We start from the raw sequence: 115,343 nt of genomic DNA, 5'->3' as shown, positions 1-115,343 counted from the left end.
TGAGCAAAATTATGGATTGACATGACACGAAGCAGTTTCCTATAATCATTGTGTCACTAAATGGTGTCCAATTAGAATGTGCTTAGACATACCACTTCTCCACTTAGAATTACAAAACAGGTTGCGTTTGAACCAAGATCGGAAGGATGTTAGCCATGAGCGAAACGAATCAGGAATATATCGTAATCTCGGCTGCGAGGGAAAACAATCTTAAAAACGTAACCTTGCGCATTCCCAAGCGGAAGATCACGATATTCACCGGGGTATCCGGATCCGGCAAGTCATCAATCGTCTTCGATACAATTGCCGCAGAATCTACGCGTTTGCTGAATGAGAACTTCAGTATGTTCGTGCGTAACTTTCTTCCTCGCTATCCGCAGCCAGATGCGGACGCGATCGAGAATCTGAGCATGGCTGTAATCGTTGATCAGAAGCGGCTAGGCGGCGGTTCCCATTCCACGATGGGCACGATTACCGATATTTCTCCCATTCTCCGTCTTCTCTTCTCCCGAGTGGGACAGCCCTATGTCGGACAAGCGAACATGTTCTCGTTTAACGATCCGCAAGGCATGTGTCCAGAATGTAACGGGATTGGTCGCAAATTAGGAGTCGATATGAGCAAGGCGCTGGATATGTCAAAGTCGCTCAACGAAGGGGCTATTATGCTGCCGGACTATTCAGTGAACGGCTGGGAGTGGAACATGATTGTTCAGACCGGGGACTTTGATCCCGATAAGAAGCTGAACGACTATTCGGATGATGAACTGGATCAGCTGCTGTACGCCAAGGCAAGGAAAGTAAAGATGGACTTCGCCGGCAAGGCAACGAATATTACAGTAGAAGGCGTCATTGAGAAATTCACGAACAAATACATCAAGCAGGATGTGAAGACGAAGTCCGAGCGCACACAAAAAGCTGTTGCACCATACATTTCCGAAGGCCCGTGTTCCAGCTGCCGCGGTGCCAGACTAAGTCAGGCAGCCCTTAGCTGCAGGATCAATGGACTCAATATAGCGGAAATGTCTTCCATGGAGGTTGGTCAGCTCATTCGAGTTATCCGGGAGATTGACAACGCGATCGCAGCGCCGATGGTGAAGTCACTAACGGAGAGACTGCAGCATCTGGTGGATATCGGGCTCGACTACCTGACGCTGGATCGCGAAACGGACACTTTGTCCGGCGGCGAGTCGCAGCGCGTCAAGATGGTGAAGCACCTGAGCGGAAGCCTGGTAGATGTCACCTATATCTTCGATGAGCCCAGCGTTGGCCTACACCCCCGTGATGTACACCGGTTAAATGAATTGCTTCAGAAGCTGCGCGACAAGGGCAATACCGTGATTGTTGTCGAGCATGACCCCGATGTGATCAAGGTGGCGGATCATATCGTTGACGTAGGACCTCACGCCGGCAGCCGCGGCGGCACGATCGTATATGAAGGAAGCTACGAAGGCTTATTGGAGGCTGGTACGCTGACAGGCACTCATATGAAGCGGCCGCTGCAGCTGAAAAGCGTTTGCAGGCAACCCTCCGGCAAGCTATTTATCCAGGATGCCACGCTTCACAACCTTCAGAACGTGAGTTTAGATATTCCAACCGGCGTACTGACCGTCGTAACTGGAGTCGCCGGCTCGGGCAAGAGTACGCTGATTAACGAAATATTCCTCAGCCATCATCCGGATGCGATTGTCATCGACCAATCGGCGGTAGGTGTGTCAACACGCTCGAATCCCGCAACCTACACGGGCATAATGGACGATGTTCGCAAAGCGTTTGCTTCTGCAAACAAGGTCAGTCAAGGCTTGTTCAGCTTCAACTCTAAAGGGGCTTGCGATAACTGCCAAGGGCTGGGTGTAGTGTATACAGATCTTGCTTTCCTCGAGAACGTGAAGCTGCCATGCGAAATATGCGGAGGCAGACGGTTCAAGGAAGAAGTGCTAGAGTACAAATTAAACGGCAAATCCATTGCAGAAGTGCTGGCGATGACGGTGGAGCAGGCATTGGAATTTTTTGAACTGAAAGAGGTTGTGCGCAAGCTGCAAGCAATGAGTGATGTAGGGCTGAACTATATTACACTCGGCCAGCCGCTCAGCACGCTCTCAGGCGGGGAATGCCAGCGGATCAAGCTGGCAAGCGAGCTGCATAAGAAGGGGAGCATCTACGTGATGGATGAGCCGACGACGGGCCTACATATGTCAGATATCGGTGACCTGCTTGGGATCATGAACCGTCTCGTGGATGCAGGCAATACGGTGATCGTCATCGAGCATAACCTCGACGTGATCAGTCAAGCGGATTGGATTATCGATATGGGACCGGACGGAGGGAGCCGGGGAGGCCAAGTGGTATTCGAGGGCACACCTTCGAAGATCATCCATGCGGAGCAGTCGATCACGGGAAGATATTTGATGTAATCAAAACCCGCTTGTGTAATGCATGGGTTTCTTGATATGCAGCTTGTCATGTATTTGTTCATACAAGAAGGAGGGGGAATTATGACGAAACCATTGATTGTCGGAGATGCCATGCATGAATTGGCTCAAACACGCCGAATTCTGGAGTGCTTACCCGAGGAGCATATGACCTGGAAGCCCCACGTAAAATCAATGACATTAGGCGGACTTGCCACGCATCTGATCAACCTGCTGAACTGGCAAGTCGCGATTATTCTATACCCGGAATTCGATCTTTCATCCGTTCCGCTTCGGCGGGAAGCATTGAAAAGACGCGAAGACGTGCTGGAGGAATTTGACGCGAACGTTACCCAGATTAAAAAGCTGTTAGCCGAATGCGACGAGAAATCGCTCGCCGAGGAATGGACCTTGCGGAACGGCGACCATATTCTCCAGCGTCAACCGCGTGCAATCGCGCTTCGCACCTTCGGTTTAAGCCACATGGTTCACCACCGGGCGCAGCTCGGAGTTTATTTGCGGCTGCTTGATGTTCCAGTGCCGGGCATTTACGGTCCCTCAGCCGATGAGGAAGGTAAGTGAAGCAAGGAAAGTCGCAGGAAATGGTCGAAGATGAGGACATATACGAAGTCGCGGAAATCGCGACTTTTTTTGTCAGCCGATATGGACAAGAAAATATATTCCGAAATCGGGCGTTATCGAATGCGACGATTGGGTTATAGAAGTGAGCAATCTGAAAGAAATCCATGAATGAATAACCTGCTATGATCGAAAACAGGAGTTGTGAACAAGTCAAATCATATCGGAGGGATGATGAACCAAAATAACACCTGGCGTCAGCAAGCTTTGACGAACTGGACGGTAAGACACAATTGACGTATCAAAACCGTTTTTGAGGAAACGGTCGCTGTATTCGATAAGGTGCAAGTATGTCTTGACGCTAACGGCAAACGCTGGTTACGAATCAGAAAGTATAAAGCCTCCGAAGAGAAGAACCCGATTGAATCAGTATGCAAAAGCTGCTATTGGCGGCATTTTTGGTTGAATGAAATGGTACTTAACGTCGTAAGTAGATTCGAATACTGAATATGTAAATTCAGTCTTAAGGAGGAGGTCAACGATGATGAGGTCCGTATAATAAGGATTGGAAAGGAGAGACATACCACTACTCAAGCTGGCATTTTTATAGACAAATTGGAGGTTGAAAAGATTGAACAGGCACGACACAAGCACCCATGCACCAAGCCTTCTTCGCAATCGGTTCCTGCAGACCATTTTATTATCAAGCGTGCTCCTGCAGATCGGAATCTGGGTACGTAATTTCGCTATTCTCCTATATGTAGCGGATAGAACCAATAATGATCCATATGCTATTTCGCTAATCAGCGTAGCAGAATTCGCCCCGATTTTTGTTTTTTCGTTCATCGGAGGTACATTTGCGGACCGCTGGAAGCCAAAGCGAACGATGATCTGGTGCGATTTATTATCCGCGGTATCGGTATTCGTAGTGCTTCTGACCATCCATTACGGTTCATGGCAATCCGTCTACCTTGTCGCATTCATCTCGGCTATTTTGTCGCAGTTCTCGCAACCTTCCAGTATGCGACTGTTTAAGTATCACGTGTCTGAAGAACAACTGCAGCAAGGGATGGCTCTATTCCAATCGCTGATGGCCATCTTCATGGTCCTTGGCCCTATGCTTGGCACATTCGTGTACAGTACGTTTGGCCTTGAAACCTCGATTGCTGTAATGGGCGTAGTTTTTCTGTTATCCGCGCTCGTCCTGATTCGCCTGCCGGAGGATAACATGAAATCTCAAACAGCCGCCGTAAAAGGGCAATTCCGTAAAGATTTCGTTGAAGGCTTCCGCTATGTTTGGCAGAGCCAAGTGCTGCGCATGCTCGGACTTGCGTTTATTCTCGCCGGACTCGCTGTTGGCGTAGCCCAAGCGCTCAATCTGTTTATCGTAACGGAGCGGCTGGGCAGGAGCGAGGAGTTCCTGCAATATCTGCTAATGGTGAATGGCGCAGCCATGCTCATTGGCGGCGGGATCGTGGCCGTCTTCGCGAAGCGGGTTCCGCCGCAGGTTCTTCTTGCCATAGGTATGCTGGCAGGCGCGGTCTGTACAACTATTGTGGGGTATTCGACTAGTGTTCCGGTCACGCTGACCGTTCAATTTCTAAATGGGCTTGTCTTCCCTTGCATTCATATCGGGATCAGCACCATGATCCTGAAATGGTCGCATGCTTCCATAGTCGGTCGGGTGAATGGGGTTCTGAATCCGATGTTTGTTGGGATGATGGTCATTTCCATGTCTTTTGCTGGCGCGTTAAAAGACGCCTTTTCGCTGAGTACGATCTATAGCGGAGCAGGGTTGCTATTTCTTCTTGGCTCACTCGTCATGGTGCCGATCATGAACCAAAAAGCGCCGGAACATGTACTTACCGCACAAGAGACATAATCTCGCACTATCGATAAGGTTATGTGAAGAAGAGCCGGCTAAAAAATAGTCGGTTCTTCTTCATTCCCAAGGGATGGTTAGAGCATATGCACAACCGAAGTCGCGATAATCGCGGCTTTTTTAATTTAACGATGCCCATTTCTTTTATATTCAGAATTCAGAAGATGACCGCTGGCCGTTTTGTTATAATCAACTTAATTGATTTCTTATTAATGAACGGATACGAGGTGGTTGTATGGACAATAAATTATATGACCGTATCAAAGGCGGCCTGTATGGAGTGGCTGTAGGCGACGCACTTGGCGGAACGACGGAGTTTATGAACGTGCTTGAGATTGAGGAGAGGCACGGCTATTTGACGGAAATCATCGGCGGCGGGGTGTGGCAGCTGGAACCGGGCGAAGTGACCGACGATACCATGATGACGCTGTGCGTGGCGAGAGGGATACTCGAAAATCCTGGGGAGCCAATGGATGCGATCGGGCGTTTCTTTATGGAATGGTACCATTCCAAGCCCAAAGATATCGGGAATATCATCCGTCATGTTTTTCAAAAATATGAAGGAGACTGGTTCGAAGCGGCCTTTGTGGCGCACATGGATATGGGGCAAAGCGGAGGGAATGGTTCCCTCATGCGATGCCTGCCTGCAGCACTTGCCTACAAGGACACGACGGACATTGACCGAGTGACCATCATGCAGTCACGGATGACGCATTATGATCCAAGGTGTGCCGAAGTCTGCGTCATGTACAACCGAATGGCGCAACGTCTTCTGCAGGGTGAACATTTAAGAGCAGCCATCATGGCCGAGGTGGTGGGTAGCGAATACGAAGGCATCATTGAAGCACAGCCGGATTGCCCGGCAAGCGGTTATGTGGTCCACACCTTCCGGTGGGTACTGCATATTTTGCTCCTTACCTCGGATTTTGCGGGAGTCGTTCAGAAAGCGGCAAATCTAGGAGATGATTCGGATACGATCGGTGCTATTGCCGGTGGATTGGCAGGCATCTATTACGGGTATGAAGGAATTCCTGTCCGATATGCAGAGGCGATCCTCATCAAAGATAGACTCGACCGGATCGTTTCGCAACTGTATGCATTGAAAACTTTATGATAAAGAAATCATGAAACACAATATGAACGCTATGCTCGATAATGGTGTCATTACATATCTTTCTTTTGTACTTCTGGATATTAGATTTGCTATCGTATTAAATCCCAGGAATACAGTAATTACCCAAACCAAAATATTCGTAGGCAGAACATTAAAGATATTGATGACGTTAGTATGCTGCAAAAAAACAACTCCCATAACGAGAAGAATAATAGCGTTTATAGCACTTACAACACGTAGTTTGTAGGGGAGCACTTTATAATATCCACCCATTGCAAATTCGCCTAAAGGCAAACCAAGCGCAAGCAACACCTGAAAAACGGCGATAGAAATAAACATAAAAGTGACGATAATGGATAATAAGTAGAGCATACTCTCTTCCATGCATTTCTCCTCTTTAATTAGTAGTTTATTTTTAAGAATATTATATTCCTCTTACTATCCTGCAATGCCAAAAGTTATACTTGTGTCCAGGTGCTTCGGTAAAACCCGTTGCAACCGCATTTACGGGAATAACAGCTGTTGTGCGGCCGCTAACTTTGGAAAGGGGTGACTTTAGCATGCTCTTACTCAGTCTCATTTTATATTCGATCGTATTCGTCTCCGGGTACTTATGGATCAAAAAAAAGCTGAAGGTATCCAACGATTCAAATCAGCTGCTCTATAAGCATATCAATCGATTTCATCTGATTGGGGAGTTGATCATCATAGCTGTGTCCCTAATCGCCCTTTACTTCATGAGGATTGTTTGGGAGTGGAGATCGTCGGCTTATCAGGACGTTATACTTGTGGTAGCTGTTCTACACGCTTTCCGTTCCGTTGTTGAAAGACGCTATAAGAAGGATTCGAAACAACATTTCCTCAGCGCTTATGCAAGTGTTAGCGGTCTGCTCCTTTTCCTTGGCATTGAGCTGTTTGCGTAACAACACAAGAAGCACTGTTCCTATAGAAATCTATCATTCAATCCTTGATGATTCACAAAATTGACGCAGCATCCACTAATGAAAATAGCCAATCCTTCGTTTTGAGAGGGATTGGCTGTTTTCTGTTTAAAAGAAGTTTATTGTTGTTCTTTTTCCGTGAAAAATGTAATGATGGCAAATAACAGAAAGGCAAGGAGCAGGAGCGAACCGCCCACAATAAACAAGACCAACACCAAACTGTCGTCCAGCTGAAAAGGATTCAAATTGTACATCCACATTCCGAACGTTAAGCCGAAGGACCCCAGGATCGCCAGCCAGCCGTGGACAGCAACCAGTTTCTTATATCTTACTTTGTATGCCTTGTAGAAGATCCCCCAAGCAAATACCGACAACCAGCCGACCAGTAAAATGTGGGCGTGGATCGGGCGCAGGGAGTAATCCATCTCGCCTGACATTTTGGAACCGAGATAAGTTCCAAGAATGCCGAACAGCGCTGCATATCGAATTAACCGTAAACTCCATTTTTGTTCCATGATTCATCATGTCCTTCCATTAGAAAAATAACGGTGAAGGTCGTACCCTTCATAAGCTCGCTCTCGAGCGTTATCGTTCCGTTTAATAGTGTGACGATTTCTTTGACAATGGACAGGCCAAGCCCTGTCCCGTCTTTCTTGCGGGTTGCATCCACCCGGTAGAAACGCTCGAACACTTGCTTGGCTGATGCCTCCGACAGACCGACCCCGGTGTCCTCGAATGTGAGGATAATCTTGTTTCCGGCGACGGTGCACGAAATGAAGATATGGCCGTTCGGTTGGTTGTACTTAATGGCGTTCGTTATCAGGTTATCCCACACGATCGCCAGCAGCTCTCGATCGGAGTGCAACACGGTTTCATCTAATTTGTACGAGATGGTCAGGTTCCGGTCCTGTAGACTCCATTGATGTTTTTTGATGGATTCCTTGATTTGCAGATCCAGTCGGAGAGGGCTCTTTTTCACCGGGTAACCGGATTGATCCAGGGACGTGATCAGCAGAAGCTGTTTGGTCAGATTCGATAATCGTCTAGCTTCATCGCTCACGATACCCGCGTACTGCAGCCGCGTCTTCTCATCCAGATTCGGAAGAAGGAGCAGGTCTCCATACCCTTGAATATTCATTAATGGAGATTGAAAGTCATGAGACACGTTGCTGATGAAGGACTTCCGGGCGACGTCATTATGCTGCAGCTGCTGCTGCATTCGCAGGAAGTTCTCAGCCAACTGGCCCAGCTCATCCTTACGATGGATATCCAGCGAATACGTAAAATCTTCGTTGGTGATCGCTTTCGTCGCTTCGGATAGCTCAGAGATGGGGTGAATTAGCCGTTTGGTCATTTTGATTACGCCCAATAGGCTCACGATGGCGACAGCTACGATAAATCCCGCCAGCATCATATGGATATCGGAAAATAGGATTTTGCTGGCCGGTTTGACGAATAGAGCATAAGTCTGATTTCCGATTTGAAGGGGGAGCCCGACGGTGTTTCTAATGTCATTGGAGAAATGCCCCATCATCCAGAGCTGATCCCATATGCCGTCTTTCCCCATATACGGCGTGCCGCTTAACACCTGTTTCATGGTGTGGTCGGGCAGCCGGGTATGCTCAAAAGGCTCACCGAAAAAATACGCCTCTCCGGGACGGTTAGCCAAATAAATCTGGTATCCTAGCTGTCCGACGGACTCAAGGAAAGGGTGCACGGTATGGCTCGATACATGCATTTCCTCGAGAACGTGGACGATTTGCTCGGCAACCTCCATGTTTTGCTGCGTGATTTCTTCTTTGGTAAATATCACGTAGACGACGTTTGCCAGAATAAATCCGATGAGGATGCTGATCCCTAGAATGAGCAGTGTTGTGGATATAAACTCCCGGTATAATGTTTTCATTCGGTCGCCTCTAATTTATAACCAATGCCCCTGACGGTCTGGATCTCGATCGAAGCGTTGTAACGTTTGAGGCGGTCGCGAATCCGGTTCATATGCGTATTCAATGTCATCTCGTTGCCTTGATAATCCTCGCCCCATGCCTGCTCGATAAGAACGGACCGGGGAGTGACTTTGTTGGCCCGTACTGCCAGCATGGTCAGCAGCTCAAACTCTTTCAGAGGAAAGAGAATGGTTTCATCCTTGATGATCACTTCAAAATCGTTCCGGTTGATTTTCACATTGCCGACCTTCAAAACACTTTCCATTGCGCGGCCATAGCGGCGAAGAACAACGGCAACCCGAAACAGCAGTTCCTTTGGCTCAAAGGGCTTCACAAGATAATCTTCGGAGCCTGATTTAAACCCTTGTTCCTTGTCGGATAATTGTCCCTTGGCGGTCAGCAGGATGACAGGAATGTCGAGCTCTTTCGTTAGTATTCTAGTCAGGGAGAAGCCATCCATTCCGGGCATCATGACATCCACGATGGCTAGGTTTACCTCTGACTCTTCCAGAAGCTCCAGCGCGTGCTTTCCGTTATGAGCTTGTAAAACCGTATAGCCTTCCCGGGTCAAATGGATGGTCACAAGCTGCAGGATATCATAATCATCGTCTACGACTAAAATTTTCACGGAAGATTCCTCCATACCTTACATTATGCCTGGGATGAGAGTTTTCTCGGATCCTTATCTTTTTCGAAAAATAGAATTAAGGAGGGAAGCAGAATGCCTCTTACCAGGAATGTATCTAATAAAATACCAATCGCAACCATAAAACCGAACACGAAGAGATCGGCAATCGGCATGGTGGTCAATGCGGCAAAGGTTGCCGCCAAGATCACGCCTGCCGAGGAAATGACGCCACCCGTATTGCGGATGGCCACTTCAAGAGCTTCCTTAATCTTTAATGTTCTTCTCTCTTCGAGGAAGCGGGAAATAAGAATAATATTATAATCGATTCCCAGCGCCACCAAGAATATAAACGCATAGACAGGAACTCGCGTACTGATGGATTCGTACCCGAACAGCATATCGACCAGGAAGATACCCAGGCCAAGGGCTGACACGTAAGAAATGAGGATGGTGGCCATCATATACATCGACATTTTTAACGAGCGGGTCAAGGCAACCAGCAGCACGAGAATCAGAGCCGTTTCCAGCAAGATGACTTTGATAATGTCACCGTTGTTCACGGTTCGTTCATCGACTAGTTTGGCTGTCACGCCGCCGTAGTAAACATCGCCCCGAAGAGACAACTCGTTAAGAAGGGCGTCAGTCTGGCTCTGAAGCTCTTCAATAAAATCGATAGCTTCGGTGGAATAAGGATTCATCGTCAAGGCAACGCTGAGCTTTGCCGCCTTGGAATCTTCCGTGATGCCGGCCAAGCGGACGGAGTCGATTTCTTCGTAATTCTCCAGCTTGTTCAGGAATTGATCGATCTGCTCGTCGGATAGCGCATTCTCGGATTCCAGAAGAACCGTCGACGGTGCAAGCTCGCCTTTGTTATATTTAGATTCCACGATCTCATAACCTACACGGGAAGGCAAGTTTTCGGGGAATTTCTTGACGGTGTCGAATTCATATCTCAGGTTGAATACGTTCAAGGCGGTCACGATCATGAAGACAGCCACGATTCCACCGGTCAGCAGCGGCTTGTTCACCACGAATTTGGCTACAGGTCCCCAGAAACCGTGTTTGCTTTCATTTTTTTGACCGAAGTGAGGAACCTTAGGCCAGAACGCTTTCCTCCCAAACAGGGTGAACAGGGCTGGGACAAGCGTGACGGAAGCGAGCATAATAATAAACATGGCCAAACCGAATACCGGCGCAAAATTTTGATAATCACGGAAATCCGTGAAGAACAGAATGAGCATCGCGGCGAGCACGGTGCCGCCTGCAAAAAACACAGGTTCCCCGGTAGCGCGCATGGCAAACTGCATTGCAGTATATTTGCTTTCATGTTTATTCAATTCCTCGCGGTATCGCGAGAACACAAACAGCGAGTAGTCGATCACGGCGGCAAACAGCAGGATGCTCATGATGGAGGTGGTCGAGTTGTTAATTTCGAGCCCGGCTGAGCCCATCAAGGCTACGGATTGGTTGACGACCTGATATACGATAGCCGTAGCAAGCAGAGGAATGAAAGCAAGCAGCGGTGAACGGTAAATAACGATCAATAATACAAGAATAATGGCAATGGTAGCAAGTAGCAGAACAAAATCTGCCTGCTCGAAGAGCTTGATCGTATCGCCGGCTATCCCGGCTGGACCTGTAATATAGAAGTCCGTACTCAAACCCCTGGCAATTTCGCTGCCAAGTCTGGAGGCTTCGTCATTGATTTCCGAATATTCGCCGCTGCCAAGACCGGCTTCCAGGCTCATGGGAACGATGACGGTAGAGTTATCCTCCGAAGTGAAACCCTTCAGTGCTTGAGGCGGCAAGGAGCCGATATCGACTATGGATTTGACTCCCTGGATATTGGCGGATACGACTTCCTTCAAAATTTGCTTTACTTCATCCAGATTTACGTTTCCTGATGCATTATGAAAAACCAGGATCCCTGGCGTTCCTTGCTCATTCGGAAATGTCTTCTCCAATTTGTTCTCGGCTATGATGGACTGCGCTTCATCGGGAAGTGACTGGAAGTTGGTCGCTTTGTAATCTCCAAGCGTTGGACCCGCGCTTAAACCGACCATAACGATCAGCCAGATCAGTATGGTAATCCACATCCCTTTTTTGGTTGAGACCCAATCGGTGATGGGATATAATAGCTTCCTCAAAAGTTTCCCCCCTCTTTAATTTGTTGCACTTACTCTAGCACAGCTAAATAAATTTAATATAAACTCGAAAGTCCGGCATTCGAGCGGCAACACAATAACCACGTATAATAACATGGAATGAGTAGGATCATTGCAAAATATTAAGCATGCCATTATTGATCATCATGATGCAATTGGCATTAATCCTATTTTGCATCATGACCATTCCGGTGGGGATTTTAACCAGTTATAGCAGCTCTCGGATTTTACAGAACTCAGAGATGAACATAGATGATTAAGAAGTCGCTAAGTTAGCGGCTTTTTTTACTATAGCGACGTAAGTTTTGTCCTTAGCTGAGGATGCTCCACATCTCGGATTCGGACCATTACGCTAAAGAATACGCGGAATGCTGGTGCAAGTCGTCATATGACAACGAAGAAGTCGGAATAACGGTAGATCACATGGATGGAAAGGAGGTAGAATGTCGTCACCAAAGAAGCATTAAGGAGAGAAGCATATTGATTTTGAGGATTATAAAATGGATGCTGTCCGTCATTATTCTTGTTATCATAGGAGGGCTTCTGCTTGTAAATCTAACCCCTGTTCCATTTATCCATTGGCTGCGCAGCCAGCCGGAAGCAGCGCTTGCAGCACCTTCGAATTGGGCAGAGCTTGAGCAGCTGGTAGAGGTTCATAAAGACCTCACGTATCCTTCGACATTCAAATCCAACGAAATCGACCTGTACCTCCCCAAAGACCGCGTTGGCAAACTGCCGACGATCCTTTGGGTTCATGGCGGCGCTTTTGTGTCAGGCGATAAATCGGGCACCGCCTATTGGTGTACGATGATGGCCAGCAAAGGCTATGCGGTCCTCAGCATGAATTACGAGGTGGCTCCCGAGGCACGATATCCGGCACCAGTCCTTCAGATGACGGAGGTCTATCAATATCTGGAGGAGCTTACGGATTTCCCGTCCTTGGACTTAGAACGTCTCATTGTCGGCGGAGACTCTGCTGGCGCCCAAATTGCATCCCAATTCATCGCCATTCAGACGAATGCCGATTTAGCGCAGCGGACAGGGATTGAACAAGTGGTTCCGGAAGAATCCATACAAGCGGCGCTGCTGTATTGCGGTCCGTATAACGTCAAACAGCTGGCGAGCGTTACCGGCAGATTAGAGAAATTCTTCCTAAATCAGCTGGGGTGGGCTTATATTGGAACACGGAACTGGAAGGATGGAACCGAAGCAGAAGAGGCTTCAACAACAAACCATGTGACAAGTGATTTTCCGCCAACCTTTATTACGGACGGCAACACGGGTTCTTTTGAAAAACACGGTAAGGAATTGGAGGCGCGGCTCAAAGAGGCAAACGTGCCTGTGAAGTCATTGTTTTACCCGCTGTCCCATGGCGTCGTGCAGCACGAATATCAATTTCAGCTTAACACTAAAGAGGCCTTGGAGTGTTTTGGGATGACGTTAGCCTTTTTGGAAGAGCATTTGCAAGAGCGGGATAAACAATGACAAAGACTGGTGCTTCAACTTTTATCGGGAGAAGTAGTAAAATGGGGGTAGCTCAATACCAGGGAGAGGAGTCTCATCATGTACAGCCATATCAAGGCAATTCCTTGGAATTCGATTCGCGTCAAGCTGGTGCTTGGCCTTTTGGGCGTGGCAATCCCTCTAATCGCCTTACTGATCTATATGAGTTATTACAGTGTGAACGTCATTCATAATCAGGTGGCGGTCTCTAATAAAAATATGATCTCCATCCAAATGAGGCAGATCGATAACCAGCTCTCCGAGATCGAACGGCATCTGGTGAATCTGTCCAGATCGGAGGTCAGTGTGCTGACGATGAAAGACGCGGTGCCGGACAATACGTATATGATGGCCAAAAGCGATGTTTCCCGGAAGCTGTCCTCTGATCTTTCGGTTTATCCTTACATTGACGGACTTTTCGTATATTCTTTGCCGCGGCATGATTTTGTTGAGGCCTACAAAGGGTCCATGACCTATACCGGATTATTGGAAATGCGAGATTATCTGCAGGAAAGCAGCACGAGCCAGAACCGCTTCTACGGAATGGAGGCGAACTGGCAGCTGCAAGAGATTGAAGGGTCCTATTACGCGATCAAGTTGCTCAGGGATGACAATATCAGCGTCGGGTCATGGGTATCCCTCAAAACCTTGATGTCGCCGATGTCGGTTCTGAACACGGGTGAAACCGGAGCTATGCTGTTCGTTGACGACCAGGGGAAGCCGCTTTATAACACGAAGCCCCTGCAGGATAAAACATTGGATTTCACCCATGGTTTCAACAGCTATTACATGTCAGGCAAGGACAAAGACTATCTCATCGTGGGAGAGACTTCGAAGAAAGCGGACATCAGCATGGTCGCCGTCATTCCGGACAAGCTGACCCTCGAAAATCTGCCATATCTCAAAAAAACGGCTGCCTTCCTCTCCGCATTCGCAATTTTGCTGCTGCCGGTCAGCTTGTGGTTCCTGCGGAAAGTGCTGCTTCGGCCGCTGCAGAAGATCGTTCAATTAATGCGAAGAATCGGAGAAGGGAACTTCAATTTGCGAATCGAGAAAGTACCGTCCGCTCCCGAGGAGTTTCAGCTGGTATATCGTACGTTAGATCAGATGGTGTCGCAGATTGAAAAGCTGAAGATTGACGTCTACGAAGAGCAATTGAGCAAGCAGCGGGCAGAGCTGAAGCAGCTTCAGCTCCAGATCAACCCGCATTTTTTCATGAATTCCTTGAATATTTTGTACCACTTGGCACAGGTGAAGCGGTACGAATTGATCCAGGAGATGACGCTCTGTCTGGTTCAATACTTCAGATATATGTTCCAGAGCAATAACCAGTCGCTGGTTCTATTCAAGGATGAGCTGCAGCATACGAGAAATTATTTGCGGATTCAACAGCTGCGGCTTCCCTATCAATTCGAAAGCGAGATTCATGTTCCGGAGTATCTGCTCGAAACCCCGGTTCCTCCGCTGATGCTGCAGACGATTGTAGAAAATACGATCAAGCATGCCGTAAGGGCCGACGTGCGGACGACGCTGGTCATTGAAGCGTTCCTCGACGATTTGGCGGAAGAGCCGGTCGTATGTCTGACCGTTCGAGATACCGGTAAAGGCTTCGCGGATGAAGTGTTGGAGGCGGTCCGCAGCGGACAAGGGGCAGAGGCCGGGAGAGAGCATATTGGCTTGTGGAATGTACGGGAACGGCTGCGCCTGCAATACGGGTATCGGGCAAGGATGGACTGCTATAACGACGATCCGCACGGGGCGGTCGTCGAACTCGTCATTCCGGTAAGCCCTGTACAGGATGGGAAGGAGTTGAGCGACGATGCGTCATTTACTGATCGTGGATGATGAAGTCATTGCCGTGGAGGTGCTGAAGCAAGGCGTCGAATGGGCAAAGCTGGGCATTTCTGCGATTTTCACTGCGCACAGCGCCGGCCAGGCTATGGAAATCATCCGGCGGGAGCATGTGGATCTTCTGTTATGCGATATTGAAATGCCGCAAGGGTCCGGTTTGGAGCTGCTCGAGTGGGTACGAGAGTACAATCCGGAAATCGTTGCGATTTTCCTTACCTGCCATGCCGATTTCCAGTATGCCAAGCAGGCGATTCAACTGGGCAGCTTTGATTACTTACTGAAGCCAGTCCCGTTGGCGGATCTTGAATCCGTCATGCGGAAAGCGATCGGGAAGCTTGAGCAGGAGCGCGAGCAATCCGAATTCAGTCAGTACGGGAAGTACTGGATGCAGCATCAGCCTCTGCTGGTCGAGCGTTTTTGGCTGGATATTCTGAATCAGTCGATTCCGAGCGACCCCGCGGCAATTAAGAAGGAGGCAGAAAGTCGCAATATTCCGTATTCGGAGGATATGATTTTTGCCCCCATCCTGATTCAGGTTCGGAGATGGAATAAGGAAATCACGCGGCGCGATGAGAAAATCATCGAATACGCGATACGCAAATCCGCCGAGGAACTCATCCAGGAGCGGTCCGAGCATGGCATGCTGGTGCCGCTGGACAAAGGACGCTGGCTCGCCTTGATCAACCGGGATCCGGCATCGGCCGATGACGATACAAGCAAGGAGAGGTGTGAAACGTACATCGAAGCTTGCAGGAAGTACTTCTATGCGGGGGTTTCCTGTTATATCGGGGAGCCGGCACACGGCCATGAGGTTGCCTCGATGTATATTCAATTGGATCGGATGAACGAAAGCAATGTGGCTTACGATCATCACGTCTTTTTGTTGAAAGATGAGAAGCTGTCGGCTGCTCTCCAGCAGATGCTTCCGGATATGAGCATGTGGGCGATACTGTTAAAGGAGGGCGCGAGCGGACAGGTACTGAAGGAGGCGGAGGTTTACATCCGATCTCAGATCGAAGGTAACTCACTCACCTCGGATTTACTGAACCAATTCATTCAGGATTTTCAGCAAATGCTTTATTATGTGCTTCATCTGAAAGGGATCCAGGCGCATCAGCCTCTCAGGGACAGCCGATCCTTGGAGTTATATGCAAAATCGTTGCGCTCGGCAACGGATGCGCTGGACTGGATTCGTCATATCGTTCAAAGGGCGATGGATTTTGCGTCTTCAGTGGAGCATTCGCCAAGTGTAGTAGAGCAAGTCAAAGCTTATATCCGCGAGCATCTGTCCGAGGATTTGTCGCGGGAGGATATCGCGAGTCATGTGTTTTTGAACCCGGATTATTTGACCCGAATCTTCAAAAAAGGGACCGGTATGTCGATCTCGGACTACTTGCTCCAGCAGCGATTGAGCATGGCGGCCGGACTGCTCGCAAATACCGAGCTGTCCGTCAGTTCGATTGCGACGCGAATCGGCTACGCCAACTTCTCTCACTTTTCCCGCATGTTCAAAAAATATATGAATATGAGCCCGGTCGAGTACCGGCAAGAGCATGCCGGCATCACCAGCTCCGGGGAAAGTCGGTAAAGTGACAGTGAAAAGTCGTTATAAGAGCAGTGCACAATCACGTCCCCTCTTACAATATAGCTAGAAACATATCAATCACAAAGGCGGGGGAACAGATGAAAAAATCATTCGCACGACTATCCACGATGCTCTTGAGCGCCGTCATCCTATTGTCGGCGTGCGGAGGAGGGAAAGCAGCCGACCAAGACAATGAGCCGGCAAGTGAACAAAAAGCCCTCACGGAGCTGACGGTCGTGCTTCCGGTGGCAGGCTCCATTCCGAAGGATATGCAGCAAGTGGAGGACGCCATCAACAAGTTTGCGGCCGAGAAAATACAAGCCAAGGTCAAATTTGAGCATATTTCTGTCGGAGACTGGGAGCAGCAGACGAATCTGATGTTTGCAAGCGGCGAGAAAATGGATCTGCTGTACCTATCCGGTTATAACTTCAGCAACATCGTTGCGAAAGGTCAGCTGAAGCCTCTGGATCAATTGCTTGAACAGCATGGTAAGGGGATCGCCGACGCCTTGGGTAAAGATTATTTGCAAGCGACGCGTATCGGAGGCGAGATATACGGAACGCCGACGGTGCGGGATTTGGCGGCCAGCTATGGGCTGACCATGAGCAAAGACTTGGTTGATAAATACAAGATCGATGTTGCCTCGATCAAGACGCTTGATGACGTGGAAGCCGTGCTGCGGAAGGTAAAGGAAGGAGAGGGTCCTACCATGACACCGCTGGTTACCGGTGCTGCGGGGCAATCCTTCCGAGAAAATTATGTCAACTACGATAGTCTGAATGACACGATCGGTGTTCTTCCGAACTATGACAATGGCCTCAAGATTGTCAATTATTACGAAACGAAGGAATATGCGGACTTTATCAACAAGATTCGCGGTTGGTATCAGGACGGGCTGATTCCACAGGATATGGCCACAACGCAGGCAACGCGGTTTGACATGATCAAGGCTGGCAAAGCCTTTGCCTATATGGCTATGCAAAAACCCGGCTTCGCGGAGAGCGAGAAGAAGCTGTCCGGGCTCGAGCTGGTCACTGCAGAGCTCGTACCTCCTGTAGCTACGACGAGCACGGTGACGGGCGCGATGTGGGGCATTCCGGTCAATTCCGAAACCCCTGAGAAAGCGATGGAATTTTTGAATCTGATGTACACCGACAAGGATACCGTGAACCTGTATGACTGGGGGATCGAAGGCACCCATTATGTAAAGGTGGACGGCTTCGACAATGTGATCGGTTATCCGGAAGGCGTTGATTACAATTCGGTAGGTTATAAAATGCCGCTTGGCTGGCTGTTCGGGAATCAGTTCCTGTCTTATGTCATGAATGGCGACGATCCGGAAATTTGGACCAAGATGGATGAATTCAACAAGAGCTCCAAGCGCTCGAAAGCCATGGGCTTCCTGTTTGACGCTTCTCCGGTGAAGACCGAGTATGCAGCCGTAAGCAACGTCATTACGCAATATAAAATGCCGCTGGAGACAGGCAGTGTAGACCCGGAACAGATTTTGCCGGAGTTCATCTCCAAATTGAAATCGGCCGGAATCGATAAAATTATTGCGGAGAAACAGAAGCAATTGGATGAATGGGCTAAAACCAACGGCGTGAAATAAAACATTATGTGAACGGTTACGGGATACTCCGTGACCGTTTCTATTTGTATAGAGAAGAGGAAATGTTTAAAGTCTAAGCACACATCGAACAAGTGAAGCATGAACGGCAGGCCGCACAGGGTTAATCCTTGGCGGGCTGCTTTTTTTTGTTGGCATAGCGCTTCCAAGGGAAATCGGATGTTTCAGCGCGTTTTCTGTCCTTGGTTCTCTCTACTGACGCTGAAGTCGGGAAAGCACAAATGTGAAGTCGTCTAAGCGGTAGTGACCGGGTTGTCCGCTCTTTAAAATGAAGATATAGATTCGGCTATTAAGCCGCAAAAAGGGGGAAGTGCGGTGACAAGTACAACACGCCGTAAGGGGCGAAAATCCTTACGGAAATACATTCCGCTATACATCATGATGTTGCCGGGGCTTATCTACCTGCTCATCAACAATTATTTGCCGCTGTTCGGTCTAAGCATCGCTTTTAAGGACGTGAACTACAGCAAAGGGATATGGGACAGTGACTGGATCGGCTTCAAAAACTTTGAGTATCTGTTCAAAACGGATGATGCATTTATCATTACGCGTAACACGATTCTTTACAATGCAGCGTTTATCGTTCTCGGCTTGATCGTTTCGGTTGGTATCGCCATATTGCTGAACGAGATCCGCAACAAAGTGGCATCACGTTTTTATCAAAGCGTTATTATCCTGCCGTTTCTCATCTCTATCATTATCGTCAGCTACCTGGTTTACGCCATGTTCAGCGTGAATACGGGAATGGTGAACAAGACGCTGCTTCCGGCACTTGGGCTGGATCCTGTCTCATGGTATACGGAGCCCAAATATTGGCCCTTCATTCTGACGGTCGTGCATATTTGGAAGGCAGCGGGGTATTCCTGCATCGTTTATTTGGCAGCCATCATCGGCATCGATCCCGAATACTACGAGGCTGCAAAGCTGGACGGGGCCTCCAAATGGATGCAGATCCGCAAGATTACGCTGCCGATGATTACGCCGGTGATTACCATTTTGACACTGCTAGGCATCGGGCGCATCTTCTATTCCGATTTCGGATTGTTCTACCAGGTGCCGATGGATTCCGGCGCACTGTTCTCGACCACCAATGTGATAGACACCTACGTATTCCGCGGGTTAATGCAGCTCGGTGATATCGGTATGTCCTCGGCGGCAGGATTCTATCAGTCGCTGGTCGGCTTCGTTCTCGTGCTGGTCTCCAATTATGTCGTGCGGAAAATTGATAAAAACAATGCTTTGTTCTAAGGAGCGATCCATATGAAAAACGAATCTCGCGGTCTGCAATGGGCAGCGCACATGATCATGATTGTTTTTTCCCTGGCGTGTATTCTTCCGTTCATCCTGCTGTTTATCTCATCGATCACGGACGATCACACGATTGCCGTGGAGGGCTATTCCTTCTTCCCCTCCAAGCTCAGCCTGGGCGCATATGAATATCTATGGAGAGAATCAGCACAGATCTTCCATGCGTACGGGATCACGATCCTGATCACGGTGATCGGCACGAGCGCAAGCCTTGTCATCACTTCACTGCTGGCCTATCCGCTATCCCGTAAGGATCTTCCCGGCGGTGTCGTGCTGTCGTTCATCGTGTTCTTCACGCTGCTGTTTAACGGGGGATTGGTTCCGACCTATCTGGTCTATACCCAGCTGTTCGATATGAAAAACACGCTGCTTGCCCTGTTGATCCCCTGGCTGCTCATGAATGGCTTCAATGTGCTGCTGATGCGGACCTTCTTTGCCACCACGATCCCTTCGGCGGTGCTGGAATCAGCCAGCATGGACGGTGCCGGGGAGTTCAGAATGTATTACAAGATCATTCTGCCGCTGTCGCTGCCGATTATGGCGACGGTCGGCATGTTCCAGGGGCTGGCATACTGGAACGACTGGAATAACGGATTGGTCTTTGTAACGGATCCGGAGCTGTTCAGCCTGCAAAATCTTCTGAACCGGATCATGAGCGATATCCAGTATTTGACCCGCAACAGCAGCATGAATTCAGGAAATGCACTGGAGCAGCTGCCAAGCGAGACATTCCGGATGGCCGTGGCCGTCATTGGCGTCCTGCCGATCCTCGTCGCCTATCCGTTCTTTCAGAAATACTTTGTTAAAGGCATGACGATCGGTGCGGTAAAGGGCTAAACCAGAACGTATAAAACAAGATGACCAAGGACAGGAGTGAAGTCGAAATGATAGGAAATTGGCATTGCATCATCGACAAACCGCGAATGAAAATACAGTTTAAAATCAGCAAAAAAACAGGCTACACCCTCGATGCCGTCATGGAGCCCCTTCCGGTACCGCTCTCATTCCCCGACGTTACGGTGCAGGGCAACCAACTACGGGGACTGGGCAAAGTGTTTTGGAAGCCGGATGAGGATCTTTCCGTCCAGCTGTCGTTCGACGGGGATTCGTTCACCGGTGAGCTTCGCATTCCCTCGTTCGGGAGCTTCCCCCTTCAAGGTGAAAGGGGGCGGGGGCCCTATTTGGCACAATCCTTGCTGGAGGAAGCAGTGGTGCATCGAAAGAGCGGGGTACGGGAGCGTACGGACGAAGAGATTGCAGAGGCTGTGGAAGCGTTGCTTGCCGACATGTCGCTGGAGGAGAAGGTTGGTCAAATGTGCCAGTGCCAGGCCTCCAATTTCTCCTTCGGGAATGCCGTGGAATCCGACCCGCCCGAGAAGCTGATTGCCGAGGGCAGGGCAGGGTCGGTACTGGGAGCCTTTGACATTACAAGAGTATTCGAATTGCAGAGAATAGCCGTCGAGCAATCGCCGCACGGCATTCCGCTGCTGTTTCACGCGGACGTCATCCACGGCTCGCAGACCATTTTCCCAATCCCGCTGGCATGGTCCAGCAGCTGGGACATGGAAGCGATCCAAGAAGCGTGCGCGATCGCCGCTAAGGAGGCCAGCGCTTCCGGAACGATATTTAATCACGGCCCGATGATCGACATTACCCGTGATGCCCGCTGGGGCAGGGTATCGGAAGGAGCCGGCGAGGATCCGTTTTTAGGAGCGTTAATTGCCAAAGCTCAAGTTGCAGGGTACCAAGGAGCGTCTCTGCATAGCGAAGAGACGCTGGTCGCCTGCCTGAAGCACTTCATTGCCTATGGGGCAGCGGAAGCCGGCAGGGATTATAACAGTGTGGACATCTCGGAGGGCACGCTTCGAAACGTATACCTTCCGCCGTTTAAGGCTGCTGTGGAAGCGGGAGCCGGCTCGGTGATGAACGCCTTTAATATTTATCAGGGAGTCCCGGTTGCGGCAAATACGTTCATACTGAAAGAGCTGCTTCGGGAAGAGCTGGGATTTGACGGAATCCTCATTTCCGATTACGGCTCGGTTGACGAGATTCGGATTCACGGACACGCGAAGGATACGAAGGAGGCTGCGCATAAAGCTGTTCATGCCACGATGGACATTGAGATGGTGACACGGGCTTTCGATCATCTGCCCGCGCTGGTCAGGGAAGGTAAGGTGAGCGAACGGCAAATCGATGATGCTGTTCGCCGCATTTTATACGTGAAGTACAAAACAGGTATAATGGACGACCCATATCGATATATTCGCCCTGAGAAAGAAATCCAATATCACTTTAACGAAGTGCATCTGCAGGCAAGTTTGGAGTTGGCGCGCAAATCGGCCGTTCTGCTCAAGAACGCCGGCGTGCTCCCGCTGGCAAAGGATGCCGGCAAAATCGCGCTGATAGGTCCGTTTGCCGATAGCAAGGACCTGCTCGGACCGTGGCAGTTCTCCCGGTACGGCCATGAAACGGTGACCCTGTACGAAGGGCTGCTAGAGAAAGGCATTCCTGCGGAGCGCCTCCTCTACGCTCAAGGTAGCGGCGTGAATAAAGCCATTGACGGCGGAATCGAGGCTGCAATCTTACAGGCGAGAGAGGCCGATATCGTCGTTCTGGCGCTGGGTGAGAGCAGCGATATGTCGGGTGAAGCGGCTTCCCGTATGGATATCGTTATTCCCAAGGCGCAGCAGCGGCTGGCGGAAGCCGTGATCGCGGAAGGCAAACCGACGGTTCTTGTCCTGACGAACGGACGCCCGCTGGTCCTGGACTGGTATGACCGGCATGTCGATGCCGTTCTGGAAACCTGGTTCCTAGGCTCGCAGGCAGGTCACGCGATCGCAGACGTGTTGACAGGAGATTACAACCCGTCAGGGAAGCTGACGATGAGCTTTCCCGCCCGCATCGGGCAGGTGCCAGTATACTACAACAGCTTTAACACCGGCAGACCGGTAACGGATACGAATGGAAAGGATAAATTCATATCCAAATACTTGGACGGACCGAATGACCCGTTATATCCATTCGGATATGGGCTGAGTTATACGACTTTTGATATATCGGCGATCACCCTGGACCGTCGCGAAATGACGGCGGATGGTACGATTATGGTCACGGTGAAAGTGACGAATACGGGCGGTGTTTCCGGGGAGGAAACCGTTCAGATGTACATTCAGGACTGCTGCGGGAGTATTGTAAGACCGGTTAAAGAGCTGAAGGGCTTCCGGAAAGTATGGCTGGAACCGGGAGAGAGCCGGGAGGTTACGTTTACGATTAAAGTCGAGGAATTGACGTTCTGGTCGCCGGCTTCCGGCTACACGGCTGAGCCCGGCACATTCAAGGTGTACATCGGTTCCAGCAGCCGGGATCTATCGGATGGGATAGAGTTTGAATTGCTGGATGAAATGAATCATAACGGGGAGGAATTGAATTGACCAATCAGCGGGATTTGAAAGCACTGGTTTCGCAGATGACCTTGGAGGAGAAGGCGAGCCTTTGCTCCGGTAAGGACAATTGGCATACGAAAGGGATCGAGCGGCTGGGCATTCCATCCGTTATGGTGACGGACGGACCGCACGGGCTTCGCAAGCAGCGGGCCTCGGCTGACCATCTGGGCTTGTTCGACAGCGTGCCTGCAACATGTTTTCCGTCGGCGGCGGGCGTAGCGAGCTCATGGAACCGTGACTTGATCTACCGGATGGGCGAAGCGCTGGGCAGAGAATGCCAGACGGAGAACGTAGCCGTATTGCTGGGGCCTGGGGCTAATATCAAGCGTTCGCCCTTATGCGGACGCAACTTTGAGTATTTCTCTGAGGATCCTTATTTATCAACCGAGATGGCGACCCATCATATCCGGGGGGTTCAGAGTCAAGGGGTCGGGACCTCACTCAAGCATTTCGCGGCCAACAACCAGGAGCATCGGCGGATGACGTCGGACTCGGTGGTCGACGAGCGGACGCTGCGTGAAATCTACTTGGCCAGTTTTGAAGGCGCCGTCAAGCAAGCACAGCCGTGGACGGTGATGTGCTCCTACAATAAAGTGAACGGAGAATTTGCTTCCGAGAATGAGACCCTGCTGACCGATATTTTGAAAAACGAATGGGGCCATGAAGGCTTTGTCATTTCGGATTGGGGTGCGGTTAATGAGCGGGTCAAGGCGCTCGCGGCAGGAATGGAGCTGGAGATGCCGTCAAGCCACGGCGAGGGGGACGCAAAAATTGTAGAGGCCGTAAGAAACGGCCAGCTGCCCGAGTCCAAGCTGGACGCTGCGGTTGAGCGTCTGCTTGCCGTGATCTTCAAAGCCATAGATCAGCGAAAGCCTGATGCGGCCTTCGATCAGGCGGAGCATCACCGTCTGGCTCGCGAGGTGGCTCAAGAGAGTATGGTGCTGCTTAAAAATGAAGGCGGACTGCTGCCTTTGGCCCGAAGCGGCCGCATTGCCGTCATCGGCGAATTAGCTAAAGAGCCTCGCTATCAGGGCAGCGGCAGCTCCAAGATTCGTCCGACCCGGCTGGACGATATCTTAGGAGAATTAGAGGCATCGGCCGGCGATGCGAAGATCCATTACGCGCCCGGCTATAAGCTGAACGAAGAGGACATTGACCCGCAGCTGCTTCAGGACGCGCTTGCCCTCGCATCCGAGGCTACCGTTGCCGTTGTTTTTGCCGGGCTGCCAAACCGTTATGAATCGGAAGGCTTTGACCGGAAGCATCTGCGGATTCCACCGAATCAGATCGCTCTGATCGAAGCGATAGCGAAAGTGCAGCCGAATCTGGCAGTGGTGCTCAGCAACGGCGCACCGGTGGAGATGCCGTGGCTTGGGGAAGCCAAGGCCGTGCTGGAAGCGTATCTGGGCGGGCAAGCGCTTGGCGGAGCCATCGCGGACATTCTGTTTGGTGACGCGAACCCGTCCGGAAAGTTGGCCGAGACGTTCCCGGTGAAGCTGAGCGACAATCCCTCGTACTTGTTTTTTCCCGGGGAAGGCGACCGCGTCGAATACCGCGAAGGTTTGTTTGTCGGATACCGCTACTATGATTCGAAACAGCTGGCTCCCCTGTTTCCTTTCGGTCACGGGCTGAGCTACACCACATTCGAATATTCCAATCTGACGGTTGATAAAAAGCAGCTAAAAGATCGTGAGAAACTCACCGTTACCGTCGATGTGACGAATAAGGGAGCCCGACCTGGCAAGGAGATCGTTCAGCTCTATGTACATGATATGGAGAGCAGCGTGATTCGGCCTGAACAGGAGCTGAAGAGCTTTGACAAGGTGGAATTGGCGCCGGGCGAAGCAAAGACCGTTACCTTCGAACTGGATCGCAGAACCTTCGCCTATTATGACGTTGAGCTGAAGGACTGGGTCGTCGAGAGCGGCAAATTTGAAGTTCGAATCGGCAGGTCCTCCCGTGACATCGTCCTTACGGAGATCGTTGAGGTACAATCCACAACCGTGCGGGAGATCGTATTCCATCGCAACTCTACCGTTTCGGATTTGAAAATGACCGCCAAAGGCGCGGCTTTCGTAGAGGATTTTATCGGCAAGCTCCCGTTTGCATCCGCGATTGAAGACAGTTCCCATGCGGAAATGTTTCGGGCGTTCCTGGACGCCTTGCCATTGCGCGGCTTGTTGTCGTTCAGCGGCGGCAAAACGACAGAGAAGCAGCTGAGTGACCTGATTGACTTTTTGAACAGCTGACTTGAATGAGTCGCTAAGAATAGCTAATTCAAACATTACCACAACCATGATATGAATAAATTCTTCATGTGTCGGATCAGGGAAAGGAAGTGTCTATTCAATGAAACATGAGCAGCCCATGCCGTTGTATCCACGGCCGCGACTTGTGAAATGGTTGGGTGGAGAGAGCAGCTGGTCGGTCAGCGTTACGTATGATATTCAGGAAAGAGCAGTCCCAGCCGTGGAGCAGGTGAGACTGAAAATTCGATTGGAGCAGGCGTTGACTGGCTCTTTTCAGGATGATCCTTCAACAGATTCATCCATTCCGATATCGGTCTCTTTACAGGAGGGACTGCACCCGGAAGGCTATGTCTTACAATGGGATGAAGCAGGTCTCCATATCGTATACAGTCAACCGGCCGGGTTGAATTATGCGGTGGTTACCTTGGAGCAGCTGCTCTCTCGCCAAGGCCTTACTTGGAGTTGCTTTCGAATAGAAGATGAGCCCGATTACCCGGTACGCGGCTTGATGCTGGATATCGGACGGAGCAAAATTCCGAAGCTGACCGAGCTGTTCCAGCTGATTGACCAGATGGAGAGGTTAAAGCTAAATCATCTGCAGCTGTATATGGAGGGATACTGCTTCGAATATAAACAGCATAAGACGGCGTTCCCTGAAAGCACGCCCATGACTGCGGAGGAGTTCCGGAGATTGAATGCATACGCTGCCAGTCGATTTATCGATCTCGTGCCGAACCAGAATTGCCTGGGTCATATGGGAGACTGGCTGAGCAAACCTGCGTACCGGGAGCTTGCGGAGCATCCGGACGGAATGCCGATTGAAGCTCCGTTTCCGTTGACATTCCCTCCCACCACCTTGAATCCCGTGGATCCGCGTTCTCTAGATTTGATCCGGGGGATGTTCGACGAATTGCTGCCAGCGTTCACATCCGATTGGGTGAACATCAATATGGATGAGCCGTTTGGTCTTGGGTCCGGCAAAAGCAAGCAGCGATGCGATGCGATCGGATTGGGCCCGCTGTATATGGAGTATGCAGCGGGCGTGACGGATATCGTTCGAAGCCACGGAAAGAAAGCGATGATGTGGGGAGATGTATTGACACGCCATCCGGAAGTAGCCGAACGAATCCCGGACGATGTGACGATCCTCGATTGGAATTATGACAGCAGCATTTCTTTTGCCGAGCACTGCAGCATGCTGCAGAAGAACGGAATATCCTATTACGTATGTCCTGGAACGAGTTCCTGGTCCTCTCTGTCCGGTCGAACCGACAATATGCTGAACAATATCGCCGACGCAGCAATTCAAGGCCGGAAATTCCGGGCCGGAGGGCTTATCGTGACTGACTGGGGCGATAACGGACATTGGCAGGTGCCGGCGATCAGCTATCCGGGGTATGCCTACGCAGCCGGGTTAAGCTGGTATACGGAAGGTAACCTGCAAAGAGAAGATGAGTTGAAGAGGTATCTGTCGGAGTGCGTATTTAAAGACGCCAGCGGTGAGATCGGGCATTTCCTGATGGAATTGGGACGATACTATCATTTGGAGAACAGCTCGCTTGATAACGGCACCTATCTGAGTGCTTTGCTGACCCGCGGATTAAAGAGCCGGGAGCAGCTGGAGAAAGAACTCAGCCTGTTTTTGCGGATATTTGCAGAGCTTAACGGAACGACAGTCGACTCGTTTCAGCTGGATTTTCAATATCAAGACATGCTGGCGTGGCTGGAGAAGCGTAAAGAACAGCTGGAAAGACTTGATCTTCAAGTCCGCGATGCCGACGTCATTACAGACGAGCTGCGGAATACCCTGCGGTTAATTGAACAGGCGGTTGGGATTCACCGATATATGTGTCGGATCGATATGTCTGATGCTCAAGATGAGGTCAACTGCATCATTGATCTGGATTCTCAGCTCAAGCTGGTTATTGAAGAATTTAATCGATTATGGCGGATCCGCAATAAGGAAGGCGGTCTTATAACCAGCACCCGAGCGATGTATACACTGCTTGACCAATACGAAGGGATTCGGCAAACTCAAGAATAGGTTTTAGAGCAGAGGCCTGCAACACGTCAAACTTCATAAAATGAGAGAGGTAGTCCGGAGTCATGTTTGGTGAGTTGCAGGAAGAAATTTCATTTGTACGAGGATATACACATAGCATCAAAGTCGCGATAATCGCGGCTTTTTTTTATGGAGGATCGCTATTTATTATCAAGATGGATAGAAAATATTCGAAAGCGGAAGCTTGGAATGGTAAACAAACACAACTCTGTTGAAAATGGTTGCAACACCCAACTAAATTCAAATATAATGTATACAGTTGGCCAATTATACTAATGGGGTTGAATATGATGAAAAGGATGGAATTTCAGAACGAATCGTACGGAAAAGAAATAACCGCAATTAATCGACATTTGCATATGCTGCTTACTCCGCGTCTTGCCCCGCTTCGCTTAGGATTTGGGCAACACATGTTTTTGCTGATGCTTTCAATGAAAGAGGAGGTGAATCAGAAAACACTAAGCGAGCAATTGATGGTCGACAAAACAACGACGGCAAAGGCGATCCGCAAGCTTGAATCTGAGGGTTACATTCGCAAAGAAATTGACCCCGTCGATCTACGGAACCAAAAGATATATCTAACCGATTCCGGAAGGGCAGTCGTTCCGAAGATTGAGGAAGCGCTAGCAGAATTAATGGAGATCGGAACAGAAGGGATCTCGGCAGAGGAGTACTTGGAATTAATGAGGTTGTTAAAAATCATATTAAACAATTTGAACAAACATGTACAAACTTCAACTCGTCAGTGATTCTAATGAGTAGGGGAGATGGATGTGAGAATAACCGTCATAGGTTCAACGAGTCCGACAGGTCTGGAGGTTCTAAAGTACGGTAAGACTCGTGGGCACAAGCTTATTGCATTTACAAGACGTCCGCAGTTGTTAAGTATGGATCAGAGCTTTGACAAGGTTGTAACTGGAGATGGACTTCATAAAACGGACGTTCTTCAAGCGATTGACGGAAGTGATGCAGTAATTGCGATTATCGGCGGTAAAACCGATATAGCCGGCGTTACGAAAACAATGATCAGCTCGATGCAGGAAAGGAATATCCGGCGTCTCATTTTTGTCAGCTCTTATTTACTTGAAGCCAAACGCCCCAGAATCTTCTCATCGTTCGCAAGATGGATCTTTCGTCACGAATTGACGGAACTTGATAAAGCCGAGAAGGTCATACAGGAGTGTGACCTTGATTGGAGTATCTACCGACCAGCTCACGACCCTTCAACCGGAAAGATAAGGGTACAGGAACAACGTCATGGTTTCCCTTCCGGTCCATATCAAATTTCTAGAGCAGACTTGGCTAAGGTATTAGTTGATGCGCTTGATAACAATGCGAGCTTCAGGAAAATATATTGTGTTACTTGGAGCAAGGAATAGAGAGGGGATGATGAGATGTATTACCTGTATACTTCACTGTTAGTATTCCATATTCTATCCGCAATTTTTGGAGTTGGACCGGTGTTTCTGTTCAATATGATTTTGAAGCGGGCGAAGTCGGCGGAACAGTTGAAATATGCTCATCATATCGTTGAAAAATTGAACCGAAATGCCAATGTTTCATTTGGTGTCATCCTCATCTCAGGATTACTGATGGGCTGGATGAACCCTTACTTGTTTCAAACGGAATGGTACATTGCTTCGCTAGTGTTGTTTTTTATCTCAGGCATGTATGCGATCTTTGCGGTTGAACCCATCCTGAAACAAATGCAAGGGATCGCGTCCAATTCGTCAGGGCCTAACGAGATTTCCTCAGAATACAAGACGTTATTTCAAAGAAAGCAATCCCGAGATGTGGTGGCAAACCTAATAGCAGTCATGATTATTCTCCTTATGGTAATTAAGCCCGAATTTAAGGTATGAGTATAATACCTGGGAGAGCCTGCCGATCCAATAGGCATACTAAGTCACAGAAATCGCGCCAATATAAATAAGCGGTACAATAACCTCATTTACCGCGAAGAAGAGCGCGAAATGATGCAGCTATGCAAATCCGAAAAAATCGGGGTGATTCCCTACAGCCCTCTAGCGTCGGGACGATTGACACGCGATTGGTCGGAAACGACGCACCGTTCCGAAACAGACATGGTTCAAAAATCCAAGTACGATGCCACTGCCGATGCCGACCGGGTAATTGTGGAGCGGGTTGCAAAGATTGCGGCAGAGCGAGCCATTCCCCGTGTATTGGTAGCTCTTGCCTGGTTGCTGCAAAAAAAACCGGTTACAGCACCTATCGTTGGTGCGACCAAAATTTCGCATCTCGAAGATGCAACAGCTGCTCTTTCGGTCAATCTCACACCGGAGGAGATTGCTTCCCTTGAAGAGCCGTATGTACCTCACCGGGTTGTGGGCGCGTTATAACCTGTCATGACCAAACCATCTTAAAGAAAAACACGTAAACACCAGCGGACTAACTTTGGATAAAACCGGGTTGCAGGATCTCTTCCTGCACCCTGTTTTTTTGATTTTACGGGAAAATAAAAAAAGCTTGGCAGATGCGCCAAGGAGTACAAAAAAACGATTGAACACAAAAAAGCGCTATGTTATAATCAGCAGCGCAATTGAAAATCAAGATTAATTCGATATTATAATTACTATTCCTAATCTAATTGTACATCGGTGATCCTGATTTGTCAATGCACTTTTTTCGGACCAGATGGAGAAGGAGTGTGTTCAGTAAAACATGGAAGCGAAGGAATGGCAGTTAGAGCAAGAACGGCTGGATCAGGTAAGGGGAAAGATGAAGGCGAGGATCGATCAGTTGGAACCAAGCGTTACCGGGATGCGCGATCAGGCTGCCGAGATTCGCAGGCGATTCTGGGAAGAGGTTACGGTCAACACGAGCTCGGACGAAGAGTTTGAAGAAACATTTTATACGATTAAACAGCAGGCTGCGGTGTTATCCGAAAGGGAGCGTCGTCACCGGCTTCTGACGCAGCAATGGAGGAGCTTACATCGGCTGCTGCCGTCTCCTTATTTTGGTCGTGTTGATTTTCTAGAGGACGGCCTGAATGTGAGCGAGCAGATTTATATCGGCGTATCATCCTTCGTCGATGAAGACGAATTGAGCTTCCTGGTTTATGATTGGCGCAGTCCCATCGCAAGTCTTTACTACGACCATTCCCCCGGTGCAGCCTCTTACGTCACGCCGGTCGGCCAGATCACGGGGATGATGGAGTTGAAACGGCAGTATCAGATTCAGAATGGGCAAATCCGTCATATGTTTGATGCGAGCGTAACGATCGGCGACGAGCTGCTCCAGCAAATGCTGGCCAAAGGCGCGGACTCCCAAATGAAGAGTATCGTATCAACCATCCAGAAGGAACAGAACGCCATCATCCGAAACGACCATAGCCGGCTGCTTATCGTGCAGGGGGCGGCTGGCAGTGGGAAGACCTCCGCAGCCTTGCAACGTGTGGCGTATTTGCTATACAAAAACCGCGATTCGCTTAAGGCAGACCAGATCGTACTTTTCTCGCCGAATCATATGTTCAACAGTTATGTATCCACTGTCCTTCCCGAGCTCGGCGAGGAGAACATGCAGCAGACGACTTTTCAGGAATATCTCGAATATTGGCTGGGCTCATCCTTCCATGTCGAGGATCCCTTCAATCAGATCGAATATGTGCTGACCGCACAATCAACTCCGAATTACGAGGCTCGTCTTCAAGGGATGAAATACAAGGCATCCGAAGCTTTCATGAGGGCCCTGCAGAACTATGCGAAGTGGTTGGGGCGGGAAGGCATGCTGTTCAAAGGCATTCGGTTTCGGGATCGTGTTCTGATAACGTCGGAGCAAATGAGAACCCAATTTTACAGCTACGATCCTTCCTTGAGCGTAGCCAATCGTGTTGATCTCTTACAAAAGTGGCTTCTGAAGGAACTTTCATTATTAGAGCGCAAAGAGCGGAGGGCGTCCTGGGTTGAGGAGGAGCTCCAATACCTCGACAACGAGCAATATGCGGACGTATTCAGCGAGCTGCATAAGGATAGGGAAGTGTTTGATATCTCCGAGCGTTATGCCGTTGTTTACGAGAAAATAAGCAATAAGCGCAGAGAAGATGAAGGTGACTTTGACTTCGCCGAGCGGGAGGAAGACATTCTCAGCCAAAGGATTGTGAAGATGAGCTTCAAACCGCTAAGGCAAGGGGTGAGGAGATTTTCGTTTATCGATGTCCAAAGCTTATACGTCCAATTGTTTGATGACGAAGCTGCTTATCGAGAGAAGACAAATGAGACCGAGATCCCCGTTCTATGGTCTGAAATTTGTAGGCAAACCAAAGAAAAGCTGGACCGGCTCGAATTATTCTATGAGGATGCCACTCCGTATCTGTATTTAAAAGAATTGATCGAAGGCGTTCGAACGAACACGGAGATTCGTCATGTATTCGTCGATGAGGGGCAGGATTATTCGCCGTTTCAATATGAGTATCTCAAGAAACTATTTCCGCGTGCGCGCATGACCGTACTCGGTGATTTCGGGCAGGCGATCTTTACGCAGTCTACCAAGCTTCAAGAGTCCGATTCGCCGCTTACTCGACTTTATGGTGAAGCCGAAACTTGCTTGATCCGCCTTGTGCGCAGCTATCGTTCAACAAGGGAGATTGTGGAATTCACGAAAACGCTGCTCTCTGATGAGTCGGAAATCGTCCCTTTTGACAGGAGCGGACCGAGGCCGCTTCTTGTGAAGTTAAAAGACGAAGAAATGCGTGATGCACGAATATTGAAAGACATCCCGGCACTTAAAGCCGAGGGCTTTGACTCTATTGCCATCATCACGAAGACTGCGGCTGAAAGCCGCGCAGCCTTTGAATCTTTACGGGAGCAAGGAAGCGAAGCATTGCAGCTCATTACGAAGGAGACGGCCGCCTTCGAAAAAGGAGTAATGGTGATTCCCGTATATCTCGCCAAGGGTGTTGAGTTTGACGCCGTTCTGATTTATGAGGCATCACCTCAAGCTTACAGCCGGGATAACGATCGCAAACTTCTGTATACAGCATGTACGCGGGCCATGCACCGACTTCATGTATACACAACGGACGATTGGTCACCATTCGTGCAAGCATTGCCTGCTGATTTGTATGAGAAAGCAGCATATTGACGGATCGGTAATGGCACTCTCCGCCGTAAGCTGCCGCTCATGATTCGGCCAATCTTCGAGAACAGATTTGTTTGATCCTCGAGCTGTTATGATCCATAAACAGCTCGAGGATCGGAAAGCTCATGTCAGTTCCTATGAACAAAGGCGCTGACTCGCGCGTATGAAAACATGCAAACAGCCTTAGCCGTTAGTCGGCCGAGGTTGTTTTTTTGCGCTTATAAGTCTGAGACGTGCGTCATTCATTACAAGGGTAGGGGACTTTCCTTGCGGGCTCAGAATTGTGGGGCTTGTCGATAGTCATTGCCTCTTATCGTCTTAGCCAAAGTTAAACGCTGACTGTAGGTTCAACCATAGTTATTCTATTATTGACGGAATCGAGTTGCACTGTTGCGCCAATCGGCAAAGCGGCTTTATAAATCCCATGTCCTGTAGCAAGATTTGTTATAAGCGGCTTACCGAGAGGTACAACAAATTCGTTGATTAAATCTTCATAGGATATGCCATAAGCAGCCTGGCAGCCTGAGCATTCTCCCATAATAATGCCGATGCAGTCATTAAATTTTCCGGCAAGCTTCAAATCGTTCAAATATCTGTAGACGGTATTGGTGGGTTCGTGGGTTTCTTCAAGAACGAGAATCTTACCCCTTGTATCGATTTCGTATGGCGTGCCCAGCGTATCGACAAACGATGTGAGATTACCGCCCACAAGCTGCCCCGTAACGTTGCCCGGAATGCGGCTTATCAGCGGCATCCCCGGCGGATTCAAGATTGGCCGGGTTAGTGAATACACGGATGTCGCGGAAAAAAACTGATCAAAACTATAAGCAGGCGTTTCGGGTTTGAAGTCAATAAGCATCAGACTATGGAATGTTATTAAATCTACATATTGATGCAGTACATTTAATAGTACCGTGATGTCGCTGTACCCCGTGACGATTTTTGGATTATTTCGTATCTCATTATAATCAAGGTACGGAAGTATACCGGCCACGCCTGTACCGCCTCTGGTAGGCAGTATCATTTTTACCTGCTCATCTCGAAACATCATCATTAAATCGGAGGCTCGCTGCTCGTCTGTGCCGGCAAGAAACCCGTTCTGCGCATATACATATTGACCCAATACAACATTAAGCTCCATTGCTCTCAAAAATTCGATTCGTGCATTAATGATATCTGCAGCGAGCGGGCTGCCCAAGGTAACGATTCCAACGGTATCGCCCCTCTGCAAGATTGGCGGAGGTATCGGCATATCCTTTTCTTCCTTCCCTGAGAATAGAGAAAGCTATTATGATCATGTCTTTAGAATATATTGGCTATATTCGCAATGCAGTACTAAAAAAAGTTCTTGAATGCGCGTATGCTTAGTTGTGATCGTGGAAGAGGAAAGGTTTTGAGCCGGCTTGTTATTCGGCGTTACAACCTTCTAGGAAGACTTCGATTGACGGATAGCCGTCTCGATATAGGCTCTCAAAGTCTTGATAAACGTGCGCATGGCATATCCGACATACCTGTCGCTGCGGTAGATCAGACAAATGTCCTGAGAAGGCGTAGGATTCCTGAGGTGCACGACCTTGATGTCCGGATTGTGAAGATTCTCCAATAGAAGTCTTGGCAGAACACAAGCGCCGACTCCGCTCTGTACCATCTGAAGGAGGGAAGATAACGTTGTTGTCACCAAATGCGACTGTAGTGTAAACCCGCTATCCATGCAAAAACGGTCAATCAGCTTGCGGCATTGATGGTCTCCTGGGAACATGACCATCTTTAAGCCTTGCAGCCTGTTTAAGGGGATGAAGTTCTCCGTGGCAAGGGGATGATTCATACTTACCGCCAATGAGAACTCCTCATGAAACAGGGGAATTGTCGTGAGACGTTCATCCATAACAGGTCCAATGGTTACGCCGACATCGATGCTTCGGTCCAGGACTTGTTCGGTTACTTTCGTGGTTTCCAACAGGGACAGCGAGATGGTGGGATAGGTCTGATGAAAGTTTAATAACATGGCATTGAACATGAGATCCGCGTCACCGGGCAAGACCCCGATGGAAAGGGATCCGCCTTGCATTTGCTTCAGATCTGAAATAGCGTCGCCCGCTTGCTGCAGATGCCTGAAAACGGCAGTGCCGTGTTCACGAAGAATGGCTCCAGCGTCTGTAAGGACAATGGTTTTTCCCACACGATCGAACAATAGAACTCCGAGTTCTTCCTCCAATCTTCTTATCTGCTGGCTAATGTTGGGTGCACTGACTCCCATTTTTTCGGCTGCTCTCGTGAAATGAAGCTCTTCACAAATGGCCATGAAATATTGCAGTTGTTTTAACTCCATTGCTGACACCTGCTTTCTAGTGCATCGTGTATCATGCTCAATGATTATTGTTGCTCCGGCTTCTTCTTCTGTCAACGCTTAATCGTTAACTGATACTTAACGTTCCGGTAACGCCCACTGCATTGATGGTTAGTTCCGTAAGACATAAAATGGGAACATATCAAGCGGTTCTCATAATAAAGGAGGAATTAGCATGTCTGAAATGATTATCAATACGGCAACAACCGCACGTCAAGTGCTGCAGCAGCAGGTGCAGGCGATCCCGGAGGAACTGTTCGATATCCAACCGGCTGGTTTCAATAATACGATCCGTTGGAATGTCGGCCATATGATATATTGGATGGATAAGTATTCTCCCTTGATCTTCGACGCTACGCCTATCGTGCCGGACTCTTATGAAACGCTGTTTAACTCTGGAACAAAGCCCTTGGATTGGACGGTTGCTCCTCCATCGAAGGAAGCGATGGTCGAGATGTTAACGGCGCAGCTTTCCCGTATCACTGAGTTGACGCCTGAAATGCTGGGCGAGAAGCTTTCGGCTCCGTTTGACTTGGGACCGTTCCATTTCAACACCTCTGGTGAGCTGTTAAACTTTATCCTGATTCACGAAGCTTTTCACCTTGGAACGATTTCGAGCCAGTTAAAGGTTCTTTCGTCGAGTTAACAATGTTAAGCAAGATTCCTGTTTCATGACGTCTCACCATTTAAAACGATGCAGTGAAAACTGTTTGGAGCAACCCATAAACCATAATGAGGAGGATTCTTTGATGGAGAAATCTCAAGATTCAGTCCAATCTCGAACATGTGAAGGGTTTGATGCCTTTAGGCATGCGTTGGAAACGGGGGATACGGCTGATTTTCTTAATAAGGTTACGGAAGATTTTCATTTCTCTGTTCCGCTCCCGCTAGAAGGGTGGAATCATGAACAGCAAGGCAAAGAGCGGTTTGAGGAAATGGTCAGGTTCGAGCGATCCGTATTTCAGATGCAGCTCACTCCGCTCATCGTGCTTGAGAATGAGGACAACGGGATGGTGGTATTTCGCTCGGAAGGCTTGTTGAATGGGCGGCCTTTTCGTAATGAGCTTGCAATCGTCTTCGAATATGAGGCAGGGCGGATCCGCTCCTTCCGCGAATATGTAGGTATGCCTTTAAAAAACTACGAGAACCCATAAAAAGCTGCAGTGTATATTGGAAGCCAGACTCCATTCGGATCGGGCTTCCAATACATGTTCCAGACGTACATACTCGATTAAACACTTTCGGCCTTGTCCAGTATGCTTTATGAGCTGCAAGTCTACTTATCCTTCAGATTAATTCTAAAAACATCCCCCGCATTACCACCAAAAACCATCATCCCGCTTTCAGGCAGTACTACCGAGTAATTGTTGCTTGCCTCCCGCGAAGAGTTCGTTGTCTCATTCATAACCGAAGTGTATCTATGCGTGTTAAGAATATATTATAGTTATGGGCCGTCTTCGAATACAATGTACGTATAGCCAAGCACGAGATCAAGCCTGAAGCAAGCGATCCGTCTCCAATGCCTTAGAACGCGACTTGGAGCCGGTGTTCAAGCGTGAATCAAACCAAATACAAGTTTATCGGAGGGATTCGAGTGGGAAAACAGTTTCCGGCCATGCTCCCCGAGCATATGGCCTTCATCCGAAAGCAGCAGCTGTTTTTTGTCGGAACGGCGCCCATGTCGCGGGATGGGCATGTCAATCTGTCACCGAAGGGATATGACACGTTTCGGATATTGTCCGATCGTAAGGTTGCTTATTTGGATTTGACCGGGAGCGGTAATGAGACCAGCTCCCATCTCGAAGAGAACGGTCGTATCACGATGATGTTCTGCGCATTTCAGGGGCCGCCGAATATCCTGCGCCTATACGGAAACGGAACGGTGATTCTCCCGGAGGACAACGAGTGGGAGGCGCTGTACGGAATGTTTGAGCCGCTGCCTGGAGTCCGGCAGATCATTATGGTCGATATACATAAAGTCCAGACGTCCTGCGGTTATGCGGTCCCATTCATGTCGTACGAGAAGGAGAGGGAGACGCTCCAGCGATGGGCGGAGCAAAAAGGCGAAGAAGGCTTGCACAGTTACTGGCAGGAAAAGAATTTGAGCAGCCTCGACGGATTGCCGACGTCTCTTGGGAAACGTATAAGGACATAGCGTTGGTATCTCGAGGCTGGACGATGGGCCAGGAGTGACTTTGAGGAGGTTGAAGATGGGACATGGAACATTCCCAAATCGTACATACAATCCTTGCAAAATTAGGAAATGAACGTTTGATTACGGAGCTGACGACAAAGTTGTCGCAATCTGAGATGACTACGCTTCTTCTCGCGCTTTCACAAGAAATGACGGCTCAAAGTTCTCCCGTCGATTTGTTAAACAAATATGCCACGAATCGTTTTGTGAAGCCTTCCGAGCTCAGTCCAATCAAGCTGAAGAAAATAGAGCTTGATATGCTCGAATTGGCCGAACATCGTGGATTTACCTCATTGGGAAGCTGTTCAGTGATTGCAAAGGTTGATCAAAACAAGGTGATATCAGCAACAAGAGGCGTTGAATTGATGTCGGACAGCACCAATATGCTTGCGATTTATCTGGCGAATGGCATAAAGAACAAATCAATTAACAACAGCATCAGCGACGTGCATGTTTGCGCAGCCAGCAGAGTCACTCGAGGGCAATGGTATAAACAGGCCAACGTCCTTCCTCATTTCGGTTTATTTACCTTGGTTAGTTCAGGAAAAGATACCGGCTCATATCGCTTCGAAAAAGATACACTGACCCGGCACATCGCATTCTATCTCCATTATTATGGCGGGAAGCTTGGTCAGGAGACAAAGGTATTTCTTCATTTGCGCAAGGGCTATACCGATTCAGATGGTTTCCTGGACAGAATGGTCGATCATTTGAATGTAGAGTTTCCTTCCTGCTTATTGATCGAGGACAGGGTTGAGAGCAGCAACCAGTATTATAAAGGCCTGAACTTCGAAGTGAATGTGAATGGAGTGAATATAGTAGATGGCGGTTTCGTGGATTGGACCCAGCAATTGCTCGGGAACAATAAGGAACGATTGTTGATCAGCGGGACGGGCATGGATTTACAGTTGATCACCGGAATGATTCAATGAACGAGTCAGCTTCAATCAGAACCGATTTCGATTTAATTCGATTGAACTGCTGTTAAACTGAACTAATGCACGATCGGCAACAAAAACTCCATCTAAATGAATACGGGGTCTGGCGGAATTCGTTGACACGACACCAAACAGTGTCCTATGCTTAATTGCAACCGCTCTGGAACTCGAGAATGGGTTGGAATGGCTGCATAAAAAACTTTAGGGGGTACCTCGATGGTAAACGGTGAAAGGAATTCAAAGATCGATCCCTATTTTAACAAGCTTAAGAAGTGGAAGGAAGAGTTTAAGCTGCTGAGAGAAATCGCTCTTGACTGCGGGTTGACCGAGGATTTCAAGTGGATGCATCCTTGTTATACGCTTGACGATAAAAACATCGTTTTGATTCATGGCTTTAAGGATTACTGTGCGCTTCTGTTTCACAAAGGGGCTTTGTTAAAAGATCCCCATGGGATACTAATCCAACAAACAGCGAATGTGCAGGCAGCGCGTCAGATCCGGTTCACCAATGTTCAAGAGATCGATGAAATGCAACTTATCTTGAAAACATATATTGATGAAGCCATCGAAGTTGAGAAAGCCGGTTTGCAAGTGAACTATAAAAAGAATACGGAATACACCATACCGGAAGAATTAGAAAGCAAATTCGTGGACATGCCCGAATTAAAAACGGCTTTTGAAGCATTGACACCGGGAAGACAAAGAGCATATATTCTACATTTTTCCACACCCAAGCAATCCAAAACCCGAGAGTCAAGGGTGGAAAAATATATCGCGCATATCCTGAATGGAAAGGGATTAAATGATTAGTCTATACTCTCATTGTGGAAGGAATAGAACATACATAAATTAAACTCCGCGTAAACGCGGAGTTTTTAGTTTGCAATTAACCGTTATTGTAGGTAGCTTCCCATCACTTCGTTGCATGAGAGAGCGATCCTAACGAAGGTACAGATAATCAAGAAGGAGTACAAGAAATACGATTGTGCAATTGTTCAAGGGACCATTTTGATTGTCGTTTTTTCAACAAAAAAGTAAATATCGGTTGCACCTAACGTAACGTCATCTTTTATACTTACATTACCGGTACATAGTTAGCGCTAACAAAAGGAGCTCTTATGAAACGAAATTGGAAGGTGGGAGAGCTTGCCAAACAAACGGGGCTCACCGTGCGGACTTTGCGATTTTACGATCAAATCGGTTTGTTCTCGCCATCGTACAAGACGGAGTCCGGTCATAGGCTGTACGATGAATCTGACCTGTCACGCCTGCAGCAGATTATATCGCTTAAAGAATTAGGCTTATCTTTGGAGGAAGTAAAGCTCATCCTGAAGGACGAGCAGATCAGCCCACTAGAGATCGTCAAGCTGCAAATAGCCCGAATCAAGGAACAAATCAAGGTGCAGCAGCAGCTTCTTGAACAGCTTCATCATGTATCCAAGTCGATGCAGGGGATGGCGCCATTAGCGGTTGAGGACTTCACTGACCTCATGCAAGCGATTAAAAAGAGCCATGAGAAGTTAGTCATCGAGCGGAAAACGAGCTGGGAGCACCATCTGGATGTATTGGGTGATTTTATTGCCGAGGAAGAGAAAAAATCGAAATCTAGGGAGGATTAATCAATGAACGAACGATTTGTTAAACACGCCACCTTCGTCGTAGAGCGGACTTATGCGACTTCGCCAGCGAAGGTCTATCAAGCTTGGGCCGATCCGGCTGCCAAAGCAAGGTGGTTCTCAAAACCCGATATTTTCGAGTTTCATGTCGGAGGACGCGAATATAGCAGCGGTGGTCCGCCAGAGGGGCCCGTCTTTACATTTGACGCATGCTACCAAAAGATTGTGCCGGAAGAGCGCATCGTCTACAGCTATACCTTGGATTCGGATGACAAACGTGTCTCCGTTTCGCTCACTACAGTCGAACTCATCCCGACCGAGGACGGCACAAAGCTGATCTTCACCGAGCAGGGGGCATTCTTCGACGGATATGATACGCCTGAAGTGCGTGAACATGGGACGAATGAGATGCTTAATGCACTTGGAAGGACACTGGAATAGAGGCGTCCGGCATTTATAAACCCCACTGATCAAAGAATCAGTGGGGTAAACCATCAACCTGGATGGATAATAGGGGCTAGAGTGAAGAAGTGTTACATAGATATCAATTACTCTTTCCGACTTATAAACTCATTCGGAATATCTTCACCTTCCGGGTTATTGTTTTTAATTTGGCTAAGACGTCCATTGCGATACTCACCACCATGAACTTTGTTCTGGCGCTGACCATTATTATCCGTACGATCATGCTGATTATGATTATAGTTCCTGTTATTTGCCATTTCGTATTCCACCCTTCTCACTAAAGATGTACAACTTAGAATGTGTATTGAGATCAGATTTATGCAGAAAATAAGCTGATCGATAAAAGGTGATCCTTTACAAAAAATCAACCACTAAACCCACGAGAAAGTCACATGGATTGGTCTCTCTCGAGCGCTCTAATTAGTTGCCAGGTTGGTTCCGCCGTGAAGTAAATTTCGTTATATACCATGCACTTTGTAAATTTCTTTATAACCTCACATTCGAACTGCCCTTTTTTAAATAAATCTAGGTAGCTCATTTCGCTGCGGATATATTTACCATCATCGTACCAGTTCATAAATCGATTGTTAAATCTTCTTTTGATACATAAATACGGCTCCATGACGATTACCTTGCCACCTGGTTTCAAAATGCGCTCGAACTCGACCAAATAGGAACGAATCTGCTCATCCGATATATGGTGAAGAACAGCAACGACAAAGATATAGTCAATGGAGTTGTTTTCTATAGGGATCTGGCGTTCATCAAATATTTCAAATGTATGGTTGGGGTACAGTCTTTTGGCAAGACGAACCCGATCCATGTCGGGTTCAATACCAAGATACCGATCTGAATGACAAATAGAGCAATTGGCTCCAGTACCCGACCCAAAATCAAGGATAAACTTATTCTCCATTTGGAAGTGCTTCTGAATATGGTCATGGATATATTTTTTGGTAATCCATTGGGGACGGACAAACCAGTGATACAGGCGCGGAGATAGAGGCATTTCTAACAAGTCACCACCCTTTATATATAGCACAAAGGTTAATCTGACTCATCGCCCCATTCCCTATACGTAGAAAAATTAACCGATTCCCATCGATATAAACACGCAAAATAAAGCAGCCGAGTGTGTTACTCGGCTGCTTCATCTTTTACTTTTCGAGAAAATTATCGAATAGACCTGAGCATACGCCTCCATGCATTCCCGTTGGACCGGCGTCTATATGCCATTCCAACCAATGTAGCACCAACCCCAACAGCCAATAAAGATAATGCGGTTTTCTGATTATTGATTTTGAAAGGGATCATCCGCTGCACACCAATTCACTCCTTATTCTAAATATTTGTTCGAGCTCCGAACCATCGTATTATGGGTACGTTATGAACTCTTCATTCAGAAAAAGGATGGGTATAATGATGCTCTTCCTTTGTTTCCTTGTATTTTTACTGTCGTTTACGAAACAATCGATTTTATTTGATATCCGCTTGACCTTTATGCTTTAGGATTTTAGAGGATAAAAGCATGGAGGAGGAGCACATGAAGCGAAAATGGATCGCCGGTTTATTATCCGGCATACTGATCGGCAGCAGCTTTTTTGAACTTGCGCTTGCAAGCACCCCGGCCTATGCCGCGCCTTCGGGAGCGATGCCCGTATTTATCTCGGAAGTTTATCCCGATGATCGGTCGAATCAGCAAACAATCGAGGGCGCGGGTGGTGCCGATCTGTTCGAATATGTAGAGCTTTACAATCATTCGGGGGCACCGATCTCGTTTAATGACGAGTTCAACATTCGTTACGACTATAATACGGGCGTGAAGACGCTGACAGTGACGGACACGGTCTACGGCAGTCAGGATGGGGTGGTCATCCCTGCGGACAGCCCGGCTGTGCTCTGGGTGGAACGGACAAGCTCGTCCATAACCGGAGCGGCAGCGGCCCTGACGGAATCCGATTTCCGGCAGTATCACTCGGTTCCCGGCCATGTGCCGGTATTCAAGCTTCGGGGGCAGGACGGTCTTAACAACACGGACCGCGGCTTATACATAACCCGAAAAGGCGGTGACGCCGCCGTGATCAGCGGCTTCCATTATACCGCCGAGGATGTCGGCGACGGCAAGAGCGTGCATCTTCAGCCGCCTGCCGAAGGTACAGGAATGATTCCTTACGCCCGGGAAGCTGCCCCTTCCGCCGGAATCATCGATTCGGGGCAGCTATCGCCGCCTGACAATCGCGTGCCTGATATCAGTCACACGCCGGTCGCCTCGGCAGATCGGACGCAGCCGCTGACCGTAAGCGCAAGCGTCTATGACGGAGACGGCGATGCACTAGTTGTTAAGCTGTATTACAAAACGGCCGTCAATAGCCCCTACAGCATGATCGATATGAATAATCGCGGCGGTGATCAATTCGATGCGGTCATTACGGCCGATCAGTTGATCGGGGATAAGCTGCAGTATTATATCGAGGCAGCGGATGGAATTCAGCAGTCGAGATCCGCCGATTATGAAACGGCTTTAACCGGAGGAGCTGCCGGCGGGACCGTTCCGCGCATCCTGATTACTGAACTTCTGCCGAATCCGGCGGGGGATTACCGGTGGGGAAGCGGCAACCAATACGAATACGTTGAAATCTACAATAATTCGGATCAGGTATTGGACCTCAAGGATTACACGCTCTGGTATCTGTACCCGAGTCAAACGGCACCTAAGAGTTGGACGATCCCGGATCATACCGCAATCGAGCCTTACAGCTCAGCCGTCATCTGGTTCGCGAAGGAAGCCGTGGCCAACGGCAAAGGATATACAACGACAGCCGACTTCAACCTGCACTTTAACAGCACGCTGAACGATAGCGACATTATTTTCTACGATAATTCGAAAGCTTCGGATTTCAATCTTCCGAATTCCCTGCATCGCGGGCTTGCCTTGTCCGCGCCGGGACAAGCCCATTCGTACATCGTACAGGCCTGGTATGATCCCAGCACGCCGGACAGCCCGGACAGGCTGGTCAACGACGTTCGTAATGCGGTCGTTCGATATGCCTACCCGGATGCAGGGACGACCATGAGAAGATTGGATAACCGGATGTACGCCAATCCCGGCAGCATTGATCCGGGTCAGGTGCCGCCTGTAACAGGCGTTGACATGATAGCCCCGACGCTCGAGCATGAGCAGACCGCCTATAACTTGGGCAAGGGTCAGGGATATGCAGTTACCGTCACTAGCGACGAGCCACTTGCTGCCGCAGAGGTGTTGATTGGATCAGCCTCCGAGGACCCGACGTCTTTTACGGATAAACATGCGCTCACGCTTGCGTCCCAGGATAATGGACGTTATGTCTACCAAGGCTCGATTACGCTGAATGAAACCGGCGTCTATCGTTATATCATCGATGCGGTCGACGACAGCGGCAACCGTACGCGGGTCCCATATAACTCCAGAGGCGGGCTTCTGACAGTTAACGAAGATAGTACGGAGACGGAGCTGCCTGATCCGGGGTTATCCTTAGCCAAAGCCAGCATGCTGAGCGGGAAGTCATCCTTCTACGCTTACGGCTCCCGCGCCGAGGACGATATCGAAGTCCGCTTCGACGGCAATCCGCTGCCGCTTCGCAAGGCGCTGCCGGGCAAGGTACAGTTGGGCATGCAGACCCGAGGGATCGATCAGATCTACCAAGCGTCGGCAAGCGCACTCAATGCAAGCGGGGAGACGGAATTTTTCGGGCGAATCCTGCCTAAATATATCGACGGCGCATGGTCGATGTTCGATATGGCTCCTGACCTCTTCGTGACCGGAACGAGCGTTTCTGTCCATACCGGGAATGAGAACGCTCCTTATCAACTCAAAGATCATGACAAGGTATTCGGGAAGAACAACCATGACGATTTCGAAGTGATGAATCTCCATCTCGTGCTCCCGGACGGTTCGGTAGTCAAACCGGATAAGGTGCTGAACTACCTGGGCAATCTCGGACAGTCGACCGTGAATTACCGGGAGGATACGTATTACGGTTTCGGCGATGCGGATTACGGCAGCAACCCGAACAAGCCGATGATCAGCGATTTCCATTTTCCGATTCCGCAGGACAAGTTCACGGCAAGATATGCTGAGCTCGACACCGCTTCCGTAAAGGATGGGGTGTATCCTCTAAGCATGTCGATGAACGGACAAGTCTTCCAGTCCATCGACGTGACTGTGGACAATACCGCTCCCGAGATTGAAGGAATATCGTATGGGGAAGGGCAGTTGTTGACCGACGCCATGCAGCTCAAAGGGGCGTTCACGCTGGATGTGGTCGCTTCGGACCAGTTAAGCGGAGTAACCGACATTACGGCGGAGCTTGATGGTGAGACAATCGCGCTTCCTTACGAAACGTCTTCTACGCTGCTTGCGCCGGGCAAGCATATCCTGAAAGTGACCGTACTCGACGGGGCAGGCAATTCGGCGGACATCTCCCGTACCTTCATGATTGAAGAGGAGAAGCCTCTTCTCCCGGGCGAAGTTTCCCCAGCCGATTTCGCGGAGAACGCAGGGTTGAATCCGAGCCTGAGAGCGAGACTCAGCGATCCGAGCGGAGACTCGATGGACGTGCGCTTCTTGGAAGGGGATAAATACGATTTTGCCCGTGAAGACGGGATCAAAGGCCATATCAACGTTGCAGACCGGGAGCCGCCGCTTGTACTGGCGCCGGACGGCGAAAAGGGAATCGGCAAGGAGGAGGCCGACAAAGTTGCATACCCTGACGGAGAGTATCTTATTACGGATACGGATTCCGGCTTCCCATATCATCGATTCGAAGTCCAGCTGGACGAAGCATGGTTGGAACAGGATACGGTAGAGCTGCACTGGCAAGGACGTACGCTTCCGGGACGCATCGTGACGCTGTATGCATGGGATTATGAGACGGGCAAGTGGACCGCGCTGAAGTCGGCCACCGGTGACGAAGCCGAATCCGACATTGCCCTGACGGCGGAAGTGGATCCTAAGCGTTACGTGCGAAACGGCAAAATCCAGGCGATGGTTCAGGATGAAGTGAAGAGCGCGAATGTGCCGTTCAACATTTTGTGGTTTACGGACACGCAGTATTACGCGGAATCGTACCCGGACATTTTCGATAAACTGGGTGATTGGATCGCAGAAGAATATAAAAAGGGCTTGTTCAGTTATGTGATCCATACCGGCGACATTGTGAACGTGGCCGACGACGAGAAGCAGTGGGCGGTAGCCGACCGCAACTTGAAGAAGCTGGATGAAGCGGGCGTACCATATGGTGTACTCGCAGGCAATCACGACGTCATCATTGACGGTGTGGATTACTCCTACTACGGTAAGTATGTCGGGGCCGACCGGTATAAGAACAATCCTTGGTATGGCGGGGAAATGGATAACAACCGCAACCATTACGACCTCGTGTCGTTTGGAGGCCATGACTTTATTTTCCTGTATATCGGCTTTGGACTAGAGGACACGCCAGAGACGATCGCTTGGGCCAACGAGGCGCTGAAGAAGCATGCGGACCGCATTGCGATCGTCGGCATGCACGCTTATCTGGAGAGCAACGGCACCTTGTCCAATATGGCGCAGAGCGTTTATGACCAGGTTATCGCGCCGAACAAAAACGTGCAGCTGGTGCTAAGCGGACACTATCATGCTGCGAACCGGGTCGTGAAGACGGTGACGCATCCGGACGGATCGACGAGACAGGTGATCGAAATGCTGGCAGACTATCAAGGGGGGCCGAACGGTGGAAACGGCTATCTCCGCCTGCTGAAATTCGATCCAACCTCCGGTACGCTGGACGTGGATACGTACTCGCCTTACTTGGACGACTACAATTTCTTTGACGACGCCATCGAGGATTTTACCGAGCCGTTTGCGTTCAGAGACATTCAAAAACGGGTGGCAACCGATTATTTTGCAGTTAACGTGTACAAAAATAAGCTGATTGGCGAGAAAAAGGACGTGAAATCCGGAGAAATTGCCTCAGCCGCATGGAATGGGCTTGAAGCTGGCAAGACGTATTACTGGTATATGGATATTACCGACGAATTCGGCGCCAAGCAGCTGAGCCCGATCTATCGCTTTACGACCTCGAAGATAACCCCTCCTCCGGGGGGCGGGAATGACGGAGGCGGAAACAATGGGAGCGGCGGCAATAACGGCAACAATGGAAATAACGGAAACAACAACGGCAATAACAATGGAGGCGCAAGTAATCAACCAGGTCAAAGCAAGCCAGGAACGCCGCCGACCACTGGACCTTCCAGACCGGGAACGATTACGGCGGAAGTCGCCATAAACGGTCAGAGGGCTCAGGCAGCCATCGGGGAATCGGAGCTCAGCGGTGCCTTTGACAGCGTCGCCGCAAACGCGCGCGGAATCAAGACCGTGACAATTCAAATGGACGAAAGCGCCCGGTCGTTCAACGGTGAAATCGTCATCCAGGTCCCGTCAGCTTACTTGAACCGCAACCACGCGCGGGAACGGATCGAAATCGTTACACCGCAGGCAACCGTGAAGCTGCCTTCCGATATGCTGAACCGTCTGCCGGAAGCAGGGCAGTTGACGGGCCTCGTGATTCGGCCGGGTAAGCGAAGCGGGCTTTCCGCGGAACAACTTAACGGAATCGGGAACAGACCGGTCGTCGAATTGCTGCTGCAAATCGATGGCAAGACGGTGGAATGGCCGGGAAGCGGCACCCCTGTATCGGTATCGCTCCATTATGAAGCCAAGGGTGACGAACGAGCGGACCAGCTGGTCGCGTGGGAAGTCGATGCGATGGGCTCCGTCTCTGCTGTGCTGAACGGATATTACAATGAAGAGCTACGCGTTCTTACTTTCGAGACGGGCAAGCTCGGCACGTATGCAATCAGATATAAGCAAGTATCCTATCGGGATGTGGAACCGGGCAGCTGGTATGCAGACGCCGTACATTTCCTCTCTGCCCGAGACATTATTAAGGGAGCAGGAGGAGGACGGTATCTGCCGCAGAAGGAGATCAGCCGGGCCGATTTCCTGGTGATGGCGATGAACGCATTCGGCATAAGCCCGGAGAATACGGATGATGACGGTAATTTTGCCGATGCGGGCAGCCGCTACTATACGAAGTATTTATCCGCAGCGAAGAAGCTGGGACTGGTCCATGGAACGGGAGATAACCGGTTCAGACCGGAGGACTCGATCACGCGTCAGGATATGGTCGTCATGCTCCATGCGATGATGGAATTGGCCGGTAACGAGTTGCCGGGCAGAGAAGATAACATCGAACGCTATACGGATGCGAAAGATGTATCCGGTTATGCGAAGGAAGCGATGGACTTCATGCTGGATGCCGAATTGATTCAAGGCACAGGTGGAGGCAAGCTGTCACCGAAGTCCGTTACCAATCGGGGGATGGCAGCAGAGCTGATGTACAACTACCTGGTCAAAAGCCGGGAAGCTTCTTAACAATTAAAATAAAGACGAGTTGTTATCATGTTAATGGATTAACGTAGAGCGGGAGGAGCCTCCCGCTCTTTTTGTTGCCGTTCGGTCGCGGCTGTGATCTCAGGCTGTTGTTTAACTAACTGTCAGATACGTTCAATTAAGGTACTATACTTTGGATATCTTGCTTGACATGATCTGGTTATATTTTGTAATCTGTTTTTGGAGATGAAGGAAAGGGGACTCGTATTCTAATGTGGACTTCCTTGTAATGGTTTGATTGTAGGTGATCGCGTGATTCGACCTTGGCTAATTGCCATAGGTTTGGTGAATCATGCCATCCTCAACCATTTCAAGGGATGCGAGAGACCGTTTATTTCACCCGCTGCGCGAATACTTGATGTATCCACTTTTTTTGGTTAAGGCAGCGGAAGCAATTCATCTCCAATGATGAACGATTCTCTTGTCTTCTCTTATCCGTAGGAGGTATTTCGAATCATGAAGAGACTGCAAGGGAAAATTGCCATCGTCACTGGCGTAAGCCGTCCGGGGGGAATCGGAGCCGCGATATGCCGGACATTGGCTCGCGAAGGTGCCGATCTATTCTATACTCATCTATATGACTATGATAAAACAATATATCCGAATGATGCAGACAAGAGTTGGCCAAATTTATTTGCCGACGAGCTTCGCCAGTTGGGCGTTCAAGCCGCACATATGAATTTGGACTTAGCCGATTCCGGTTCGGCTGTCAAACTGCTGCAAGAAGTCCGAACTACGATCGGGCTTCCGACGATCCTTGTCAATAATGCTACGTACAGCGTCGATGCCGATTTTCGTCAATTAAATGAGGCTCTTATCGATGCCCATTGTGCTGTCAACATTAGGGGGACTTTCATGCTATGTGCCGAATTCGCTCGTATGCTTGAGTCCGAACAACGCGCACATACCGACGGGTTGCCCGGAGGAAGAATCATTAATCTTACCTCTGGCCAAGGAAAAGGCCCAATGCCCGGTAATCTCATCTATGCTGCAACGAAAGGAGCCATCTCCGTTTTCACCGAATCATTGGCTGCAGAGCTCGCTCCACTTTATATCACTGTGAACGCTATCGATCCCGGTCCTACCGATTCGGGCTGGATGTCCGAAGAGGTGAAAACAGCCCTGCTTCCGAGATTTCCGATGGGGAGGATCGGTCTTCCCGAAGATGCGGCCCGTCTGATCGCTTTTCTAGCAAGTGAAGATTCAGAGTGGATTACCGGACAAATCATTCATTCCAGAGGCGGGTTCTAAGTGAATTTCTTTTACCGTTCAGCATTGTAACGTATGAGTTACGAGTCTCATCGCATTATCAGAGAACGATAGTTTAATCAGAGCAAAAGAAGGCAGCCGATCATTGAGATCGGTTGTCTTTTTTAAGCTAACGGGCAGCTTGGATTGATAAGATGCTTTTATGGAAATAAGACATAAGATGACATAATTATGATTTACAATGAATGATAAATCCCGAAAGGAGCATTAAATCGTGAAACGTAAAATCATTTTAGATTTAGCCGTTACGTTGGATGGTTTTATTGAAGGGAAGAAAGGGGAAGTAGATTGGTGCATTATGGACCCTGAGATGGGGTTTATGGATTTTTTGAATCAAATCGATACGATTATGTATGGAAGAAAAAGTTATGATTTATGGGGGCGGTTCACGCCGGATATGGATCCGTCGGATGCTGAGCAAGAATTATGGTCAAACGTTCACAGTAAAGAAAAATATGTGTTCTCCAGGACGCAAACAGGGAGCGATCATAAAGCGACATACATCAATGATCATATCCTTGAAGAAGTACATGCATTAAAGAATAAGCCGGGTAAAGACATCTGGTTATATGGGGGAGCAAGCCTAATTACAACCTTTATTCAGTTAGGGCTGGTTGATGAATTCAGATTATCGGTTCACCCTGTCATCTTGGGAGAAGGAAAACCGTTGTTTATGGATATCAAGCAAAGGTTGAATTTAAAGATGGTGAATACAAAAACGTTCTCCTCCGGGGTGGTGCAGCTCATTTATCATTTGGATAGGAATGCAGTTAACCATGTTAACCTCGAGAAGACGCCTTAGTTAAAACATAGCTTTGTTTGATCATTTCACGGATTTCTTCTTCAGGTACGGTGCCGTCAAGAATAATCGAATTCCAATGGTCTTTATTAAGATGAAAGGCTGGGACTACTGCAGTGTATGCCTGCCGTAAGAACTCCAGCATGCCGGATTCACACTTAACATTGATCCAGATATGATCCTCTTTTTCAAAAATCCACGCAAAAACTTTATTTGTATTTTTATGTCGAATCACGGTCCAGTTCTTATCACGAAATGGTTGATCCTCATACGAATGGTCCAAACTCAAGCAGTAATCGATGGCTTCCTGTCTATTTCTCATCCCTAACTCCCCCAACCTATAACATATAAAAATGCCGTGAGTTTAACGGCATTTTTGTGCTCTCCTAATCAACATCAAGCGTAGGACTATTTATAACATAACAAATAGGATTGTCGGAGGACAAGCCGTAACTGAGGTGAAATTTCATGGGCGTCAAACAAATTCAAAGCACACAAGCCTTAGAAACAAACATTAAAGTACCTAGGTAAGCTATTATAAATTGATATGGGAAGGATCAACGGTGTGCCGATTTTAACTTAGCACTTGCATCCATGTTGTACAATCCAACTAGATACGTAAAGGAGGAGGTCTTTTTGGGAATGGATTATCTTGCTTCCGCGCCGTTCCTTAGCGCAAAGCCCGGCGACATCATTACTTTCGGCACTTACCCGCAATCTTCTGACGGTGCAGACAGATCCCCGATCCTGTGGAGGGTGCTGCAAAATTCAGGAAGAGAGCTGTTCTTGTTGAGCGAGTACATTTTAGAATGCAGGCGGTATCACGGCGAAAGCGTGGATATGAAGTGGCGTGATAGCGTGGATATTACGTGGCATGACTCTGATTTGCGCAAGTGGCTGAACGATGAATTCTACAACACCGCATTTAATGCGACAGAAAAGGAATTCATAAAGAAGACGCATTGTGCGGACAACGGAGAAGGCAGCCCGGATACGGAGGATAAAGTTTTTTTGCTCAGCGTTACGGAGATTAAGGAGTTATCTGAGATTCACGGAAAGGAGTTACGGCGCGCCGTTGGAACGGATTTTGCCAAATTGAAAAAAAACGATGGATGCAGCTTATATGTTTACGATAAAACAAACAAGGATAACTACATCATCAGAAACGGCGAAGAAGTCGGCTGTTCCTGGTGGTGGCTGAGGACACAAGGAAACAAGCCTTCGCGTGCGTTTTTTATCGGTCCAAGCTGTAGTATTCGCAGCTATGCGAATGTTAGTCTCTCCCGTGACGGCGTGCGCCCCGCTTTAAAACTTAAAATGCAATAGAACGGGGCTTTCGATTTTGCACCTCTTAACGGTAAGATCGGCTTCGACATCCGTTCGGGGAACGAAATTTTGGCGGCGATATGCATACAACTCCGGCACGGAAAGCTTGCCAGACCCAGGGATTATACAAGAGAAGTTAGCTGAGATGATAAAAGTAGATCGAACAACTGCAGCCCGTGCTATCAAAAAGCTTGAACTTCATGGCTTTATAGAAAAGAAAGAAGATCAACATAATAGAAAAATCAAAAAACTCTTTCCAACGGAGAAAGGGAAACATGTGTATCCTTTTATACAAAGAGAACATGATTACTCCAATAAGGTTGCATTAGAGGCTTTTTCCGAAAGTGAAGCAGAAGCCATGTTTAATCTGCTACAAAGAGTCAGAAAGAACGTTGAAAAAGACTGGGAGTTTGTAAAAAAGGGCAACAAGAGATGGTATTGAATTACTAAGTGGAGGAGAACCCCATTGACTCTAAAAATAAGAAAATGCACGTTAGAGGACCTAGGATTACTTCAAGACATTAGTGTGGAGACGTTTAATGAGACATTTAAAGATCAAAATTCAACTGAAAATATGAAAGCCTATTTAGAAAGAGCATTTAACTTAAAACAATTAGAAAAAGAGATATGCAATAGCTCTTCGGAGTTCTATTTTATTTATTCTAATGGGGAAATTGCCGGGTATTTAAAGGTCAACACCCATGATGCTCAAACAGAATGGATGGGCAATGATTCGCTTGAAATCGAGAGGATATATATTAAGGGCATATATCAAAAACATGGGCTTGGCAAGTTTCTGCTGAATAAAGCCGTGGAAATCGCGATGGAACGTAATAAAAAGAGCGTCTGGCTAGGCGTATGGGAACGGAATGAAAATGCCATTGCTTTTTATAAGAAAAGGGGGTTTGTTCAAACAGGAACACATTCTTTCTATATGGGGGATGAAGAACAGAAGGACTTTATCATGACCAAAACATTCATAGAGCACTGAAATGGCACTCAGCTAATGAAATTGACAAAATTCATCATGTCGGGCATGTTGTCCAAGATATGGAGTCTTTTCGTGTGAAAAATATAGCAATTTTGGATTGGGTTCGTAATTTCGGATGTGGGTTGAAGGCGAACCTAAAAGGCAGCTAATCTACGGATTAGCTGCCTTTGTTTTTGTTCAAGCTACGTTCTTGGATGTGCATATGGCGATATAAAGAGGATTAACCTAAATCCACGATATCATCGTGCAATCTGCGGAGGCGATAAGCGTTCATGGCGGATTCGCGCAGCTCCTCGAGAATGGTGTAATTGGCCCACGCGCCTGCGACAGCGCCGATCCCAGGAACCATCTGCAGCATCTTCCGAAAGTCCATGGCGTCGCGATACTCGATCTGAAATGTCTCCCAGTCCATATTCTGGGCGTAATCGGCGTCAGAGAGCCATTGTTCCTTTTCCATATGCCAATGTTTGATGGAATGGAGCAGCCTCGCACGGTTTTCCTGCCCTGAAAACGTCATTTGAAATACCTTGAGAATGAACACCCGCTCGGAGAAGTGTTTGGTATCATAACCGTAAACATGGGCCAGATCGAACAAAAATTTCATTTTGATCGCGATTAAAGCTGGAAAGTCCACCATGCTGAACATAATGCCGCCAGCTCCCGTTCCAGCGCCTTCGGCAACCGCAATTTTTTGGTACAGGGCAAACAGATCTTTCGCTTCTTGATCGGCATTCTCCAATTCCAGAGTATGCTGAACCGGACGGCTAGGCGTATATTCCGCACCGAACAACGCTGTGCGCACGATCGATCGTATGGTGGTCGTAATGATGCTGTGCACCTTCGGGGGAATCCAATGATTGATTCGATTACCGATGGTTTTCGATGTCTTTTCCAGCCAACCCGGCGGTTTGAACATTTTTTGTTCCCAGTCAGCAATTTCACTCCGTACCTTATGTCCGTAATTCATGATCAATCGCTCCTCAAAAATACTTAGCTATATTGTAACGATAATTCAATGATTCGAAACAGACTGCGGAAGGGAGGGGACCTCGACTTAAGTCCAGTTTCGCTGCACAAACAAGAGAGCGCGAAGGCATATGAATGCCATGTGCTCTTTTATTGATTATATATTACACCTCTGTTATATTATACATATGGAATATTTAAGAAGGAGGAACTTTCTGGTGAACCTTTCTAATGTAGAATTTATGTTGCTTCAGATTCTTGCTGAATTGGATCAAGCTTCAGGATACGATATCAACAAATTAATCGATCAGCGCGGCTATCGGCAGTGGGCGCATATTGGCACGACTTCGGTGTATACGGGACTTAAAAAATTGAACGGAAAAGGAATGATCATGTCAGAACACTCCGGCGAAAAATCCGGAAAAGGGCCGATGCCGACCCGATTTGTTATTACAGACAATGGTACGGCTGCGCTGAAGGACGAAGTCTTATCCAGTCTTTCCACGACGCGGGAGCGTGACCAGCGCTTTGATCTTGCACTAGCGGCATTACCATTCATCGAGAAAGACGAAGCTATTGAAGCTTTGCGAAAGAGGCTGGATCTTCTGAGTGAGGCACTAATGAACATAAAACAAACCTACGAATCGCAGGGGGGCGCCCGGTTGCCGCTTCACGTGAGATCATTATTTCAACATCCGTTGAATCTCATCGAGAGCGAACATGCTTTTGTGATGAGTCTAATCCATGAATTGTCGGAAGCGAGGGATTAATATGTCTCATATCATTCAGGATTTTGTTCCGTATGATGGAACACATTGTGAGACCACGGCAGTGGGCAATTTGCTTCAATTTGCAGGTTTACGGCTGTCGGAACCGTTGTTATTTGGATTGGGGGAAGGTTTGGGTTTTATTTATTGGGATTCGAAAAATATGGACTTTCCTTTTATCGGGGGCAGGGCAAAAACGGATACGTTGACTGCGCGTATAGCAACTAGACTTAACGTAACTCTCAACGTTCAAGAAACAAGTTCGATTGATAAAGCGAAGAAAAACGTACAAGGTTTCATTGAACGAGGAATCCCGGTGGGACTCAAATTAGACTCCTATTACTTGGATTACTTTACGAGTAAAGTTCACTTTGCAGGCCATTATGCGGTGATCTATGGGATGGATGGCGAATACGCATATATGGCGGACACGCGACAGCAAGGCGGACTTTTGACGACACGTTTAGATCATCTGGCCATGGCTAGAAACGCCAAAGGTCCCATGAGTTCCAGAAATCGCTCCTTCACGGTCGAATCCATCGGCGATCTTCCGCAAATGGAACCCGCCGTCCGATCGGCATTGGCCCAAAATGCACATGATTATTTAAATCCGCCCATCCGCAATGCAGGCAATAAAGGTATCATAAAAATGAGCAGCGAAATCTTGAAATGGCCGTCCCGCAGTAAAAACTTTCAACAAGATCTGTGCCTGACTGCGCTATTAATGGAAAAGGGCGGAACCGGGGGCGCGCTTTTTCGAAACCTTTATCGGGATTTTCTGAAAGAAAGCGCGGACTTGTTAGGCGACCCCAAAGTAGAGAAAGCATATTTGCAGTTCGCTCAAATCGCTCCCATGTGGACCGGCGTTTCATCCATGATCGATCACGCTGGGAAGACACGAAGCATCGAGAGCTTGAAACAAGCCTCAAGCGCTTTGCTTGAGATCGCGGATAAAGAACGTAAAGCTATGGAGTTATTATTGTAACTTGGATTGATGACCCTGGTTGGAGAGGGGATACCGCTCAAGAGAACATATGCGTTAAATAGGCCGAATTGATGCGGCTTTTTTGTAGACACGATGTTTAAGTCTACCAAATGATTATCAATTAGCTTTACCAATTGAATATAATTGTTTTCATAGGAACAAAATACTACAATTGGATTATCAAAAACGAAATTGGCGTTATTGAGATTATGAACTTGTCCAAACTAACAGCCTAAGAGAGTAGCAGAGGGGGAAACTGCAATGAACAACAATGAATTAAAGAGGGGGCTCGAAGCTCGTCATATTCAGATGATTGCTTTGGGTGGCACAATCGGTGTCGGATTATTTATGGGCTCGGCAAGCACGATCAAATGGACAGGTCCATCGGTAATGCTTGCGTATGCAATCGTAGGAATATTTATATTTTTCATTATGCGCGCGATGGGGGAAATGCAGTACGTAGAGCCCAGCACGGGGTCGTTTGCGACCTTTGGCCATAAGTACATTCATCCTTTGGCAGGGTATACGACGGCTTGGAGTAACTGGTTCCAATGGGTAATTGTCGGGATGGCAGAGATCATTGCCGTTGGGACATATATGAAGTACTGGTTTCCGGATTTGCCTGCTTGGATACCAGGGATCGTCGCCATGGTGATTCTCGGTGCGGCAAATCTATTTTCTGTGAAGTCATTTGGTGAATTTGAGTTTTGGTTTTCGATGATTAAGATCGTAACCATCATATTGATGATTGTTGCAGGGTTTGGTCTGATTTTCTTCGGGATCGGCAACGGCGGCAATGCGATTGGATTATCTAACCTGTGGGAGCATGGAGGCTTTTTTGCCGGCGGATGGTCGGGATTTTTCTTTGCTCTTTCGCTGGTGATCGGGGCCTATCAAGGTGTCGAACTGATCGGGATAACAGCAGGTGAGGCAAAAAACCCGCAAAAAACGTTAATGAGGGCGACGCAAAGTATCATTTGGCGGATATTGATTTTCTATATTGGCGCTATTTTTGTCATTGTAACGGTCTACCCTTGGAATCAATTGCAAGCCATCGGCAGCCCGTTCGTTGCAACGTTTGCGAAGATCGGCATTACTGCAGCGGCGGGGCTGATCAACTTTGTTGTCATCACCTCTGCCATGTCAGGTTGTAATAGCGGGATTTATAGCGCAGGACGCATGCTTTATACATTAGGCGTCAATGGACAGGCGCCGAAAGTATTTACGAAACTGTCCCGTAACGGCGTGCCTCTGCTAGGAACGATGGGCGTACTTGTGGGACTGGGCATTGGCGTATTGTTAAGCTATATCGCACCGGAAAATCTGTTTGTGCACGTGTACAGCGCCAGCGTACTTCCCGGTATGGTACCATGGTTTGTCATTCTGATCAGTCAAATCAAATTCAGAAAGATCAAGGGCCCCGCATTGGAGCATCATCCGTTCAAAATGCCTTTTGCTCCAGTGACAAACTATGTGACCATCGCCTTTTTGCTTATGGTACTGGTCGGTATGTGGATAAACGATGAGACTCGCGTTTCCCTGATCATCGGCATTGTTTTCTTAGGCATCGTTGTGATTAGTTATTATGCTTTAGGAGTTGGCAAGGCTGCTCCACTAAGTCCTCAAGCCAATCAAGAAAATAGCAACGAATGAATTGGCCGACATCCTTTGAATGAAACCCAAAACATCCCATTCTCACCAAGGAGGAATGGGATGTTTTTTATCAGGTCCAATCACAGCAGCAGCTTACGGACAGTATTGGCTTAATCGCTCTTTTAAACCTGAAACGACTTCATCCGGTATTTCCCTGATCTTAATATCTCCACCTAGGAAAAGCAGCCAATTGGTCATTTCGGTTAATTCTTCCGAATGAAGAACATCGATAAATGTCTTTAGAGTGGCGGTGGTTTGGTATGGATTCGTATAAGAAATTGAAACTTTTAAAGGATGGTATTTTTTGAACTGAGCAATCGCCTTTGGGCCAAGATCAATGACAAGATTGATGATCTCTTCCTGCTTACTTAGTTGCTCTAGAATCTTTTTCTTACTTATTCTTTTCTTCTCGGGGTATGGTTTTACGTCGGTGAGATTGTCGACAGGTATAATCCGCCCCTTGCCATCCTCTAAGTCAAAACCTTCGATTTGCCACAGGCTTTTTTCACGATAAAGATGCAAGAGATAAATGGGATAAGACTTTATGATCTTCTCTTCCTTGACGGAAACCAATAAATACCGGTCCACCAGAAGGATCTGGATGAGTTTTTCTAACATCGGATGGGGCAGGTCAGACAGATCAAGCAGGTCTGGATTATGAGGGTTGGTCCCTTCAAACAGCAATATTTGATTTAACAGAACAATGTCGTCTTGCTGGTTTTCCGAGATGAGACCTAGCAATTTTTCTGCTAAAGATTGACGACTCTTCAGATAAGGGAGTTGTTGATTTCTTGTGGCCATAAAGGCTATAAACAGAGCTTTAATTTCATTATCGGTAAAGCGGACCGTGGGCAGGACAGAGTTGTTCATGACAAAATAACCACCATCCCTCCCAACTTCAGCGACAAGCGGCATCCCCATGGCTTCGATTTCTCTAATATCTCGAATCGCTGTCGAACGAGAAATGTTAAATTCCTGCATGATTTCAGAAATGGTGAAGTGGGCACGGTTGTTGATATACCGCATGATGACATTGATCCGTTCAACTTTTTTCATCAGTTCTCCTCTAAACAGTATCATTTTTTGACATGATTTAAGGTTATTATAAACCCATCAAGTGAAAAGACAAATCATTTGATAAAAATAAAAAAAGAGGTAGGGATTGATGATGACAAATTACACGCTTGAGGAAAAAGACAGCTTTATCGTTTTGGGAATCGGGACTGAGCTTCAGAGCGATTATACAGACTATGCTGGCATAAACAAGGAGAAGGCAGACTTTTGGGAGACGGTGAAACAAGATGGAAGCCTTGAGACATTAAAAGCTGTTGCCGCAAATGACTACATTTTTGCCGTGAACGAAGCGGTCAATAACAAGATGATGTATTATGCTGGCGTCATGACAGAAACATCACTACCCGAAGCAACTAGGGTTATTCAGTTTCCTAAAGGGGAATATCTCGTAGTCAAAGGGGAAGCGAACACGGCAGATGAGTTGAGTAATAACCTTACTGGCATTGCCTTCGGACAAGTCTTGCCGGAAGCTCAGAATTTTGCCTATGTAGGCGGGCCAAACGCAACGGTAGAGATGGGGCAGCGAGACGGGTTGGTATTTGGTGAGTTGTGGATTCCTGTTGTCAGGAAATAAGTGAATGTTTCGGATGCAAGCTTTGCTCGAAGTAGGTCCATGAACTAACGCTCACCAAACTTTTAGGAGGGATGAACATGTCCAATATCGTTGATTTTAAAACGGTGTCTACGGTGGGTTTAGAATCTTCACCCGTAGTAGAAGCTCTTGCTGGTTTACGAGCGAATGAAGCCCGTTACTTTATGAACAAATATAAGCATGAATTCACCGTCGTACCAGCCGACGAAAGCCAGGAAACCCTCGACTATGTGAACCGGATATTGAAAGAAGAACGTGATATCGAGTTTGCGGCCAACCCATTAGAAACATCTCGTTTCCAAGTGGAAAATATCAAATGGGCTTTCGTATTTTATGAGGATGGTCTTGCGGTCAATGTCATGTATACGATTGATGACCCGAAGAAGCGTGCCGTTGGTTTTAAGCTTTCTGAAGGGATGGAGGTACCGCAGGAGTTAGATGGAAAGTTTAAATTTGCTAGGCAGAAATCTAAATTAGCTGGAACCATTCGGGGCTCGTTCTTTGTGATAAAAGGAGAATACTAAAAAGCGCATGTGGAGGCTTTCAGCCGTTTTTACTGCATAAAAAGAGCAGCGATACTTTGCGGCTCTTTTTATTTGCCTGAATCATGCAACAAGAATGGGTGACGCTAAGATTGCAAGCAGCCGCCATCCCGCAGTAGAGGAGCAAGCATTTAAGAGCGGACATCTTATCATGATGACAAGAACCATAGTAGTGGTAGTGAAGCTAAAAAAGAACCTGGCAGTCTTGTCAGGTTCTTTTTTATTGCATATAAACAGACGCGATGATATAATCAGAGCACGATTGATTTTTAAAAAAAGACATAATTATCTTATCTTACAATCTAATTGTACCACGCAAAAAAAATCTTGTCAAATCTTTTTTCTCAAATTAATGGTTAGGAGAGATGTTGAATGTGTTCGTTGGTTCTTGATTTTCAGGAAATGAACAAAAAGCAGCTTGGGCTCGTTGGCGGAAAAGGGCTTCATTTAGGGGAATTATCAAAAATTGAAGGTATACGAGTTCCCGAAGGATTTTGCGTGACAACCGTAGGATATCAAAGAGCCGTCGAACAAAACGAAACGTATCAATTCATGCTCAATCGACTAACCATGCTATCAGTAGAGGATCGGGACCAAATTGTTGAAATCAGCAGGAAGATCAGACAAACTATTGTGGATGTAAAAATACCATCGGATGTGGTGACAGCAGTAACTCACTATCTCTCCCGGTTTGGTGAGGAACAAGCTTATGCCGTACGATCCAGCGCGACTGCTGAAGATTTACCGCATGCCTCTTTTGCGGGTCAACAAGATACCTATCTAAACATCATCGGCGTCGATGCCGTCTTGCAGCATATCAGCAAATGCTGGGCTTCCTTGTTTACAGATCGCGCGGTGATCTATCGTATGCAAAGTGGATTTGACCATCGTCAAGTTTATTTATCCGTAGTCGTGCAAAGGATGGTTTTTCCACAAGCTTCAGGGATATTATTTACGGCTGATCCGATGACTTCTAACCGAAAGCTGCTATCCATCGATGCCGGTTTCGGACTTGGAGAAGCACTCGTCTCTGGCTTGGTATCAGCCGATGGTTACAAAGTACGGGAAGGAGAAATCATCGAAAAGCGGATAGCCGCCAAAACATTGGCGATCTACGGACGAAAAGAAGGCGGAACAGAAACCAAGCAAATCGATCCCGATCAGCAAAAGTCACAAACACTTACGGATGAGCAAATTTTACAACTGGCACGCATCGGAAGACAGATTGAAGCTCATTTTGGCCAGCCCCAAGATATCGAATGGTGTTTGGCCCAGGATACCTTTTATATTGTCCAGAGTCGGCCCATCACGACGCTATACCCGATACCTGAAGCGAGTGATCAAGAAAATCACGTATACGTGTCTGTCGGACATCAACAAATGATGACGGATCCCATGAAACCACTGGGATTGTCTTTTTTTCTGCTGACGACTCTAGCACCTATGCGTACGGCTGGCGGAAGGCTGTTTGTTGATGTTACACATCATCTGGCATCACCTGATAGCAGAGAATTTTTACTAAATGGCATGGGACAACACGATCCGCTTATAAAAGACGCACTTATGACCATCATGGATCGAGATTTCATAAAACTATTACCAAACGATAAAAAAGAATCGAGTCCCAGTAAGAGCAATAAAGCTATGCCGCCAGCCGGTGCTCAACCACAATTCGAAAACGACCCGACAATCGTTTCTGATTTGATGAAACGTACTCAATCATCGATCGAAGTGTTGAAACAAAACATCCAAACGAAATCTGAATCCGATTTATTTGATTTTATTTTGGAAGATCTGCAGGAACTGAAGAAGATCTTATTCGACCCCCAAAGTTCGTCTGTGTTTATGGCTGCCATGAATGCTTCAACCTGGATCAATGAAAAAATGAATGAGTGGTTAGGTGAAAAAAACGCAGCCGACACGCTTTCTCAATCTGTGCCCCATAATATTACTTCGGAAATGGGTTTGGCGCTGCTCGATGTCGCAGATGCAATCCGTCCTCATCCGAAAGTCATTGATTATTTACAGCATGTCAAAGATGATAACTTTTTGGATGAACTGGTTAAATTGGATGGTGGACAGGAATCCCATGACGCGATCCTTGATTTTCTCCACAAATATGGCATGCGATGTGCTGGAGAAATCGATATCGCCAGAACTCGTTGGAGCGAAAAACCCATTACGCTTGTCCCGTTGATCCTTGGTAACATCAAAATCTTTGAGCCTAATGAAAGTGGTCGGAAATTTGAGCAAGGGCAACAGGAGGCTTTGAAAAAAGAAAAAGAGCTATTAGATCGATTGAAGCAATTGCCGGATGGTGAACAAAAAGCCAAAGAAACCAAACGAATGATCGACCTCGTCCGGAATTTCATGGGTTATCGGGAATACCCCAAATACGGGATGGTGAATCGTTACTTCATGTATAAGAAGGCTTTACTGAAAGAGGCCGAACGACTTGTACAAGCGGGCGTTATTCATGATAAGGAAGATATATATTATCTCACTTTTGAAGAACTTCACGAGGTCGTACGAACAAATAATCTGGATAACCCCGGTTCCATGGTTGAGCAGCAAGCGAAACTTGCGACCAGACAGATGATCAGCAAACGAAAAGACGAGTACAAAGTATATGAAAAACTAACACCGCCGCGCGTAATCACGTCGGATGGCGAAATCATCGCAGGGGAGTACAAACGAGAAAATATCCCAGCCGAAGCTATTGTCGGTCTGTCTGTTTCTTCCGGAATAATCGAGGGACGAGCGCGTGTCATCTTAAACATAGAAGACGCTGAGCTCAAGGACGGAGATATATTAGTCACCTCTTTTACTGACCCTAGCTGGACGCCTCTGTTTGTATCCATCAAGGGCTTGGTCACCGAAGTGGGCGGACTGATGACCCATGGAGCCGTTATCGCGCGTGAATATGGCTTGCCGGCCGTTGTCGGCGTGGAGAATGCTACCAAACGGATAAAGGATGGGCAGCGAATTCGCGTGCATGGAACAGAAGGGTATATCGAAATATTGTCATAGCTCAATTCGACAAGTGGTGATATTCGCCACAAGACCACAATCGAAAGTATGCAAAAGAAGTCGCGGAATCCGCGGCTTTTTTTGTTTTACGCTGGAAGTTGCAAACGTCCCGGCATTTTTTATATTTATGACAATAACTGTCACTATTATCACTCATAATAGATTCAAAGCCTAAATGTTCTTATGTACTAGCTCGATGTTACCTGTTAGAATCCAAAAAATGAAGCTGAAGGAGCTGTTTAGAAATGACGTTACAATTCATTCCCTACATTATGCTGAACGGAAACGCCAGCGAAGCGATTGCATTTTACGAAAAAGCATTGGATGCTAAAGTCTTGTCAAAGCAAACATTTGGACAGGCACCCGAGAGTGTCCAGAACTCCATGCCGTCAGATGTAAAGGATAGAGTGGCTCACTCCGTTTTACGGATCAGGGAGATTGAAATGTTTGTAGCCGATACAGAACCTGGTCAGCAAACGCATCCGGGAGATCGGCTGAGCATTTGTATTACGACAAACGATATTGAAAAATCAAAACAATTTTATGGGGCTTTACAACAAGGCGGTCAAGTGATTACGCCATTGCAAGAAATGTATTTTAGCCCAGCTTATGCAATGGTAACGGATAAGTTCGGAATTACCTTTCAGATTTTCACGACAAGGTAACACAAAAGAAGAGCCGGCCTACTTTCAATCTTCAGGGTACAAGTCGGGGCGTAACATAGAGCAAGCGGCATATAGAATTTTCAGGAAGAGCCTGGTTTACCAGGCTTTTTTTGTTCTCCTGATCCGGATATTCGTGTATTTCCTTCTCGTTACGGGTAATTAAATTACTAACAGCACACCAATTGGGTGACTATGAAGCGGGAAAGGGGATCGAAACGAATGAAACGCAAATTGTTAATAACGGGAGCGGCAGGCACCATAGGAAATGTCATTTACAACGGGCTGCTCAAAGACAATCGGTATGAGGTTGTTGGAGCGGATATACAGGCGGACGAGAAGCTGGGCATTGTTCAAATGGATATCGGAGACGAAGCGCGAATGGCGGAGCTAACGCAAGGAACGGACACGGTGCTTCATTTTGCCTGGATCAAGGACAAGGGGGATTTTCTTGGCAAAGTGCTTGCGGGGAATGTGAGCGGTGCCTACAAGTTATTTGAGGCGGCGGTGCAAAATGGTGTGCGCCGAATCATATTCGCCAGCTCGAATCATGCAACCGGGTATTAGAAGTCTTATGAGATGATAGGGCCTCAAGATCCATATCGCCCGGATAGCTTTTACGGACTCAGCAAATGTTATATCGAGCTGCTGGGCCGATTGTATTCGGACCAAGGCAAGATTTCTTCGTTCAATATTCGGATTGGCAACTTTCCGGGGGACAATCATCCTCATTCCGAACGTGCGGGGCATATCTGGATATCCGAACGTGATATGCTCCAATTGATCGTTTGTTGCATTGAAGCAGATGACGATCTGAAATATTTGAATCTGTACGGCACCTCTGCCAACAGTGATAACTACTACAACATTGATTATCTGGAGGAACTGATCGGATACCAACCTCAGGATGATGCGACAAAGCTGCTTGAGCTGGTCAAGGCAGCGGGACGCAAAGTACGTCAGGATGAGACGATCTATCAGGGGGGACAGCAACCGTAGCCATTGAACGATGTGACAATGTTGTCACTCGGAATGGAAAATTGTTATATGAATCGATGGGAAATATATAGATGCCCCCCTTATACTGGAAATGTTAGATTTCCAAAGGGGGATATCCACTAATGACTGATGTAATAAAAGCAATCATACTCGGCATAATAGAGGGCTTAACCGAATTTTTACCGGTATCGTCTACTGGACATTTAATTTTAGCGGGCCATTTGCTAAACTTCGAGGGAGACGCTGCCATAACTTTTAAAATTGTTATACAGTTGGGTGCAGTAATGGCGGTTCTCATTCTGTATTGGAAAAGGTATTTGGCGATTGGGGCTAATCTGATTCGAATGGACTTTTCCCGTCGTCGCGGATTAAATGTTATACATATGATTTTGGCTATGCTACCGGCATTAATCGTATATCTTCTGCTCAAGGACACAATAAAAAGCAAATTATTCGGTCCAACCCCAGTCTTAATCGGGCTAGTAGCCGGTGGCGTGTTAATGATCATTGCAGCTCGAAGCAGGAGAACCGAAACCGCCGATACGATAGATCGGATTAATTATAAACAAGCCTTCGGCATTGGCTTGTTTCAGTGCTTGGCTTTGTGGCCGGGATTCTCGAGATCGGGTTCAACGATTTCAGGCGGACTTTTACTTGGCACCAGCCAAAAGGCCGCCGCAGATTTTACGTTCCTAATCTCCGTGCCTGTTATGTTTGGCGCAAGCTTGCTAGATTTATATGATAGTCGGGATTTGCTGAGTTCTGATGATTTCGTCCTAATGTTTATTGGCTTTGCGACATCCTTTCTTGTGGCTATGATTGCCGTCGTGACGTTTATCAAACTGATTAAGCGACTTCGGTTGGAATGGTTTGCACTATATCGTTTTGTCCTAGCGGCTCTCTTCTATTTGATCATCTTGTGGTAACCCGTCTTGGTATTGGATGGTTGAGAAAATCTATTCCGCTATCATTTAGTCAAACACACGGAATGGGGGAGTGCGTGGTAATCCCATGAATAGGATGAGATGGTTTACAAATAATAAGTAAATTCATGAGAGCATGAGATACCTTCGTAACCAACTGCGTTGAGGAATGAAATGCTCTGGACTATGTCAGATCAATATTAGCAATTTCCTTCATCGTTGATTCGGTAACAGCTATTCGCATACAAGAGGGGGATTAGTTTGTTTCGTTGGATGATTCGCAAGATGACGATCGGTGTAATGGACGAAATTGTGAACCATTATATGAAGCGTATGATACAAGATCCATATACGGAACATGCGTTTTCCATGTTTACAACCATGCAGAAGCTGACGCCGCGGGCAATCATTGAAGCCAGGATGCGGGCGGAAAGCGGACAAGCAATTAACCGTACTTTGGGGAGTCCGATTGTGTTGTCCGATTGGGATAAAATTTTGCTAAACCCCGTACATATGTTCCGGATGCCCACGGAAGACAGCGTGCAAATCCAAACAGGCGTCACTATTGGTCCTCAAGCGAAAAAGCCACTAAATCTAGGAATTCCTATTCTCATCAGCGGGATGTCATATGGTGGAGCATTAAGTTTGAAGGTAAAGGTCGCTTTGGCTCGTGGTGCCGGTATGGCTGGTACGGCAACCAATTCTGGAGAGGCGCCTTTAGTCGATGAGGAGCGAAGGGAAGCCAAGTTTTTCATCGGCCAGTATCATCGCGGCGGGTGGATGAATGACGATGAATCTCTACGGCAATTGGACGCTATAGAAATCCAGCTCGGTCAAGGGGCCCTCGCGGCCGCTCCGATGTCGATGGCGACGGAGGAGATTGAGAAGGATTTGCGGATCGCCAACAAACTGAAACCCGGCGAAAATGCCGCGATTCATTCCCGTATCTCGGGAGTAAACAAAACGGAGGACATTATTACACTGGTGCAGGACTTGAAAAATAAATACGGAGTGCCGGTTGGGATTAAAATCTGTGCGACTCATTTTATGGAGTGGGAGCTGGAGGTCGCCATTCAAGCGGGAGTCGATTATTTCGTCGTGGACGGTGCGGAAGCAGGAACGCAGGGAGGTCCACCGACGCTTCTGGATGACGTCGGGCTGCCAACGTTATTTGCGCTGGCAAGAACGGTTCAGTATTTGGAAGAACGCGGGGTTAAACCAAGCATTTCCGTCATTGCTAGCGGGGGGTTAACGACGCCGGGTCATTTCCTGAAGGCAATGGCGTTAGGGGCGGACGCGGTCTATGTCGGTTCAATCGCCTTGATTGCCCTTCAGACGCAAGCGACTAAGACGCTGCCGACCGAGCAGCCGCAGCAAGTCCCTATAAATTGGGGGAAGTTCAAAGAAGATTTGGACGTTGAAAAGGGCGCTGAACATTTGGCCAATTTCCTCAAGTCGTCCGTGGAGGAAATGAAACTAGTCGCCTATACCCTTGGGAAAACGGATTTGGCACAAATCAACAAAATGGATCTGGTTACAGTGGACCGGGATTTAGCCCAGATCCTGCGGATCGATTATGCCGGGTTCCCTCCAGGGAAGCAAAACCTATCCACAGCAACAAACGTTATTTCGGACGTAACGGAAATGACAGATCCGGATGAACCTCTGCCTCTACAGTAAACTCCCATATTCATTGGAGGCTCCCACCATAGCTGATTAAACTAAACCGGCTCAGCATTTGGTTCTATCCAAAGTCAAAGAAAAAATGAGCTAGGCCTTCATTGCCTGAGCTCATTTTTTTTTATGGTGTATTTTTCGAACATGAATATAGTGCAGCGGCTTATATGTTTGTTTTCGATAAAGCAAGCTGATCTTCAGGCAGCGCCTTCGATGAACCATCGTTATGAAGAACACTCCGCCAAGAATACCGCGGTTCATATCCAAGTATATCCTTTGCCTTATCTATCGCCATTAGCGTCTCATGTCCCTGAACCTCTCTCTTTAAGGATACATTGGGAAAAAAACGTTTGACCAAATCCTGGCTAAGATCCGGCATGATGGTGTCCGGGGCAGTGATATGGAATACCTGATTACCTAAATTGTCCTTCTCTATTGCAAGCAGACAGGCTTTAGCTGCATCTCTAACATCGCAATAGGCCCAGGCGTTTTTCTTTTGAATATCCTTTTGTTCATCATTCCAATGCATGATAGGGATTTTTTCATACTCATCCGGTTCATACATATTCGCGAAGCGAAGCGTGACGAGCTGTTGATTCGTAAGCTTATGATACATGCCTGTTAGGTGTTCCGTCAGCAGTTTTGCCATAGCATAGGATGACTTCGCGGTAGTTGGATGCTCTTCATCAACAGGGAGGTAATCCATTTGCTCCGGTACAAACGGATAGCCCAAAACCGTTTCGCTTGAAGCCCATACCAGCTTGGGGATTTTAAAATCTTTACATGCTTCAAGAATGTTAAAATTGACGAGCATATTATTCTCGAATATCGCCTGGGGTGTATTCCTTACATCGGTTGGGATATTCCCAAGATGGACAACGGCATCACTTCCCATTAAAAGCTGACAGACTTGACCATAATCACGCAGCTCTGCTTGAATAAAATTTTTTGAAGCTGATTCTTCCCGTAGTAATCGGTCTGTGGCTATAACATCATGGCCAGCTTCCAATATGGTTCTTACCGCCCAGCGACCGATTTTTCCGGCTGCTCCTGTCACCACTACTTTCATTATTTTCCACCCCTTATTCATATTTCCGGCACAGCAAGTTGACCTTAAATCGCTGTTAGACTTCCCGTTACTTTATGGTTTTATTACTCTGCAGCTACACAGCATGCGGTATTTTTCAGAACTTCATGTTTATAAAACCTTGCCTTGCCCTGAATCGAGGATCAATACCGGGTTTTCTGAAAAGATTAGCTTGGTTAGCGAAGGGCGAATGATCGTATGTAAAGAAGCATTTTTAGATGGCATACCTGAACAGTTTAAAGATTGGGATAAGATTCATGTAACATTAGAAGAGACTAGAGTGACAAAAGTTGGTTGCAATGAGGTTGATACCATATGTGGAATATGGTAAATTTATCTTATTCAGTAATGAAAGGGTGACCAAAAGCCGATGATCTACTAATCCTATCCACCAAAGAAAACTATATTTCCAAGGTTTTCAGGATAGGATTCGTGCGGGCTTTTATATATTAACCTAAAGTGCGACTGTTTTTTTGTATAGCAGTGCGTCTTTTTGTTTGTATGTGCGCCTCCTATCCGATGACCGGAAAGGAGGTTTTTTTGTGTGACCGATCGTTGTGTGAACGATCTTATCGTCTCAGCCAGATAAATTGCGAAGAGAGGGATGATGTAACAATGACAGGACCGAATCCAAATGAGAGATATCCTATACCCGGAGATAACAATCTTCAGTTTATCAAGAACACGATTACGAAACCCAATATTATCGCAGGCGATTATTCATACTACTATGCCTTAAACGGAGAATCATTTGAGGATCAAGTATTGTATCATTATGAATTCATTGGAACTAAATTAATGATCGGCAAGTTTTGTTCCATTGCTTCCGAGGTCAGATTTATGATGGATGGAGGGAACCATCGGATGGACGGTTCAACCTTTCCATTTAATATCCTTGGAAACGGCTGGGAGAAATTCACTCCATCTTTAGATCAATTGCCGATCAAGGGAGATACGATCATTGGAAATGACGTGTGGATCGGAAGACGTGCAACGATTATGTCGGGTGTAAGGATTGGCGACGGGGCGATCGTTGCCGCTGAAGCAGTCGTTGTAAAGGATGTGGAGCCTTATACGATCGTTGGAGGCAATCCTGCAAGGGAAATCCGCAAGCGATATTCCACCGAAGTCATTCAAGAGTTATTGGATATCAAATGGTGGGATTGCGATATCGAGGTCATCAATCAATATATTGGCGCAATTACAAGCGGAGATATGGACTTGCTTAGAAAGATGAGTCAGTAGATCAGAGCAAGACGCTTTAGAAAGTCAGAAATAATTTGAAAATATAGATATAGTGGTATAATGTATTAGATTGAAACACCAGAACATCTTAACCGGGAGGAAGAGTCAATGGATAGCCAACAGATACTCATCCGAAATAACGTCAAAGTAACGGGCTATGGTTCAAAGGCTCTTATATTCGCCCACGGCTTTGGCTGTGATCAGAACATGTGGCGCTTTGTCTCACCAGCTTTTGAAGAGGAGTACAAGGTGGTACTGTTTGACTTTGTAGGTTCGGGAAAGTCCGATATTCAAGCTTATGATCCTTGTCGTTATCATGATTTGAACGGTTATGCCCAAGATATTTTGGACATATGTTCAGCACTCGAGTTGAAGGAAGCCATTCTAGTAGGCCACTCCGTCGGCGCAACCATCGGTATGCTGGCGTCTATTCAAAAACCGGAATTCTTTGAGCGGCTTGTTCTGATCGGCCCTTCTGCATGCTATTTGAACGATCTGCCGGATTACATCGGCGGATTTGAACGGGAAGATCTGGTTGCTTTATTGGACATGATGGATCAAAACTATCAAGGTTGGGCAAGTTATCTGGCTCCTGTCATAATGGGAAATACGGACCGGCCGGAATTATCCGAAGAGCTGGAACTCAGTTTCTGCGCAACCGATCCTAAAGTGGCCCGTCGTTTTGCGGAAGCCACTTTTCTCTCTGATTACCGTCAAGAACTCGGCAAGGTAGTGGTGCCTTCGTTGATCCTGCAATGCTCCGATGATATGATCGCTCCGATGGAAGCTGGGGCTTACGTCCACCAGCAGATAAATGGAAGCGAGTTTCGACTGATGGATGCAACCGGTCATTGTCCACACCTAAGCCATCCGGATGAAACCATTCGACTCATCAGCGAATATTTCACCACAGTTGAGTCGACACAGGAAAGCGAGCTGCACATATAATATGGACGAGCGGTTGGATCACGCACCCTGCGGTTATTTGTCAATGGATCAAAATCGGACGATACGCATCGTCAATGCTACCTTTTGTCGCTTGTTAGAATATGAAAAACAAGGGATAATCGGCATCAGCTTTGAATCCCTGTTAACCCGGTCCAGCCAAATTTTCTTTCAGATATATTTTTTGCCGTTGATTAAGCTTAATCATCACGTTGATGAGATGTATCTAATGATGAAAACGGGTAGCGGCGGAACATTTCCCGTTCTTTTAAATGCTGTGATTCGAGAGCGGGAAGACGAACCGGTTTATGATTGCGTCTTAATTCGCATGCAGCGGAGGAAGGAATACGAGTTGCAGATTGAGCAAGCTGAGAAAGCTTATCACAAAGCAAAAGATGAACTACAACGGATGGAGCAGAAACTTAAAAATATAAGGGAAGAGATTGCATCCTTATCTAATCCCAAGTTCTAGCTCATGTCGCTTCATTTCAAACATCTATACTAGAATAAGCCATTATAACAATGAGAGCCGGTACCCAGGATAAACCTGAGTAACCGGCTTTTATATGTCTAGATTTCCCGTTAACGGAGAGTTTTTAAGAATAATGACATGCAAAATTTGAAAATTCAGCCATAGAGCCTTCTCCAGAGGCATATAAACCGATGAGTACGCCTGTAAATCCTCCCGCAACCTCAGAGGAAAGGTATCTGGTTTGCGCCGCTCCTAAGAGGATGTCCTTGCCATTAGCGTGAATGAAGAAGCTGTAGCGCTCATGGCTTGCCCGGATCTTCAAAGTCGCATGGTTGACATTTCCCAGTTCTACTTCAGATTGAATGGATTTAATATTACCGATATTCAGGCGCTCGATGACTTTATAACCGGTATCCTCTTTACGAACGGCTAAATCGTAATGATGATGTTCATCCATATAAAGCGTAATGCCCGCTTCTCCGCTCGTAAGCTGCACGTCGCATGAGATTTCCGCATTGAAGTCTCTTTGGCGAATGCCGATAAATGTCGGGGACTCCGGCATATCCAAGCTCACTCCGGTCCCTTTAAGGTGAGCCTTATCGAATGCTAATCGATAGTTCTCGGCAGCAGGATGGCGGAGGAAGCACCAGTCCAGATTCCAGTCCGTGTTCTCGAATGTAAAGGTTTTTTTCTCCTGCTGGACGATATCACTGGAGATCCGATCCGTCTCAAAACTCGTAAGGACGGTGCTGTTATGTCCTGCCGTAAACCAGCCATCCTCGCCAAATGCAACCGGTGTAAGAAAAACTTCGCGACCAAGATGATGGTAGGTAAGCCATTGGCCGATTTGACGGAAACCCAGATGGAGCATCCACCAATTGCCGTCGTTATCTTGTATCAGATCTCCATGGCCAACGCCCTGCAGCTCATAACCGCCCAGATTGCGATTGGTCAATACGGGATTGTTCGGATAGGCTTCGAACGGGCCGGAGATCGAATCCCCCCGTGCATACGTAACCATATGTCCATATTCCGTACCGCCTTCAGCCGCCATGAGGTAGTACCGGCCATTGATTTTATACATATGAGGGCTTTCCAAATAGCGCCCGCCTGTTCCTTGCCATATGGAACGACTTGGCGACAGCTTGTCGCCCGTTTCAATGTCAATTTCACACTGAACAATGCCGCCAATTCCGTTATCGTCTTTTCCGTTGCTCATAAAGAAGACTTTCCCGTCTTCAAAATACAAATCGGGATCGATTCCCCCTTGATCCACATGAATCGGCTCGGACCATTCACCGTAAATATCGTCCGTCCATACATAGAAATTATGACGCGTGGTGTCGTTGGTCGTGGTCATGTAGAATCTCCCGTTGTGGTGCCGTATCGTGGGGGCGAACACCCCGCCGGAACTGCTTACCTTGCCGAGCTGAATCTGACTCTCCCTGGTCAGGCAATGACCGATTTGCTTCCAGTTAATCAGGTCTTTGCTCTCGAAGATCGGAACACCGGGGAAGTACTGAAAGGAACTGCATACTAAATAATAAGTATCTTCTACTTTGCATACACTGGGGTCAGGATAAAATCCTTTGATGACCGGGTTATGGTATTTCATCGATCCACCTCTTTCATAAATTCACATGTATATAAATCTAAAGTGATTAGCAGCTAAGGAAATTAAACACCAGGGGTTAAAGTCTTGCAATGGATTCGGATTGAAGATTCATGTTAATTCTATTAAATTAATATATATGTGATTTCAACAGATACTAGGAGATTATGATGATCATCAAAGCAAACGGGGAACCAAAATTTATGCCGCTATATGAAGCGTTAGCCAGCGAGGTCAGATGGAACATCATGAGTCTCATTGCCGATCACGAGATGAATGTGAAGGATATTGCCAAACGATTGGAACTTAGTCCATCGATCGTCACCATGCACATCCGAAAACTCGAACAAGCCGGACTCATCGGAAGTCGTAGGGTACGGCAGGGCGGGGGGACACACAAAATGTGTTTTCTTAAACAAAAAACCATCGAGATTGAGCTGCCTTTTGCCAGCCCGCCCGCGAAGATCAGGGAGCAGCGTATATCAGTCGGTCATTACACCGCTTTTGATATCCATCCGACTTGCGGGCTCGGTACGCGCGAGAAAGAAATCGGAATATGGGACGATCCGCGCTACTTTCTCGATCCCGAGCGGGTACACGCCGCCATTCTGTGGTTTGGTTGGGGTTATGTTGAATACAAAATGCCTAACTTTTTGCTAGCCGATCAATCCGCCGAATACATTGAAATCTCCATGGAAATTGCTTCGGAAGCTCCAGGTTTAAGAGACCATTGGCCATCGGATATTGAATTCACATTTAACGGGATCCCTCTTGGGAAATGGACAAGTCCGGCTGATTTCGGTAGAGCGGCCCGAGGGAGATATACACCGGAGTGGTGGCATCGAAATGTAAATCAATACGGGTTATTGAAGACGATCCGCATTGATGCATCGGGTACGTACATGGATAATGAACGGATGTCGGAGGTGACCCTCGGGGATATCAAGCTGTGGGAACCGTTCTGGACGCTTCGTTTCGCGGTTGATGAGCATGCGGTTAACGCAGGGGGATTGACGCTTTATGGAGCGGGATTCGGCAATCACGACCAAGACATTGTCATCCGGGCATACCTTAACGATGAGCATTAATTTAGGCGTCTGAAACTGCTGATGACTTAATGTCAGTATAACCAAAGCGGGGCTGATCGTGAGTCTCTTTGCACTTGCTGTTGCAATATCTGGTCCAACCTTGCCTTTATTGTTTTCTGGGATGAATCGGAAGAAGGTCATGCTGCTTGTACTCGGTATTTTTTTTCTGGGTAACGTTGTCTCCGCGATCACATCAAACTTTACAATATTATTGATTGCTCGTGTGGTTCCAGCATTCTTTCATCCCATTTATGTTTCATTGGCTTTTACAGTTGCGGCTGCATCGGTTAGCAAGGAAGATGCGCCAAAAGCTGTATCCAAGGTATTTATTGGAGTATCCGCAGGGATGGTACTTGGAGTTCCAATTACTAGCTTAATAGCGAACGCTACCTCGTTAGGAATGGCGATGTTATACTTTGCGATAGTAAATGCGGTGGTTTTTATTGCAACACTCCTCTTTGTACCCTCTATGCCTGTTGGTGAAAAAACTTCATACGGAGCACAATTAAGTGTACTAAACAGATCAATTACCTGGCACTCTATTGCAGCTGTCATTTTCATGAATGGAGCCGTATTCGGTGTTTACAGTTACCTTTCGGAGTATCTTGAGAATATTACGAGGATGACTTGGAACACGATTAGCCTAATGTTACTGATATACGGAGGGGCTAATATTGTAGGAAACATTCTAGCCGGGAAGCTGCTTACTAAAAGTGCCATTACATCTGTGGTCATTTTTCCTTTTGCGTTAGGAGCAATTTATGTCATTTTGTTCTTCTTGGGACGCTTTAGTGTACCAATGTACCTGATCATTTTACTCTGGGGAATTATGGCCGGAATAGGAGCTAACATCAATCAATACTGGATTACGTCCACAGCTCCCGAGGCTCCCGAGTTTGCTAATGGTATATTCTTGACATCCACAAATTTAGGAACAACCATTGGAGCCACAGTGTGTGGACTATTCATATCAAGATTAGGAATCCAATACGTTGTCTTTGGGGGAATTCTATTTTTGGTTCTAAGTTCTGTATCCATACTTCTGAGGAATTCCATGTACAATCCTACAAAACATTCCTAGTAATCGATTTTTATTCACTTTTTAAACAAACATGTTTCAAAAGTTTTAGAAATAAGATATTCTATATGCAAGGAATACGGATTGATCTTGAAATATGGAGGCGTTTTCATGAATGGTTGGATTCAGGCGGGTACAGTGGATGATCTTCGAGGAGGACCGAAGCTGATCAAGGGGGCATCGTAGTATTTTATCACGAGGATGAAGTGCACGCGCTTGACAACCGGTGCCCTCACCTCGGTTTTCCGCTCCACATGGGAAGTCTATGCAACGGAATTTTGACATGCCATTGGCATCATGCCCGATTTGACGTATGCAGCGGCGGAACACTTGACCCTTGGGCGGACGATGTATCGGTACACGATATAACCATTCATGACGGTTTGATATGGGTCAACCCAAAATCCAGGAACAGCAATCAAGTACAGCTGTATAAAGACCGACTTCTGAGCGGCCTAGAGCAAAATATCGGTCTTGTCATAGCCAAGGCTATAGTCGGATTAATGGAGGCGGGCGTCCCAGAGACGGAAATTGCCGCGATTGGGATCAAATTTGGGGTCAAACAGCGCAGGCAAGGGTGGGGCTCTGGATTAACGATTCTGACCGCGATGGTCAACGTCCTGCCAAAACTCGATAAACAAGGCCGGATCCTCGCGTTGTTTCAAGGATTCCTGCACACGGCGCGCGAATCGGCCGGCAGCGGCACGCGATTCTTGCTCGATCCACTTCCGGATGCAGGCGTTTCCGAAGAACGGTTGACGGGATGGTATCGCGATTGCATTGAGGTTCGGGATACACGCGGTGCGGAACGGGTATTGCTGACCGCCGTGCAAGCGGGGACCGATAAGAAGCGATTATTTTCTATGATGAGCATGGCGGCGACGGATCATTTCTATATTAATGGAGGCCATACGCTAGACTTCCATAATAAAGCATTTGAGAGTTTGAAGTACGTCAGGCACGAGCAGCACCAATATGTACTCGCTTCACTCGTTCCGATGTTTGGGAACGCATCTCGGAGCGAAGAGCTTCATAGCTGGCAGTCCCCGGTCAATTTGGTTCGGCCGATAAAGGAAGCGTTTGAGGAGCTGTCACAAAAAGGCGTCTCAACAGGAAGCGGGGGTTCTGGCATCGATGACGAGGCGCTGCTTCAAGTCCTGCTTGGCGATGATCCGCTTCGGACAGTACACATATTGAAGGATGCTTTACTCGGAGGCGCCTCTGCAGTGCGCATCTCGCAAATTGCCGCATTGGCTGCGGCAGAACGTATCGTTCGCTTCCATATGCATAACGATTTCGGGGACTGGATCTCGGTGCTGCACACCTTTACGCATGCTCACGCCGTTCACGAAGGTTTGATCCGCTCCGAAGATTTATGGCTGGTTCGCGGTATTTTTCATACTGCGGCTACGATTTACCTCGACCGGTTTTTGAACGTCCCGGCTGCACCCAGACCAGAAGCAGTGGGTGCAGCAGAGGAAGTACCACAGCCAGACGAGCTGCTTGAGATTCTCAACAAGCAACAGCAAGTCGCGCCGGCGGCGGCATGGGTGATCCGTTATCTGCGCAGCGGCGGAAAACCAGAACCTTTATTCAACGTATTGGGTCATGCGCTCCTTCGAGAGGATGCAGAATTCCATACCTTCCAGATGTACGAGGCGGCCGTGGCGGAATATGACCGCTGGGCTTCCGAGTCTGGACCGTTTGCAGAGAAGGCCCGCGAAACGCTGATCCTTGCGGTTACCCGTTATTTGGCGTCGCATGCCCCGACTTCCCGTGAGAAGCCGCATACAGCTAAAATTGCATGGCGACTCCATCGCGGCGAGAAATTGTTCGAAGAATAATGAAGTGAGAAAGCCGGTACAACGATTGCAGCGCAGAGATGTTAGCGGAATCATCCTTAATCAACATTCTTAGCATTAACCTAAAAAAGGCTCTCTTTGAGGGTCTTTTTTATTATGAACATATAACAAGGCTGCCGAGGTCTTCTCGACAGCCTGATCTTTTAGTAGCTGAATAGCTCTTAGCTTTATTTTGTGAGTATTACCAAGGTTGCTTTGTTGGTCCAATTGTAAATTCATTAACGTTCGTATCTTCTGGCTGATCAATCGCGAATGCGACTACATTGGCTACTCGATCAGGTGAAATACCATATTGTTCGTACAACGCAGTCATACCTTCAGAAATATTCTTATCCGTAATCGTATCCAACAATTCCGTTTGGATCGCCGCGGGATATATCGTTGCTGTGCGGATGTTCGTACCTTCTTGGGCTGATTCCATGCGCAACACTTCCATCAAATCCCGAACAGCCCACTTTGTTGCGCCATAAACCGCACCGCCCGGGTAAGCTTTGAGCCCGGCCACGGATGAAGTAGTGATAATATGTCCGGATTTTTGCGATGTGAATGTTGGCAATACTGCGGCGATACCATTCAATACACCTTTAATATTAACGTCAACCATCTGGTGCCACTCGTCTGTTTTTAATTCGGACAGGGGGGAATTCGGCATTAGTCCAGCGTTCAAGAAGATTACATCGACACCGCCAAAAGCGTCTTTAGCTAGCTGAACAAGCTTATGACTATCATCTGGATTAACAACATCTGTTACACGATAAGCAGCTTGTCCACCAGCTTTCTGAATTTCTTCAGTCAAGGCTTTTAATTTGTCTTCGCGGCGTGCGCCCATAACAATTCTTGCACCCTTACTTGCCAATAATTTTGCAGTAGCTTCTCCAATTCCGGAAGAAGCTCCAGTGATTATAACTACTTTGTTTTCAATCGTCATCTCGATTCCTCCTTTAAGTATATGTTGAGTGTAATCCATAGAGTTAACTCTAAAGCAAGGGAGGATTTTAACAATTTAGAGATCGGCTAACGTATAAAATATAAAAGAAAGAGCCGCCCGTATTGATCCATAAAATTACAGGAGGCTCATCTATTAGTTAGAACTAGGAATTTCTATTTTGTTTTGTTTATGAATATCTTCAGTTCCGGCTTCTAATGCCGTTTTGTAGTATAAACATTTGTGCTCGACCAGTTCCATGGTTTGTTTTAGTTCTTCCATCTGTTTTTCCACTATAGCTTTTCGTTCCATAAACATGTCGAATCGTTGCTGCAATGTGGCATCTCCATCAGTTACCCAATCTATGAAGGTCTTTATTTCCTTGATTTGCATGCCAGTGGATTTCAAACATTCAATTACCTTTAAAGCGGCAAGATCCGATTCTTTAAACAAACGTTGGCCACTTGCCGTGCGTCCAACAAAAGGCATAAGACCTTCCTTGTCATAGTAACGCAGCGTATAAGTTGTGACATTTAATTCCTTTGCTGCTTCACTGATCGAATATGTCTTCATTATATCTCTCCTAATTAACAACTATAGACTTTGAGTTCACTCTACGAATAGGGAGGATAGTATCATACAGTTTGTATGGATGTCAATTTGCTGATCCCGAAAAAATGCACCGAACCCATGGGGTCGATGCATTTCTTTTTATAACGAGTTATAGATCTCATCATGAACAGGTTCTAACCATTCCGTTTCCCCTGGCGTAAGGGCTAAGTGCACAAACCAGCTGTCCTTTGTGGCCCCATGCCAGTGCTTGACCTGTGGTGGGATATTTACAACATCTCCGTTCTTAAGCAATTGAGCCGGTTTACCCTCTTCTTGATACCATCCCTCACCACCTGTCACCAATAAGACTTGACCAGGACCATACCTCACCAAATAAAACGTCATCATTGAGTTGAGCGAATTTAGGTGCAAACTCGCCGAGTAAATGACGTCCAGCCGTTTGTTTTTCTGCCATATTATTCATTCCTCCATTCATTTCTTGGTTAGGAATAAGTATAAATCTTAAAGTTACCTCTAACGCAAGCAATTCAGTTCGGGAGCTAAGGTGTAATAATATCGTCTATTTCTGGTTGTCCGAGGTACGCCCGGGACCAAACCGAGATCTTCATATCTTCTCCATGTGGTGATGCTCACGAGAAGTCTTTTGGAAATTTGGTTCGGTATAAAGGTTTTTGCCCCATTGGCTATACCTTCCTTAAAGTTAAACCCTGAACTACAATGACAACATCTTGAGATTTACAGCCATCCCCACAAGGATTGGAGGTTAAACAAACGAGAACTTGCATGAATGTTGTATGATCGAAGTTAGAAGGATCAAACGAGGAGGAGAGCTTGATGGAAAAGGGTGAACTTGGATATAGCAAGGTATGGGCAATACCGAAAGATATCATAGCAGCGGGTTGTCGTCATACCGTAGGACTTAATTCGGACGGTACGGTAACAGCTGTAGGTGATAATAAATATGGCCAATGCGATGTAAGCGGCTGGAAAGATATGGTGGCGGTAGCGGCGGGTAATGTTCATATGGCGACGAACACGGGTAATGCTCATACCGTAGGGCTTAAGTCGGACGGCACCGTGGCAGCTGTGGGTTGGAACAAGCATGACCAATGCAATGTAAACGGCTGGCGTGACATCGTGGCGGTAGCGGCGGGTTGGCGTCGAACCGTCGGGCTTAAATCGGATGGCACGGTGGTGGCTGTGGGTCGTGATCATGAAGGCCAATGCAATGTAAGCGGCTGGGGAGATATGGTTGCGGTTGCGGCTGGTGATTGGCATACCGTCGGGCTTAAATCGAATGGAAGGGTGACAACTGTGGGCAACAATCGTTATGGCCAATGTAATGTAAGCGGCTGGAGCGGCATTGTGGCTGCAGCGGCGGGGTATCTTCATACTGTCGGGCTTAAGTCGGACGGCACGGTGGTGGCAGCGGGTTTAAATAAGTATGGCCAATGTGATGTAAGCGGCTGGCGCGATATGGTGGCGATAGCGGCGGGTAGCTATCATACCATCGGCCTAAAATCGGACGGTACGGTGAAGGCTGTGGGATGGAATGAGCGTGGCCAATGCAATGTAAGCGGCTGGCGCGATATGGTATCAATTGCTGCGGGTTGCGTTCATACTCTCGGCGTAAAATCGGACGGCACGGTGGTGGCTGTAGGCGATAATGAATATGGCCAATGCGATGTAAGCGGTTGGCATGGTATCCAACTGCCCAGTAATTAAATTGCAATATGTAAGGATACATATATTATTGTGAGCCATGCCTGAATTGTGAAATTGCTTGACTCTGAAAAGTAAGACAAAATAGCAAACAAAAAGAAATATCAAATCCTCTGCTGTAATAGGATGAAAATGGGTTCATTTGACGTGATGGGAAGGTGAGGCAATTGAATGATTCGGAACTAATCGATTTATACAAGATCAATCTGCAGCAGTATTCCATCGATCAATTAAGATATGTATCTGAACGAGGGGTATGGTCAATCGGCCAGATGTATGACCATATGATCCTCACTGCTCTCGATTACCTTGACCAAGTGCAAAGATGTGCGACCATGAGTGAAGTGCAGCTGCAAGGAAAGACAGAGGCTGGCAGCCAATTGTTTTGCGCCGGTTCATTTCCTCCGATAAAAATCAGATTACCGGATGGGCCTGAGAATACCCCAAGTAATTCGGAAACCGTGGATGATCTCATTCACGGACTCGATACGGTGCTTCAGAGAATGTATGAATGGGAGGAGAACTTACATGCAATAAACCCAAATTACAAAGTCAGACATGAAGGATTTGGGTGGCTCAACGCACGGGAGTGGTTCGATTTGGTCGGTATGCATTTCCGCCATCACTTACGCCAAAAGGCCGAACTGGAACAAAAACTTGAGTTTTAATTTTAATGTGAAGGAGTATAGGTATGGAAACTTTAGGATCCTTGAATATTGATGTGACAACTTTGTTTGTAGAGGATTTGCAAAGGGTAAGGGCGTTCTATCAAGATGTATTCGGATTATCCGCCGTATATGTAGACGCTGTTTCTGCGGTATTCAACTTCGGAAATATGAGCATAAATCTCCTGGATATTTCCGAAGCATACGGTCTGATTCAACCTGGAACAGTCGCAAACCGGGAATCCGGATCTCGTTTCCAGTTTACCATCCGGGTGGATGATGTAGATGCAGTGTGCGATGAATTGAAACCACATGGAGTTGCTCTACTTAACGGTCCAGTGGACCGAGCTTGGGGAGTACGCACTGCTGCTTTCATGGATCCGGCAGGACATGTCTGGGAGATTGCACAGCAATTAACCTAGTGACGAAGTAAATACGAAACGCAAAAAAAAGGTCGACCAGCAAGTTCTGGTGACCTCATATTACGATCGGGAAGGGTCGTTGCTTCTTGAGAGTTCATTACGGACGAGAGCCATGTTCCAATCATACCTACTAAAATAAAGTTCGAGAAATCAAGTTGATATTTTGCAGTATCGGGAGATGATCTATCCGTTTGTACTAAGCGCCAACAAGCGTTTAAGGTTGTCATCAATACATTTATTATCGGCTTGGTTGATACCGCGACCAGCAAAATGCCCCCAGACCGACTCGATCGGATTAAAAACAGCATTAGGAATAAGCTTAGCCTCGTATTCGTTATCGTCCGCCGTGCAGAAGAGATCCGTGCTTCCTGGCATGACGCAGGCAAGTGCTTTGATGCTTCTGAGCGCCTTATCGAAATCTCCGTTATAAGAGGAGTTTGCGCTAATATCTGCATGTTGTCCTGTCCATAACATGGCTAGGACATTGTGCGGATCCATCTGCATAAAGCTTTCCTCCCAAAAGCCAGCCACAAAATCCGCCAATGCGTCAAATCCTAGCTCACGATAAAGTTCCATTCTGTAAAACGCATGAGATACCCCCCATCCCGCATAGACACGGCCAACGGCACGCATGTCTGCAGAAGTCAACTGGTCTAGTTTACTTGAATTGGAGCCGACTGCAGATATGAGTGCAGCTTTCATCCCTTCCAAGACGACATACGTTTGAGGCCAAGTCTTGGCAACACCGGCGAAGGGGGCAATTCGTTCCACCATACCTGGATAACTTGCTCCCCACTGGAATGCTTGAATGCCTCCCATGGACCATCCAACGACGAGTGCAATCTTATGAATGCCGAATTTTTCGGTGACCAGCCGATGCTGGAACTTAACGTTGTCATAGATGGTTACCTGCGGAAAATTAGCCCGGTCGAATGGGGGAGGCGTGTTGCTGGGTGACGAAGATAATCCGTTGCCCAGCAGATTTGGAACGATAATGAAATAATCTCTCGGATCTAGCGCCATGTCATTTCCAATCAACCACTCATTCTGAACATGGTGGTCGCCAAAAGCCGTTGGATAGACGATGACATTATCTTTCTTTTCATTCAATCGTCCGTATGTCTTATAAGCAAGAAAAGCGTTCGGTAACGTCGCTCCGGATTGCAAGGTAACGTCACCCAAATCAAAAATCTCATAGTCCATCGTATTGTTTACTCCCTTCAAAATGAAACCATATATTTAGAATGTAATTCTTGTTGTTAGTATAGTTCCGTGATACTCTCAATAAAAGTGAATGAATTTCATAGCTATATTCAATAATTTTGAAAGTAAAAGGGGGATCGTATGATGGAATTGCGCCAACTGAATACGTTCCGCACGGTTGCCACAACTTTAAATTTTAGTCGGGCTGCGGAAGTGCTGAACTATGTCCCCTCCAACGTCACGATGCAAATGAAAGCATTGGAGGATGAACTTGGGGTTCGTCTCTTTGACCGCTTGGGCAAGCAGCTCGTTCTGACGACTGCGGGTAAGCGCTTTTTGACTCATATCGAAGGCGTGCTAAATCAATTGGACGAAGCTCGCAGCGTCGTTCATGACAATGAAAACTTGAGCGGCACCCTAACGATTAGCGCTAACGAAGTTCTTTGCGCCTATCGGCTTCCCGTTGTCTTTCAACGTTTTCGTTCGCGCCATCCGGGCGTGCGCCTCATCTTCCGCTCCGTTCCCAATCAGGAACTCAAGCAAACGCTCTTTGAGGGAACCGCAGATGTCGTCTTTATGTTGGACGAACCTATTCGCTCGAGCGGACTTGCGGTGGAGCCGATCGTGGAGGAAACTTTCCGATTATTCGCCGCTCCGAACCACCCGCTTGCAAAACGAACGGTACTGCAGCTGGAAGATTTCCACGGTGAAGTGTTCCTGACGAATGAAAAGGGTTGTCCCTATCGAACCATGTTTGACCGGTCATTTGAGAAAGAGGGCATTGATAGTATTACTTATTTAGAGTTTCAAAGTGCCGAAGCCATTAAACAATGCGCCATTACGGGAATCGGCATTGCCTTTCTTCCTGAAATCGTCGCGGAAGCCGAGGTCGAACGGGGCGAACTTGTTGCCATACCATGGCAAATTCCGGACTTGCATGTGTATACACAAATGTTATGGCATAAAGACAAGTGGCTTTCACCTATCATATTTTCTTTCATAGAAGCTGCAAGGGAGGTTATTGCTGTAGAGGAGGAGGAAACCGTATAGCCCCTATACAGCTGTCGAGAGACAAGGACGAACCAAATACCATTCGAAAGTCGCTAAATTAGCGGCTTTTTGTTTTGCGAACCCAAATCATTATATTGAAAACGAGGTGAACAGAAAGAGATAACCACATTGGGATGAAAGAAAAGTCAGCGAATCTAATGTAAAAATTTGAATTGACAGATCGTTTAAAATACAAGTAATATACATGTATGTTAATGAGGGCCCGAAAGTAAGCGAGTTGCCCAGAAGGGTATAAACGCAGATTGACCTCCATTGGGTATTGTTCGCCATTAAATTATGACAGCGTTTTCTTGGTCGGTTGTACAGTAAGAAACTCACTTATTAACGGAGGAGCTGAGATTAATGCTTCGAACGGAATTTATAAAGCCCTCGCTGCTGGAGACGGGGGAGGAGCACCGGCTGAGCTTCATGTTAGAGCAACCCTGCGGGAGACTAGAACCCCAATCGGATTCTGCCTATAGAATGACCTGCAGCGATCCGGAGATTCTTGGGCTGAACGGAAGCCTGATAACCGGGCTGAAGCCCGGCGAGACGGAAGTCACCGTATATTCCCAGAGCGATAGACCATCAGCGTACATCTGGAAGGTGCGGGTACAGCCGGCAGGTCAGGCTTCAATCATGAAGCTGCAGGAACATCCGAGAATATTGTTTTCGGAAGAAGAACTCAAGGCATTTCGGGAACGGATTAAGTCGGGTGACGCCCGTTCTGCGAGGATCATCGATGCATCTCGGCTATGGGAGGAATATTTGGCAAAAGCGGACGCCTATGTGGAGGAAGAAAGTTTCGAGGTGCTGTATCCGTCCATATCGGATCAGTGGAAGGTTGAGCTGCCTCTGACGGAGCCCAAGCGGGTGCCCGAACCGCAAGGCCACACCTTCTTCCCTTTCTGGACGATGTATGCCAGAGCGATTGAGGATCGGCTGGTCGTGATGTCCACGGCTTTCCTGGTGACGAATGAGAGTAAATATGCGGTGCGAGTGAAGGAACATCTGTTGTCTCTGACCTCCTTCGGCAAATGGTATGAGTTTGACGAGCGGGGTGCGGAAGGAAATTTGAGCAACGCCCACCTGCTGCTTGGCGTTTCGAGTGCCTATGATGCGATTCACAGTCTTCTAACGGGGGATGAGCGGCGATCCATTCGCCAAGCCATTCTGGAAAAAGGGCTGCAGCCGCTGGCCATCGATATCGGAAGCAGCGATATGCACAATATTGTGGCAGCCAAGCAGGTGGCGATGGTGTACGGTGCGGCGGCTATCATGGATGAGATCTCGTTTGCCGCCAAATATTTAAACGCGGGACTTACTTATCTTCAGCGTTATTTGGAGCGAAAACGGGTGTCCGGCGAAACAGAGGGGCTATTGTACGACAATGTGGCAGCACGACATGCCTGGATGGCGGCTGATCTTTACAGGAGAATCAGCGGCGATGACAGCCTGGTTCAGGACCCGTATTTACGGGAAGAGCTTCCCGAGCGTTTTTTTCGGCTGATGGCGCCGGGGGAGGAGAGCTCGTTCCCGAATCTGTCGGATTCATTTTCCAAGCTCGATATCACATATCTCATGGCCATGACAGCTACCCATTACGACCATCCGGCAGCAGTGTGGTACTTGCAGAAGCATGCTGCGGCACATCACAATTCACTTCTTTATTTGCGGAATGAGACCTCTCCGAAGAGCCCGTCGGAGCTTTACGGTACATGTGCTTCAGCGGTCTTCCGGAGCGTAGGCTGGGCCGCCCTGCGGTCAGGATGGGGCGATGAGGATCATCTGCTGTGCTTTACCTCCAGCAGCTCGGCGAAGGACCATAATCACAGAGACCAGAACAATCTGGTGATCAATGTCGGCGGAGAATGGCTGCTGACCAATCCTGGCTATCAGGATTATGTACCCGGTCCGAAGGCGGATTACACGACCGGCACGGTAGGACACAATTCGCTGCTCGTCAAGGGTCAGGGACAGGCCCGCCTGGGAGGAGGCGATCTCCGGGAGGAACTGCTGCTACCGTCATTCGAGGCGGTTGTCGGGGACGCTACCGAAAGTTATGGGGGGCTGCTGAAAGGCTACCAGCGATCTGTCATACATATCGATTCGGCTTATTACGTCATCGTGGATGATGTGGAGCTGCATCAAGATTCCGATGAGGCGGAACTGCTGTTTCATACGACCTCGGCGGTTCTGGATGGTAATGAGCCCAAGGCCCCGGGCGAGAACCTGGAAAGTGAATCCGTTGCATTCCAGGGGGAGAAGGGCGCACTACAGCTCATGATCCCTTTTCCCGAGGAGAAGGTGCTTTCCCTCCGTGAATACCCAGGGGCGGAGAGCTACGGTCCTTATGTTGCTGTTAGTGGCACGAAGGGTGTAAGACGGCGATTTCTCACGCTGATCAACCCGCGGCTGCAATATGGTGAAAGGCTAAATACCCGTCAAAAGGAACAGAATGCCGGCAGCCTTACCTGCGGTTTTACGGTGGAAAGGCAGAACGGGGCGGAGGATATCTGGCTGTTCTGCGCTGACGCTGCGGAAGCACGTTACCGAGGCATTACCTTCCTAGGGGATACCGCACGCATCTCCGGTGCCGGCAAGCTTCATTTGTGGAAGGCGGAGCGGCTGTCCGGCGGGGACATCGTTTTCGAGGCGGAACTGCCTCTAAGCATATACAGCAATGTCCGCGATTCAACCTGCTTCATGCATAATCCCCATCCGGTAGAAGTGCCCTTCAAGCTGAAGCTGATAACTGCCGGCGTGGAAGTCGAACAAACCGCACCACCCGGCTATTATGAATGGAATCTTATGAACATCGGCAGAGGTGGTCAGGCGGAAGGGAGAGAAGCAATGTGGAAACCGTGACTTCGAAAATCAATAAACCGGCTCCTGCCAAAACGAGCGCATGGAAGCGAATCCGAACTCGAATGTGGAGGGACCGTTATTTGTACCTCTTGCTGCTGCCGGGCCTGCTCTATTTTATCGTGTACCGGTATCTGCCCATGCTGGGCATATCACTTGCCTTTAAAGAATACAGTCCGTTTCGGGGATTTGCGGAGAGTCCTTGGGTCGGATTCGCGAACTTTGCCCGAATTTTCGAAAGCTCCGAGGTGATCCAGGTGATCTGGAATACCCTGACCATTTCCTTCCTGCAAATCGCGTTCGCATTTCCGGCACCGATCTTGCTGGCCATCATGCTGAACGAGGTGGCCAATCCGCTCCTGAAAAGAGGGCTGCAATCCATCGTGTACATGCCGCATTTTCTGTCCTGGGTCGTGGTGGTCGGTATCGTGACGATCTTCTTCCGCAATGAAGGTCTGGTCAACGATGTGCTCCGAGAGCTGTTCGGCCTGCAGCAGACGATCCCTTTTCTGACCGAACCCGATTATTTCCGTGCCTTTCTGGTGCTGGAGGTCATATGGAAGGAAGCCGGCTGGGGAACGATTATCTTTCTGGCGGCGCTCGCAGGCGTTAACCCGGCTCTGTACGAGGCGGCCGTCATGGACGGCGCTGGACGCTTCCGCCAAATCTGGCATATTACGCTGCCCGCCATACGCAGCACAATCATTATCATGCTGATCATACGACTCGGTGACGTGCTGGAGATCGGCTTCGAGCAGGTGTTCCTTCAGCTGAACGCCTTCAACATGCACATCGGCAATACGCTCGACACCTTTGTGTATTACAAGGGTATTCAACAGTCGGACTACAGCTTCTCCACCGCGGTCGGCGTGTTCAAGGGGCTGGTCGGTCTCGTGCTGGTCATGGCCGCTAACAGGCTGTCCAAGCGTTTTGGCGAGCAGGGCGTATATTAAGCGATTCGATGCTTTCAGAGAGGAGATCGACACATGAAGCAAAAATCCATCGCGGACCGTTTCTTTAACGGTGTGAATATCAGTCTACTGCTTGTCATATCCGCGGTCATGCTGTTTCCGTTTGTATATTTGTTCTCGGTTTCATTTTCCTCGTTCGAGGATTTTCTGGGCAGCAAGCTGCTGCTATGGCCGTCCAAATGGACGACCGATGCCTATGAATATATCTGGGCCTCCAGGACGTTCCGGCAGGCGCTGCTGAACACCTCGGTGGTTACCGTTCTTGGCACCATCGTCAATCTGTTTTTTACGGCGACGATGGCATACGCCTTGTCCCGACCGATCGTCGGTCAGCGCACCGTTATGTTTATGGTCGTATTTGCGCTCCTGTTCTCGGCGGGCATGATTCCGACCTATCTGGTCGTGCAGGAAACAGGGCTGCTCGATTCCATCTGGTCGCTTATTTTGCCGGTGGCCATTGCGCCCTTCAACCTGATTGTCATCCGCCAGTTTTTCATGAACATCCCAAGCGACATGATCGAGGCAGGCATCGTGGACGGCGCGAATGACCTGCAGATTTTCGGGCGTATCATCCTGCCGCTCTCGAAGCCTGCACTGGCGGCATTCAGCCTGTTTTATGCCGTCACGCACTGGAACAACTATTTTGCGCCGATTCTGTACATCAATGATCCGGCTAAATGGACGATTCAGGTGGTGCTGAGACAGATCGTGGTGGTGGGGGAAACGACAGGCACGCTCGGGGGCGATAATATGTTCCTCGAAAATCCGCCGCCGCCCGAGACGATCCAGATGGCCGCCATTCTGATGGCGACGCTGCCGATCCTGATCGTGTATCCGTTCCTGCAGAAGCACTTCGCCAAGGGAGTCATGCTGGGCGCGGTCAAAGGTTGATGACTTCGATACAGCCGGACCATGGCGGCTGTCCGAATGAATCATAGATGGAGGTCACACTCCGACATTGATATGAATGGGGGAAAACTCATGTTAAAGAAACGCAGACTTACCGCAGTAATGGCGGCCTTGCTCTCCATCAGCCTGGCTGCATGCGGCGGCCAGCCGAAAGCGGAGGAGCAGCCGAAAGCCCCGGCTTCGGGAGATAAGAGTCCGGCGCAGGCGGATCCAAAGTTTTCGATTACCGCAATCGATTTCCGGTATGGCGATCCGCCGCCGAATTCAAGCCCCGGCATTGACATGATCAACGAAAAATTCAATGTGGACTACAAGCCTGTTTTTGTACCGAACACCGCTTTTGATGAAAAGATCAACGCTGTATTCGCATCAGGTCAGATTCCGGATATGATCGGCTTAATGTCGACCGACTTGAAAAACCGCTACAACAAGTTTGCGAAGCAGGGTGCGTTTTTGGACCTCGAGCCGTACATCAACGATTATCCGACCTTGAAGGCCGTGCCCGATTACATATGGGACTCCATGCGGGTAAACGGCAAAATTTATGCGATTCCACAATATGCCCCGAAGTATCAGGTGGTACCGGTGATCCGCAAGGACTGGCTTGATAAGCTTGGCCTGAAACCACCGACCAATTATGAGGAGCTGAAGGAGGTAGCCCTGGCGTTTACGAACGGAGATCCGGACGGCAACAGCAAAAAGGACACGTACGGGATCGCCATCGGCCAGGATATTAATCCAAACTTTAACCAGGGACCCTATTGGGACCCGGATGCCTGGTACCATCTGGATGCGCAGGGCAACTACATCCCGGGCATAATCGGCGAAGGCCGACGGGAGTTTATTACGATGCTGTCCGAGCTTTACAAGCAGGGAGCCATGACCAAGGACTACGCGATTCTGAACTGGGGAGACACCAACAAGGAATTCTATTCCGGCAAGGCAGGCATCTTCATCGGGACGCCCCGCGGCATGTCGCAGGATTATATGAACGGGCTGCTCGCGATACATCCCGAAGCCGAGTTTATACACCTGGAGCCGTTTGAGGACCCATACGGAAACAAGGGATTGACGGCTGGAGCAGGGTATAACGGCCTTACCGTGCTGAGCGCCAAACTTGAGGATGAGCCGGAAAAGCTGAAGAAAGTGCTGGAGATGATCGATTTTGGCCGCAAATTCTATCCGCAGGATCAGAAGAATGAGAAGAACGCCGATTTTGACTGGTGGTCAGGCAAAGTCGGTTCAGGTTACGTTATGAAAGACGGCGTGCCTGTATTCAACGAGAACTTCGGCAGAGACGGTCTGGGGCCTTCAACGTATTATGTTGATAATTCATCCTGGGTACCTCAGGACTCGGACAATGTATATTCCATTACGTATCAGACGCAACAACTGGTGGATCTTGTAGCTGCCATTGAAACGATGTACAAGGATATGAAGCTCTATATCAACCCGATCAATGGTTTGGAATCGCTGACGGACAACGCGAAAGGCGCAGAACTGAAAAAGTATGTCATGGATGAGCAGGTGAAAATGATTGCTGGCACCCGTCCCGTGTCCGATTGGGAAAAGCTGGTTCAGGAGTACATGGACAAAGGCGGAGCCCAGATCGTCCAGGAATACAATGCGAATATAAAAGAGAAGGATCCTAAAGCACTTTTTAAGTGAGCTTGGTTAAAGTGACGATTTATAAATGATCTGTAGAACGGCGGGGCAAATCATTTTGCCCCTGTTCTGCATTGGATGTCAGGCACCTATGCGAATGCGAGCAGGGGAAGAGGGAGAGATGTATCATGAGAAAGACAGCCAAAATCGGTCTGTGGTTTAACAAGCGGTCGGCGGAGTTCCTCTGGAGACACGGCCAAGACCTGTTTCAGCTTTATCTGGAGGAGGTGCTTGGGCATGCCGGCATTCCTTATGCAAGGTTTGATGATGCCAAAGCCCTTGAGTCCTATCATCCTGATATCATCGTCGTGCTGCATGCGGGAGAGAAGGAAGAGGATCTCAACCGACTGGAGCGGTGGGCCCGACAGGGTGCAACGCTCATCAGCTATGGTGGATTGAACCGTATGGCCGGCCGGCTGGGCTGTACCCGGTTTGCCATCAGGGATGCGGTGTATGGCGATCTGTCGGGGTTAAAATATGCGCAAGGCATGCCGGTTCTGAGAGCGGTAATCAGTGATCCGTGGATGGTATCGCAGACATCTGACTTGCCGGTTGAAGCGGGCGGCGTTCTGCGCCGGCTACGGAAAGATGGCGCCGAGGCGTCCGCGGCCGTCATCAAGTTCCCGCTCGGCGGCGGACGGCTGATCCGCTGGAATGTGGACATTCCTGCGAACATCGTCATGCTGCAGCAGGGCGGAGGCCCTGTCGTGCACGACGGCATACCTGCTCCGGACGGAACAGGAGCGGTGGACGAAGGCATTCTGAAGGCGGATGACCGGTGTGAGCTGGACTGGAATGAGGATCGTTCGGTGACAGAGACCGGGATGCCTTATTTTGATACGCCGTATGCTGACTGGTGGCGCGAGGTGATTGTCCGCCAGCTGATGGAGGAAGCGGATGCGCTTGGATTGTCGCTTCCTTTTCTGGATTATTGGCCGGAAGGCGTCCATCAGGTGGCCATGATCTCGCACGACAGCGATTTCAACGTTGAGGAGGCGGCCCGAACGACCTTGAGCGTGCTTCGGAATAACGGCGTCCGATCGACCTGGTGCATGATCGACCCGGGCTACTCCCCGTCGTTGTACAAGGAAATTCAGGCAGCCGGGCATGAGATGGCTTTTCACTTCAATGCTTTGGAGCAGGAGAATGGCATATGGAGCGTCGAAGAATTCACACGTCAATTGAACGTGATTCGGAGCACCAGCGGATCGCCAATCGTATCGAACAAGAACCACTATACCCGTTTTGAGGGCTGGGGAGAGCTCTATGAATGGTGCGAGTTGAACGGCATTGAAGCGGATCAGACCCGGGGGCCGAGCAAAAAAGGAAATGTCGGCTTTCCGTTCGGCACCTGCCATCCCTATTATCCTATCGCTCGTTCTCATGAGCAAAATCGGCTTTACCGGGTGCTTCAGATTGGCTTTCTAACTCAGGACCTGGAGCATCCCACACTATCGGATCTGTCGGTGATTGCCCCGTTTCTCGAAAAGGTGGCCGAAGTCCGCGGCGTCGCACACTTTCTGTTCCACCAGCAGCATATCCATAACCTGGAGCAGGTCCGGCGTGCCCTTTCGCTTTCCGTCGAAACCGCGAAGCGTCTTGGTTATGTATTCTGGACGAGCGAGGAGATCACCCGCTGGGAGCAGGCCAGACGAGCTGCGGTCCTGCGGGTCGGCGCAGACGGAATCCTGATCGCCGAGAATCTTCCGCAAGGAGCGGTAGTGCGTCAGCCTTTAAATGAGGAGTCGGCCCCATCAGCTACACGGACGGAAATTCGCTTTGGGCGCCCGTGTGCAGAAGCGGCGAGCAGCGTGAAAACAGCAGCTGAATAACGACGAAGAGGAGGAATCAGACCGTGGAAACGTTAGCGATTCATGGCGGAGCGCCGGTCAAGACCGGTCCTTTTGGCACAGGTAAAAGATTCGGGGACGAGGAGGCCGCGCAGCTGCTCGAGGCGCTGGAGCAGAACACGCTGTTTTATCATTTCGGCTCCAAGGTTAAACAGTTTTTGGCCGATTTCAATGCGATGTACGGCCGGGAATACAGTGTGGCGACATCCTCCGGCACCGCAGCCCTCCATGTCGCGCTTGGTGCGGCTGGCGTCTCTGTAGGAGATGAGGTCATAACAAGCCCGATTACGGATCAGGGAACGCTGATCGGGATTCTGTATCAGAATGCTATCCCGGTGTTCGCCGATCTGGAGCCGTACACTTACAATTTGGATCCGGCTTCGGTTGAGGCGCGCATCACACCGAGAACCAAGGCCATTATCGTTGTCCATCTCGCGGGATATCCGTGCGATATGGATCCGATTATGGAGATCGCGAAGCAGCACGGCATCAAGGTCATCGAGGATTGCGCACAGGCCTATTTGACCCGGTACAAGGGCAGGCTGACCGGGACCATCGGAGATTACGGCTGTTTCAGCACGAACGATTTCAAGCATATCTCCACCGGGGACGGCGGCATGGTGCTGATCAGCTCGGGAGAGCGCGAGGATTACGAAACCGCTCACGCCTTTGCGGACAAAAACTATCGCCGTCTAGGCACCACGGTTGACCGAGGAACGAGTTATATTGCACCGAATTACCGGATGACCGAGCTGCAGGGAGCCGTCGGAATCGCTCAGCTGAAGAAGCTGCCCTGGATATGCGAGCGGCGTCAGCGATACGGCGACCGGCTCAATGAAGGATTGCAAGGAATTAAGGGTGTCATTCCGCCGCAGGTTGACCTGGTGCATGACTGTACATACTGGTTCTACATGCTGCGGCTTGACCTGGATCAATTGACCTGCAGCCGCGAAGAGTTTTGCAGAGCGCTGGAGGCGGAGGGCATCCCGAACCGTGCCGGCTATATCCCACAGGTGTGCTATTTGCAGCCGCTGTTCCAGAAGCGGCAGGCTTATCCGGGAAGCCATTTTCCGTTTGACGGCAGCAGCGTTTCCTATAAACCTGGCCTGTGTCCAGCAGCGGAGGAGATTCTGGTCACGGCGGTTCAGATTCCACTGAACGAATTCTACTCGCCGGAGGATATTGAGGATATTATTCACGCGGTTGCCAAGGTGGGTGCTTGTTATGCCAAAAGCGATGAGTAATACGGATAAAGCGGGAGGCGGTAAGATCCCGGCGAGGATGGGGGCTTTTGAGCGGATCGGCGTTCCCGCGGACGTAGATGAGAGCCGGTCAGCGGCGGTCTGTCGAAGAGACGACGGAGCCGAACGCATCGTCATCGCAGCCCGGGGATACGTGCTGATTGTGGATCCCGAGACGGGAAGCTGCAGCCAGCTTTATTTCCCGGGGGGTGAGGGTCAGTATCCGTTCGCGTCGGCCAGTGATCCCCGGGGATGGTTTTATACGGGAGCAGGCCGCTATTTTTATATTGTAGATCCGTTCACTCCAGCATTTGTTGGACAGCACCGGGTTCCTGAAGGGGAAGAGGAAGCAGGATTTGCGTTTGCCGTTAAGGGGGATGGACGGGTTATCGCCACAACGTACCCGGGAAGCTATTTGGTTGAGCTCGACGCTTCGTCAGATTCATCTCGCACATTATGCAGGCTGGATTCCGAGAGGAAGTATGCCATGACGCTAGCATGCGGAAGCGGCGGGAAGATCTATGCCGGACTTGGCACGACATCGCCGGCCATCGCCTGCTTCCATGAGGAAACCGGGGAGCTGGAGATATTGCTCGAGGGCCCCCCGGATATGCCCGGGAGCGCTGCCGTTCTCCAGGGCTGCAACAGCTCTGTCTACGGCTGGCTGCCTTCAGGAGAGAATGGAGACGGACGATGGTATCGGCTGGGCGAGCACGGGGTGGAGCAGGTGTCGGCGGAGGAAGCAGGTCCATCCCTGTATAAGGGAGCAGGTTACAACAAGCTGCACCAGAACCTTGGCGGTGGTCGAAAGCTGCTGACATGGCAGCTGTCCGACAGGCAGATCGACATCATGGAAGCGGACGGGAGCTTAAGCCGGATTCCGCTTGCCTACAAGGGAGGCGGAACACCGCTCTCCCCGCTGTACGGTGGCCCGAACGGCATTCTGTACGGCACCTCGAATCACCCGCTGCATTTGTTCACTTATGATGCCACAGCCGGACGTCTGACCGATTGGGGCGGCGATATTGTGGAGCGCGGAGGCGGCGGCAATATAGCCGCTTATGCGGCTCAAGGGAACATCATCGTGGGTGCGGCCTATGCAGGCGGCATGGTCCATCTGCTGGATACGGCGAAAGATTGGAATACGGAAGAAGGACTCTGCCGGAATCCAAGGCTGATCTATGAAAATGCCGCTGTCCACAGGCCGAGATGCGCGGCCGCGCATCCGGACGGCCGTCATGTTCTGTATGGCGGATTTCCCGGTTATGGTGCCGCAGGCGGCGGGCTCGGCATCGTGGATGTGTTGGCCGGTCAGGTGGAGATGTTAGAGCACCAGGAAATTGTCAGCGGGCAGAGCACGTTTTCACTGGCGGTGCTGCCGGACGGCAGGGTATTCGGGGGCACCAGCATTGAAACACCTGGCGGTGGGATCAGCAAGGCGGGGGAAGCGGCGATGTATGAGTTGAGTTGGCCTGACCGGAAAGTGATTCGGCGCTGGGTGCCGATCCAAGGAGCCAAAGAGATTGCTCAGCTGGTTCCCGGCTTGAACGGCGTCCTGTATGGACTGACCTCGGAAGCGGTATTTTTCGTTTATGATGCTGATCTGCAACAAGTGGTTCACCGGAGCGATCTTTCTTCATGGGGCCGTATTGTTCGGCAGGGGCTGCTCATGACCGAGCGGGAAGGCCGTCCATTCCTCTTGGGTCTGCTGAGCAGGGCTTTGTTCACCGTGAATCCTGCAAACATGCAGCCAGAGCTGCTGGCCCGGCTACCGGCCGAAGCGACCAGCGGGATCGCCTGCCTGAATGGAGACGTGTATTTCGGTTCCTTTGCTGAGCTATGGCGGTATCGGCTGGAAGAGGAGGGGAATTACTTTTATGAATCGGTTTAATGGGGACATGATGCCGCTGTTAGAGGGAATACATACCCTTGATGCTTGGATGGAGAAGGAGTCCAGACTGAGAGAGGGCTGGTTGCAGCTACTGGGGGAGCCCCCGGGGCCGGTTGATTACAAGCCGAGTGCGGCCGCAGACAGCGGTGGCTTCCAGGTGATATCAGAGCATGACGAGGAAGATCACACAAGACATAAGATCGTTTACCATTCCCCGGAAGGGGATCCGATCCAAGCTTATCTTCTGCTTCCTCATGGAAAGCCAGCTGCGGGAGGTTATCCCGCTGTTCTGGCTCTTCATCCGACAACCGAGAACGGAAAAGACGATGTATGTCTGCCTTCCGGTCGGGCGAATCGACGGTATGGTCTGGAGCTGGTTCAGCGCGGATTTGCCGTGCTGGCACCGGACTCCATCACGTTCGGCGACCGGGTCTACCCAGGGGAAGCGCCATTTCAAACGGTTCCGTTCTATCAGCAGCACCCCACGTGGACAGCGGTTGGTAAAATGCTCTCGGACCATATCGCGGCGGTCGATGTGCTGTCCTCGCTGCCGCAGGTAAACTCCCACCGGATCGGCGTCATCGGTCATTCGCTTGGCGGCTACAACGGCTGGTTTCTGGCCGGAATGGATAAACGCATCAAGGCTGTCGTCTCGAGCTGCGGGTTTACGATGTTCCGCGGTGATCCGGAGCCGAACCGCTGGGGGCAGCGGGAGTGGTTTTCCCATATCCCTTCCATAACCGACAGCCTGAGTAACGGCATTCTTCCGTTCGAGTGGCATGAAATCGCGGCGCTTGCGGCCCCGGTGCCGATGTTGATGTGGTGCGGGACGCGTGATCCAATTTTTCCGAACTGGCGTGAGATCGCATCGGGTCTTGGGGAACTGGAAGGCTTGTATGATTTTCTGGGCGCTTCATCTGCTTTCGAGTGCTGGTTCGGCCATGAAGGGCATGACTTCCCGCCGGATATCCGGCAGCGTGCCTATGCTTTTCTTGAGAAGAAGCTTGCAGAGTAAAATATATACGCGTTCTTTAAGCGGAGTGCATGGAATCCTGATGTTCTTCATGATATACTGATTGTTATAGACATGTATAGGAGCGGTATATATTGTTGCGTAGAAGAAATGAATTTCATGAGCGTTATGAACGCTTTGTCCAGGAATTGAGAAATGAAATCGTCTCCGGTGTTCTGCAGCCGGGTGAATTTATTTTGCCGGAAAATACGCTTAGCCAGAAGTATGAAATGAGCCGGGTTTCGATTCGGAAGGCGCTGGATGAGCTGGTGAACGAAGGGTTGATCGAGAAGATTGCGGGCAAGGGCAACCGAGTGAAGGAGCCGGATGAGGACAGAACGCCTGTCGTGCTGAAACTCGCCTGGTTCTCCTCCTCCTATGAAATTCCGATTATCGAAAAAATGATCGAAGCGTTCGAGCGGAAGCATCCGTTCGTTCAGGTGGAAATGGTGCTGTACGCCGAGGACTTCTACACCGAAACGATCATTCGGTCCATTGATGACGGTCAGGGCCCCGATCTGTTTATTATGTCGGATCAGCATTTCCGGGAATGGGCCGAAAGCGGGCGAACGAATCTGCTGACAGGATATGTTCCTCCTCGTCTCAGGGAGGAAGGGGTCAGTTATCCGAGGGTGTTCGACCTGTTCAACCATGAGGGCAGCATGCTTGCGGCGCCGTTTGTCTTCTCTCCGGTGGTCATCTGCTACAACCGTTCGATCTTCCGTCAGCACGGCCTGCCTTACCCTATCAGTCTTGGCGACTGGAAGGAGCTGCTGGCGGCGGCCAAAGCCTGCACATCGGCCCCGGACGAAGACGGAATGACCGATCATTACGGCTTCTGCTTCTCCTCGTCTCCGAACCGCTGGCCGGTCTTCCTGCTTCAAAATGACGGCAGCATTATGGCTGCGGACCGCAGCCGGAGCACGATGGCGGATCAGCGGAATATCGAAGCTTTGGAGTTTTGCGTATCGCTTATGTACAAGGAGCATGTGTCGCCGATCTTCTCCCATGGCAGCAGCCATTTGGCCGAGAGCCTCTTTATGAAGGAACGGGTTGCCATGATCATGTCCACCTATTACTTCATGAATGAATTCCGCGATCATTCCATCGACTGGGATGTAATGACCCTGCCGAACGGCACCAAGCCCGCAACGATGCTGCTTGGAGGGGGGCTGTCGATCAACGCTGCGAGCAGTCATCGGAGTATCGCCGAGAAACTCGTGGATTTTATGACAGGCGAGGAGGCGCAGACGCTGCTGAAGAAGCACGGTTGTACCATTCCGGCTTTGCGGTCGGTGGCCGAGGATGACCGTCTGCTGAATCCGGACATTCATCCGCAGCACTATAACCGTTTTCTGGAGGTGCTGCCTCACGCTTACCCGCTTCATACCCTCAACCTGAGCCAATCTGAAATATCGACGCTCCTGGATGAGCTGAATCTGCTGTGGGCAGGCATGGAAACCCCGGCGGATACCTGCACTCGAATTGAGCAGCTGTTCAACAGTCGTCTGGGCCTGACGGGCGCCGGAACGGAAATGGAGAAGTGAACGAAACTCTTATTCCGTCTCATTACGTCAGGTAGCTTGAGCGGTAATTAAATGTATGAAGGAACTTCATGTAGAAATTGTCAGATGACTCAGATGACAATGACATATGGATTATGAAAGCCGCATAAATTGCGGCTTTTTTCAGTTTGTAGTATCAGTTTTTTCCTCTAATGAACGACAATACATAAGACGAAGATTGTTACATAATCACTCCATATTGATCTTGTCTGCACCCGATCTTGATTTCTCAATTCTATGATTAGTCCCAAAAACGATTAGAGTTGTGTCTTAGATGACAACGTTTGTCTAGTATTTGAAAAAGTGTTACGATCCAACTGAAGTACACACTGGTGAGTTTGAGGGGCTAATGTTCATGCTCATATAAACTTGAGAGGTTGTCACATGTCTAAAACAATAATGATTGTAGAAGATGAGCATATTTTACGAGAAATCATAAAAGATTATTTGCTTGAAGAAGGTTATGAAGTGCTCGAAGCGGATGATGGCAGAAAAGCTTTGGCGCTATTCCAGGAACATGAGCTGGATCTGATCATTCTGGATATCATGCTCCCTGAATTGGACGGATGGTCCGTTTGCAAACGCATCCGAAAAGTGTCTAACGTTCCGATTATCATGCTGACGGCCCGTTCGGATGAGGATGATACCTTGATGGGTTTTGAACTGGGAGCCGACGACTACGTAACCAAACCGTACAGCCCTCCAATCTTGCTGGCACGGGCGAAGCGGCTTTTGGAGAGCAGACAGACTCGGGAACAAGAAGACGATACATTGTCCAGCAACGGTATTTCCATCCACTTTCCATCCCGAACGGTGGCGGTGGATGGGGAAAACTGCAGTTTGACGCATACGGAATTTGAAATTTTGGCTTATCTGATGAAAAACAAAGGAATTATTATAACCAGAGAACAGCTGATTACAAAAATCTGGGGGTATGATTTTGTCGGTGATGAGCGTACGGTCAACAGTCATATCCGCAATCTGCGTTCCAAGCTGGGAGAGCACGCCAAGCATATTGCTACGATCGTTCGATCAGGTTACAAGTTCGAGGACAAGTTATGAAACAAGGCATAGTTCTTAAGCTGTTTCTATTTACGACGGGATTATGCTTATTTATTCTAGCTATTATCTTTACCTTGCAGACCGTATTTTTCAAACAGTATTATGTTCATCAGAAAGTGAAGGACGTGAGCGCGGCGCTTCAGGCTTACGAACAAGACTACCTGAATCAAACAACGGACACGCAGGAGACGGCAAAGCTGGAGCAAGATTTTTATCAAAAGCATAACATCTGGGTTACGACTGTGGACACCCAAGGTAATGTAAAGTACACCGATGATTTCTTCATGGAAGTCAAGCTAAGACATTCGGATGAAACCATGTTTTCCAATAAAACGATGACCATTCCTCTGTATAGTGTGATCGACGTAGAGGACTTCAGCAGTGATAATCCGTTCCTCACGCCTTGGATTAAAGAAGGGGAAGAGATCGCCATGGAAGGTTTGATTATGAATGGCCAGCCGGTGATCCAGCGGATGGGAAGGGGTAATTCTAACCTAAGAGACGAAAGCAGGCTGGAAAATTCGCAGATGATAAGAAAAGAGTACGAGGTCGTCACTCGATTTGCGAGTCCGAACCAATACTTTGAGAAATATCCCACATTTCTGGTCGAGGGAACCATTATGAAGATCCAGTTACCGGAAGGCGCAGGGGTCTCGCGTTATACCAATCACTTGTTGCTGGACCGCATCCAGGCTTTCCAAGCGGATTTATTGTACGGCGACTGGAAGGATAGCAGGAACCCCAATCAGATCGTAGATTATAAAGAAAATGACGTGAATTACAAAATTATCGTGAATCGCATCCAAGATCGCGACGGAAATCCCGCATATCTGTTCGCGATGGCGTCACTCCAGCCGGTTAATGAAGCCGCAGGGATGATCAAGGAATACTATGTGTACATCATTATTGCTACTCTGCTTCTCGTGGTGCTGGCATCGTTCTATTATTCTCGACAGATCACACGGCCGCTGCTGCGCATCAACCGTACCACACGGCAAATGGCAGACCTTGATTTCTCGGAGAAAATCCCCATTACAACGAAGGATGAAATCGGGGACTTATCACGCAACATTAATGAGCTCTCCGAGCGCCTGCACTCTCATATTCTTCGGCTTGAGCAGGATATCGAGAAAGAAAAGCAGCTGGAGAATACGAGAAAAGAATTTATATCCGGCGTATCCCACGAGCTGAAAACTCCACTAAGCGTTATTCAGAGCTGTCTGGCCATTATGAAGGACGGGGTGGCAAGCCATAAAAGGGATTATTACTTTAAGGCGATGGAGGACGAGGTCAAAAGAATGGATCTGCTGATCGTGGATATGCTGGAATTGGCCAAGTATGAATCCGGAACGTATACCATGGACATGGATTCCTTTTATATCGACACCGTTATCGAGCGGGTATGTACAAAATTGGCTGCGGACATCGAAACAAAGCAGTTACATCTTGATATGTCACTGAAGCCAGTCGAAGTGCTGGCAAATGAGCGGCGAATTGAGCAGGTCGTTGTCAATTTCCTCAGCAACGCGATTCGCTATACACCGGAGCAGGAGTCCATTCTTGTCAGTATCTTGGAAGAGGGGGACACCGTTAAAGTATGCATCGAAAATAAAGGAGTCCACATTCAAAGCGAACAGCTTGAGAAGATCTGGGACCGGTTTTATCGCGGCGAGCCTTCCCGAAAACGGTCGACTGGAGGGACCGGGCTGGGCCTTTCTATCTCCCAAAAGATTCTGGAAATGCATGGTGTCCGATATGGTGTAACCAACACTCCTGATGGAGTCCTATTCTATTTTCATTTGAATAAGAAAGCGTAGAACCCGGTTCTGCGCTTTTTTAATTGAAGAGTTGTTCTTGAAGGTTCTTATGGACCTGTCAGGAACAGCTCTTTTTTGTTTGCCGCTGTCAAAGCCTATTACTCTATGAAAGTTTGATATCATCTGCACCTTATCTTGATCTCGGGCTACTACACTTTTATCAGGAGGAGGAGAGAACGTATGAGAAAAGGCAGCTCGATTATAATCACTCTTATGTCTGCGCTGGTGATCGTTCTGCTGTGTCAACTTGTTTCGAGGGAAGGGACGGCAAGCGACCGCAAAGCCGGCATGGATGTCCGCTCGGATAAGATAAGAACGCTAGAATACCGGTCAGAAACGCCTTATAAGGTCGTGATTGATTCAGGACATGGCGGTAAGGATAACGGCGCAACGGGAGCCAGTGGTAGTTTTGAGAAGGATTTAGAACTGGCAAAACAAGAGCCGCAGATTGAAGTGGTTCTCACTCGATCAGAGGATCGCTTTATATCTTCGATTGACCGGGAACGGCCGGAAATCGCCAATCGACTGGGTGCGGATATATTCATATCCATTCACGGAAATACGTACGAAGACGCTAGTGTTTCGGGTACAGAAACCTACTATTATCATGAAGATTCCCAGTTCCTGGCGGAAATTATGCAAAAGCATATGGTTCAGACCAGCGGATTTCGGGACCGGGGAGTAAAAAAAGAGGATTTCTTTGTCTTGAAGGATTCGAACATGCAGGCCGCTCTAATCGAAATGGGTTATTTAACGAATCCGCAAGAAGAGAATGAAATGCTGACGGAAGATTTCCAATACCGGATGGCAAGCTCTATTCTAGACGGAATTAAAGAAGCTTTAAATTTAAATTAAAGAGAGGAACATGAACATGAAAAAAATAGTTGCAACCCTACTCCTTGGGAGTATTGCACTTGTATTGGCAGCATGCGGAAACGAATCCTCAAGCTCGAGTCCGCAGCAACCGACCACACGAAACCAAGGAGAGGCAACGGAATCAAAAGGCTCCGTAGAAACCGAGTATCAAGCACTTTTCCAGAACAGCGTTTTTGTGGGGGATTCCATTACGGAGGGTTTATCATTTCACGATGTGCTTAAAGAGGAGAATGTTCTGGCAGGCGCAGGAAAAACGGCGGAGTTTGCACTTCAAGATATGGCTGAGTTGACTAAGCGGGATCCGGAACATATCTTTATCCACTTGGGATCGGATGACATTTTATGGCCAACGGATAACCCCAAAACCTATTCCTTGAAAAACTATGCGAAGCTGATCGGTATAATCAAGGAAAAGCTTCCACAAGCGAAAATAACTCTTTTATCGGTAACACCGGTAACGGCAGAAGCGGAAGAGCTGGAACCAAGATATAAAAATATCAATGATTATAACCAAGGCTTAAAAGAGTTGGCGGAGAAAGAGAACATTGGATATGTTGATTTGTCCCTGATATTTTCAAACGGCTCAAATAATCTGTATGACTCGGACGGCATTCATTTTAAACCAGAGTTTTACACAAGAATGCTGGACCTGCTAAAAGATCAAGTGGAATAACATGTTATGGATCAATCAATTTGGAGGTGTGAATATTGGTCTTTAGCAGCCTAATATTCCTGTTCCTCTTTCTGCCGGTCACCATTCTGATCTATTACGCATCTCCGATGAATTTTCGAAATGCTGTCCTCCTTGTTGTCAGCCTGATTTTTTATGCATGGGGAGAGCCAATATACATTTTCATCATGATTTTCTCCACGGTCTTCGATTATATCAACGGGCTGCTGATCGATAAGTATAGACATCGGAAGCTGATGGCCAGATCGATTTTTATCGGCTCGTTGGTCGGCAGTCTGGGTATTCTCGGATTTTTCAAATATGCGGATTTTGTCGTAGACAACATCAATTTGTTGTTTCACATGAATATCCAAGCAGCCGATTTGCCGCTGCCTGTGGGCATATCTTTCTATACCTTTCAAACGATGTCTTATGTCGTTGACGTATATTTGGATAAAGTATCGGTGCAGAGGAATTTCATCTCTTTTGGGGCATATGTGACCATGTTCCCGCAGCTTGTAGCGGGTCCCATCGTCAAATACGGCGATATCGCGGAACAGCTCGTTTCCCGTAAGGTGTCGCTGGACCGTTTTGGCGAAGGGGCGGAGCTGTTCATCAGGGGACTTGCCAAAAAAGTGCTGTTGGCCAATAATATCGGATTATTGTGGGCGAGTGTTAAAGAGACGCCGATCGAGGAATTGAGCGTACTCTCTGCCTGGCTTGGCATAACCGCATTTACTCTGCAAATCTATTTTGATTTCAGTGGTTACTCGGACATGGCACGGGGACTAGGGAAAATGTTCGGATTTGATTTCATGGAAAATTTCCGATACCCCTACATCTCAAAAAGCGTAACCGAATTTTGGCGCAGATGGCATATTTCGCTCGGCAGCTGGTTTCGGGAGTACGTTTATATACCGCTTGGCGGTAATAGGACAGGCTTTATGAAGCAGCTCCGGAATTTACTGGTCGTATGGTTTTTAACCGGATTATGGCATGGAGCCAGCTGGAACTTTATCATGTGGGGTTTGTATTTCGGATTCTTTGTGATCATCGAGAAACGATTTCTTTTGCAAAGTCTTGGACGTTTACCCGCTTTTGTCGGCCATATTTACACGCTTCTGGTCGTTGTGATCGGCTGGGTATTGTTCGAAATGGAGCAACTGGCTTCAGCTTGGCGTTTCATCAGCGTGATGTTCGGTTTCGGCGGGCATGCTTTTGCGGATCAGCAGGCGCTCTATGATTTGTCTGCGAATGGTGTATTGTTTGTCGTGTTGGCAATCTGTGTTACTCCGCTTCCAGGAAAGATGTTATCCTGCATGAGGGAAAAATGGAGAATTGCCGGCGTGATTACCGTTCCGCTCATCTATTTTTTATTCATGATCCTGTCGACGGCTTATTTGGTCAATGAAACCTACAATCCGTTTTTATATTTTCGATTTTAAAAGGGGACAGCCATGGGATATTACAAAAATTTAAAAAATAAATTGCTGGCCTTATTGCTGCTCCTATTTATTAGCGTAATCGCAGTTCTTCATCTTTTGGCGGTGGATCGTTCATTTTCGGAGTCAGAAAACCGGCTGCTGAAGCAGCTGCCGCACTTCTCGCTGAAAGCATTGCTGTCAGGAGATTTCACTGCGGATTTCGAAAAATATGTGTCCGACCAATTTGTTTTCAGAGACTTTTGGATCGGGGCAAAAACCGATGCGGACCGGTTCTTGGGAAAAAAGGAGAGCAACGGAGTTTACCTAGGAACAAACGGGTATCTGATTCAAGATGTTATTCCCCCGGCGGAAGAGGATGTGAGGGCGAAGATCGAAGCTATTCATTCGTTTGACCAGGCCACGCCGGAAATGAATAAATATGTGATGCTGGTACCAACGGCAGCCGCTCTATATAAAGACAAGCTCCCGAAATATGCGATCATCGGCGATCAAGCAGCATACTTGAAAAAAGTAAAGCAATGGCTGAATCCCAATATACGTTTTATCGATGTTTTTCCAAGTTTATATGCTGCGCGTGATCAACCTATATATTATAAAACCGATCATCATTGGACAACAAAAGGCGCTTATGTCGGTTATCTGGAACTCTGTAGGCAAATGGGGCTGATAACGCAGAATGAGAAAGACTTTAATATCAAGCAAGTAACGGATGAATTTTTCGGTTCGCTTTATTCAAAAAGCGGGTTCAGACATGTACAGCCCGATCGTTTGGAGCTTTATTTGCCAAATGACCAAGAGAATTACACAGTAACGTATGTCGATGAAGAGAAGACCACGGATTCATTGTATGCGATGGAGCAGCTGCTCAGGAAGGATAAATATGCGGTGTTTCTTAACGGTAACCATGCACGAATTCATATTAAAACGGCTAATCCGAGCGGTAGAAAGCTGCTGGTGGTCAAAGATTCGTACGCTAACAGCCTGATTCCTTTCTTATTAAAGCATTTTAGCGAAATACATGTGATTGACCTTCGGTATTATGATGAGGATTTAGCGTCTTTCGTGAACGAACAGGGGACCCAGGACATGCTATTGCTTTATAATGCGAATACGTTTTTCGAGGACCCATCCATCAAAAATGTAACGGAGTGATCAAATGAGAAAACAATGGAGCGGGAAAAGAAGTTTTTACCCCGTTATGCTTGCATTATTCGTCGTGATTGGCGTATTGTCCGGTTGCGCAGGCACGGATGACAAGACTTCTGAACGATTGTCTGCCATCGAAATCGGAAAAAGTATCGAACAGGCAGTGGGCCTAAAAGACATGAAAAAGCAGGATCTGAATAAGCTGCAGAAATTGTATAAGATGGATGCAGACAGCATGGATGATTTTATTCTTTATACGTCTACATCGAATGTAAAAGCTGATGAATTGGCCATTATCAAGCTAAAGGATGAGAGTCAGGCAGAAAGCGTCAAAAAGAATATGGAGCAACGAATCGAAGCACAGAAAATAAAATTCAAGGACTATCGCCCCGATGACTATTTTCTGGTCGATAATCACGTGTTAAAGGCGAAGGGGCGATTTATTTTCTTCGCGGTTTCTAAAGACGCCGAATCAATGGAACGCACGTTTGACAGTGCTTTTTGAAAGAAGCCCGGCTCCAATCCTAATTTTCCAAATAAGAGTATTTCTCCACCATTTTATATAAATAATTTCGAAACTCTTTCACGTATGATTTTGGTTCCACGATTTCCAGGTTCGTGCCGAAACCTGCTAAAAATTGAAATCCAATATGGTTTTGAGGTACATAAATGGTTGCTAAGAAATAGTCAGAATTATAGTTTGAAATACTCTTTCGACCATACCTTTCAATGAATTGATCTTTTATGCTTGGCGAAATCAATGCCTTTATAGCGACAAGTTGCGGTTGATAACGGGTTGTTTCTTGTTCTAATGCATAATCTCTCGGGTTAAAGGTTTCTTCATTCATCCTGAGATTATCGATCCTGGATAATTTAAATGTTCTATAGCTCTGACGATGTAAACAGAATCCCTTCAGATACCAACTCGTCTCGCTGTAATGAAGCTGATACGGTTCGACGATTCGATTTGTTATCATGCCATTTTTATCTATATAATCAAATGACATTATTTTTTTCCCTGATATCGATTCCTGGCATGTCTTCAAGGTTTGAAGCACATCGGACCGACCCTCCCAATCATAAAATGACAGTCGGACTGAACCTTTCAGTGACAATGGGCTAACCATGGCTTCTATTTTTTTAATAGTCACTTCCACTTCTTCGCTAATTAGAATTTGTTCCAATCCGCCGAGCGCAGTCAATATATTCTCCAAGTCGGAGCTGCTTAAAAGACGTTTATCCACCTTGTATTCATCCAAAATACCGTATCCGCCATGAATTCCATGAACAGAATAGATGGGGATGTTGGATAAACTCAGTGTTTCCATATCGCGAAGAATCGTTCTTTTGGAAACGTTAAATAATTGTGCGAATTCTTTCGTTGAAACGATATCTTTTTTTAGCAATATCATGATAATCGATATTAATCTTTCAACCTTCTCCATATCGGCCCCTCTTTTGGTACAAATTTTTAAATGGTGACATGCGTCTGTCACCACTAATAAATTATACTTCATTTATCAAAAGAAGGAGGTACAACTTTATGTCAGCTATAGCCTATTTGAACTTTGATGGAATCGCCGAAAAAGCGATTGAATTTTATTCGGAGGCTCTCAATGCGAACGAGGTAAAAAAAGTGAAATTTAAGGATTTTCCGCAGGATCCAAATTATCCATTGCCAGAAAATGAATTAAATATGATCATGGAGTCTTCAATAGAATTTGCAGGCGGGAAAATCATGATGTCGGATATTTTGCCTTCCATGAAGGCGGTAACCGGTGAGTTGGTAAAAGGAAATAACGTGCTTATTAGTGTAGTCATGGATGATAAACAAACATTGGAAAAATACTTTAACCAATTGTCTGTTGGCGGCCATGTTGTGATGCCGTTATCCGCTACCCCTTGGTCTTCGTGCTTTGGAATGCTGATTGATCAATTCGGAGTTGCCTGGAAATTTAATAGCGACGCAGATCAGTTTCTTGATCGTGTCATTTCCAACAAACAATAACTCATTCAAAACATGGCCTTCCAATGAAAGGCCATGTTTTGATACTCTCATTAGAAAGGAGGAGGGTGGGTTATAGCTATGAAAATTGAGAATGTCAATCCAGCAAAAACGAGAGAGGATTTAAGAACTTGGCTGCAGAACCATGGTAAGACCGAGAAGTCTTGCTGGGTCTTGGTGAGTATGACGCCAACCCCTGATATGTTGTTATATTTGGACGTTGTTGAGGAAGCTCTATGCTTTGGATGGATTGACGGAGTCAAAAAGAAAGTGTCCGAAACCGGGCTGGCCCAGAGACTGTCTCCTAGAAGTAAAAAAAGCTCATGGACCGAATTGAATAAAGAACGTGTCCGCCGCCTCGAAAAGTTGGGGCTTATGACTGACGAAGGCAGAAGGGTTCTTCCTGACATGGATCCCGGTTCTTTCAGAATAGATGAGGTCATAGAACAAAGGCTAAAAGAGGAAAAGCAAGTATATGAGAATTTCATGGCCTTTCCGGATCTTTATAAAAGAGTTCGGATCGACACGATACAAAGCTATAAGAATCAGCCGGAAATATTTAAGAGCAGATTAGACAAATTCATAACCAACACGAGAGAAAATAAAATGTACGGTCAATGGAACGATCATGGCCGTCTATTAGATTATTAATATTTCCTGGGTCGAAGGCTAACAGCCGTATTCACTCCAATTTCTTATTTCTCTTGATTATTTTTCTAGTCAGACTTCACCCTATCCTTCTGAAACGCAATGTGCATTCCATATTTCGATGAGTATCGAATAGTACTCGGTTTATACTATATACAAAAGTACACCAGAATGTAGATGGGGAGGGTTATGGTATGGACATGACAAAACAGCTTGAACAGCTTGCCGCCTTTAAAAAGCTTCATTCCGATTTCTTTATTTTGCCTAATGCATGGGATGCTGCGAGCGCGAAAACTTTCGAGAAGTGCGGCTTCAAGGCCATTGGCACGACAAGTGCCGGCATAGCCGTTTCCCATGGGTATGCGGATCGGAATATGCCCTTCGATAGCATGCTGGATATGGTCCGAAGGATCGTGCAAACCGTGGATATTCCGGTTACCGTGGACATGGAAGACGGATATGGACAAACACCCGATGAAGTCGCAGAGTCGGTTAAGCAGGTGATCAAGGCAGGCGCGACGGGAATTAACATTGAAGACAGCAGAATGGACCGACAAGCGCCGCTGCTTGATATTCCGGTCCAGCAAAAAAAAATAGCCGTCATCCGGGAGCTGGGGAACGCCATGGCTTATCCTCTCTTTATCAATGCCCGGATCGATTCTTACTGGATCAAGTCTATGCCGCCTGCTAGGAGGCTTGAAGAGACGATCAAGCGGGCCCATGCCTACCAGGAAGCCGGGGCAGATTGTATTTTTGTTCCCGGAATCCAGGATATCTCCGACATCCAAACATTGCGTCATGAAATAAGCTGTCCGATCAATGTATTGGCCGGGCCGGGAATGCCTTCCGCAAATGAACTTGAAGCACTAGGGATTCAGCGCATCAGCACCGGTTCAGGACCTTTTCGCGCCGCACTATCGCTGCTGCATCGCATGGGCCAAGAATTTCTGGAGAAGGGAACTTTTGAGCATATGACTTCGAGAGTCCTTTCTTACGATGATTTATCGCGGGTGCGTTAAGTTGATCAACGGCAGCTTGGCTCCAGTCAAAGGCTTGAAGTTAAAGACCACGGGAAGGGACGAAAGAATCGGGTTACAAAGGGGCTCTTATAACCATTGGATAATTATAACATTGACAACTGTAGGTTTTTCCAAAATAATAGAATGTAATTGAATACTGGTACCTTTAATTCAGTCCAGAGAGGCTGGCAAGGGCAGCGGATTTTTTATAATCATGCGAGGATCAGTGCGTATTCCGTCAGGGGATGCGCTGCGTCTTCGCACGGGTTATGATGTGAAAAAGAGGCTACTTGTCAGTGAAGACTTGACGAGTAGCCTCTTTTTTTCTGCTTCTTTGGTATCAGAACACTTTAACTGGAGGTATTCTGATGAGCAAACAAGATCAAGAGTTTTCGTGGCAAGCGGTGCCGAACACGCAGAGAAACCATTTTTGGAAGACGTTATCCGTCATGTTAGGGTTCACATTCTTTTCGGCAAGCATGCTGGCAGGGGGGACGCTCGGAGTCGGCTTAACGTTCATGGAGTTCATTGGAATCGTGCTTGCGGGCAATTTGGCACTCGGCATCTATACAGGAGCGCTGGCGCATATCGCTGCGAAAACAGGCCTCTCCACGCATTTGCTGGCAAAATATGCGTTCGGTGAGAAAGGGTCGTACCTGCCATCGTTCCTTCTCGGCTTCACGCAGGTCGGATGGTTCGGCGTCGGAGTAGCCATGTTCGCGATACCCGTCGCCAAAGCGATGGGTTGGAACGTGTACCTGTTGATCTTCTTGTTTGGTCTCGCCATGACGGCATCAGCCATCTACGGCATGAAGTCGCTTGTCATTCTGAGTTATATTGCGGTTCCCGCCATTGCCATTCTCGGCAGTTATTCCATGTTCGAAGGCGCAGGCTCGCTTGGCGGCCTTCAAGGCTTACTTGATTACACGCCGACACAGAGCCTCACCACGGCAGCGGCTCTGACCATTTGTATCGGCTCATTCATTAGCGGCGGGACCTTGACGCCGGATTTTGCACGGTTCTCCCAGTCGTCCCGGCAGGCGGTGACCGCGACGGTCCTTGCCTTCTTTCTTGGAAACTCGCTCATGTTCCTGTTCGGCGCAGTCGGTGCCATGGCGTACAACCTGGCAGATATCTCGGAGGTCATGTTCCTGCAAGGCTTGATCATTCCCGCGATTATCGTACTCGGGCTGAACATTTGGACGACCAACGATAATGCGCTTTATGCTTCAGGACTGGGATTCGCCAACATTACTAAAATTTCAAAGAAATTCTTCGTCATCGTAAACGGCATCGTGGGTACCGTATTGGCCATGTGGATGTACAACAATTTCGTTGGTTTCCTGAATGTGCTGGGTGCGGCGATCCCGTCCATCGGAGCCATCATCATCGCGGACTACTTCTTTGTGAAGCGCAGAAAATATAAACCGTTTGCCGACATGACTTTCAAGAAGGTAAACTGGATAGCGATGGCGGCTTGGGCTATCGGCGTTGCTTTTGCCCAGTTGGCTCCGGGAATAACGCCATTGAACGCACTGATCGGTACGGCAGTGGCCTACATCGTGTTAATGCTGATCGTTCCTGCCAAAGAATCCAATGAAATGGGGAAAACAAATGATTATACAGAACGCAAAATTGCGGGGTAAAGAAGGTTTATGGAATATCGTCGTGAAAGACGGGAAGTTTGGGCTAATCACGCAGTCTCTGGAAACAACTGCGAATGAGGAAGTCATTGATGTGGGCGGCTCGCTGGTGCTGCCGCCGTTCATTGAACCTCACATTCATCTGGATACAACATTAACGGCGGGCGAGCCGGAGTGGAATTTGAGCGGAACGTTGTTCGAAGGCATCCAGCGCTGGTCTGAACGCAAGGCGTTCCTGACGCATGAAGACGTCAAGACACGTTCTAAAACAGCGCTGAAGTGGCAGATGGCTCAGGGCATCCAGCATGTACGGACGCATGTGGACGTCACCGATCCAAGCTTGACCGCAGTAAAAGCGATGCTGGAAGTGAAAGAAGAAATGGCACCGTATATCGACATCCAGCTTGTAGCATTTCCACAGGAAGGCATTCACTCCTACCCGAACGGTGCGGAATTGCTGGAAGAGTCGCTGAAAATGGGCGTTGACGTGGTCGGCGGCATTCCGCACTTCGAATTCACGCGGGAATATGGCGTCGAATCGATGAAGGTTGCGTTTGACCTCGCCGAAAAATACGACCGTCTCATCGACATCCATTGCGATGAAATCGACGACGAGCAATCCCGTTTCGTGGAAGTCGTCGCCAAAGAAGCATATGAACGCGGGCTGGGATCCCGCACGACGGCAAGCCACACGACGGCGATGGGTTCATACAATGATGCATATACGTACAAATTGTTTAGATTGCTGAAAATGGCGGACCTCAATTTTGTCTCCAACCCTCTGGTCAACATCCACCTGCAGGGACGCTTCGACTCGTATCCGAAAAGAAGAGGGCTGACTCGCGTCAAAGAGCTGCAGGAAGCCGGTCTTAATGTGTGCTTTGGTCACGATGACATCTTTGATCCATGGTATCCGCTAGGCACGGGCAACATGCTTCAGGTGCTGCACATGGGCATCCATGCTTCGCAGTTGCTCGGTTACGATCAAATCGTGAACTCGATCGATCTCATTACGAAAAATAGTGCAAGAACGCTGCATATCGAGGATGTGTACGGTATTGAAGAAGGCAAGCCTGCCAACTTCATCGTTCTTGAAGCGGAGAATGAATATGAGGCCGTTCGCAAACAAGCCGCAGTGCTTTATTCGTTCAGAGGCGGCCGCAAAATCGCCGAAACGAAGCCGCGGGACACGTCGATCGTTCTTGAGGGCGGTTCGGAGAAAGTCACTTTCAATAAATAATCTATCATGCATTAAAATCCGCGGATTCCGCGGATTTTTTTGTTATGGCTTTAGCCAGTTTAGTGCGTGAAACGCGCGAAACAAAAAACCACCCGCTATGCGGATCCGAATCATCTGGAGAAGACTGCCGAGAGTAATGAATCGGCGCCTTTTTTTAATGTATTCATCGCCACTTAAACAGTATCACTTTTTGACATGATTTAAGAATATGATTAACCCATCAAGTAAAAAGAAAATTTAAAGAAGAGGAAGGGATTGAATATGACAAATTATACGCTCGAGGAAAAAGACAGCTTCATCGTATTAGGAATTGGAACTGAGCTTCAGAGCGATTACACAGACTATGCCGGCATAAATAAGGAGAAGGCCGACTTTTGGGAGGCATTGAAACAAGATGGAACTCTTGACACGTTAAAGGCCGTGGCCACAAACGACTACATATTTGCCGTAAACGAAGCGGTGAATAGCAAGATGATGTACTATGCTGGCGTGGTGTCAGATAAATCGCTACCCGAAGCAACCCGAGTTATTCAGTTTCCTAAAGGAGAATACCTCAATGTCCAATATCATTGATTTAAAAAATGTATCTACGGCTGGTTTAGAATCTTCACCCGTAGCAGAAGCACTTGCTGGTTTACGAGCGAATGAAGCCCGTTACTTTAGGAGCAAGTATCAACATGAATTTACGGTTGTACCCGCCAGCGAGAGCCAGGAGACCCTTGAATATGTGAATCGAATATTGAAAGAAGAACGACATCTTGAATTTGCGGCTAAACCTTTAGAAACGTCGCGTTTTCAAGTGGAAAACATCCAATTTGCCTATATCTTTTATGAGAATGGTCTTGGAGTCAATGTCATGTACACGGTTGATGACCCTAAGAAGCGAGCTGTTGGTTTTAAGCTTTCGGAGGGGATGGAGGTACCAGCGGAGTTAGAAGGGAAGTTTAAGTTTGCTAGGCAGAAGTCTAAATTAGCCGGAACCATTCGGGGCTCGTTCTTTGTAATTAAGAAAAATTATAATGATGAGGTGGGAACCCATGAATAAAATGATCGGTGTGGAAACAACTATAAGAGCAAATGCCCGTCCGCTCGGAAAAATGGTAACATATTGGACTGTCACATTGCTGCTCGCAGCGGCTATTATGTTAAGTGGTATCGGACAACTGATGCAATTTGGAGGAAACCTCGAGCTGGTGGCGAATCTGGGCTACCCATTATACGTCCTGACCATTCTCGGGATTTGGAAAGTGCTTGGAGCCATCGCTCTCGTCGTGCCAGGTCTACCTCGACTTAAAGAATGGGTTCACGCCGGTATCTTCTTTTTAATGACGGGTGCGGCATTATCCCATGCATTTGCTAACGATTATGGTGACTACGGGTTTAATCTGATCCTCCCGCTTTCATACGCTGCACTCAATATCTTTTCGTGGGCGCTACGGCCACCGAAGAGCCGCTTATAAGATTACAATACATGACGGCGTGAATATCTGAAGCAGAAAAGCTCTGACGGTAGCCGGATCGGCTGCCGTTCTTGACTTACCAAAAGGCATGGCGTCACTCGTTGGCATTTTGGCGTGTACCGACTTCGATGAGATCAGCTTGCCCTGGCAGCTGATCTTCCTCTATATTTAAAAGGGGAATTTCCTGCAAACCGATTCTTTACATCAATGGGAGGCATATCGATGGTTGGGACGATCATCATTTGTTTTTTGGTATTACATATCATCATGGCTGCCATCATGGCGGTTTTCGCAAGAGATGAAAGCATGAGAAATACCATTGGATTCCAAGCTTACACCCCCGAGCCAAAATCGGCTGGAGATTACATTTTTAATGTGCTGTTCTTTCTCCTTGCGGGTGGCGCTTATTATATGGAGTCGATCAATGACCGGATTGCGCAAAAGTTTTGGCTGATTAGGATCGGCATCCGAATTGCGGTTCTATCTATTGCCATCCTCGTTGTTTTTATCCTTGCCATCATCTTTTCATTTTGATTCATCCCTTGGTTTAAACCTCGTTCGTTCTCCCATCAACATGTGTACCAAAAGCAAGATGTTTTATAGAATCGTAATCCTATACTTAGGATGCGGCTTTCACATATTCGAGCGGAGGAATCGTTTTTTTTTTTTCGTAAAAATGAAATGCGCCTAATAACAAAGAAGGAGGGAAGGGCCCCGTCCATCGACTAATCGAGGGACAGGGCAGTACTTATCCCTACTTCTCAACACGCCAATCTACCTTTTTTAAAATCAATACGATGGAAATCAGCGAAAAGAGCAACAGGACAAGCGTGTTCCAGGCGACAGACCCGGACCAGCCCGAAATCAGCACCTCCCGCATGGCTTCGGCGGCATAAGTGGTTGGGAACAGATAAGAGAGCCACTGCAGGATCGCAGGCAATTGATCCATATCTACCATGACTGGCGTCAAAAATGAGATGAACATCATCAGTGCTTGGACCAGCATGTTCGTCAACTGATGACTGGGCGACCAGAAGCCGATCAGCACACCCGCGCCAACCACGCTAAAGACGGTGAGCAGCAGCACAGGGACAAGTCCCCAGCTGTAGTGGAATTGAATGCCGTAAGCCAGCTGACCTATCATCGCCAGGATGATAAAAGAGGGGGCGCTCATGATCAAGCCGCGCAGCAGATTGGCAAAAATGAAGTTTACCTTCGCAATCGGCAGGGACGAATAGTACGTGAAGTGCCCTTGGTGCTTCTGATAGGATATCTCCTGAGCCATGGAATTGAGTCCCATGACGATTAAGCCGAAGAGCATATTCCCCGTAATAATACGGGTCATGACGGCCGGCGTAGGGTCGACCGTAAAGAATTTGAGAAACAGCAGCGTCGTTAATGGAAACATGCATGCCATAATGAAAATCCAAACCCATGCCTCTCGGATGATCGTGAATTGAATGCGGGCCAGAATCAGCCATTCCGTTATTCTGCGATGGATTACGCTCTGCTGCTCGTGCTCTTGAAGGAGGACCGCTTCTTGCAGTTTCAAGTCTTGTCTTTGCATGGATGGTTGAGTCTTTTCCATGTTTAGATCACCTCCGCTTTGTCAGGCTTATCCTGTTCGTCATCGATATGAAAATAGACATCTTCAAGATTCGGCGGGACTAAGGAATATTCTTCAATCGGTAAATGGTGCTTGGTTATGAAGTCAATCGCGTAGCTGGCGTCTTGCTTCTCGATCAGTGCCCGGATTCGGTTTTCTCCCGTTTTGGTCCACTGTCCCAGCGCGATTAAGCTTCGGCATACATGATCGCTTTCACCAAAGGAGGTCGTAATTTCCAGCTTCATCCGCTGATCGACCCTTTGTTTTAATACGCTGACATGATCGATGGCGAGCAGCTTGCCGTGATTTACGACAGCTACTCTATCCACGACCTGTTCGGCCTCCAGCACGTTGTGCGTCACCAAGATTACGGTTACTCCTTGCCGATTCCTTTCTTGAATCAGATCCCATACGAGTCTTCTCTTTTTCGGGTCAAGCTCATTGGTCGGTTCATCCAGGATCATGACGGGGGAAAAACCGATTAAGCAAGTTCCTATCCCGATTAATCGCTTCTGTCCGCCGGAAACGTTCTTCAGCAGCTTATGACGAAGGTCCTGCATTCCAAAGCGTTCCAACAATTCCTCTGTTTGCTTTACGGCGGACTCTTTCGTCAACCCCCGCAATCTTCCCGTAAAATACAAGGCTTCCCAGGTTTTTAAACTGGTCAGGGCGTGAGGCTCTTGCGAGTAGTAGGCCACCTCCTGGGCAACTCGCTTGGTTTGGGTTTTGACGCTGGTTCCTTTATAGCGTACCGTACCTGAGGTGGGAGCCATGTGACCCACCATCTGCTTGATTAGCGTGGATTTGCCTGCTCCATTCGGACCGAGCAAACCGAGAATTTCACCTTCCTGAACATCGAAGCTTATGTCTTGATTAGCGACAATCTTTCCTTTTTTGTATGTTTTATTCACATGCTCTAATTGATAAATCAGCTTCATTATTCCTGCCCCTTTCTGTTCGTACTATGGCTTTGCTGGTGCGTGCTTGAACACAAAGAAAGTATGTATTCCTTGACTGATAAATACTTTTGTTGGATGATGCCTAAGTATACTAAATGGTCAATTAACAGGTGTTAGTCTAAAGATATCGCATAGCCCTGATAAGGAGTGACGGGCGGCAGAATGGTTTTCGTCTCCGTCTCCGGACGGAGATAGCAAATAATCACATAAACAACAGTTGCATTTTGCAAATAATCAGCGTATAACTGAAGGAAGAGGTGAAGAGAATAAATGGAAAGCACACGTGAACTATTTCAGATTATGACACGCCGATTCGGCTTACTGAATAAAAATTGCTGCACCGTAGGCGGAAATGACATTACGCCGGTTCAAAGCCATATCTTATTCGAAGTCGATCGTCAACAGCATCCTTCGATTCAGCAAATCGCAGACACATTGGGGACGGATATTACCACTTTTAGCAGGCAGGTACAGGCGTTAATCAAAATGAATCTAATGAAGAAGACACCAGATCCGACCGATCGCCGAGTTTACACACTTTCCTTAACCGCTGAAGGAAAATATGTTGCTACAACGATCGACCACCAGATGAATGCTTATTTTGACGATATTTTTTCGTCAATGACGGAGTTTGAGAAAGAAACCGTCCTACGCTCAATCAGGTTGATGAACGAAGCCATGGCTAAATCGGATCATTGCTGCAAACCTATAATAGGGTAAAAAATTTTATTCTCATTTATTTGTAATATGCAAATAAACAAGGTGGCTTCCTTAACATACTGTCAGTTGGCGCATCAGCGATTCGCTGTGAGTCATAAACATAACCAAATTTGAACAAGGAGGATCCCAATGAATAACAATTATTACTATGTTGAGTACATGATGAAGGCACAAGAGATAGAGATACAAAAGAACGCTCGAGAAGCATGGAAATGGTCTACCGGTAAGTCCGATTCTAAACGGCATCGTATCTTAACCGGTTTTCGCCAACCAGAAGCAATACCGTGCTGTACGCAATCACTTCAGGCTTGCTGCTAAATCCGCAATGAATGCTGCTTGTATCGAAACCAATCCTAAGGAGTGTCTGCCATGACAAAGTTAACGAATGATGAAATCCGCCAGAATGTACGAAGCCGGTATAAGCAAGTGGCCGTTCAAGAAGCTAGTGTTGAATCGTGCTGCCAAACCAATATACAAGCAACCAGCTGCTGCACTACATCTTCTGATTTTAATGCAATTTCAAGCAAATTAGGTTACTCAAATGAAGAATTGGACTCGGTACCTGATGGTGCAAATCTGGGGTTAGGGTGCGGCAATCCCCAAGCTATTGCATCGTTGAAGCCTGGTGAGGTGGTACTGGACTTAGGCAGCGGTGCTGGGTTTGACTGCTTTTTAGCGTCCCGGCAGGTGGGGGAGACAGGGTCAGTGATCGGTGTGGACATGACACCTGAAATGGTTAGCCGGGCTCGTAGCAATGCAACTAAGGGGAATTTCGTGAATACAGATTTTCGTTTAGGGGAGATTGAGCATCTTCCGGTTGCCGATAACATGGTGGACGTCATCATCTCGAATTGTGTAGTGAATCTCTCGCCTGATAAACAGCAGGTATTTCATGATTCTTTTCGTGTTCTTAAAAAAGGCGGCCGACTGGCGATATCTGATATTGTAACGACAGCAGAGCTTCCTCCAGAAATAAAGGACGATCTGAATGCACTGTATTCTGGGTGCATTTCAGGGGCATCATCTATCGACGAAATTGAGGCCATGCTCCGTCAAAGTGGATTTACAGATATCTCCGTTGAACCGAAGGATGAGTCCAAAGCCTTTATTAAAGATTGGATGAAGGGATCCAGCATCGAGGATTACATCGCTTCAGCGGTAATCAAGGCAATAAAGCCTTGAACGGTTTGTTATCCATATGTGCGGGATCAGGGATCTTTACAGATTGGAGGATAACAGGATTATATGGCGAATCATGTTAGAAGCAACAAAGTTGTATTACAGGAGGCTGTGACATGTTGAAACTGTTCGAGTATAACTGGCAAGTTCGCAAAGATTGGTTTGACTGGTGCGATACGGTGAGTGAGGAAGAACTGCTGAAAAGACGCACCGGGGGCATAGGAAGCATTCTCTACACACTCTATCACATCG

Annotated in this window: 97 protein-coding genes and 6 pseudogenes; 81 read left to right on the top strand and 22 right to left on the bottom strand. The window is 48.0% G+C overall.

All coding sequences use genetic code 11. The features are described from left to right. Positions 1-155 precede the first annotated feature (155 nt). The 5 genes from DP091_RS11390 (at position 156) to DP091_RS11375 (ending at position 5,983) form a co-directional block, all read left to right on the top strand. Positions 156-2,411, top strand: coding sequence for an ATP-binding cassette domain-containing protein (locus DP091_RS11390; RefSeq protein ID WP_113058435.1), 2,256 nt, complete (start codon positions 156-158; stop codon positions 2,409-2,411). A gap of 81 nt (positions 2,412-2,492) precedes the next feature. Further along, entirely contained in the window at positions 2,493-2,990 is a 498-nt protein-coding gene (locus DP091_RS11385; protein ID WP_113058434.1) for a DinB family protein, read from the top strand. Continuing rightward, positions 2,987-3,130 (top strand): hypothetical protein, encoded by a 144-nt coding sequence (locus tag DP091_RS31325; protein ID WP_181469780.1) that lies wholly within the window; start codon positions 2,987-2,989, stop codon positions 3,128-3,130. Before DP091_RS11385 ends, DP091_RS31325 begins: the two co-directional genes overlap by 4 nt. 488 nt (positions 3,131-3,618) lie before the next feature. Continuing rightward, complete coding sequence (locus tag DP091_RS11380; protein WP_113058433.1) at positions 3,619-4,869, top strand: MFS transporter; 1,251 nt, start codon at positions 3,619-3,621, stop codon at positions 4,867-4,869. Between the two features lie 235 nt (positions 4,870-5,104). After that, complete coding sequence (locus DP091_RS11375; protein ID WP_113058432.1) at positions 5,105-5,983, top strand: ADP-ribosylglycohydrolase family protein; 879 nt, start codon at positions 5,105-5,107, stop codon at positions 5,981-5,983. On the opposite strand, the gene DP091_RS11370 is transcribed toward DP091_RS11375, so the two are convergent. Then, positions 5,978-6,367, bottom strand: coding sequence for a hypothetical protein (locus DP091_RS11370; RefSeq protein ID WP_113058431.1), 390 nt, complete (start codon positions 6,365-6,367; stop codon positions 5,978-5,980). The genes DP091_RS11375 and DP091_RS11370 overlap by 6 nt on opposite strands. A gap of 176 nt (positions 6,368-6,543) precedes the next feature. On the opposite strand from DP091_RS11370, the gene DP091_RS11365 reads away from it, so the two are divergent. Next, entirely contained in the window at positions 6,544-6,906 is a 363-nt protein-coding gene (locus DP091_RS11365; RefSeq protein ID WP_113058430.1) for a DUF4181 domain-containing protein, read from the top strand. Positions 6,907-7,043: 137 nt separating this feature from the next. Here DP091_RS11365 and DP091_RS11360 read toward each other — a convergent pair whose 3' ends face one another. The 4 genes from DP091_RS11360 to DP091_RS11345 are packed head-to-tail and all read right to left on the bottom strand — an operon-like array spanning position 7,044 to position 11,645. Beyond that, on the bottom strand, positions 7,044-7,439 hold the full coding sequence (locus tag DP091_RS11360) for a hypothetical protein (RefSeq protein ID WP_071220818.1): 396 nt from the start codon (positions 7,437-7,439) through the stop codon (positions 7,044-7,046). Continuing rightward, positions 7,412-8,830, bottom strand: coding sequence for a HAMP domain-containing sensor histidine kinase (locus tag DP091_RS11355; protein WP_113058429.1), 1,419 nt, complete (start codon positions 8,828-8,830; stop codon positions 7,412-7,414). The genes DP091_RS11360 and DP091_RS11355 overlap by 28 nt, the downstream gene beginning before the upstream one ends. Further along, positions 8,827-9,498: a response regulator transcription factor gene (locus tag DP091_RS11350; RefSeq protein WP_113058428.1), complete on the bottom strand. Its 672-nt coding sequence runs from the start codon at positions 9,496-9,498 to the stop codon at positions 8,827-8,829. The genes DP091_RS11355 and DP091_RS11350 overlap by 4 nt, the downstream gene beginning before the upstream one ends. A gap of 23 nt (positions 9,499-9,521) precedes the next feature. Beyond that, positions 9,522-11,645: an MMPL family transporter gene (locus DP091_RS11345; RefSeq protein ID WP_113058427.1), complete on the bottom strand. Its 2,124-nt coding sequence runs from the start codon at positions 11,643-11,645 to the stop codon at positions 9,522-9,524. A 498-nt stretch (positions 11,646-12,143) separates the two neighbouring features. On the opposite strand from DP091_RS11345, the gene DP091_RS11340 reads away from it, so the two are divergent. The 14 genes and pseudogenes from DP091_RS11340 (at position 12,144) to helD (ending at position 32,395) form a co-directional block, all read left to right on the top strand. Next, positions 12,144-13,148, top strand: coding sequence for an alpha/beta hydrolase (locus DP091_RS11340; protein WP_181469779.1), 1,005 nt, complete (start codon positions 12,144-12,146; stop codon positions 13,146-13,148). Positions 13,149-13,226: 78 nt separating this feature from the next. Continuing rightward, positions 13,227-15,011: a sensor histidine kinase gene (locus DP091_RS11335; RefSeq protein ID WP_113058425.1), complete on the top strand. Its 1,785-nt coding sequence runs from the start codon at positions 13,227-13,229 to the stop codon at positions 15,009-15,011. Further along, positions 14,986-16,605 carry a response regulator gene (locus DP091_RS11330; protein ID WP_113058424.1) on the top strand — a complete coding sequence of 540 codons (1,620 nt, stop codon included), beginning with the start codon at positions 14,986-14,988 and terminating at the stop codon, positions 16,603-16,605. The genes DP091_RS11335 and DP091_RS11330 overlap by 26 nt, the downstream gene beginning before the upstream one ends. Positions 16,606-16,700: 95 nt before the next feature. Beyond that, positions 16,701-18,215 carry an ABC transporter substrate-binding protein gene (locus tag DP091_RS11325; RefSeq protein ID WP_113058423.1) on the top strand — a complete coding sequence of 505 codons (1,515 nt, stop codon included), beginning with the start codon at positions 16,701-16,703 and terminating at the stop codon, positions 18,213-18,215. A 396-nt stretch (positions 18,216-18,611) separates the two neighbouring features. After that, the gene (locus tag DP091_RS11320) at positions 18,612-19,481 is read left to right on the top strand and encodes an ABC transporter permease (protein WP_113058478.1); all 870 of its coding nucleotides are present in this window, start codon (positions 18,612-18,614) and stop codon (positions 19,479-19,481) included. Positions 19,482-19,493: 12 nt separating this feature from the next. Continuing rightward, positions 19,494-20,378 (top strand): carbohydrate ABC transporter permease, encoded by an 885-nt coding sequence (locus DP091_RS11315; RefSeq protein WP_113058422.1) that lies wholly within the window; start codon positions 19,494-19,496, stop codon positions 20,376-20,378. A gap of 47 nt (positions 20,379-20,425) precedes the next feature. Further along, positions 20,426-22,972: a glycoside hydrolase family 3 N-terminal domain-containing protein gene (locus DP091_RS11310; protein WP_113058421.1), complete on the top strand. Its 2,547-nt coding sequence runs from the start codon at positions 20,426-20,428 to the stop codon at positions 22,970-22,972. A gap of 35 nt (positions 22,973-23,007) precedes the next feature. Continuing rightward, positions 23,008-25,233, top strand: coding sequence for a beta-glucosidase family protein (locus DP091_RS11305; protein ID WP_113058477.1), 2,226 nt, complete (start codon positions 23,008-23,010; stop codon positions 25,231-25,233). Positions 25,234-25,333: 100 nt separating this feature from the next. Next, positions 25,334-27,277 (top strand): beta-N-acetylhexosaminidase, encoded by a 1,944-nt coding sequence (locus DP091_RS11300; protein ID WP_113058420.1) that lies wholly within the window; start codon positions 25,334-25,336, stop codon positions 27,275-27,277. A gap of 293 nt (positions 27,278-27,570) precedes the next feature. Continuing rightward, entirely contained in the window at positions 27,571-28,044 is a 474-nt protein-coding gene (locus DP091_RS11295; RefSeq protein WP_306438113.1) for a MarR family winged helix-turn-helix transcriptional regulator, read from the top strand. A 24-nt stretch (positions 28,045-28,068) separates the two neighbouring features. Further along, a complete protein-coding gene (locus DP091_RS11290; protein ID WP_181469778.1) occupies positions 28,069-28,674 on the top strand; it encodes an NAD(P)-dependent oxidoreductase in 606 nt (201 codons plus the stop codon). A gap of 15 nt (positions 28,675-28,689) precedes the next feature. Next, on the top strand, positions 28,690-29,157 hold the full coding sequence (locus DP091_RS11285) for a DUF2269 family protein (protein ID WP_113058417.1): 468 nt from the start codon (positions 28,690-28,692) through the stop codon (positions 29,155-29,157). Between the two features lie 81 nt (positions 29,158-29,238). Next, positions 29,239-29,655 (top strand): annotated as a pseudogene (locus tag DP091_RS11280) (aldo/keto reductase); the annotation flags it as partial. A 322-nt stretch (positions 29,656-29,977) separates the two neighbouring features. After that, complete coding sequence (helD, locus tag DP091_RS11275) at positions 29,978-32,395, top strand: RNA polymerase recycling motor HelD (protein ID WP_113058416.1); 2,418 nt, start codon at positions 29,978-29,980, stop codon at positions 32,393-32,395. Between the two features lie 325 nt (positions 32,396-32,720). Here the strand turns inward: helD and DP091_RS11270 are convergent, their stop codons facing one another. Then, the gene (locus DP091_RS11270; RefSeq protein ID WP_113058415.1) at positions 32,721-33,644 is read right to left on the bottom strand and encodes a S66 peptidase family protein; all 924 of its coding nucleotides are present in this window, start codon (positions 33,642-33,644) and stop codon (positions 32,721-32,723) included. A gap of 174 nt (positions 33,645-33,818) precedes the next feature. Next, the gene (locus tag DP091_RS11265; RefSeq protein WP_113058414.1) at positions 33,819-34,721 is read right to left on the bottom strand and encodes a LysR family transcriptional regulator; all 903 of its coding nucleotides are present in this window, start codon (positions 34,719-34,721) and stop codon (positions 33,819-33,821) included. Positions 34,722-34,914: 193 nt separating this feature from the next. Between DP091_RS11265 and DP091_RS11260 the strand changes: the two genes are divergently transcribed. The 7 genes from DP091_RS11260 to DP091_RS11230 all read left to right on the top strand — a co-directional run bounded on the left by DP091_RS11260 (position 34,915) and on the right by DP091_RS11230 (position 39,928). Beyond that, positions 34,915-35,385: a DinB family protein gene (locus tag DP091_RS11260; RefSeq protein WP_113058413.1), complete on the top strand. Its 471-nt coding sequence runs from the start codon at positions 34,915-34,917 to the stop codon at positions 35,383-35,385. Positions 35,386-35,488: 103 nt separating this feature from the next. Beyond that, positions 35,489-35,893 (top strand): nuclear transport factor 2 family protein, encoded by a 405-nt coding sequence (locus DP091_RS11255; protein WP_113058412.1) that lies wholly within the window; start codon positions 35,489-35,491, stop codon positions 35,891-35,893. Between the two features lie 440 nt (positions 35,894-36,333). Then, on the top strand, positions 36,334-36,894 hold the full coding sequence (locus tag DP091_RS11250) for a pyridoxamine 5'-phosphate oxidase family protein (protein WP_113058411.1): 561 nt from the start codon (positions 36,334-36,336) through the stop codon (positions 36,892-36,894). Positions 36,895-36,956: 62 nt separating this feature from the next. Next, positions 36,957-37,865 (top strand): hypothetical protein, encoded by a 909-nt coding sequence (locus DP091_RS11245; protein ID WP_113058410.1) that lies wholly within the window; start codon positions 36,957-36,959, stop codon positions 37,863-37,865. Between the two features lie 222 nt (positions 37,866-38,087). After that, positions 38,088-38,681 carry a YdeI/OmpD-associated family protein gene (locus DP091_RS11240; RefSeq protein WP_113058409.1) on the top strand — a complete coding sequence of 198 codons (594 nt, stop codon included), beginning with the start codon at positions 38,088-38,090 and terminating at the stop codon, positions 38,679-38,681. A 308-nt stretch (positions 38,682-38,989) separates the two neighbouring features. Beyond that, positions 38,990-39,490 (top strand): MerR family transcriptional regulator, encoded by a 501-nt coding sequence (locus tag DP091_RS11235; RefSeq protein ID WP_113058408.1) that lies wholly within the window; start codon positions 38,990-38,992, stop codon positions 39,488-39,490. A gap of 3 nt (positions 39,491-39,493) precedes the next feature. Beyond that, positions 39,494-39,928 (top strand): SRPBCC family protein, encoded by a 435-nt coding sequence (locus DP091_RS11230; protein WP_113058407.1) that lies wholly within the window; start codon positions 39,494-39,496, stop codon positions 39,926-39,928. A 107-nt stretch (positions 39,929-40,035) separates the two neighbouring features. On the opposite strand, the gene DP091_RS31320 is transcribed toward DP091_RS11230, so the two are convergent. Together DP091_RS31320 and DP091_RS11225 are read right to left on the bottom strand one after the other, a co-directional pair. Continuing rightward, the gene (locus tag DP091_RS31320; protein WP_181469777.1) at positions 40,036-40,209 is read right to left on the bottom strand and encodes a hypothetical protein; all 174 of its coding nucleotides are present in this window, start codon (positions 40,207-40,209) and stop codon (positions 40,036-40,038) included. Positions 40,210-40,340: 131 nt separating this feature from the next. Then, positions 40,341-40,961: a class I SAM-dependent methyltransferase gene (locus DP091_RS11225; protein WP_113058406.1), complete on the bottom strand. Its 621-nt coding sequence runs from the start codon at positions 40,959-40,961 to the stop codon at positions 40,341-40,343. Positions 40,962-41,495: 534 nt separating this feature from the next. Here DP091_RS11225 and DP091_RS11220 point away from each other — a divergent pair. The 3 genes from DP091_RS11220 to DP091_RS11210 all read left to right on the top strand — a co-directional run bounded on the left by DP091_RS11220 (position 41,496) and on the right by DP091_RS11210 (position 49,494). Then, the gene (locus tag DP091_RS11220) at positions 41,496-47,405 is read left to right on the top strand and encodes an S-layer homology domain-containing protein (protein WP_113058476.1); all 5,910 of its coding nucleotides are present in this window, start codon (positions 41,496-41,498) and stop codon (positions 47,403-47,405) included. A gap of 474 nt (positions 47,406-47,879) precedes the next feature. Further along, the gene (locus DP091_RS11215) at positions 47,880-48,674 is read left to right on the top strand and encodes an SDR family oxidoreductase (protein WP_113058405.1); all 795 of its coding nucleotides are present in this window, start codon (positions 47,880-47,882) and stop codon (positions 48,672-48,674) included. A gap of 232 nt (positions 48,675-48,906) precedes the next feature. Then, positions 48,907-49,494 (top strand): dihydrofolate reductase family protein, encoded by a 588-nt coding sequence (locus DP091_RS11210; RefSeq protein ID WP_113058404.1) that lies wholly within the window; start codon positions 48,907-48,909, stop codon positions 49,492-49,494. Here the strand turns inward: DP091_RS11210 and DP091_RS11205 are convergent. Continuing rightward, a complete protein-coding gene (locus DP091_RS11205) occupies positions 49,472-49,813 on the bottom strand; it encodes an MmcQ/YjbR family DNA-binding protein (protein WP_113058403.1) in 342 nt (113 codons plus the stop codon). The two genes, DP091_RS11210 and DP091_RS11205, sit on opposite strands and share 23 nt — an antisense overlap. A gap of 320 nt (positions 49,814-50,133) precedes the next feature. On the opposite strand from DP091_RS11205, the gene DP091_RS11200 reads away from it, so the two are divergent. The 3 genes and pseudogenes from DP091_RS11200 to paiA all read left to right on the top strand — a co-directional run bounded on the left by DP091_RS11200 (position 50,134) and on the right by paiA (position 51,808). After that, positions 50,134-50,817 (top strand): DUF6273 domain-containing protein, encoded by a 684-nt coding sequence (locus DP091_RS11200; protein WP_113058402.1) that lies wholly within the window; start codon positions 50,134-50,136, stop codon positions 50,815-50,817. A gap of 112 nt (positions 50,818-50,929) precedes the next feature. Then, positions 50,930-51,259, top strand: a pseudogene (locus tag DP091_RS11195) (MarR family winged helix-turn-helix transcriptional regulator); the annotation flags it as partial. A 24-nt stretch (positions 51,260-51,283) separates the two neighbouring features. Then, a complete protein-coding gene (gene paiA, locus DP091_RS11190) occupies positions 51,284-51,808 on the top strand; it encodes a spermidine/spermine N(1)-acetyltransferase (RefSeq protein ID WP_113058400.1) in 525 nt (174 codons plus the stop codon). Between the two features lie 220 nt (positions 51,809-52,028). Here the strand turns inward: paiA and DP091_RS11185 are convergent, their stop codons facing one another. Continuing rightward, positions 52,029-52,775, bottom strand: coding sequence for an EcsC family protein (locus DP091_RS11185; RefSeq protein WP_113058399.1), 747 nt, complete (start codon positions 52,773-52,775; stop codon positions 52,029-52,031). A 214-nt stretch (positions 52,776-52,989) separates the two neighbouring features. Between DP091_RS11185 and DP091_RS11180 the strand changes: the two genes are divergently transcribed. The 3 genes from DP091_RS11180 (at position 52,990) to DP091_RS11170 (ending at position 56,179) form a co-directional block, all read left to right on the top strand. After that, positions 52,990-53,544: a PadR family transcriptional regulator gene (locus DP091_RS11180; protein ID WP_113058475.1), complete on the top strand. Its 555-nt coding sequence runs from the start codon at positions 52,990-52,992 to the stop codon at positions 53,542-53,544. Position 53,545: 1 nt separating this feature from the next. Continuing rightward, a complete protein-coding gene (locus tag DP091_RS11175; protein ID WP_113058398.1) occupies positions 53,546-54,526 on the top strand; it encodes a BtrH N-terminal domain-containing protein in 981 nt (326 codons plus the stop codon). Positions 54,527-54,787: 261 nt separating this feature from the next. Beyond that, the gene (locus tag DP091_RS11170; RefSeq protein ID WP_113058397.1) at positions 54,788-56,179 is read left to right on the top strand and encodes an amino acid permease; all 1,392 of its coding nucleotides are present in this window, start codon (positions 54,788-54,790) and stop codon (positions 56,177-56,179) included. 93 nt (positions 56,180-56,272) lie between these two features. Here the strand turns inward: DP091_RS11170 and DP091_RS11165 are convergent, their stop codons facing one another. Beyond that, positions 56,273-57,235, bottom strand: a complete 963-nt coding sequence (locus DP091_RS11165; RefSeq protein ID WP_113058396.1) for a helix-turn-helix transcriptional regulator — start codon at positions 57,233-57,235, stop codon at positions 56,273-56,275. Positions 57,236-57,347: 112 nt separating this feature from the next. On the opposite strand from DP091_RS11165, the gene DP091_RS11160 reads away from it, so the two are divergent. From DP091_RS11160 to DP091_RS11130, 7 genes and pseudogenes are all read left to right on the top strand, one after another. Continuing rightward, positions 57,348-57,827, top strand: a complete 480-nt coding sequence (locus DP091_RS11160) for a GyrI-like domain-containing protein (protein WP_113058474.1) — start codon at positions 57,348-57,350, stop codon at positions 57,825-57,827. A 77-nt stretch (positions 57,828-57,904) separates the two neighbouring features. Then, positions 57,905-58,369, top strand: a complete 465-nt coding sequence (locus DP091_RS11155; protein WP_113058395.1) for a phage tail protein — start codon at positions 57,905-57,907, stop codon at positions 58,367-58,369. A 390-nt stretch (positions 58,370-58,759) separates the two neighbouring features. Then, a complete protein-coding gene (ppsA, locus tag DP091_RS11150) occupies positions 58,760-61,417 on the top strand; it encodes a phosphoenolpyruvate synthase (protein WP_113058394.1) in 2,658 nt (885 codons plus the stop codon). A gap of 245 nt (positions 61,418-61,662) precedes the next feature. After that, entirely contained in the window at positions 61,663-62,082 is a 420-nt protein-coding gene (locus tag DP091_RS11145) for a VOC family protein (protein WP_113058393.1), read from the top strand. A 219-nt stretch (positions 62,083-62,301) separates the two neighbouring features. Then, positions 62,302-63,078: pseudogene (locus DP091_RS11140) on the top strand (NAD-dependent epimerase/dehydratase family protein). A gap of 122 nt (positions 63,079-63,200) precedes the next feature. Beyond that, a complete protein-coding gene (locus DP091_RS11135) occupies positions 63,201-64,004 on the top strand; it encodes an undecaprenyl-diphosphate phosphatase (RefSeq protein WP_113058392.1) in 804 nt (267 codons plus the stop codon). A gap of 258 nt (positions 64,005-64,262) precedes the next feature. Then, entirely contained in the window at positions 64,263-65,681 is a 1,419-nt protein-coding gene (locus tag DP091_RS11130) for an FMN-binding glutamate synthase family protein (RefSeq protein WP_258394483.1), read from the top strand. Between the two features lie 160 nt (positions 65,682-65,841). Here DP091_RS11130 and DP091_RS11125 read toward each other — a convergent pair whose 3' ends face one another. Continuing rightward, a complete protein-coding gene (locus DP091_RS11125; protein WP_113058391.1) occupies positions 65,842-66,747 on the bottom strand; it encodes an NAD-dependent epimerase/dehydratase family protein in 906 nt (301 codons plus the stop codon). 633 nt (positions 66,748-67,380) lie between these two features. On the opposite strand from DP091_RS11125, the gene vat(I) reads away from it, so the two are divergent. The 3 genes from vat(I) (at position 67,381) to DP091_RS11105 (ending at position 69,427) form a co-directional block, all read left to right on the top strand. Continuing rightward, positions 67,381-68,010, top strand: a complete 630-nt coding sequence (vat(I), locus tag DP091_RS11115; protein WP_113058390.1) for a streptogramin A O-acetyltransferase Vat(I) — start codon at positions 67,381-67,383, stop codon at positions 68,008-68,010. A 108-nt stretch (positions 68,011-68,118) separates the two neighbouring features. Continuing rightward, entirely contained in the window at positions 68,119-68,958 is an 840-nt protein-coding gene (locus DP091_RS11110; RefSeq protein ID WP_113058389.1) for an alpha/beta fold hydrolase, read from the top strand. A 1-nt stretch (position 68,959) separates the two neighbouring features. Continuing rightward, positions 68,960-69,427, top strand: coding sequence for a PAS domain-containing protein (locus DP091_RS11105; RefSeq protein ID WP_113058388.1), 468 nt, complete (start codon positions 68,960-68,962; stop codon positions 69,425-69,427). Positions 69,428-69,551: 124 nt separating this feature from the next. Here the strand turns inward: DP091_RS11105 and DP091_RS11100 are convergent, their stop codons facing one another. After that, entirely contained in the window at positions 69,552-71,042 is a 1,491-nt protein-coding gene (locus DP091_RS11100; protein WP_113058387.1) for a glycoside hydrolase family 43 protein, read from the bottom strand. A 170-nt stretch (positions 71,043-71,212) separates the two neighbouring features. On the opposite strand from DP091_RS11100, the gene DP091_RS11095 reads away from it, so the two are divergent. From DP091_RS11095 to DP091_RS11085, 3 genes and pseudogenes are all read left to right on the top strand, one after another. Then, positions 71,213-72,127, top strand: a complete 915-nt coding sequence (locus DP091_RS11095) for an ArsR/SmtB family transcription factor (RefSeq protein WP_181469784.1) — start codon at positions 71,213-71,215, stop codon at positions 72,125-72,127. A gap of 28 nt (positions 72,128-72,155) precedes the next feature. Next, positions 72,156-73,208: pseudogene (locus tag DP091_RS11090) on the top strand (MFS transporter); the annotation flags it as partial. A gap of 203 nt (positions 73,209-73,411) precedes the next feature. Continuing rightward, a complete protein-coding gene (locus DP091_RS11085; RefSeq protein WP_258394482.1) occupies positions 73,412-75,049 on the top strand; it encodes a Rieske (2Fe-2S) protein in 1,638 nt (545 codons plus the stop codon). 199 nt (positions 75,050-75,248) lie between these two features. Here the strand turns inward: DP091_RS11085 and DP091_RS11080 are convergent, their stop codons facing one another. From DP091_RS11080 to DP091_RS32465, 4 genes and pseudogenes are all read right to left on the bottom strand, one after another. Continuing rightward, positions 75,249-75,995, bottom strand: a complete 747-nt coding sequence (locus tag DP091_RS11080; RefSeq protein ID WP_113058383.1) for an SDR family oxidoreductase — start codon at positions 75,993-75,995, stop codon at positions 75,249-75,251. A 153-nt stretch (positions 75,996-76,148) separates the two neighbouring features. Continuing rightward, on the bottom strand, positions 76,149-76,565 hold the full coding sequence (locus DP091_RS11075) for a MerR family transcriptional regulator (protein WP_113058382.1): 417 nt from the start codon (positions 76,563-76,565) through the stop codon (positions 76,149-76,151). Positions 76,566-76,703: 138 nt separating this feature from the next. Continuing rightward, positions 76,704-76,919: pseudogene (locus DP091_RS11070) on the bottom strand (cupin domain-containing protein); the annotation flags it as partial. Next, the gene (locus DP091_RS32465; RefSeq protein ID WP_258394489.1) at positions 76,891-77,019 is read right to left on the bottom strand and encodes a hypothetical protein; all 129 of its coding nucleotides are present in this window, start codon (positions 77,017-77,019) and stop codon (positions 76,891-76,893) included. The pseudogene DP091_RS11070 and the gene DP091_RS32465, both read right to left, overlap by 29 nt. A 380-nt stretch (positions 77,020-77,399) precedes the next feature. On the opposite strand from DP091_RS32465, the gene DP091_RS11065 reads away from it, so the two are divergent. The 3 genes from DP091_RS11065 to DP091_RS11055 all read left to right on the top strand — a co-directional run bounded on the left by DP091_RS11065 (position 77,400) and on the right by DP091_RS11055 (position 79,374). Beyond that, positions 77,400-78,290 carry an RCC1 domain-containing protein gene (locus tag DP091_RS11065; RefSeq protein ID WP_113058381.1) on the top strand — a complete coding sequence of 297 codons (891 nt, stop codon included), beginning with the start codon at positions 77,400-77,402 and terminating at the stop codon, positions 78,288-78,290. A 155-nt stretch (positions 78,291-78,445) separates the two neighbouring features. After that, positions 78,446-78,955: a DinB family protein gene (locus DP091_RS11060; protein WP_258394481.1), complete on the top strand. Its 510-nt coding sequence runs from the start codon at positions 78,446-78,448 to the stop codon at positions 78,953-78,955. A gap of 23 nt (positions 78,956-78,978) precedes the next feature. Further along, positions 78,979-79,374: a VOC family protein gene (locus tag DP091_RS11055; RefSeq protein WP_113058379.1), complete on the top strand. Its 396-nt coding sequence runs from the start codon at positions 78,979-78,981 to the stop codon at positions 79,372-79,374. Positions 79,375-79,557: 183 nt separating this feature from the next. Here DP091_RS11055 and DP091_RS11050 read toward each other — a convergent pair whose 3' ends face one another. After that, positions 79,558-80,577 (bottom strand): alpha/beta fold hydrolase, encoded by a 1,020-nt coding sequence (locus DP091_RS11050; protein ID WP_113058378.1) that lies wholly within the window; start codon positions 80,575-80,577, stop codon positions 79,558-79,560. Between the two features lie 144 nt (positions 80,578-80,721). On the opposite strand from DP091_RS11050, the gene DP091_RS11045 reads away from it, so the two are divergent. The 17 genes from DP091_RS11045 to DP091_RS10965 all read left to right on the top strand — a co-directional run bounded on the left by DP091_RS11045 (position 80,722) and on the right by DP091_RS10965 (position 103,117). After that, positions 80,722-81,627, top strand: a complete 906-nt coding sequence (locus tag DP091_RS11045; RefSeq protein WP_113058377.1) for a LysR family transcriptional regulator — start codon at positions 80,722-80,724, stop codon at positions 81,625-81,627. Between the two features lie 363 nt (positions 81,628-81,990). Then, positions 81,991-84,495 carry a heparinase II/III domain-containing protein gene (locus DP091_RS11040; RefSeq protein WP_113058376.1) on the top strand — a complete coding sequence of 835 codons (2,505 nt, stop codon included), beginning with the start codon at positions 81,991-81,993 and terminating at the stop codon, positions 84,493-84,495. Then, on the top strand, positions 84,483-85,445 hold the full coding sequence (locus DP091_RS11035; RefSeq protein ID WP_113058375.1) for an ABC transporter permease: 963 nt from the start codon (positions 84,483-84,485) through the stop codon (positions 85,443-85,445). Before DP091_RS11040 ends, DP091_RS11035 begins: the two co-directional genes overlap by 13 nt. A gap of 33 nt (positions 85,446-85,478) precedes the next feature. Further along, entirely contained in the window at positions 85,479-86,354 is an 876-nt protein-coding gene (locus DP091_RS11030; protein ID WP_113058374.1) for a carbohydrate ABC transporter permease, read from the top strand. Positions 86,355-86,444: 90 nt separating this feature from the next. Beyond that, positions 86,445-88,040 carry an extracellular solute-binding protein gene (locus DP091_RS11025; RefSeq protein ID WP_113058373.1) on the top strand — a complete coding sequence of 532 codons (1,596 nt, stop codon included), beginning with the start codon at positions 86,445-86,447 and terminating at the stop codon, positions 88,038-88,040. 125 nt (positions 88,041-88,165) lie between these two features. Continuing rightward, positions 88,166-89,869 (top strand): polysaccharide deacetylase family protein, encoded by a 1,704-nt coding sequence (locus tag DP091_RS11020; RefSeq protein ID WP_113058372.1) that lies wholly within the window; start codon positions 88,166-88,168, stop codon positions 89,867-89,869. 23 nt (positions 89,870-89,892) lie between these two features. Next, positions 89,893-91,131, top strand: a complete 1,239-nt coding sequence (locus DP091_RS11015; protein WP_113058371.1) for a DegT/DnrJ/EryC1/StrS family aminotransferase — start codon at positions 89,893-89,895, stop codon at positions 91,129-91,131. Continuing rightward, positions 91,112-93,019 carry an NHL repeat-containing protein gene (locus tag DP091_RS11010; protein ID WP_113058370.1) on the top strand — a complete coding sequence of 636 codons (1,908 nt, stop codon included), beginning with the start codon at positions 91,112-91,114 and terminating at the stop codon, positions 93,017-93,019. The genes DP091_RS11015 and DP091_RS11010 overlap by 20 nt, the downstream gene beginning before the upstream one ends. After that, positions 93,006-94,034: an alpha/beta hydrolase family protein gene (locus tag DP091_RS11005; RefSeq protein WP_113058369.1), complete on the top strand. Its 1,029-nt coding sequence runs from the start codon at positions 93,006-93,008 to the stop codon at positions 94,032-94,034. Before DP091_RS11010 ends, DP091_RS11005 begins: the two co-directional genes overlap by 14 nt. Before the next feature lie 92 nt (positions 94,035-94,126). Further along, positions 94,127-95,578 (top strand): extracellular solute-binding protein, encoded by a 1,452-nt coding sequence (locus DP091_RS11000; protein WP_113058368.1) that lies wholly within the window; start codon positions 94,127-94,129, stop codon positions 95,576-95,578. 402 nt (positions 95,579-95,980) lie between these two features. After that, positions 95,981-96,658 carry a response regulator transcription factor gene (locus tag DP091_RS10995; RefSeq protein WP_113058367.1) on the top strand — a complete coding sequence of 226 codons (678 nt, stop codon included), beginning with the start codon at positions 95,981-95,983 and terminating at the stop codon, positions 96,656-96,658. Continuing rightward, positions 96,655-98,475: a sensor histidine kinase gene (locus DP091_RS10990; RefSeq protein ID WP_113058366.1), complete on the top strand. Its 1,821-nt coding sequence runs from the start codon at positions 96,655-96,657 to the stop codon at positions 98,473-98,475. The genes DP091_RS10995 and DP091_RS10990 overlap by 4 nt, the downstream gene beginning before the upstream one ends. A 180-nt stretch (positions 98,476-98,655) precedes the next feature. Further along, on the top strand, positions 98,656-99,330 hold the full coding sequence (locus tag DP091_RS10985; RefSeq protein ID WP_113058365.1) for an N-acetylmuramoyl-L-alanine amidase family protein: 675 nt from the start codon (positions 98,656-98,658) through the stop codon (positions 99,328-99,330). Between the two features lie 10 nt (positions 99,331-99,340). Next, positions 99,341-100,024 carry a GDSL-type esterase/lipase family protein gene (locus tag DP091_RS10980; protein ID WP_113058364.1) on the top strand — a complete coding sequence of 228 codons (684 nt, stop codon included), beginning with the start codon at positions 99,341-99,343 and terminating at the stop codon, positions 100,022-100,024. Between the two features lie 35 nt (positions 100,025-100,059). Then, positions 100,060-101,466, top strand: a complete 1,407-nt coding sequence (locus tag DP091_RS10975) for an MBOAT family O-acyltransferase (protein ID WP_113058363.1) — start codon at positions 100,060-100,062, stop codon at positions 101,464-101,466. 12 nt (positions 101,467-101,478) lie between these two features. After that, positions 101,479-102,618 (top strand): DHHW family protein, encoded by a 1,140-nt coding sequence (locus tag DP091_RS10970; protein WP_113058362.1) that lies wholly within the window; start codon positions 101,479-101,481, stop codon positions 102,616-102,618. A gap of 4 nt (positions 102,619-102,622) precedes the next feature. Next, positions 102,623-103,117, top strand: a complete 495-nt coding sequence (locus tag DP091_RS10965; protein ID WP_113058361.1) for a DUF4358 domain-containing protein — start codon at positions 102,623-102,625, stop codon at positions 103,115-103,117. A gap of 19 nt (positions 103,118-103,136) precedes the next feature. Here DP091_RS10965 and DP091_RS10960 read toward each other — a convergent pair whose 3' ends face one another. Beyond that, positions 103,137-104,057 (bottom strand): helix-turn-helix transcriptional regulator, encoded by a 921-nt coding sequence (locus DP091_RS10960; protein WP_113058360.1) that lies wholly within the window; start codon positions 104,055-104,057, stop codon positions 103,137-103,139. Between the two features lie 98 nt (positions 104,058-104,155). Between DP091_RS10960 and DP091_RS10955 the strand changes: the two genes are divergently transcribed. The 9 genes and pseudogenes from DP091_RS10955 to DP091_RS10915 all read left to right on the top strand — a co-directional run bounded on the left by DP091_RS10955 (position 104,156) and on the right by DP091_RS10915 (position 111,161). Further along, positions 104,156-104,620, top strand: coding sequence for a VOC family protein (locus DP091_RS10955; RefSeq protein ID WP_113058359.1), 465 nt, complete (start codon positions 104,156-104,158; stop codon positions 104,618-104,620). A gap of 78 nt (positions 104,621-104,698) precedes the next feature. Then, the gene (locus DP091_RS10950) at positions 104,699-105,268 is read left to right on the top strand and encodes a YdeI/OmpD-associated family protein (RefSeq protein WP_113058358.1); all 570 of its coding nucleotides are present in this window, start codon (positions 104,699-104,701) and stop codon (positions 105,266-105,268) included. 191 nt (positions 105,269-105,459) lie between these two features. After that, a complete protein-coding gene (locus DP091_RS10945) occupies positions 105,460-106,284 on the top strand; it encodes an isocitrate lyase/PEP mutase family protein (RefSeq protein WP_113058357.1) in 825 nt (274 codons plus the stop codon). A gap of 368 nt (positions 106,285-106,652) precedes the next feature. Further along, positions 106,653-107,930: a cytosine permease gene (codB, locus tag DP091_RS10940; RefSeq protein ID WP_113058356.1), complete on the top strand. Its 1,278-nt coding sequence runs from the start codon at positions 106,653-106,655 to the stop codon at positions 107,928-107,930. Beyond that, a complete protein-coding gene (locus tag DP091_RS10935) occupies positions 107,899-109,167 on the top strand; it encodes a cytosine deaminase (protein WP_113058355.1) in 1,269 nt (422 codons plus the stop codon). Before codB ends, DP091_RS10935 begins: the two co-directional genes overlap by 32 nt. A 261-nt stretch (positions 109,168-109,428) precedes the next feature. Next, positions 109,429-109,731, top strand: a pseudogene (locus DP091_RS10930) (effector binding domain-containing protein); the annotation flags it as partial. Continuing rightward, a complete protein-coding gene (locus tag DP091_RS10925; RefSeq protein ID WP_113058353.1) occupies positions 109,724-110,212 on the top strand; it encodes a phage tail protein in 489 nt (162 codons plus the stop codon). The pseudogene DP091_RS10930 and the gene DP091_RS10925, both read left to right, overlap by 8 nt. Beyond that, positions 110,205-110,627: a DoxX family protein gene (locus tag DP091_RS10920; RefSeq protein ID WP_113058352.1), complete on the top strand. Its 423-nt coding sequence runs from the start codon at positions 110,205-110,207 to the stop codon at positions 110,625-110,627. The genes DP091_RS10925 and DP091_RS10920 overlap by 8 nt, the downstream gene beginning before the upstream one ends. A 222-nt stretch (positions 110,628-110,849) precedes the next feature. Further along, positions 110,850-111,161 carry a hypothetical protein gene (locus tag DP091_RS10915; protein WP_113058351.1) on the top strand — a complete coding sequence of 104 codons (312 nt, stop codon included), beginning with the start codon at positions 110,850-110,852 and terminating at the stop codon, positions 111,159-111,161. A gap of 220 nt (positions 111,162-111,381) precedes the next feature. Here the strand turns inward: DP091_RS10915 and DP091_RS10910 are convergent, their stop codons facing one another. Together DP091_RS10910 and DP091_RS10905 are read right to left on the bottom strand one after the other, a co-directional pair. After that, positions 111,382-112,215 (bottom strand): ABC transporter permease, encoded by an 834-nt coding sequence (locus DP091_RS10910; RefSeq protein WP_113058350.1) that lies wholly within the window; start codon positions 112,213-112,215, stop codon positions 111,382-111,384. A 2-nt stretch (positions 112,216-112,217) separates the two neighbouring features. Continuing rightward, positions 112,218-113,171 carry an ABC transporter ATP-binding protein gene (locus DP091_RS10905; protein ID WP_113058349.1) on the bottom strand — a complete coding sequence of 318 codons (954 nt, stop codon included), beginning with the start codon at positions 113,169-113,171 and terminating at the stop codon, positions 112,218-112,220. A 291-nt stretch (positions 113,172-113,462) separates the two neighbouring features. On the opposite strand from DP091_RS10905, the gene DP091_RS10900 reads away from it, so the two are divergent. The 3 genes from DP091_RS10900 to DP091_RS10885 form a co-directional block, all read left to right on the top strand. Then, positions 113,463-113,912 (top strand): MarR family winged helix-turn-helix transcriptional regulator, encoded by a 450-nt coding sequence (locus tag DP091_RS10900; RefSeq protein WP_113058348.1) that lies wholly within the window; start codon positions 113,463-113,465, stop codon positions 113,910-113,912. A gap of 369 nt (positions 113,913-114,281) precedes the next feature. Further along, positions 114,282-115,094 (top strand): arsenite methyltransferase, encoded by an 813-nt coding sequence (locus tag DP091_RS10890; RefSeq protein WP_113058346.1) that lies wholly within the window; start codon positions 114,282-114,284, stop codon positions 115,092-115,094. A gap of 113 nt (positions 115,095-115,207) precedes the next feature. Then, positions 115,208-115,343, top strand: a 136-nt coding sequence (locus DP091_RS10885; RefSeq protein WP_306438114.1) for a DinB family protein, incomplete at its 3' end; no start/stop codon positions are given.

The sequence above is a fragment of the Paenibacillus sp. MDMC362 genome, from assembly GCF_003269305.1.
GTDB lineage: Bacteria > Bacillota > Bacilli > Paenibacillales > Paenibacillaceae > Paenibacillus_AQ.
This window is presented reverse-complemented; position numbering and strand designations above follow the sequence as displayed.

Excerpts from the sequence above, each read along its gene's own strand:
- DP091_RS11030 (WP_113058374.1), top strand. The coding sequence starts at position 85,479 with ATGAAGCAAAAATCCATCGCGGACCGTTTCTTTAACGGTGTGAATATC.
- DP091_RS10990 (WP_113058366.1), top strand. The coding sequence starts at position 96,655 with ATGAAACAAGGCATAGTTCTTAAGCTGTTTCTATTTACGACGGGATTA.
- DP091_RS11255 (WP_113058412.1), top strand. The coding sequence starts at position 35,489 with ATGGAGAAATCTCAAGATTCAGTCCAATCTCGAACATGTGAAGGGTTT.
- codB (WP_113058356.1), top strand. The coding sequence starts at position 106,653 with ATGAGCAAACAAGATCAAGAGTTTTCGTGGCAAGCGGTGCCGAACACG.
- DP091_RS11135 (WP_113058392.1), top strand. The coding sequence starts at position 63,201 with ATGACTGATGTAATAAAAGCAATCATACTCGGCATAATAGAGGGCTTA.
- DP091_RS10950 (WP_113058358.1), top strand. The coding sequence starts at position 104,699 with ATGAAAATTGAGAATGTCAATCCAGCAAAAACGAGAGAGGATTTAAGA.
- DP091_RS10995 (WP_113058367.1), top strand. The coding sequence starts at position 95,981 with ATGTCTAAAACAATAATGATTGTAGAAGATGAGCATATTTTACGAGAA.
- DP091_RS11220 (WP_113058476.1), top strand. The coding sequence starts at position 41,496 with ATGAAGCGAAAATGGATCGCCGGTTTATTATCCGGCATACTGATCGGC.
- DP091_RS10910 (WP_113058350.1), bottom strand. The coding sequence starts at position 112,215 with ATGGAAAAGACTCAACCATCCATGCAAAGACAAGACTTGAAACTGCAA.
- ppsA (WP_113058394.1), top strand. The coding sequence starts at position 58,760 with ATGTGTTCGTTGGTTCTTGATTTTCAGGAAATGAACAAAAAGCAGCTT.
- DP091_RS11260 (WP_113058413.1), top strand. The coding sequence starts at position 34,915 with ATGTCTGAAATGATTATCAATACGGCAACAACCGCACGTCAAGTGCTG.
- DP091_RS11295 (WP_306438113.1), top strand. The coding sequence starts at position 27,571 with ATGGGGTTGAATATGATGAAAAGGATGGAATTTCAGAACGAATCGTAC.
- DP091_RS11160 (WP_113058474.1), top strand. The coding sequence starts at position 57,348 with ATGACAAATTACACGCTTGAGGAAAAAGACAGCTTTATCGTTTTGGGA.
- DP091_RS11240 (WP_113058409.1), top strand. The coding sequence starts at position 38,088 with ATGGTAAACGGTGAAAGGAATTCAAAGATCGATCCCTATTTTAACAAG.
- DP091_RS11245 (WP_113058410.1), top strand. The coding sequence starts at position 36,957 with ATGGAACATTCCCAAATCGTACATACAATCCTTGCAAAATTAGGAAAT.
- DP091_RS11040 (WP_113058376.1), top strand. The coding sequence starts at position 81,991 with ATGCTTCGAACGGAATTTATAAAGCCCTCGCTGCTGGAGACGGGGGAG.
- DP091_RS11300 (WP_113058420.1), top strand. The coding sequence starts at position 25,334 with ATGAAACATGAGCAGCCCATGCCGTTGTATCCACGGCCGCGACTTGTG.
- DP091_RS11360 (WP_071220818.1), bottom strand. The coding sequence starts at position 7,439 with ATGGAACAAAAATGGAGTTTACGGTTAATTCGATATGCAGCGCTGTTC.
- DP091_RS11235 (WP_113058408.1), top strand. The coding sequence starts at position 38,990 with ATGAAACGAAATTGGAAGGTGGGAGAGCTTGCCAAACAAACGGGGCTC.
- DP091_RS10945 (WP_113058357.1), top strand. The coding sequence starts at position 105,460 with ATGGACATGACAAAACAGCTTGAACAGCTTGCCGCCTTTAAAAAGCTT.
- DP091_RS11055 (WP_113058379.1), top strand. The coding sequence starts at position 78,979 with ATGGAAACTTTAGGATCCTTGAATATTGATGTGACAACTTTGTTTGTA.
- DP091_RS11355 (WP_113058429.1), bottom strand. The coding sequence starts at position 8,830 with ATGAAAACATTATACCGGGAGTTTATATCCACAACACTGCTCATTCTA.
- DP091_RS11110 (WP_113058389.1), top strand. The coding sequence starts at position 68,119 with ATGGATAGCCAACAGATACTCATCCGAAATAACGTCAAAGTAACGGGC.
- DP091_RS10980 (WP_113058364.1), top strand. The coding sequence starts at position 99,341 with ATGAACATGAAAAAAATAGTTGCAACCCTACTCCTTGGGAGTATTGCA.
- DP091_RS32465 (WP_258394489.1), bottom strand. The coding sequence starts at position 77,019 with ATGGCAGAAAAACAAACGGCTGGACGTCATTTACTCGGCGAGTTTGCA.
- DP091_RS11385 (WP_113058434.1), top strand. The coding sequence starts at position 2,493 with ATGACGAAACCATTGATTGTCGGAGATGCCATGCATGAATTGGCTCAA.
- DP091_RS11325 (WP_113058423.1), top strand. The coding sequence starts at position 16,701 with ATGAAAAAATCATTCGCACGACTATCCACGATGCTCTTGAGCGCCGTC.
- DP091_RS11370 (WP_113058431.1), bottom strand. The coding sequence starts at position 6,367 with ATGGAAGAGAGTATGCTCTACTTATTATCCATTATCGTCACTTTTATG.
- DP091_RS10970 (WP_113058362.1), top strand. The coding sequence starts at position 101,479 with ATGGGATATTACAAAAATTTAAAAAATAAATTGCTGGCCTTATTGCTG.
- DP091_RS11330 (WP_113058424.1), top strand. The coding sequence starts at position 14,986 with ATGCGTCATTTACTGATCGTGGATGATGAAGTCATTGCCGTGGAGGTG.
- DP091_RS31320 (WP_181469777.1), bottom strand. The coding sequence starts at position 40,209 with ATGGCAAATAACAGGAACTATAATCATAATCAGCATGATCGTACGGAT.
- DP091_RS11170 (WP_113058397.1), top strand. The coding sequence starts at position 54,788 with ATGAACAACAATGAATTAAAGAGGGGGCTCGAAGCTCGTCATATTCAG.
- DP091_RS11075 (WP_113058382.1), bottom strand. The coding sequence starts at position 76,565 with ATGAAGACATATTCGATCAGTGAAGCAGCAAAGGAATTAAATGTCACA.
- DP091_RS11265 (WP_113058414.1), bottom strand. The coding sequence starts at position 34,721 with ATGGAGTTAAAACAACTGCAATATTTCATGGCCATTTGTGAAGAGCTT.
- DP091_RS11125 (WP_113058391.1), bottom strand. The coding sequence starts at position 66,747 with ATGAAAGTAGTGGTGACAGGAGCAGCCGGAAAAATCGGTCGCTGGGCG.
- DP091_RS10955 (WP_113058359.1), top strand. The coding sequence starts at position 104,156 with ATGTCAGCTATAGCCTATTTGAACTTTGATGGAATCGCCGAAAAAGCG.
- DP091_RS11100 (WP_113058387.1), bottom strand. The coding sequence starts at position 71,042 with ATGAAATACCATAACCCGGTCATCAAAGGATTTTATCCTGACCCCAGT.
- DP091_RS11205 (WP_113058403.1), bottom strand. The coding sequence starts at position 49,813 with ATGAGAAATAGACAGGAAGCCATCGATTACTGCTTGAGTTTGGACCAT.
- DP091_RS11315 (WP_113058422.1), top strand. The coding sequence starts at position 19,494 with ATGAAAAACGAATCTCGCGGTCTGCAATGGGCAGCGCACATGATCATG.
- DP091_RS11285 (WP_113058417.1), top strand. The coding sequence starts at position 28,690 with ATGTATTACCTGTATACTTCACTGTTAGTATTCCATATTCTATCCGCA.
- DP091_RS10965 (WP_113058361.1), top strand. The coding sequence starts at position 102,623 with ATGAGAAAACAATGGAGCGGGAAAAGAAGTTTTTACCCCGTTATGCTT.
- helD (WP_113058416.1), top strand. The coding sequence starts at position 29,978 with ATGGAAGCGAAGGAATGGCAGTTAGAGCAAGAACGGCTGGATCAGGTA.
- DP091_RS11080 (WP_113058383.1), bottom strand. The coding sequence starts at position 75,995 with ATGACGATTGAAAACAAAGTAGTTATAATCACTGGAGCTTCTTCCGGA.
- DP091_RS11025 (WP_113058373.1), top strand. The coding sequence starts at position 86,445 with ATGTTAAAGAAACGCAGACTTACCGCAGTAATGGCGGCCTTGCTCTCC.
- DP091_RS10985 (WP_113058365.1), top strand. The coding sequence starts at position 98,656 with ATGAGAAAAGGCAGCTCGATTATAATCACTCTTATGTCTGCGCTGGTG.
- DP091_RS11045 (WP_113058377.1), top strand. The coding sequence starts at position 80,722 with ATGGAATTGCGCCAACTGAATACGTTCCGCACGGTTGCCACAACTTTA.
- DP091_RS11065 (WP_113058381.1), top strand. The coding sequence starts at position 77,400 with ATGGAAAAGGGTGAACTTGGATATAGCAAGGTATGGGCAATACCGAAA.
- DP091_RS11105 (WP_113058388.1), top strand. The coding sequence starts at position 68,960 with ATGGACGAGCGGTTGGATCACGCACCCTGCGGTTATTTGTCAATGGAT.
- DP091_RS11390 (WP_113058435.1), top strand. The coding sequence starts at position 156 with ATGAGCGAAACGAATCAGGAATATATCGTAATCTCGGCTGCGAGGGAA.
- DP091_RS10925 (WP_113058353.1), top strand. The coding sequence starts at position 109,724 with ATGTCCAATATCATTGATTTAAAAAATGTATCTACGGCTGGTTTAGAA.
- DP091_RS11365 (WP_113058430.1), top strand. The coding sequence starts at position 6,544 with ATGCTCTTACTCAGTCTCATTTTATATTCGATCGTATTCGTCTCCGGG.
- DP091_RS10905 (WP_113058349.1), bottom strand. The coding sequence starts at position 113,171 with ATGAAGCTGATTTATCAATTAGAGCATGTGAATAAAACATACAAAAAA.
- DP091_RS11310 (WP_113058421.1), top strand. The coding sequence starts at position 20,426 with ATGATAGGAAATTGGCATTGCATCATCGACAAACCGCGAATGAAAATA.
- DP091_RS11375 (WP_113058432.1), top strand. The coding sequence starts at position 5,105 with ATGGACAATAAATTATATGACCGTATCAAAGGCGGCCTGTATGGAGTG.
- DP091_RS11230 (WP_113058407.1), top strand. The coding sequence starts at position 39,494 with ATGAACGAACGATTTGTTAAACACGCCACCTTCGTCGTAGAGCGGACT.
- DP091_RS11005 (WP_113058369.1), top strand. The coding sequence starts at position 93,006 with ATGAATCGGTTTAATGGGGACATGATGCCGCTGTTAGAGGGAATACAT.
- DP091_RS10920 (WP_113058352.1), top strand. The coding sequence starts at position 110,205 with ATGAATAAAATGATCGGTGTGGAAACAACTATAAGAGCAAATGCCCGT.
- DP091_RS11185 (WP_113058399.1), bottom strand. The coding sequence starts at position 52,775 with ATGAATTACGGACATAAGGTACGGAGTGAAATTGCTGACTGGGAACAA.
- DP091_RS11320 (WP_113058478.1), top strand. The coding sequence starts at position 18,612 with ATGATGTTGCCGGGGCTTATCTACCTGCTCATCAACAATTATTTGCCG.
- DP091_RS10935 (WP_113058355.1), top strand. The coding sequence starts at position 107,899 with ATGATTATACAGAACGCAAAATTGCGGGGTAAAGAAGGTTTATGGAAT.
- DP091_RS11215 (WP_113058405.1), top strand. The coding sequence starts at position 47,880 with ATGAAGAGACTGCAAGGGAAAATTGCCATCGTCACTGGCGTAAGCCGT.
- DP091_RS10960 (WP_113058360.1), bottom strand. The coding sequence starts at position 104,057 with ATGGAGAAGGTTGAAAGATTAATATCGATTATCATGATATTGCTAAAA.
- DP091_RS10900 (WP_113058348.1), top strand. The coding sequence starts at position 113,463 with ATGGAAAGCACACGTGAACTATTTCAGATTATGACACGCCGATTCGGC.
- DP091_RS11200 (WP_113058402.1), top strand. The coding sequence starts at position 50,134 with ATGGATTATCTTGCTTCCGCGCCGTTCCTTAGCGCAAAGCCCGGCGAC.
- DP091_RS11155 (WP_113058395.1), top strand. The coding sequence starts at position 57,905 with ATGTCCAATATCGTTGATTTTAAAACGGTGTCTACGGTGGGTTTAGAA.
- DP091_RS11010 (WP_113058370.1), top strand. The coding sequence starts at position 91,112 with ATGCCAAAAGCGATGAGTAATACGGATAAAGCGGGAGGCGGTAAGATC.
- DP091_RS10915 (WP_113058351.1), top strand. The coding sequence starts at position 110,850 with ATGGTTGGGACGATCATCATTTGTTTTTTGGTATTACATATCATCATG.
- DP091_RS11305 (WP_113058477.1), top strand. The coding sequence starts at position 23,008 with ATGACCTTGGAGGAGAAGGCGAGCCTTTGCTCCGGTAAGGACAATTGG.
- DP091_RS11165 (WP_113058396.1), bottom strand. The coding sequence starts at position 57,235 with ATGAAAAAAGTTGAACGGATCAATGTCATCATGCGGTATATCAACAAC.
- DP091_RS11225 (WP_113058406.1), bottom strand. The coding sequence starts at position 40,961 with ATGCCTCTATCTCCGCGCCTGTATCACTGGTTTGTCCGTCCCCAATGG.
- DP091_RS11335 (WP_113058425.1), top strand. The coding sequence starts at position 13,227 with ATGTACAGCCATATCAAGGCAATTCCTTGGAATTCGATTCGCGTCAAG.
- DP091_RS11145 (WP_113058393.1), top strand. The coding sequence starts at position 61,663 with ATGACGTTACAATTCATTCCCTACATTATGCTGAACGGAAACGCCAGC.
- DP091_RS11020 (WP_113058372.1), top strand. The coding sequence starts at position 88,166 with ATGAGAAAGACAGCCAAAATCGGTCTGTGGTTTAACAAGCGGTCGGCG.
- DP091_RS11175 (WP_113058398.1), top strand. The coding sequence starts at position 53,546 with ATGTCTCATATCATTCAGGATTTTGTTCCGTATGATGGAACACATTGT.
- DP091_RS10890 (WP_113058346.1), top strand. The coding sequence starts at position 114,282 with ATGACAAAGTTAACGAATGATGAAATCCGCCAGAATGTACGAAGCCGG.
- DP091_RS11270 (WP_113058415.1), bottom strand. The coding sequence starts at position 33,644 with ATGCCGATACCTCCGCCAATCTTGCAGAGGGGCGATACCGTTGGAATC.
- DP091_RS11050 (WP_113058378.1), bottom strand. The coding sequence starts at position 80,577 with ATGGACTATGAGATTTTTGATTTGGGTGACGTTACCTTGCAATCCGGA.